The 110,258-nt window shown below is 43.3% G+C and carries 121 protein-coding genes and 17 pseudogenes; 110 read left to right on the forward strand and 28 right to left on the reverse strand.

Translation table 11 applies throughout. From position 1 onward, the window contains the following. Positions 1–269 precede the first annotated feature (269 nt). From MMY81_RS05035 to MMY81_RS05115, 17 genes and pseudogenes are all read left to right on the forward strand, one after another. Positions 270–3,106, forward strand: a pseudogene (locus MMY81_RS05035) (2-oxoglutarate dehydrogenase E1 component). Positions 3,107–3,122: 16 nt separating this feature from the next. Further along, positions 3,123–4,442: pseudogene (odhB, locus tag MMY81_RS05040) on the forward strand (2-oxoglutarate dehydrogenase complex dihydrolipoyllysine-residue succinyltransferase). A 168-nt stretch (positions 4,443–4,610) separates the two neighbouring features. Further along, a complete protein-coding gene (locus tag MMY81_RS05045) occupies positions 4,611–4,769 on the forward strand; it encodes a hypothetical protein (RefSeq protein ID WP_252311864.1) in 159 nt (52 codons plus the stop codon). Then, positions 4,696–5,432 (forward strand): annotated as a pseudogene (locus tag MMY81_RS05055) (PD-(D/E)XK nuclease family protein). The gene MMY81_RS05045 and the pseudogene MMY81_RS05055 overlap by 74 nt, the downstream one beginning before the upstream one ends. A 27-nt stretch (positions 5,433–5,459) precedes the next feature. Further along, positions 5,460–5,789 (forward strand): hypothetical protein, encoded by a 330-nt coding sequence (locus tag MMY81_RS05060; protein WP_252311867.1) that lies wholly within the window; start codon positions 5,460–5,462, stop codon positions 5,787–5,789. A 15-nt stretch (positions 5,790–5,804) separates the two neighbouring features. After that, complete coding sequence (locus tag MMY81_RS05065; protein ID WP_252311868.1) at positions 5,805–6,020, forward strand: hypothetical protein; 216 nt, start codon at positions 5,805–5,807, stop codon at positions 6,018–6,020. A gap of 219 nt (positions 6,021–6,239) precedes the next feature. Then, positions 6,240–6,782, forward strand: coding sequence for a hypothetical protein (locus MMY81_RS05070; RefSeq protein ID WP_252311869.1), 543 nt, complete (start codon positions 6,240–6,242; stop codon positions 6,780–6,782). Positions 6,783–7,014: 232 nt separating this feature from the next. Next, a pseudogene (locus tag MMY81_RS34980) lies at positions 7,015–7,197 on the forward strand (PD-(D/E)XK nuclease family protein); the annotation flags it as partial. Beyond that, a complete protein-coding gene (locus MMY81_RS05075; protein WP_252311996.1) occupies positions 7,155–7,925 on the forward strand; it encodes a PD-(D/E)XK nuclease family protein in 771 nt (256 codons plus the stop codon). The pseudogene MMY81_RS34980 and the gene MMY81_RS05075, both read left to right, overlap by 43 nt. Continuing rightward, positions 7,909–8,109 carry a hypothetical protein gene (locus MMY81_RS05080; protein ID WP_252311870.1) on the forward strand — a complete coding sequence of 67 codons (201 nt, stop codon included), beginning with the start codon at positions 7,909–7,911 and terminating at the stop codon, positions 8,107–8,109. Before MMY81_RS05075 ends, MMY81_RS05080 begins: the two co-directional genes overlap by 17 nt. Then, on the forward strand, positions 8,087–8,278 hold the full coding sequence (locus MMY81_RS05085) for a UvrD-helicase domain-containing protein (protein WP_252311871.1): 192 nt from the start codon (positions 8,087–8,089) through the stop codon (positions 8,276–8,278). The genes MMY81_RS05080 and MMY81_RS05085 overlap by 23 nt, the downstream gene beginning before the upstream one ends. Further along, on the forward strand, positions 8,278–9,654 hold the full coding sequence (locus MMY81_RS05090) for a UvrD-helicase domain-containing protein (RefSeq protein ID WP_252311997.1): 1,377 nt from the start codon (positions 8,278–8,280) through the stop codon (positions 9,652–9,654). The genes MMY81_RS05085 and MMY81_RS05090 overlap by 1 nt, the downstream gene beginning before the upstream one ends. A gap of 17 nt (positions 9,655–9,671) precedes the next feature. After that, positions 9,672–10,148, forward strand: a complete 477-nt coding sequence (locus MMY81_RS05095) for a 3'-5' exonuclease (protein ID WP_256497862.1) — start codon at positions 9,672–9,674, stop codon at positions 10,146–10,148. Then, on the forward strand, positions 10,133–10,813 hold the full coding sequence (locus MMY81_RS05100; protein ID WP_308215232.1) for a 3'-5' exonuclease: 681 nt from the start codon (positions 10,133–10,135) through the stop codon (positions 10,811–10,813). Before MMY81_RS05095 ends, MMY81_RS05100 begins: the two co-directional genes overlap by 16 nt. A 7-nt stretch (positions 10,814–10,820) precedes the next feature. Further along, a complete protein-coding gene (locus tag MMY81_RS05105) occupies positions 10,821–10,958 on the forward strand; it encodes a hypothetical protein (protein WP_252311873.1) in 138 nt (45 codons plus the stop codon). An 87-nt stretch (positions 10,959–11,045) separates the two neighbouring features. After that, positions 11,046–11,756 carry a PD-(D/E)XK nuclease family protein gene (locus MMY81_RS05110; protein ID WP_252311874.1) on the forward strand — a complete coding sequence of 237 codons (711 nt, stop codon included), beginning with the start codon at positions 11,046–11,048 and terminating at the stop codon, positions 11,754–11,756. A 198-nt stretch (positions 11,757–11,954) separates the two neighbouring features. Next, the gene (locus tag MMY81_RS05115; RefSeq protein ID WP_252311875.1) at positions 11,955–12,704 is read left to right on the forward strand and encodes an SDR family oxidoreductase; all 750 of its coding nucleotides are present in this window, start codon (positions 11,955–11,957) and stop codon (positions 12,702–12,704) included. Here MMY81_RS05115 and MMY81_RS05120 read toward each other — a convergent pair. From MMY81_RS05120 to MMY81_RS05150, 7 genes are all read right to left on the reverse strand, one after another. Beyond that, entirely contained in the window at positions 12,656–13,324 is a 669-nt protein-coding gene (locus MMY81_RS05120; protein WP_252311876.1) for a CapA family protein, read from the reverse strand. The two genes, MMY81_RS05115 and MMY81_RS05120, sit on opposite strands and share 49 nt — an antisense overlap. Further along, positions 13,263–13,922 carry a CapA family protein gene (locus MMY81_RS05125; RefSeq protein ID WP_252311877.1) on the reverse strand — a complete coding sequence of 220 codons (660 nt, stop codon included), beginning with the start codon at positions 13,920–13,922 and terminating at the stop codon, positions 13,263–13,265. The genes MMY81_RS05120 and MMY81_RS05125 overlap by 62 nt, the downstream gene beginning before the upstream one ends. Positions 13,923–13,933: 11 nt before the next feature. Then, positions 13,934–14,383 (reverse strand): poly-gamma-glutamate biosynthesis protein PgsC, encoded by a 450-nt coding sequence (pgsC, locus tag MMY81_RS05130; RefSeq protein WP_120194319.1) that lies wholly within the window; start codon positions 14,381–14,383, stop codon positions 13,934–13,936. Next, positions 14,384–15,583, reverse strand: coding sequence for a poly-gamma-glutamate synthase PgsB (gene pgsB / locus MMY81_RS05135; protein WP_252311879.1), 1,200 nt, complete (start codon positions 15,581–15,583; stop codon positions 14,384–14,386). A gap of 181 nt (positions 15,584–15,764) precedes the next feature. Continuing rightward, entirely contained in the window at positions 15,765–15,947 is a 183-nt protein-coding gene (locus MMY81_RS05140; protein WP_147419364.1) for a hypothetical protein, read from the reverse strand. Positions 15,948–15,967: 20 nt separating this feature from the next. Continuing rightward, positions 15,968–16,747, reverse strand: a complete 780-nt coding sequence (locus tag MMY81_RS05145; RefSeq protein ID WP_252311881.1) for a gamma-glutamyltransferase — start codon at positions 16,745–16,747, stop codon at positions 15,968–15,970. Then, positions 16,722–17,621: a gamma-glutamyltransferase gene (locus MMY81_RS05150; RefSeq protein ID WP_252311882.1), complete on the reverse strand. Its 900-nt coding sequence runs from the start codon at positions 17,619–17,621 to the stop codon at positions 16,722–16,724. Before MMY81_RS05150 ends, MMY81_RS05145 begins: the two co-directional genes overlap by 26 nt. 426 nt (positions 17,622–18,047) lie before the next feature. On the opposite strand from MMY81_RS05150, the gene MMY81_RS05155 reads away from it, so the two are divergent. Continuing rightward, a complete protein-coding gene (locus tag MMY81_RS05155; RefSeq protein ID WP_252311883.1) occupies positions 18,048–18,482 on the forward strand; it encodes a hypothetical protein in 435 nt (144 codons plus the stop codon). A gap of 53 nt (positions 18,483–18,535) precedes the next feature. On the opposite strand, the gene MMY81_RS05160 is transcribed toward MMY81_RS05155, so the two are convergent. Then, a complete protein-coding gene (locus MMY81_RS05160; protein WP_252311884.1) occupies positions 18,536–18,865 on the reverse strand; it encodes a hypothetical protein in 330 nt (109 codons plus the stop codon). 128 nt (positions 18,866–18,993) lie between these two features. Between MMY81_RS05160 and MMY81_RS05165 the strand changes: the two genes are divergently transcribed. From MMY81_RS05165 to MMY81_RS05195, 7 genes and pseudogenes are all read left to right on the forward strand, one after another. After that, on the forward strand, positions 18,994–20,619 hold the full coding sequence (locus MMY81_RS05165; RefSeq protein ID WP_252311999.1) for an ABC1 kinase family protein: 1,626 nt from the start codon (positions 18,994–18,996) through the stop codon (positions 20,617–20,619). A gap of 19 nt (positions 20,620–20,638) precedes the next feature. Next, entirely contained in the window at positions 20,639–20,941 is a 303-nt protein-coding gene (locus MMY81_RS05170; RefSeq protein WP_252311886.1) for a C45 family peptidase, read from the forward strand. Further along, the gene (locus MMY81_RS05175; RefSeq protein ID WP_252311887.1) at positions 20,941–21,687 is read left to right on the forward strand and encodes a C45 family autoproteolytic acyltransferase/hydrolase; all 747 of its coding nucleotides are present in this window, start codon (positions 20,941–20,943) and stop codon (positions 21,685–21,687) included. The genes MMY81_RS05170 and MMY81_RS05175 overlap by 1 nt, the downstream gene beginning before the upstream one ends. Positions 21,688–21,704: 17 nt before the next feature. Continuing rightward, on the forward strand, positions 21,705–22,157 hold the full coding sequence (locus tag MMY81_RS05180) for a hypothetical protein (protein WP_252311888.1): 453 nt from the start codon (positions 21,705–21,707) through the stop codon (positions 22,155–22,157). A gap of 81 nt (positions 22,158–22,238) precedes the next feature. After that, on the forward strand, positions 22,239–22,727 hold the full coding sequence (locus tag MMY81_RS05185; RefSeq protein WP_252311889.1) for a hypothetical protein: 489 nt from the start codon (positions 22,239–22,241) through the stop codon (positions 22,725–22,727). A gap of 237 nt (positions 22,728–22,964) precedes the next feature. Further along, positions 22,965–24,169 (forward strand): annotated as a pseudogene (locus MMY81_RS05190) (NupC/NupG family nucleoside CNT transporter). Between the two features lie 81 nt (positions 24,170–24,250). Then, on the forward strand, positions 24,251–24,460 hold the full coding sequence (locus MMY81_RS05195; protein WP_120194309.1) for a DUF6501 family protein: 210 nt from the start codon (positions 24,251–24,253) through the stop codon (positions 24,458–24,460). Between the two features lie 58 nt (positions 24,461–24,518). Here MMY81_RS05195 and MMY81_RS05200 read toward each other — a convergent pair whose 3' ends face one another. After that, positions 24,519–25,190, reverse strand: coding sequence for a haloacid dehalogenase type II (locus tag MMY81_RS05200; RefSeq protein ID WP_252311890.1), 672 nt, complete (start codon positions 25,188–25,190; stop codon positions 24,519–24,521). Between the two features lie 48 nt (positions 25,191–25,238). Continuing rightward, positions 25,239–26,015: an alpha/beta hydrolase gene (locus MMY81_RS05205; protein ID WP_252311891.1), complete on the reverse strand. Its 777-nt coding sequence runs from the start codon at positions 26,013–26,015 to the stop codon at positions 25,239–25,241. Between the two features lie 134 nt (positions 26,016–26,149). Between MMY81_RS05205 and MMY81_RS05210 the strand changes: the two genes are divergently transcribed. Further along, complete coding sequence (locus tag MMY81_RS05210) at positions 26,150–26,956, forward strand: S1C family serine protease (protein ID WP_252311892.1); 807 nt, start codon at positions 26,150–26,152, stop codon at positions 26,954–26,956. 68 nt (positions 26,957–27,024) lie between these two features. On the opposite strand, the gene MMY81_RS05215 is transcribed toward MMY81_RS05210, so the two are convergent. Beyond that, the gene (locus MMY81_RS05215) at positions 27,025–28,638 is read right to left on the reverse strand and encodes an ABC-F family ATP-binding cassette domain-containing protein (RefSeq protein ID WP_252311893.1); all 1,614 of its coding nucleotides are present in this window, start codon (positions 28,636–28,638) and stop codon (positions 27,025–27,027) included. A 269-nt stretch (positions 28,639–28,907) separates the two neighbouring features. Between MMY81_RS05215 and MMY81_RS05220 the strand changes: the two genes are divergently transcribed. Next, positions 28,908–29,723, forward strand: coding sequence for a uroporphyrinogen-III synthase (locus tag MMY81_RS05220; RefSeq protein ID WP_252311895.1), 816 nt, complete (start codon positions 28,908–28,910; stop codon positions 29,721–29,723). Here the strand turns inward: MMY81_RS05220 and MMY81_RS05225 are convergent. Continuing rightward, positions 29,716–30,423, reverse strand: coding sequence for a metallophosphoesterase family protein (locus MMY81_RS05225; RefSeq protein WP_252311896.1), 708 nt, complete (start codon positions 30,421–30,423; stop codon positions 29,716–29,718). The two genes, MMY81_RS05220 and MMY81_RS05225, sit on opposite strands and share 8 nt — an antisense overlap. 147 nt (positions 30,424–30,570) lie before the next feature. Between MMY81_RS05225 and MMY81_RS05230 the strand changes: the two genes are divergently transcribed. From MMY81_RS05230 to MMY81_RS05265, 8 genes are all read left to right on the forward strand, one after another. Continuing rightward, complete coding sequence (locus MMY81_RS05230; RefSeq protein WP_252311898.1) at positions 30,571–30,840, forward strand: hypothetical protein; 270 nt, start codon at positions 30,571–30,573, stop codon at positions 30,838–30,840. Positions 30,841–30,863: 23 nt separating this feature from the next. Beyond that, positions 30,864–31,529, forward strand: coding sequence for a CorA family divalent cation transporter (locus tag MMY81_RS05235; protein WP_252312000.1), 666 nt, complete (start codon positions 30,864–30,866; stop codon positions 31,527–31,529). Between the two features lie 61 nt (positions 31,530–31,590). Then, positions 31,591–32,379, forward strand: coding sequence for an acyltransferase family protein (locus MMY81_RS05240; protein ID WP_252311899.1), 789 nt, complete (start codon positions 31,591–31,593; stop codon positions 32,377–32,379). 251 nt (positions 32,380–32,630) lie between these two features. Beyond that, the gene (locus MMY81_RS05245) at positions 32,631–33,056 is read left to right on the forward strand and encodes a 5'-3' exonuclease (RefSeq protein ID WP_252312001.1); all 426 of its coding nucleotides are present in this window, start codon (positions 32,631–32,633) and stop codon (positions 33,054–33,056) included. Then, positions 33,014–33,472, forward strand: a complete 459-nt coding sequence (locus tag MMY81_RS05250; protein WP_252311900.1) for a 5'-3' exonuclease — start codon at positions 33,014–33,016, stop codon at positions 33,470–33,472. The genes MMY81_RS05245 and MMY81_RS05250 overlap by 43 nt, the downstream gene beginning before the upstream one ends. 1 nt (position 33,473) lies before the next feature. Beyond that, positions 33,474–34,349, forward strand: a complete 876-nt coding sequence (locus MMY81_RS05255) for a CvfB family protein (protein ID WP_120194299.1) — start codon at positions 33,474–33,476, stop codon at positions 34,347–34,349. A gap of 78 nt (positions 34,350–34,427) precedes the next feature. After that, positions 34,428–35,348 carry a cation diffusion facilitator family transporter gene (locus tag MMY81_RS05260; protein ID WP_252311902.1) on the forward strand — a complete coding sequence of 307 codons (921 nt, stop codon included), beginning with the start codon at positions 34,428–34,430 and terminating at the stop codon, positions 35,346–35,348. 14 nt (positions 35,349–35,362) lie between these two features. Further along, positions 35,363–35,671, forward strand: a complete 309-nt coding sequence (locus MMY81_RS05265; RefSeq protein WP_252311903.1) for an ArsR/SmtB family transcription factor — start codon at positions 35,363–35,365, stop codon at positions 35,669–35,671. Positions 35,672–35,799: 128 nt separating this feature from the next. Here MMY81_RS05265 and MMY81_RS05270 read toward each other — a convergent pair. Beyond that, positions 35,800–36,038: pseudogene (locus tag MMY81_RS05270) on the reverse strand (hypothetical protein). Positions 36,039–36,421: 383 nt separating this feature from the next. Here MMY81_RS05270 and MMY81_RS05275 point away from each other — a divergent pair. From MMY81_RS05275 to MMY81_RS05320, 12 genes and pseudogenes are all read left to right on the forward strand, one after another. Then, complete coding sequence (locus tag MMY81_RS05275; protein WP_252311905.1) at positions 36,422–37,915, forward strand: BCCT family transporter; 1,494 nt, start codon at positions 36,422–36,424, stop codon at positions 37,913–37,915. A 197-nt stretch (positions 37,916–38,112) separates the two neighbouring features. Then, a complete protein-coding gene (locus MMY81_RS05280; RefSeq protein WP_252311906.1) occupies positions 38,113–38,433 on the forward strand; it encodes a carbonic anhydrase family protein in 321 nt (106 codons plus the stop codon). Between the two features lie 13 nt (positions 38,434–38,446). Then, positions 38,447–38,899 carry a carbonic anhydrase family protein gene (locus tag MMY81_RS05285; protein WP_252311907.1) on the forward strand — a complete coding sequence of 151 codons (453 nt, stop codon included), beginning with the start codon at positions 38,447–38,449 and terminating at the stop codon, positions 38,897–38,899. 125 nt (positions 38,900–39,024) lie between these two features. Then, on the forward strand, positions 39,025–39,486 hold the full coding sequence (locus MMY81_RS05290) for a hypothetical protein (RefSeq protein WP_252311908.1): 462 nt from the start codon (positions 39,025–39,027) through the stop codon (positions 39,484–39,486). 28 nt (positions 39,487–39,514) lie between these two features. After that, entirely contained in the window at positions 39,515–39,685 is a 171-nt protein-coding gene (locus MMY81_RS05295; protein ID WP_252311909.1) for a hypothetical protein, read from the forward strand. Positions 39,686–40,052: 367 nt separating this feature from the next. Then, positions 40,053–41,618 carry a BCCT family transporter gene (locus tag MMY81_RS05300; protein WP_252311910.1) on the forward strand — a complete coding sequence of 522 codons (1,566 nt, stop codon included), beginning with the start codon at positions 40,053–40,055 and terminating at the stop codon, positions 41,616–41,618. Between the two features lie 227 nt (positions 41,619–41,845). Next, positions 41,846–43,105: pseudogene (locus MMY81_RS05305) on the forward strand (L-lactate MFS transporter). 169 nt (positions 43,106–43,274) lie between these two features. Continuing rightward, positions 43,275–43,688 (forward strand): isocitrate/isopropylmalate family dehydrogenase, encoded by a 414-nt coding sequence (locus MMY81_RS33820; RefSeq protein ID WP_308215223.1) that lies wholly within the window; start codon positions 43,275–43,277, stop codon positions 43,686–43,688. Next, positions 43,613–44,211, forward strand: a pseudogene (locus tag MMY81_RS33825) (isocitrate/isopropylmalate family dehydrogenase); the annotation flags it as partial. The gene MMY81_RS33820 and the pseudogene MMY81_RS33825, both read left to right, overlap by 76 nt. A 99-nt stretch (positions 44,212–44,310) precedes the next feature. Further along, positions 44,311–44,721 (forward strand): hypothetical protein, encoded by a 411-nt coding sequence (locus tag MMY81_RS33830; RefSeq protein WP_308215233.1) that lies wholly within the window; start codon positions 44,311–44,313, stop codon positions 44,719–44,721. Between the two features lie 131 nt (positions 44,722–44,852). Beyond that, a pseudogene (locus tag MMY81_RS05315) lies at positions 44,853–45,232 on the forward strand (VOC family protein). Positions 45,233–45,402: 170 nt separating this feature from the next. Next, positions 45,403–46,880, forward strand: a pseudogene (locus MMY81_RS05320) (protein adenylyltransferase SelO). A gap of 62 nt (positions 46,881–46,942) precedes the next feature. Here the strand turns inward: MMY81_RS05320 and MMY81_RS05325 are convergent. Next, a complete protein-coding gene (locus MMY81_RS05325) occupies positions 46,943–47,332 on the reverse strand; it encodes a hypothetical protein (protein ID WP_252311911.1) in 390 nt (129 codons plus the stop codon). 196 nt (positions 47,333–47,528) lie between these two features. Between MMY81_RS05325 and MMY81_RS05330 the strand changes: the two genes are divergently transcribed. From MMY81_RS05330 to MMY81_RS05345, 4 genes are all read left to right on the forward strand, one after another. Further along, the gene (locus MMY81_RS05330; RefSeq protein WP_252311912.1) at positions 47,529–48,011 is read left to right on the forward strand and encodes a small multi-drug export protein; all 483 of its coding nucleotides are present in this window, start codon (positions 47,529–47,531) and stop codon (positions 48,009–48,011) included. A 225-nt stretch (positions 48,012–48,236) separates the two neighbouring features. Then, positions 48,237–49,448: an NAD(P)/FAD-dependent oxidoreductase gene (locus MMY81_RS05335; protein WP_252311914.1), complete on the forward strand. Its 1,212-nt coding sequence runs from the start codon at positions 48,237–48,239 to the stop codon at positions 49,446–49,448. Between the two features lie 312 nt (positions 49,449–49,760). Then, positions 49,761–50,816, forward strand: a complete 1,056-nt coding sequence (locus MMY81_RS05340) for an EAL domain-containing protein (RefSeq protein WP_252311915.1) — start codon at positions 49,761–49,763, stop codon at positions 50,814–50,816. Beyond that, positions 50,803–51,819, forward strand: a complete 1,017-nt coding sequence (locus tag MMY81_RS05345) for a GGDEF domain-containing protein (RefSeq protein ID WP_252311917.1) — start codon at positions 50,803–50,805, stop codon at positions 51,817–51,819. Before MMY81_RS05340 ends, MMY81_RS05345 begins: the two co-directional genes overlap by 14 nt. An 81-nt stretch (positions 51,820–51,900) precedes the next feature. Here the strand turns inward: MMY81_RS05345 and MMY81_RS05350 are convergent, their stop codons facing one another. Beyond that, positions 51,901–52,575 carry a YitT family protein gene (locus tag MMY81_RS05350; protein WP_252311918.1) on the reverse strand — a complete coding sequence of 225 codons (675 nt, stop codon included), beginning with the start codon at positions 52,573–52,575 and terminating at the stop codon, positions 51,901–51,903. Positions 52,576–52,616: 41 nt separating this feature from the next. Then, positions 52,617–52,784 carry a YitT family protein gene (locus tag MMY81_RS33060; protein ID WP_252311919.1) on the reverse strand — a complete coding sequence of 56 codons (168 nt, stop codon included), beginning with the start codon at positions 52,782–52,784 and terminating at the stop codon, positions 52,617–52,619. A 193-nt stretch (positions 52,785–52,977) separates the two neighbouring features. On the opposite strand from MMY81_RS33060, the gene MMY81_RS05360 reads away from it, so the two are divergent. Together MMY81_RS05360 and MMY81_RS05365 are read left to right on the forward strand one after the other, a co-directional pair. After that, on the forward strand, positions 52,978–54,222 hold the full coding sequence (locus MMY81_RS05360; RefSeq protein WP_252311920.1) for a GGDEF domain-containing protein: 1,245 nt from the start codon (positions 52,978–52,980) through the stop codon (positions 54,220–54,222). Beyond that, the gene (locus tag MMY81_RS05365) at positions 54,171–55,199 is read left to right on the forward strand and encodes a putative bifunctional diguanylate cyclase/phosphodiesterase (protein WP_252311921.1); all 1,029 of its coding nucleotides are present in this window, start codon (positions 54,171–54,173) and stop codon (positions 55,197–55,199) included. The genes MMY81_RS05360 and MMY81_RS05365 overlap by 52 nt, the downstream gene beginning before the upstream one ends. A gap of 45 nt (positions 55,200–55,244) precedes the next feature. Here MMY81_RS05365 and MMY81_RS05370 read toward each other — a convergent pair whose 3' ends face one another. Then, the gene (locus MMY81_RS05370) at positions 55,245–56,723 is read right to left on the reverse strand and encodes a BCCT family transporter (RefSeq protein WP_252311922.1); all 1,479 of its coding nucleotides are present in this window, start codon (positions 56,721–56,723) and stop codon (positions 55,245–55,247) included. A gap of 283 nt (positions 56,724–57,006) precedes the next feature. Here MMY81_RS05370 and MMY81_RS05375 point away from each other — a divergent pair, with 283 nt between their 5' ends. The 4 genes from MMY81_RS05375 to MMY81_RS05390 are packed head-to-tail and all read left to right on the forward strand — an operon-like array spanning position 57,007 to position 59,908. Then, positions 57,007–57,585 (forward strand): GbsR/MarR family transcriptional regulator, encoded by a 579-nt coding sequence (locus tag MMY81_RS05375; protein WP_252311923.1) that lies wholly within the window; start codon positions 57,007–57,009, stop codon positions 57,583–57,585. Continuing rightward, a complete protein-coding gene (locus tag MMY81_RS05380) occupies positions 57,585–58,478 on the forward strand; it encodes a beta-keto acid cleavage family enzyme (RefSeq protein WP_120194280.1) in 894 nt (297 codons plus the stop codon). Before MMY81_RS05375 ends, MMY81_RS05380 begins: the two co-directional genes overlap by 1 nt. Positions 58,479–58,482: 4 nt before the next feature. Beyond that, positions 58,483–59,445 carry a 3-hydroxyacyl-CoA dehydrogenase NAD-binding domain-containing protein gene (locus MMY81_RS05385; RefSeq protein WP_252311925.1) on the forward strand — a complete coding sequence of 321 codons (963 nt, stop codon included), beginning with the start codon at positions 58,483–58,485 and terminating at the stop codon, positions 59,443–59,445. Beyond that, positions 59,438–59,908: a thioesterase family protein gene (locus MMY81_RS05390; RefSeq protein WP_252311926.1), complete on the forward strand. Its 471-nt coding sequence runs from the start codon at positions 59,438–59,440 to the stop codon at positions 59,906–59,908. The genes MMY81_RS05385 and MMY81_RS05390 overlap by 8 nt, the downstream gene beginning before the upstream one ends. Positions 59,909–60,035: 127 nt before the next feature. On the opposite strand, the pseudogene MMY81_RS05395 reads toward MMY81_RS05390, so the two are convergent. Next, a pseudogene (locus MMY81_RS05395) lies at positions 60,036–61,394 on the reverse strand (IS1182 family transposase). A gap of 206 nt (positions 61,395–61,600) precedes the next feature. Between MMY81_RS05395 and MMY81_RS05400 the strand changes: the two are divergent. From MMY81_RS05400 to MMY81_RS05450, 11 genes and pseudogenes are all read left to right on the forward strand, one after another. After that, positions 61,601–62,089, forward strand: coding sequence for a DUF4188 domain-containing protein (locus MMY81_RS05400; protein ID WP_252311927.1), 489 nt, complete (start codon positions 61,601–61,603; stop codon positions 62,087–62,089). Between the two features lie 246 nt (positions 62,090–62,335). Further along, the gene (locus MMY81_RS05405; protein ID WP_252311928.1) at positions 62,336–63,151 is read left to right on the forward strand and encodes a BglG family transcription antiterminator; all 816 of its coding nucleotides are present in this window, start codon (positions 62,336–62,338) and stop codon (positions 63,149–63,151) included. A 74-nt stretch (positions 63,152–63,225) separates the two neighbouring features. After that, positions 63,226–64,383 (forward strand): BglG family transcription antiterminator, encoded by a 1,158-nt coding sequence (locus tag MMY81_RS05410; protein ID WP_252312002.1) that lies wholly within the window; start codon positions 63,226–63,228, stop codon positions 64,381–64,383. Positions 64,384–64,425: 42 nt separating this feature from the next. Then, on the forward strand, positions 64,426–64,899 hold the full coding sequence (locus MMY81_RS05415; protein WP_252311929.1) for a PTS sugar transporter subunit IIA: 474 nt from the start codon (positions 64,426–64,428) through the stop codon (positions 64,897–64,899). A 13-nt stretch (positions 64,900–64,912) separates the two neighbouring features. After that, on the forward strand, positions 64,913–65,206 hold the full coding sequence (locus MMY81_RS05420; RefSeq protein ID WP_120194274.1) for a PTS sugar transporter subunit IIB: 294 nt from the start codon (positions 64,913–64,915) through the stop codon (positions 65,204–65,206). An 84-nt stretch (positions 65,207–65,290) separates the two neighbouring features. Then, a pseudogene (locus MMY81_RS05425) lies at positions 65,291–66,549 on the forward strand (galactitol-specific PTS transporter subunit IIC). 31 nt (positions 66,550–66,580) lie between these two features. Further along, positions 66,581–67,615 carry a zinc-binding dehydrogenase gene (locus MMY81_RS05430; RefSeq protein WP_120194272.1) on the forward strand — a complete coding sequence of 345 codons (1,035 nt, stop codon included), beginning with the start codon at positions 66,581–66,583 and terminating at the stop codon, positions 67,613–67,615. 26 nt (positions 67,616–67,641) lie between these two features. Further along, positions 67,642–67,794, forward strand: coding sequence for a hypothetical protein (locus tag MMY81_RS05435; RefSeq protein ID WP_170146966.1), 153 nt, complete (start codon positions 67,642–67,644; stop codon positions 67,792–67,794). Positions 67,795–67,812: 18 nt separating this feature from the next. Beyond that, positions 67,813–68,862 carry a galactitol-1-phosphate 5-dehydrogenase gene (locus MMY81_RS05440; protein WP_252311931.1) on the forward strand — a complete coding sequence of 350 codons (1,050 nt, stop codon included), beginning with the start codon at positions 67,813–67,815 and terminating at the stop codon, positions 68,860–68,862. A gap of 470 nt (positions 68,863–69,332) precedes the next feature. Continuing rightward, positions 69,333–69,857, forward strand: coding sequence for a GNAT family N-acetyltransferase (locus MMY81_RS05445; RefSeq protein WP_308215224.1), 525 nt, complete (start codon positions 69,333–69,335; stop codon positions 69,855–69,857). Between the two features lie 95 nt (positions 69,858–69,952). Continuing rightward, entirely contained in the window at positions 69,953–70,765 is an 813-nt protein-coding gene (locus MMY81_RS05450) for a SurA N-terminal domain-containing protein (protein WP_252311933.1), read from the forward strand. A gap of 55 nt (positions 70,766–70,820) precedes the next feature. On the opposite strand, the gene MMY81_RS05455 is transcribed toward MMY81_RS05450, so the two are convergent. After that, the gene (locus MMY81_RS05455; RefSeq protein WP_252311934.1) at positions 70,821–71,447 is read right to left on the reverse strand and encodes a CHRD domain-containing protein; all 627 of its coding nucleotides are present in this window, start codon (positions 71,445–71,447) and stop codon (positions 70,821–70,823) included. 324 nt (positions 71,448–71,771) lie between these two features. On the opposite strand from MMY81_RS05455, the gene MMY81_RS05460 reads away from it, so the two are divergent. The 17 genes and pseudogenes from MMY81_RS05460 to MMY81_RS34995 all read left to right on the forward strand — a co-directional run bounded on the left by MMY81_RS05460 (position 71,772) and on the right by MMY81_RS34995 (position 83,001). Next, positions 71,772–72,794, forward strand: coding sequence for a zinc-dependent alcohol dehydrogenase family protein (locus tag MMY81_RS05460; protein WP_252311935.1), 1,023 nt, complete (start codon positions 71,772–71,774; stop codon positions 72,792–72,794). 24 nt (positions 72,795–72,818) lie between these two features. Continuing rightward, positions 72,819–73,887 (forward strand): annotated as a pseudogene (locus MMY81_RS05465) (aldo/keto reductase). Positions 73,888–74,039: 152 nt separating this feature from the next. Then, positions 74,040–74,618, forward strand: coding sequence for a universal stress protein (locus tag MMY81_RS05470; RefSeq protein WP_252311936.1), 579 nt, complete (start codon positions 74,040–74,042; stop codon positions 74,616–74,618). 109 nt (positions 74,619–74,727) lie between these two features. Then, positions 74,728–74,868 (forward strand): universal stress protein, encoded by a 141-nt coding sequence (locus MMY81_RS05475; protein WP_252311937.1) that lies wholly within the window; start codon positions 74,728–74,730, stop codon positions 74,866–74,868. Between the two features lie 332 nt (positions 74,869–75,200). After that, on the forward strand, positions 75,201–76,511 hold the full coding sequence (locus MMY81_RS05480; RefSeq protein ID WP_252311938.1) for a hemolysin family protein: 1,311 nt from the start codon (positions 75,201–75,203) through the stop codon (positions 76,509–76,511). Between the two features lie 135 nt (positions 76,512–76,646). Next, positions 76,647–77,258 carry a CapA family protein gene (locus MMY81_RS05485; protein WP_252311940.1) on the forward strand — a complete coding sequence of 204 codons (612 nt, stop codon included), beginning with the start codon at positions 76,647–76,649 and terminating at the stop codon, positions 77,256–77,258. Positions 77,259–77,269: 11 nt separating this feature from the next. Beyond that, the gene (locus MMY81_RS05490) at positions 77,270–77,734 is read left to right on the forward strand and encodes a CapA family protein (protein ID WP_252311941.1); all 465 of its coding nucleotides are present in this window, start codon (positions 77,270–77,272) and stop codon (positions 77,732–77,734) included. A 94-nt stretch (positions 77,735–77,828) separates the two neighbouring features. Then, positions 77,829–78,092, forward strand: coding sequence for a hypothetical protein (locus MMY81_RS05495; RefSeq protein WP_252311942.1), 264 nt, complete (start codon positions 77,829–77,831; stop codon positions 78,090–78,092). Next, positions 78,077–78,403, forward strand: coding sequence for an outer membrane protein assembly factor BamB family protein (locus tag MMY81_RS05500; protein WP_252311943.1), 327 nt, complete (start codon positions 78,077–78,079; stop codon positions 78,401–78,403). Before MMY81_RS05495 ends, MMY81_RS05500 begins: the two co-directional genes overlap by 16 nt. 14 nt (positions 78,404–78,417) lie before the next feature. Continuing rightward, on the forward strand, positions 78,418–78,672 hold the full coding sequence (locus tag MMY81_RS05505; protein WP_252311944.1) for a hypothetical protein: 255 nt from the start codon (positions 78,418–78,420) through the stop codon (positions 78,670–78,672). A gap of 74 nt (positions 78,673–78,746) precedes the next feature. Further along, entirely contained in the window at positions 78,747–79,238 is a 492-nt protein-coding gene (locus MMY81_RS05510) for an outer membrane protein assembly factor BamB family protein (RefSeq protein ID WP_252311945.1), read from the forward strand. Between the two features lie 467 nt (positions 79,239–79,705). Continuing rightward, positions 79,706–80,446 (forward strand): AIM24 family protein, encoded by a 741-nt coding sequence (locus MMY81_RS05515; protein WP_252311946.1) that lies wholly within the window; start codon positions 79,706–79,708, stop codon positions 80,444–80,446. A gap of 179 nt (positions 80,447–80,625) precedes the next feature. Then, on the forward strand, positions 80,626–81,534 hold the full coding sequence (locus tag MMY81_RS34985) for a ZinT/AdcA family metal-binding protein (protein ID WP_374561410.1): 909 nt from the start codon (positions 80,626–80,628) through the stop codon (positions 81,532–81,534). Beyond that, entirely contained in the window at positions 81,498–81,674 is a 177-nt protein-coding gene (locus tag MMY81_RS34990) for a ZinT/AdcA family metal-binding protein (protein ID WP_374561412.1), read from the forward strand. The genes MMY81_RS34985 and MMY81_RS34990 overlap by 37 nt, the downstream gene beginning before the upstream one ends. A 101-nt stretch (positions 81,675–81,775) precedes the next feature. Further along, on the forward strand, positions 81,776–82,036 hold the full coding sequence (locus MMY81_RS05525) for a metal ABC transporter substrate-binding protein (protein WP_252311947.1): 261 nt from the start codon (positions 81,776–81,778) through the stop codon (positions 82,034–82,036). Beyond that, entirely contained in the window at positions 82,014–82,682 is a 669-nt protein-coding gene (locus MMY81_RS05530; RefSeq protein WP_252311948.1) for a metal ABC transporter solute-binding protein, Zn/Mn family, read from the forward strand. Before MMY81_RS05525 ends, MMY81_RS05530 begins: the two co-directional genes overlap by 23 nt. Positions 82,683–82,723: 41 nt before the next feature. After that, positions 82,724–83,001: pseudogene (locus MMY81_RS34995) on the forward strand (metal ABC transporter solute-binding protein, Zn/Mn family). 252 nt (positions 83,002–83,253) lie between these two features. On the opposite strand, the gene MMY81_RS05540 reads toward MMY81_RS34995, so the two are convergent. Next, positions 83,254–83,445: a hypothetical protein gene (locus MMY81_RS05540; RefSeq protein ID WP_252311949.1), complete on the reverse strand. Its 192-nt coding sequence runs from the start codon at positions 83,443–83,445 to the stop codon at positions 83,254–83,256. 348 nt (positions 83,446–83,793) lie between these two features. On the opposite strand from MMY81_RS05540, the gene MMY81_RS05545 reads away from it, so the two are divergent. After that, positions 83,794–83,970: a hypothetical protein gene (locus tag MMY81_RS05545; protein WP_252311950.1), complete on the forward strand. Its 177-nt coding sequence runs from the start codon at positions 83,794–83,796 to the stop codon at positions 83,968–83,970. Positions 83,971–84,442: 472 nt separating this feature from the next. On the opposite strand, the pseudogene MMY81_RS35000 reads toward MMY81_RS05545, so the two are convergent. Further along, positions 84,443–84,745, reverse strand: a pseudogene (locus MMY81_RS35000) (hypothetical protein); the annotation flags it as partial. Between the two features lie 370 nt (positions 84,746–85,115). Further along, on the reverse strand, positions 85,116–85,277 hold the full coding sequence (locus MMY81_RS05550) for a PadR family transcriptional regulator (protein WP_252311951.1): 162 nt from the start codon (positions 85,275–85,277) through the stop codon (positions 85,116–85,118). Positions 85,278–85,591: 314 nt separating this feature from the next. Between MMY81_RS05550 and MMY81_RS05555 the strand changes: the two genes are divergently transcribed. From MMY81_RS05555 to MMY81_RS05620, 14 genes and pseudogenes are all read left to right on the forward strand, one after another. Then, positions 85,592–85,792: a hypothetical protein gene (locus MMY81_RS05555; protein ID WP_252311952.1), complete on the forward strand. Its 201-nt coding sequence runs from the start codon at positions 85,592–85,594 to the stop codon at positions 85,790–85,792. Positions 85,793–86,087: 295 nt separating this feature from the next. Further along, positions 86,088–86,342: a hypothetical protein gene (locus MMY81_RS05560; protein ID WP_252311953.1), complete on the forward strand. Its 255-nt coding sequence runs from the start codon at positions 86,088–86,090 to the stop codon at positions 86,340–86,342. 434 nt (positions 86,343–86,776) lie between these two features. Further along, positions 86,777–86,953 (forward strand): hypothetical protein, encoded by a 177-nt coding sequence (locus tag MMY81_RS05565; protein WP_252311955.1) that lies wholly within the window; start codon positions 86,777–86,779, stop codon positions 86,951–86,953. Positions 86,954–87,001: 48 nt separating this feature from the next. Continuing rightward, positions 87,002–87,238, forward strand: a complete 237-nt coding sequence (locus tag MMY81_RS05570) for a hypothetical protein (protein ID WP_252311956.1) — start codon at positions 87,002–87,004, stop codon at positions 87,236–87,238. 98 nt (positions 87,239–87,336) lie between these two features. Further along, positions 87,337–87,648: a winged helix-turn-helix domain-containing protein gene (locus MMY81_RS05575; RefSeq protein ID WP_252311957.1), complete on the forward strand. Its 312-nt coding sequence runs from the start codon at positions 87,337–87,339 to the stop codon at positions 87,646–87,648. 26 nt (positions 87,649–87,674) lie between these two features. After that, on the forward strand, positions 87,675–87,929 hold the full coding sequence (locus tag MMY81_RS05580) for an ROK family protein (protein WP_252311958.1): 255 nt from the start codon (positions 87,675–87,677) through the stop codon (positions 87,927–87,929). A 4-nt stretch (positions 87,930–87,933) separates the two neighbouring features. Then, positions 87,934–88,503 (forward strand): ROK family protein, encoded by a 570-nt coding sequence (locus MMY81_RS05585; protein ID WP_252311959.1) that lies wholly within the window; start codon positions 87,934–87,936, stop codon positions 88,501–88,503. Between the two features lie 105 nt (positions 88,504–88,608). After that, complete coding sequence (locus MMY81_RS05590; protein ID WP_252311960.1) at positions 88,609–89,046, forward strand: type 2 periplasmic-binding domain-containing protein; 438 nt, start codon at positions 88,609–88,611, stop codon at positions 89,044–89,046. 61 nt (positions 89,047–89,107) lie between these two features. Further along, a pseudogene (locus tag MMY81_RS36225) lies at positions 89,108–89,464 on the forward strand (extracellular solute-binding protein); the annotation flags it as partial. Between the two features lie 9 nt (positions 89,465–89,473). After that, on the forward strand, positions 89,474–89,851 hold the full coding sequence (locus MMY81_RS36230; protein ID WP_252311961.1) for a type 2 periplasmic-binding domain-containing protein: 378 nt from the start codon (positions 89,474–89,476) through the stop codon (positions 89,849–89,851). Positions 89,852–90,233: 382 nt separating this feature from the next. After that, positions 90,234–90,833, forward strand: a complete 600-nt coding sequence (locus MMY81_RS05605; RefSeq protein ID WP_252311962.1) for a carbohydrate ABC transporter permease — start codon at positions 90,234–90,236, stop codon at positions 90,831–90,833. Then, entirely contained in the window at positions 90,830–91,672 is an 843-nt protein-coding gene (locus MMY81_RS05610) for a carbohydrate ABC transporter permease (RefSeq protein WP_252311963.1), read from the forward strand. The genes MMY81_RS05605 and MMY81_RS05610 overlap by 4 nt, the downstream gene beginning before the upstream one ends. Before the next feature lie 29 nt (positions 91,673–91,701). After that, a complete protein-coding gene (locus MMY81_RS05615) occupies positions 91,702–91,857 on the forward strand; it encodes a hypothetical protein (protein WP_252311964.1) in 156 nt (51 codons plus the stop codon). After that, positions 91,854–94,808, forward strand: a complete 2,955-nt coding sequence (locus MMY81_RS05620; RefSeq protein WP_252311965.1) for an alpha-mannosidase — start codon at positions 91,854–91,856, stop codon at positions 94,806–94,808. The genes MMY81_RS05615 and MMY81_RS05620 overlap by 4 nt, the downstream gene beginning before the upstream one ends. Positions 94,809–94,915: 107 nt before the next feature. Here the strand turns inward: MMY81_RS05620 and MMY81_RS05625 are convergent, their stop codons facing one another. The 3 genes from MMY81_RS05625 to MMY81_RS05635 all read right to left on the reverse strand — a co-directional run bounded on the left by MMY81_RS05625 (position 94,916) and on the right by MMY81_RS05635 (position 97,004). Beyond that, positions 94,916–95,872 (reverse strand): arsenic resistance protein, encoded by a 957-nt coding sequence (locus MMY81_RS05625; protein ID WP_252312005.1) that lies wholly within the window; start codon positions 95,870–95,872, stop codon positions 94,916–94,918. A gap of 32 nt (positions 95,873–95,904) precedes the next feature. Continuing rightward, a complete protein-coding gene (locus tag MMY81_RS05630) occupies positions 95,905–96,459 on the reverse strand; it encodes a putative glycolipid-binding domain-containing protein (protein ID WP_252311966.1) in 555 nt (184 codons plus the stop codon). A 137-nt stretch (positions 96,460–96,596) separates the two neighbouring features. After that, entirely contained in the window at positions 96,597–97,004 is a 408-nt protein-coding gene (locus MMY81_RS05635) for a hypothetical protein (protein ID WP_252311968.1), read from the reverse strand. A gap of 139 nt (positions 97,005–97,143) precedes the next feature. On the opposite strand from MMY81_RS05635, the gene MMY81_RS05640 reads away from it, so the two are divergent. The 4 genes from MMY81_RS05640 to MMY81_RS05655 all read left to right on the forward strand — a co-directional run bounded on the left by MMY81_RS05640 (position 97,144) and on the right by MMY81_RS05655 (position 100,779). After that, complete coding sequence (locus MMY81_RS05640; protein WP_252311969.1) at positions 97,144–97,671, forward strand: TetR/AcrR family transcriptional regulator; 528 nt, start codon at positions 97,144–97,146, stop codon at positions 97,669–97,671. A 60-nt stretch (positions 97,672–97,731) separates the two neighbouring features. Further along, complete coding sequence (locus tag MMY81_RS05645) at positions 97,732–98,886, forward strand: MFS transporter (protein ID WP_252311970.1); 1,155 nt, start codon at positions 97,732–97,734, stop codon at positions 98,884–98,886. An 80-nt stretch (positions 98,887–98,966) separates the two neighbouring features. Continuing rightward, the gene (locus MMY81_RS05650) at positions 98,967–99,983 is read left to right on the forward strand and encodes a sodium:calcium antiporter (protein WP_252311971.1); all 1,017 of its coding nucleotides are present in this window, start codon (positions 98,967–98,969) and stop codon (positions 99,981–99,983) included. A 334-nt stretch (positions 99,984–100,317) separates the two neighbouring features. Continuing rightward, positions 100,318–100,779, forward strand: a complete 462-nt coding sequence (locus MMY81_RS05655) for a universal stress protein (RefSeq protein ID WP_252311973.1) — start codon at positions 100,318–100,320, stop codon at positions 100,777–100,779. A gap of 205 nt (positions 100,780–100,984) precedes the next feature. Here MMY81_RS05655 and MMY81_RS05660 read toward each other — a convergent pair whose 3' ends face one another. After that, on the reverse strand, positions 100,985–101,440 hold the full coding sequence (locus MMY81_RS05660; RefSeq protein WP_252311974.1) for a hypothetical protein: 456 nt from the start codon (positions 101,438–101,440) through the stop codon (positions 100,985–100,987). A gap of 583 nt (positions 101,441–102,023) precedes the next feature. On the opposite strand from MMY81_RS05660, the gene MMY81_RS05665 reads away from it, so the two are divergent. The 4 genes from MMY81_RS05665 (at position 102,024) to MMY81_RS05680 (ending at position 104,696) form a co-directional block, all read left to right on the forward strand. Beyond that, complete coding sequence (locus MMY81_RS05665) at positions 102,024–102,203, forward strand: hypothetical protein (RefSeq protein ID WP_252311975.1); 180 nt, start codon at positions 102,024–102,026, stop codon at positions 102,201–102,203. 78 nt (positions 102,204–102,281) lie between these two features. Continuing rightward, positions 102,282–102,677 carry a hypothetical protein gene (locus MMY81_RS05670; protein ID WP_252311977.1) on the forward strand — a complete coding sequence of 132 codons (396 nt, stop codon included), beginning with the start codon at positions 102,282–102,284 and terminating at the stop codon, positions 102,675–102,677. 47 nt (positions 102,678–102,724) lie between these two features. Then, positions 102,725–103,423: a DUF429 domain-containing protein gene (locus MMY81_RS05675; protein WP_252311978.1), complete on the forward strand. Its 699-nt coding sequence runs from the start codon at positions 102,725–102,727 to the stop codon at positions 103,421–103,423. Between the two features lie 187 nt (positions 103,424–103,610). Next, positions 103,611–104,696: a CAP domain-containing protein gene (locus tag MMY81_RS05680; protein WP_252312006.1), complete on the forward strand. Its 1,086-nt coding sequence runs from the start codon at positions 103,611–103,613 to the stop codon at positions 104,694–104,696. 44 nt (positions 104,697–104,740) lie between these two features. On the opposite strand, the gene MMY81_RS05685 is transcribed toward MMY81_RS05680, so the two are convergent. Then, positions 104,741–105,184 carry a MarR family winged helix-turn-helix transcriptional regulator gene (locus tag MMY81_RS05685; RefSeq protein ID WP_252311979.1) on the reverse strand — a complete coding sequence of 148 codons (444 nt, stop codon included), beginning with the start codon at positions 105,182–105,184 and terminating at the stop codon, positions 104,741–104,743. A gap of 186 nt (positions 105,185–105,370) precedes the next feature. Between MMY81_RS05685 and MMY81_RS05690 the strand changes: the two genes are divergently transcribed. Next, a complete protein-coding gene (locus MMY81_RS05690) occupies positions 105,371–105,844 on the forward strand; it encodes a MarR family winged helix-turn-helix transcriptional regulator (protein WP_252311980.1) in 474 nt (157 codons plus the stop codon). After that, the gene (locus MMY81_RS05695; protein WP_252311981.1) at positions 105,841–109,194 is read left to right on the forward strand and encodes an efflux RND transporter permease subunit; all 3,354 of its coding nucleotides are present in this window, start codon (positions 105,841–105,843) and stop codon (positions 109,192–109,194) included. Before MMY81_RS05690 ends, MMY81_RS05695 begins: the two co-directional genes overlap by 4 nt. A 122-nt stretch (positions 109,195–109,316) precedes the next feature. Here MMY81_RS05695 and MMY81_RS05700 read toward each other — a convergent pair. Next, positions 109,317–110,258 (reverse strand): annotated as a pseudogene (locus MMY81_RS05700) (IS1182 family transposase); the annotation flags it as partial.

Below are 110,258 nucleotides of genomic sequence, written 5' to 3' on the forward strand. Positions count from 1 at the left end.
AAGAATAATGTTATGTAGACAGCTTACTTTCCCACTTTTTATATATAAGCTTTTGAGAACGCGCTTTCAACGTGTTAAAATGAAAGAGCAAAGCAGGCTTAACATTCTTTTAAAGTCCAACCATTGTTTTTTTCATCATTATTGCAAAGCACATCGCCAAAATGACGTGAAAAGATGTGATTTATGATTTAAGAAAAGTACGCCGTAAACCCATGAAAACTTATTTCGTCTTTGTATCATAATTACACAGCAGCGGAGGTATGGAACAGATGAGTAAAAATTCAGCCAAGCAAGAAGCATGGCAAGAATTTTATGGCCCCAACCTGGGGTATTTAATGGATCTTTACGACCAATTTACGGAAGATCCAGATTCTATTGATAGTGAAATGAGAGAATGGTTTGAACAATATGGGGCACCCGTTAACGGAACAGCTCCCTCTGCCGAACTAAGTGCAGAATCGAGTGCTACCGTAACGGATGTTTCTTCCATAGACGTAGACAAGATTGCCAATGCGGTAAAGCTTGCGGAAAATATCCGTATACACGGACACCTGTCAGCAGACATTAATCCTCTCGCCAAACCTGGTGAGGAAACGTCCTTTTTAAAAATTAATGAATACAATCTTTCGGAAGAAGACCTGCAGGCGCTTCCGGCTTATATTATCTGTGAAGACGCCCCGGAGAAAGTTACAAACGGCTATGAAGCCATTAATCATTTAAAAAGCATGTACACGCGCTCTATTGCTTTCGAATTCAACCACGTACATGACGTGGAGGAACATAGATGGCTGAATAAAAAAGTAGAATCCGGTGAAATATATAAAGGCCTTTCGGATGACAGACGAAGAACGCTCCTAAAGCAGCTGACGGATGTGGAGTCTTTCGAGCAGTTTCTTCACAAAACATTTGTCGGACAGAAGCGTTTCTCTATTGAAGGGGTCGACGCACTCGTACCGATGGTGGATGAATTTGTGCAGGATGCCATTCATGAAGGCGCGGAAAACGTCATGATCGGTATGTCCCACCGCGGACGCTTAAGTGTATTGTCTAATGTACTTGGCAAACCTTATGACTTAATTTTTTCCGAGTTTCAGCATTCACCAAACAAAGACCTGGTTCCTTCTGAAGGATCGATTGGTCTGAGCTATGGCTGGACCGGAGATGTAAAATATCACCTTGGGGCCAATAAAGAAATTCAAAAAGAAAGCGTGGACGCAACCATCACGCTTGCTAATAACCCAAGTCACCTTGAATTTGTTAACCCTGTGGTGGAAGGATATGCCAGAGCAGCTCAGGACAGCCGCAGCGAGCCCGGCTTCCCGCAGCAGGACACAAACAAAGCAATCGCAGTACTTATTCACGGCGACGCCGCCTTCCCTGGTGAAGGCGTAGTTACGGAAACCCTCAACATGAGCCGTCTGAAAGGTTATCAGACCGGCGGTACGCTTCACATTATTGCAAATAACCAGCTCGGTTTTACGACCGATACCCATGATTCCAGAAGTACTACGTATGCAAGTGACCCCGCTAAAGGTTATGAAATCCCAATCGTGCATGTGAATGCCGATGATGCAGATTCCTGTCTGGCAGCCATTCACTTAGCACATGAATACCGTAATAAATTCAATAAAGACTTTGTTATTGACCTGATCGGATACCGCCGTTTCGGACATAACGAAATGGATGAGCCGGCTGCAACCCAGCCGCATTTGTATGAGGTAATCAGAAGTCATCCTACAGCTCGTGAAGTTTACGCCGGCGAGCTTGTTAAAGATGAGCTGCTTTCCAAAGAGGAAGCGGAGAAATATAAAGAGGACAGCCTGCAGCATCTCCAGGAAAACTATGATCGTGTATCCGGTGATAAATCAGAGGATGCAGAAGATGTAAGTATACCTGAAGAAGTGGAAAAGCATCTGCCTCAAGTGAACACCTCGTATGATATTGACGATCTGCAGCAGCTGAACGAAGAATTGATCACGTGGCCGGAAGAGTTTAATGTCTTTCCAAAGCTGAAGAAAATTCTGGAAAGAAGAAAAGATGCACTTCAGGAAGGCGGAAAAGTAGACTGGTCCCATGCAGAAACACTTGCGTTTGCAAGCATTATCACTGATGGAACACCGGTGCGCCTTACAGGACAGGATTCCGAGCGCGGTACATTTGCGCAGCGGCATATTGTGCTGCATGACAGTGAAAATGGGGATATCTATTCGCCGCTTCACACGCTTTCTAAAGCAAAAGCTTCCTTTGCAGTTCATAACAGCCCGCTGTCCGAAGCGGCTATTGTAGGATTTGAATATGGGTATAACGTTCAGGCGCCTGAAACGCTCGTTTTATGGGAAGCGCAGTTTGGTGATTTCGCCAACGCCGCCCAGGTTATATTTGACCAGTTTTTTCAGCGGGACGCGCTAAATGGGGACAGAAGTCAGGAATGGTAATGCTGCTTCCGCACGGATATGAAGGACAGGGGCCGGAGCATTCCAGTGCAAGGCTGGAACGTTTCTTGACGCTTGCTGCCGAAAATAACTGGAACGTAGCTTACTTGTCGAGTTCAGCGCAGTATTTCCATCTCCTCCGCCGTCAGGCTTCTTTCCTGGGCAAAGAAGAGATGAGACCGCTTGTTCTGATGACCCCGAAAAGCCTGTTAAGAAACCAGAATGTAGCGTCCGGACCGGATGCATTCAGTAAAGGAATGTTCCAGTCCATCGTAGAGGATCCAAAAACAGGTAAAGAACCTAAAAAAGTAAAACGCATGCTGTTTGCTACAGGCAAAATGGCGATTGATCTTCATGAAGCTATCGAAGATGAAAAAGAAGTAACCGATACGCATATCGTTAGAATTGAAGAGCTGTATCCGTTCCCGGACGATAAGATATCAGAACTGCTTGAACAGTATCCTAATGTGAAAGAATTTAAATGGGTACAGGAAGAGCCGTCCAATATGGGGCCATGGAATTATGTGCAGCCGCTTCTCAGAAGCGTAGCTGGAAGCAAGATTACTACGGAATATATCGGACGCCGCAGGCGTTCAAGTCCGTCTGAGGGAGATCCTAAAGTCCACAAAAAAGAACAAAGCCGTATCATAAATGAAGCATTGAGAGGAAAATAACAAGGAGGATTTACTCATGGCGGAAATTAAAGTACCAGAACTTGCAGAATCAATTACAGAAGGAACGATTGCAGAGTGGCTGAAGTCACCCGGCGATTACGTGGAAAAAGGCGAAAATATCGCTGAACTTGAAACGGATAAAGTAAACGTGGAAATTCCAAGTGAAGAATCCGGTGTAATCAAAGAACTTCTTAAAGAGCCCGGCGACACAGTCGAAGTTGGAGATGTTATCGCTGTGATCGACCAGAATGGCGAAGCAGGCGGCAGTGAAGAATCGTCTGAAGAGTCTTCGTCGAAAGAAGACTCTTCAAAAGAAGAATCTGCCAAAGAAGAGCCGGAAAAAGAAGATACGAAAAAAGAAGAAGCACCGGCTGCTTCCAAAGAAGAGTCAAGTGAAGAAGAAAGCGACAGCGATTCTTCGCCTTCCGATTCTCCGGTTGCTTCCCCGTCGGCTAGAAAGCTCGCCCGCGAAAAAGGATTAAACCTTGATGATATTCCAACAAGAGATCCGCTCGGTCGTGTAAGAAAAGAAGATGTGGAGAACTACGAAAGTAATACAAAAGCTGCCGCAAAGTCGGAAGCTCCTGCTAAAGAAAGCAAACCTAAAGAAAAAGAAAGCAAAGATGAGTTTGCAGGTAAGCCGGTGGAACGTGAAAAGCTTTCCGCCGCCGCCAGACTATCGCAAACCGTCTGGTTGAAGTCCAGCAGACATCAGCCATGCTTACTACATTTAATGAAGTAGATATGACAGCTATTATGGATGTAAGAAGCAGAAGAAAGGACTCCTTCCAGGATTCCCACGATGTTCGTCTTGGCTTTATGTCATTCTTTACTAAAGCTGTTATTGCAGCCTTAAAACAATTTCCGCTTCTCAATGCTGAAATTCAGGGCAAAGAAGTAGTGAAAAAGAAATTTTATGATATCGGTATGGCCGTTTCCACAGATGATGGACTCGTCGTTCCAGTAGTGCGTAATGCAGACCGTCTTTCTTTCCCTGAAATTGAACAGGAAATTATCGGGCTGTCCAAAAAGCACGCGATAACAAGTTAACTCTGCCCGATCTACAGGGCGGCTCCTTTACTATTACAAACGGAGGAGTATTCGGTTCCCTCTTATCTACACCGATTTTAAATGGTCCGCAGGTAGGTATTCTTGGAATGCATACGATCCAGTGGAGACCAGTAGCCGTTGATAAGAGACAATGGAAAACCGTCCAATGATGTACCTTGCCCTTTCCTACGACCACCGTATTGTGGATGGAAAAGAAGCAGTCAGCTTCCTAGTAAAAGTTAAGCAGCTTCTGGAAGATCCAGAATCCCTTCTATTAGAAGGTTAATCATTCAGAAAGAGTCCTGTTTTTCAGGGCTCTTTTTTTATTATAAAAAGAGGCATAAACCATGTAATGCAAGGAATAATCCTTACCTTTTCCAATATTTTATATTAAAATAGTACATAGGCGAACATATGATTCTATCGAACGAAAGGTATTAGAAGGAGCAAGTATATGACAGTGCATTATTTTATTGGAAGAACCGGTACAGGAAAAACAGAGACGATGCATGATGACATTATCAGGCAGTCAAAGGAAGATCCGGCAGGACAGCCGATTATTTTTACTGGTGCCGGATCAAATGACGTTTATCTCGGAACAGAAGTTAATTAAAAAGCATACGGTCGGTCTGCAGAGGGCCCAGGTATACAGCTTCCCGAGACTGGCCCGGCGGATTCTGCAGGAACAGGGCGGCCTCACTCATACCTTTCTACAGAAGCAGGAATGCATGTACTGCTGCGAAAAGTAATGGAAGAACATAAAAGCGACTTTAAGCTTTTCACCAAATCATCTGATACGCCGGGATTTATTGAAAATATGGATACTATGCTTAAAGAATTCCAGCGCTATAATGTAGAACCCGGCCATATTAATGATATAAAAGAAAAAGCGGAACAAAAAACAGTTCAAACTGCAAACGACAAAATACTATCTGATAAGTTGTCGGATATACTGCTGCTGTGGGAAAAGATGGAAGCAGAAATGGAAGGACGCTTTATTGGACTCGAAGACTATCTTCCGATGCTCCGCGACAAGCTTCCTCATTCCAACATGCTTGAGGGCTGCCGGATTTATTTAGACGGATTTCATTCTTTTACTCCTCAGGAAATGGAAATTCTGTTAATGCTGGTAAACAAGGCAGAGCAGACAACGATAGCATTAACAATGGATAAAGCACATATTCAGCAGGATACGCATGCTCTGGATCTTTTTAAAGAACAGCGGATACGTTTCATCTGCTTCAGCAGATGTCAGCTGATAAAGAACAGCACGTAAGGCTATTTGAAGCAGAAGAAGATAAAGATGAGCGGCATGAAGATCTCAGACATCTGGAAGCAAACTTTGAAAAACGAACCGATTCATGTACGGAATCATTCCCCAAATGTGCAGATGTGGAGTCCGGCTAATAAACGGGTGGAGGTAGATCACACGGCTAGAACCATTCTGGAAAAAGTAAAAGAAGACGGCTACCGGTTTAAAGATATTGCGGTAATGGCACGCAGTATCGGTGATTATGATGATTTACTGCAGACATCTTTTCGGGACCACGGCATACCGCTTTCACGGACCAGACCAAAAAAATGGAGCATCATCCCGTACTGGAATTTTTGCGGTCGGTACTGGAATGGCTGACGGAAAGCTGGCGGTATGAAGCGGTATTCGGGCTGTGAAAACAGATATGCTGTTTCCGGCAGCAGAGATGACTGGGAAGCATGCAGAAAAAACATGGACCGGCTGGAAAACTATGTTCTCGCATATGGCATTAAAGAAAAACACTGGAAAAGCAAAGATAACTGTCCTTTACCCGGTTTCGGACGTCCGCCGGAGAAGATTATGAACGGTCCCGTGCAGAAGAACAAATAAACAGCTGATCAATGAACAAAAAGAGCTGTTAAAGACCGGATTCTTCCTTTGGAAAAGCAAAAAAAGGAACGACGGTAGAAGACTATACGGCTGCTTTGTATCGTTTTATGGAGGAACTCACATTCGGAAAAGCTGGAAAAACTAAGAGATATTGCGCTGGAGCATGGGGACCTTACAAAAGCAGGAGAACATGAGCAGGTCTGGAGTGAAACTGATTGAATGTTCGATCAGATCGTCGAAGTAGCGGGCGATGAAAAAATGAGCATGACCCGCTATCGTAAACTGCTTGAAGCCGGTCTGGAAAGCCTTTTGTTCCGGCTTGTTCCACCAGCTATAGATCAGGTAAGCGCCGCGGATATGGAGCGTTCTCGTCTGGAAGATGTTAAATTACTATTTGTGCTTGGCGTAAACGAAGGGGTCCTGCCATCGACAATGGACGAGGACGGCATTCTTGGAGATGAAGACCGCAGGTGGTTTGAGGAAAGCGGCGTGTCTCTTGCGCATACATCGAGCCAGAAGCTGTTAAATGAATCTTTTCTAGTGTATCGGGCTTTAAGTCTTCCCTCCAGAGAGCTGTATATTAGCTACCCGCTTGCCAATGAAAAGGGGGAAGCCCAGCAGCCGTCTATTTTAATCAGCCAGCTGAAAATATGCTGCCGGGGATCAAGGAAGAATTTATCTTTGCAGAGCCGCAGGAATTTCAATCAGAGGCGCAGGAAGCAGCATTTGTTCATTCCTCCAGGCGAACGCTGTCCCAGCTGATTTACCAGCTTCAGCGCTGGAAGTCGGGCGAACCCATATCAGATTTATGGTGGGGTGTATATAACTGGTACGTGCAGTCCCCGGAAGCGCACCCCGATTTTATCAAAGGCATGCAGAGTATTTTTTATAAAAATAAGGCGTATCCGCTGACCGAACAGATGAGTACCCAGCTATACGGGACCTCATTAAAGGCGAGCGTTTCCAGAGTAGAGCAGTTTGAAAATGTGAGTTTGCCCATTTTGCCTCTTACGGACTGAGACTAAAAGAACGGGATACGTATACGCTGGAAGCGCCTGATATCGGCCAGTTTTTTCATGCGGCTTTAAAAGATATAACAGAAGCCATTCAAAAGAAGGAAAGGAATGGAAGGATATATCAGAACAGGACTGCAGAGAAAAAGCAGCTTATGCCGTAGAACAGCTCGCGCCAAAAGTCCAGCGGGAGATTCTCTCAAGCAGTGCCAAGCATGCTTTTGTACAGAAAAAGCTGCAGGAGACGATTACGAGAGCTTCGCTTGTTATGCGCAGGCAGTCAATCCAGTCGGCATTTTCCCCGATTGCTTTAGAAGTAGCTTTCGGTGAACATCAGGATCTGCCGCCGATGACGTTCACACTGGAAAATGGCACAAAAATGGAGATTGCAGGCAGAATAGACCGCGTTGACAGGGCGGAAGGATCGGAAGGTGTGCTTCTCCGCGTAATTGACTACAAATCCAGCGTAAAGGACATCCGCCTGAGCGAAGTATATTTTGGACTGGCGCTGCAGATGCTCGTTTATCTGGATATTGTAATGACCTACGCAGAAGAATGGATCGGGGAAAAAGCAGATCCGGCCGGTATTCTCTATTTCCATATTCACGATCCGTTTGTCAGCGTAATGGATGAATCAGCAGAAGATATTGAAGAAAGATTATTTAAGGAATACAAGATGAAAGGGCTGATTGCGGATAACGAAGAATCGGTCCGCCTGATGGACACCGATCTGAAAGAAGGGCATTCTACGACTATTCCAGCCAGAATGAAAAAAACGGGGAACTTTCTAAAACCGGCTCAACGATCAGCCGGGAAAATTTCCAGGCGGTCCATCAGTTTATCCAGCAGAAGCTGCTCGATGCAGAGAGCGTATTATGCATGGCGCCGTTGAGATTAATCCATACAAAATTGGCAACGATACAGCCTGTACATTCTGCTCCTTCCGGGCTGTCTGTCAATTTGATCAGCAGTTTGAAGCCAATCATTTCAGAGTGCTGAAAGCGGATAATGAAACGATAAAAAAAGAGTTACTTGGAGAGGGGGAGCCGCCTGATGAAAAGAACAAGAAAGACTAAGCCGGAAAATGTCCGGTGGACTGACAGTCAGTGGGAAGCGATATCCGGAAGCGGAGCAGATACGCTTGTTGCTGCCGCTGCCGGAAGCGGAAAAACAGCCGTTCTGGTAGAACGTGTGATTCAAAAATTATTAACGAAGAAAACGGCATCGATATCGACCGCCTGCTGATTGTAACGTTTACCAATGCCGCTGCCGCTGAAATGAAAACAAGAATCGGGAAAGCACTGGAGCGGGAGATCCATGAAAAACCGGATCCTCCATTTGCGCAGGCAGCTTTCTTTTTAAATAAAGCCCAGATTTCCTCTCTGCATTCCTTTTGCATGAGCGTCATCCGCCGGCATTACTTTCAGGTTGAGCTGGATCCAAAGTTTCGGGTGCTGGATGAAACCGAAGGAGAATGGATTAAAGAAGAAATACTGGAGCAGATTCTGGAGGGAAAATACGAACAGCCGGAAAGCAGTTTTTTTATCCAGGCAGCTGATTCTTACAGCGGCAGTCGAAATGATGAAAGACTCCGTCAACTGATACGCAGGCTTTATGATTTTTCCCGGGCTCATCCGGACCCGTCCCGCTGGCTCGGGGAAATGAGTAGTCAATATGAAACGCTCACAGGCGATAATATAAATGAACACCCATGGTCCCGGGAGATTATCCAGGAAATTCATATTACGCTTGAAGGAGCCCTGCGTATGCTGTACCGGGCTGAAGAGCTGGCTCATGCACCGTCAGGGCCTTTACCCTATGCAGAAGCAATCCAGTCCGATATTGAACAGCTTTCCATCATTAAGGATTATACTACGCTGGAACAGCTCTATGCGGGCGTTCATGCGGTCTCATCCAAGGGACTTAAGCCCATTACAAAAAAACATGAGGTAGATGAATCTTTAAAGGTGGAAGCCAAGCAGCTGAGAGATAAATCAAAAGATATTTTAAAAAATATCAAAGAGCTGCTGTATCAATCCCCTGAAAAAATGCTCGAAGATATGCACTTTATGGTTCCAGCGGTAAAAGAGCTTACGACAGCGGCTAAAGAGCTGAACAGCCGTTTTACAGAAAGCAAGCGGGATAAGGGCGTGGCTGACTTCTCCGACCTGGAGCACTTAACCCTGCAGATTTTACGGGATCAATCGGGCAGTGTGCAGGCGTCTGCCTATTATCAGGAACACTTTCAGGAAGTACTCGTCGATGAGTATCAGGATACCAACTACGTGCAGGAGGCAATACTCCAGCTTGTAGCAGCTCCGGACCGCCTGTTTATGGTAGGGGACGTCAAGCAGAGCATTTATCGTTTCCGTCTGGCCGAGCCCGGCTTGTTTATTGATAAATATGAACGTTACACGACGGAGGACTCAGAAAACGGCTGGAAAATAAATCTTGATAAAAACTTCCGCAGCCGCAGAAACGTTATTGATGCTTCCAATTTTATTTTCAAACAGCTGATGGACAAAGACATCGGAGGGATTGCCTATGACCGCGAAGCTGCTCTCAAGCAGGGAAATGAAGGTTTTCAGTCAGAAAAAGACCCCTCTGCGATATTGCCGTAATTAACAGAGGCACCCCTCTGTCTGGAACGGAAGTTGACGAATCACAGGAGGACACAGAAAAAGCTGTTCTGGAAGCAAGGTATATCGCGGGGCGTATTCAACGAATGATGGACGAGGAAAAACAGGTTATAGACGGCCGAACGAGTGAACCGCGGCCGGTCCGCTACAGCGATTTTGTAATCCTGATGCGTTCAATGGCCTGGTCCACGGCAATGATGGAGGAATTCCGGGAACTGCAGATACCGGTATATGCAGAACTTCGTACAGGTTATTTTAAAGCGGTGGAAATTCATATTATTCTTTCGCTGCTGCACGTTATTGATAATCCGATTCAGGATATACCTCTGGCGAGCGTGCTTCGTTCCCCAATCGGTCAGTTTAGTGAAGAAGATATGGCTGAAATACGAATGGCTGACACAGGCGGCACCTATTATGATGCGCTTCTGGCAGCGTCAGAAACGGCGTCCTGCAGAGAAAAATCCACTCATTTTTAGTAACGCTTGAAGAGTGGCGGACCTATTCCCGACAAGAGTCGCTTCCTGAATTTATATGGCGCGTACTTCAGGAGAGTGGTTATTATGACTTTGCCGGAGGACTGCCGGGCGGCAAACAAAGGCAGGCAAACCTGCTTGCTCTCTATGATAGGGCACGTGCGTACGAGCAGACTTCTTTCCGCGGTTTGTTCCGCTTTCTTCGCTTTGTAGAAAGGCTTCAGGAAAAAGGGGACGATATGGGAACCGCCCGTACTCTTGGAGAAAAAGAAGAAGTGGTCAGGCTGATGACGATCCATAAAAGCAAGGGACTTGAATTCCCGGTTGTATTTCTTTCAGGATTAAGCAAAGATTTTAATATGCGTGATATGTACAGCGATATTCTGCTTCATCAAAACCTGGGAATCGGCACAAAATATATTAATCCTTCAAAACGAATAGTGAAAACCTCGCTTCCACAGGCTGCTATTAAAATACGGGAAAAAAAGGAACTGCTGGCAGAGGAAATGAGAGTGCTTTATGTAGGACTGACCCGGGCTAAAGAACAATTTATTCTAGTCGGCACCGTGAAAGACGCCGCTTCGGAGTTTTCTAAATGGGCGGTAACGGCAGCCCAGGCTGCGGATACGCTTTCGGCATTTGATAGACTTCAGGCCAAAACGTTTTGACTGGATTATGCCGGCTGTACTTCGTCATGCTGATCATGCAGAGTGGCAGGAATCGTCCCGGATGGATTTTCTTACTGATACATCGAGCTGGAATGTAGAAGTGGTCGAACAGCATACCCCTTACCGGGGAGAAAGAAGAACCTGAACAGGTAAACCGAAAAGAAAAAGAAGCACTCATTCATCTTGAGACGGTGCCGGGTATACACAGGAAAATGAAGAGGTGGGAGCAAGAATGAACTGGGAGTATCCTTATGCTCATACAGTAGTGCTTCGCTCCAAGCAGACGGTAAGTGAATGGAAGCAGGCAATATCTGATCCATACAGTGAACAGCCGGCTCTTCAGACCGGGTTTCGTTCAGCAGGCGCTGAGAGACCCCGATTTCTTCAGGAAAAAACGGTTACTCCCCAGGAAAGAGGAACCGCTTTTCATATAGTAATGGAACATGTATCTTTAGAAGGTCCTGTAACTACCGCAGATCTGACAGAGCTTAAAAAAACGGCTTGTGGGGGGAACTGGCTTACAGAAGAACAGGGGGAAGTGATTGATGAAAATAAAATACAGCCATTTTTCGAAAGCACACTTGGTAAGGAACTTATAGAATCAGCAGACGTCTGGCGTGAAGTAGCCTTTACCTACGGGCGGCCTGTACCTGAAGGAGACGGCGATATAACGGTCCTGCAGGGGATGGCTGACTGCGTGTTTCGAAACAGCGAAGGCAGTTTAGTGCTGATTGATTATAAGACAGACCGCCTTTCCAATGTAGAAAACAAAACACGGGAAGAACATATCGCCGGCATGAAGGAAAAATATCAGTTTCAGCTGGACGTATATAGAGAAGCTCTATCTGCCATTTGGGAAGAGCCTGTGCAGGAAGCCTATATTTATGCTTTTGATCAGGAGCTGGTCATTCCTATGAATAAAGAAGAAGCGCGCTACGAATAACCAATCTTTGAAAAAAACCGGATCGCTTAAGTATCTGTCCCTTCATAAAATAATTTATAAATAGGCAATGAAGCGGTTTTCTGGTGAAAAGAGGGCATGGTTTCTATAGAGTCTAAAAAAAAAGTGTCCAAAATAAGATTAACAGTAAAAAAAGTGGGAAAGAGAGGGAGGTAACCAAAAATAATGGAGTGATAAAAAATGAGTAACTGGAATGGTAAAACAATAATTATTACCGGTGCAAGCAGCGGTATTGGAGAAGCTACGGCAGAACGCTTCGTAAAAGAGGGAGCCAACGTAGTACTGGCTGCAAGACGAGAAGATAGATTAAAAGAACTGCAGGACAAGCTGAGCGGTGAAACCGGCAAAGCAGTATACAAAAAAACAGATGTTACTTCTGAAAAAGAAATGAAAGAGCTGGCAGAATTTGCAATTAACGAATTTGGCCAGATTGACGTATTATTCAATAACGCCGGTCTTATGCCGCTTTCATTCATGAAAAACACAAAAGTGGATGAGTGGGATAAAATGGTTGATGTAAATATTAAAGGTGTGCTTTACGGGGTAGCAGCAGTGCTTCCGCACATGATAGAGCGCAATGAAGGACACATCTTGACTACTTCTTCCGTAGCCGGACATGAAGTAATGCCAACAGGAGCCGTATACTGTGGTACTAAATTCGCAGCCCGTATAATTATGGAAGGCATGGGCAAGGAGCTTGCGGAAAGCAACATCCGCACCACTTCTATTTCTCCGGGTGTCGTTCAGACAGAACTTACCGATACCATCACAGATGAGGATGCTATGTCGTTCCTAAAAGACGGAGTCGGCCTTGGCTCTATGACTCCGCTTGCCAGTGAAGATATTGCAGAAGGCGTATTTTATGCAGTGAATCAGCCGTCTCACGTAGATGTAAATGAAATTATAATCCGCCCGACTAACCAAGGATAAAAAAAGCAGTTAAAAAACAGTAAAAAAAGAAGACGCCAGCTGGCGTCTTCTTTTTTACTGCTCTCTATCTTCCAACACATGAGAATGATCGACTTCAAATATAGGCGCTCATCGTTTTCCACGATGGCTTCTTCGTTTGTGGTGTCTTTCGTCAACTGGCGGAAAATACGGAAGCGGTGAACAAATTCGGTTAATCCTTCTACGGGACGAGGCTGCGCCTCAAAAATACGATAAGGTTTAAACTCAATGCGCGCTGTACCGTCTTCCATCAGCTCATACTCTGCGACCGCGCTGTCTCTTGTACGGGTCCAGCCCTGATCAAAAATAAAGTTACCCATAGAATACATAATTAACGTGTCATTATAAACATCAACCGATTGAAGAACGTGCGGATGATGTCCCACTATGATATCAGCGCCGGCATCAGAAATTGCTTTAGCCAGTTCCTGCTGACGGGTGGTAGGGGAACTGTCATACTCTTGTCCGGCGTGCAGATGAACGACGACGAGATCAGCATCTTCCTGAGCACTTTGTATAGCCGGGATAAACTCTTCCGGATCAGATGTCAGGACACCAGGAGAGGCAAGGCCGGGCTGCTCCATAGCGGTAGGTAATGTCATTAACGCCAAGCGTTGCCACGTCAAGGCCATTATATTCGTCCATAGAGTAAGTGGAAGTCTCCTCTGCATTTCTACCTGCGCCAACAGGTTTGATCGAAGAATTTTCAAAAGCGTCCAGCGTATTGGCAAGCCCTTCATGCCCGTAGTCAAGCATATGGTTGTTAGCAAGGGTTACGGTGGAGAAATTATATTCCTCAAGTGCCTGAATGGCCTCAGATTGAGCACTAAGGTGGATGATTTTATCCGCTTCCGGAACATCGTCCCCTTCGTCTACAATTGGGTTTTCAAAGTTGCCTGTCATGTAATCGACCTGCTTAAATAAATCACCAGTGTACTGGAACAATGACTCATAGCCGTTACGTGAAGCGACTTCCTCCACATGGCGGCCCATCATCATGTCTCCTACCATAGCAGCTGAGAATACCGATTCACTGGATACAGTGTCCGTGCTGCTTTCGGCCGGCGGTTCAGCAATTCGGATAACGGCAATCAGCACAATACACAGTATTACTGCGATAATGGCGTGCCGGAATCCTTTCTTTTTTTCTTGTTTTGTTAAAGCGAGTACGCGCTCTTTTAAACTCCATTTTTTTCTCATGTATATAACCCCTAAATCAGATAGTAGAGTGTAATAATGACAAATGTTGCCGCCGTTAATACAATCGTGCTTGCTACCGTAGGGATAACTCCCTGACGCTGCATAGCATTTGCAATGAGTCCGGGAACAATAACTCCAAGTCCTCTGAATTCATATATTTCAAAAGGCAGTATGGGGTAAAAGTAATCAAACAACAGCTTAAGTACGATTCCTGTACATAACATCGCAGCAAATTTTCTGCGTCCGTAAAGTACCATGAAGCGTGACAGTCCGTACGTTACAATCAAATACGTGAATAAGCTGACCAAAAAAATAACGAGCAGAAACACAGGCTGGTCGAATACAAGGGCTAAATAGCCCGGAACAATAAGGCCTGCCGGCATAATGCCGGTGCGCTCTGCATAAATAAGACTAAGTACGACTCCTACCACTAAGGCAATGTATAAATCTGTTCCAAACAATTAAATGGCCTCCTCGCCGACATTTCTCTCTATTACATCAGGAGATTTTCTTAATTCTTCCATGAATAGTTCGCCCATTCCATGAATGTTTCCGACTCCGTAAATAGTAGAGCCGTTGGCTTCTCTTTTTACTGTTTCTAAAATCATTTCGCGGTCTTCTGCTTCCAGGTTAATGACCCGGTTATACGGCAGAAGGCCTTTTTCCATTGCTTTTAAAGCAGGGTAGACGTTGCGTCCGATTAATACCAGCTTATTGGCCGGCAGGTAGGGAAGCACGTTTTCACAAAAATCTTTTGTACGGTCCACCCGGTCTTCCCGGCAGTTCATAATAATCATCGTATCGTCTTTCATAAATGCCGAATCTTTTAGACGATCCCAAATCGATAAAGTAGAATGGGCATCGTTGGCTGCGAATCCATTAATCATGAAAGAAGGTTCTTTTCCTGCCTGGGCAAGGGAAAGAATGCGGAGAGCCCCAGGATCCGGATTAGCGCGGAGCATGCCGCGTAGTGCCGTTTCCTTATCAATGCCTACCGCTTTAGCGACAGCCAGAGGAATAGTTATATTTTCCGGAAATACCATGTAGGAAAATCTTTGAAGAAATCCTTCTGGAATTTCATCTTCATCTGCTGTAAAAACTTCCGTATTCCGTTCTTTAGCTATTTTAGTGAAAAGATCATAGTAAGGTCCTTTTCCGACGATTAATTTTCCATTATATGGGATGGTAGAGGTGAAACCATCTGCAACATGATCAAGTGAAGGTCCCATAATATCCATATGATCCTCATACACGTTCAAAATAACACCGACATTGGCTTTCAGGAAATCCTGCTGAAGAATACGCTGATATTCCGGATTGATAGCCATACATTCCGATACAAAGGCTTCCGCTCCTTTAGAAGAAGCTTTTTGGAGCATGAATTTCTGTTCCTTAATATTTGCACCTTCGGGTTTGCGTACAATAGGTTTCTCCGACCGGTCCCAGTATATCATTCTGGCCTCGGTGCCCGTGGTTTTTCCAACGGTTTTATAATTCGCTTCCGTTAGAATACCGGTAATCAGGCGGGTTACGGTTGATTTGCCGCGTATGCCGTTTACGTTAATACGTAATGGAATTTTGTCTATTTCCTGATCGTGTTTTCGTTTTTCCAGCAGGCCTATTAATAAAAGTACCAAACAGGCCAAAATGATCAAAAGCATGTTTTTCTCCTCCTTATGATTTCAAGAAGAGCCTTATGAAAGCTTTTGCACATAAGGAAAGTGCCTCTACTATAGATTGTACAGAAGAGACACCTACGTTAGTGCAGCGAAACGATTTCAGGCTTTTACTTGTTCTTGCAGGTTTATCTTCTTACTTTAGACACGACCTCAAGCGGGAAAATTATTCCGTACCGCTGGATAAATCGCTCTCTTCTTGTTCTTCATAAAGCTCGGAGTTAATATGCTCTTGTTCCTGATTGGTTAAAACTTCATCGGATTTAAAAAAGTACATAAAGAATACCAGGGAAACTAGAAATACATAAGGAAATACTCGCATCATCAATTTTTTTGATTGTACCAACAATTTTGTGACCTTCTTTCTTTTTAATTAATATCGTATGATCCAGCGCGTCTAGCATCAGAAATGCCTTCCATTGTTTCTTCTTCGTTATTGCGGACAAGACCGGTAATATTGCCAAAGTACGTAGCAACCGTTTCTACTTCCGTCTGATAGCCGTAATTCTCGAGATCTTCAATCAGCTGGTCGTTTGCCATACGCTCTTCTATATGAATAGTGTCTATCTGCGGATGGAACCGGCCGTGATTCACTGAATCCTGAACACTCTCATCTGTATAAGCCTGTCTTAATAAAAATTCAACGATGGCACTTGGGATACGGTCGCCCCCGGGGGAACCGACACCCATCACAGAAGAGTTATTTTCACCCTGGATAATAGTAGGGGCCATAAAGCTTCGTGGGCGCTTGCCTTCTACAAGATAGTTGGGTGATTCAGGATCATCGCTGTAGTTGCCGAGCTGACTGTTCATCCAGGCTCCGTCTATATTGTTCCCGGATCCAAAGAAGTTACCGAGAGTGTTGGTGGCGGAGATTGTACGACCCTCATCATCCATGATAACAAAATGACTCGTACTTGTGTGCTCAACTCCATCATATTCGTTTAAAGCTGTGACATTGTCAAGTCTGCTTTCCTGCACAAAGTCAGCACGGTTCTCAATATAAGTGTCACCTGTGAGTAACTCTACGTCTACATCTTCAAATGCAGGGTCACCTAATCGGTTTAATCGGTTAAAATAAGCTTGTCTTGTAATTTCACTAATGAGCCTGACATATTCTGCCTCATCGCCCATAGTATCTTCCCGCATTCAAGTATTCTGCCATGCCGAGCATTTGAATAACAGTTATGCCGGAAAGAGGAGGGGCGGCTGAATAAACCGTGCTCCCTTCAAAGTCGCCGACGGCAGCTTCTGTTTCTGCGACCGTATAATTCTGCAGATCGGCAGGCTCAATGTGAGCTACGCTGTCACTGATTTGATTGGCAATTTCACCTTCATAAAAATCATCCAGGCCGTTTTCCTGAAGCGTACGGAGCGTCTGGGCAAGTTCAGGCTGTGTAAGTGTCTCACCCTCTTTAATGGATTCTCCATTGGGATAAAAACTTGGTGCAGCTGAAGTAGTGATTCTTGGTGTAGCATAGTAAAGCCTGTCTGCAAGCGTCTTATCGACTTCAAAGCCGTTTTCGGCATAATCGATTGCCGGCTGCAGTAGATCTTCCATCGGAAGTGATCCGTGCTGTTCATGAACAGTCTGCATTCCTTTTACAAATCCGGGAATGCCTATCTGGTCAGCTGGGTTAGTGCTTGAAGCCGTTTCACGGTAGTCATAGTATGTAGGAACATCTTCAGCTGAACCCATATACATCATACCGCCGCCTCCGCCGATACCGGAGCCGAAAGGTTCAGTTACCCCGAGCGTGAAGGATACTGCGACCGCTGCATCCACTGCGTTCCCGCCCTGGTCAAGTATTTCCATGCCGGTGTCAATGGCCTGCTGGTTGGAAGAACTTACGCCGTATCCCTCGTAATCTTCCAGCGAGTATTCCTGGGAGGGTTCAGATTCAGGGGTCGATTCATTATCAGCACTTTCATTTGAACTGTTAAAGCCGAAAAAGTATACAAGGATCCCAACTACAATGAGAGCTGCAAGTATATTTGTTATGTTTTTAGCATTCCACGTCATATACGTCTTCCCTTCAATAAATATTCACTATTTTATATACTAACAACTTTTCAGGCAAAATACTATTTTTTTTGATTAAACTTTATATCATTTAAAAAGGTTTTTGCATTATCAGCTGTTTTTTTGATTAATCTGAAACAATATAATGAAGAAAGGCATTCAATAAATAGAAATAATCGGATAGAATAAAGCATTAAATGTCCTTTTGTGTGTCGGTTTTGTTACGTTGTCCGAACGGTCGATTTTTCTTCATTAGAAAAAGGTAAACACCATTATGATTGAATACGCTTTCTTCGTGTTTTTGTAAAATTATCGACAATCACTTTGAGGTTGTGGTACATTAATGTAACAACATTATATTCTGAATTTTCTTTTCTAATGAAAATTCATAATGCGGTGTAGAGTAAGTTTGAAGGAGGGATTTACATGCCAGTTAAAGAAAATCAACATACGCTGGTGGTGGAAAAAGCTAAAGAGCTCTGCAGCGCCATGGAACTTAAAGGATGGGCAAGCACAAAATTTGTGTCAACGCCGCCTTACGGATTAACTCTTATAAGTACAACAGGCTGCAGAGCCTGGTTTGGTAAACGCTGGGGAATGATCTGTGATGATATGGACGATCACTTGAAAATTGTTCTTGATATCCCTAAAGGCCGAATTGATGCAGAAAAAGTAAGCAAGCGGCTCCAGCTGCCTGTAGTGAATGAAAAAGCAGAAAAAAGCAGTGTAGAAGTAATTGATAACCGTGACAGGCATACGATTATTATTTATTTATTCACCGAGGAATTAAAAGATACTGAATTCAAAAATAGTGAAGTCACGGAACTTATTAGTGATGTTCGACGCTGGTCCTGCCTGTAATAGCAGCAAATAGATAAAAGTATCAGTCCCCATCAGGGCTGATGCTTTTTTTGTTATGAAGAAGATGCGTTTCTTTCTGAATACATCCGTGCGGATACAGCAGCAATCGTCAAAGTACCTAAAATAACAGCCGGCCAGATAAACGCAGAGCCTTCAATGAAGGGAAGCAGAATAAAAGCAATAGTTAAAATGCCTGCCCCCGCAGCTGCAAAGGCTGTTGAAAGGAAGGTGTAGAAAAGCAGACCTCCGGCGGTGCTTACTGCAAAGAAAAGAAGCACAGAAGAAGCATATGGGTAAAGACGCATTTCTTCAATTGATATTACCAGTACAATCAAAGCTGCAGTAAATAGTAAAAGCATGATAAATCGGTCGCGTAAGGCCATGCAAAGACCCCCCATTCAAGACATTCATATTAGTAAGAAAATTGATGTTTCTATGATACCATAATATAACAGAAGCAGAAGCTCTAGTCGGTGAACGACCGGAAAATGAGGGGATTCGCGTGAAATTTATGTCCTGGTACCGTATCATTACCATATTAGCGATGAGCATATCCATGTTTTTAAAAGTAGTCTGGTTTAAAAAGCGTCATGCAAAAAAATGGAATGAAGCAGAATGGAGAGAACTGCTTCGCAGTCAGGCCGCTGTTTATCGAAAAAAAGCCCTTGAGCTGGAGGGATTATTAATTAAGCTTGGCCAATTTCTAAGCACACGGGCAGACATTCTTCCAAAAGAATTTATAGACGAGCTTTCCGATTTAATCGACCGTGTGCCGCCGGAAAAGTGGGAAGACTGTCTGGAAATAATTGAATCTGAATGGCAGGAAGATATGTATACCTATTTGGAGTCTATTGATACCGATCCGGTAGCAGCAGCGTCCATCGGTCAGGTATATAAAGCAGTTCTTATTGATGGCAGGCAGGCTGCAGTGAAAGTCCGGAGGCCGGGCATTGAAAAAATAATCAGGGCCGATTTTAAAGCGCTGCGCATGGTAATGGCTCTGGCTGACCGGTTTACAAAAATTGGGGATTCCACCGATATGAAACGCCTTTACAAAGAAATAGAGGATGTTATCGGAGATGAGCTGAATTTTTATAAGGAATATAAAAACGCAATGAGTTTTAGTGAACGTTATAAAGATTCCGAACAGTTTTTTATCCCTGCCTATGAAAAAGCTTTATGTACGGAAAAAGTGCTCGTTATGGAGTGGATAGACGGCGTTAAAGTGACTGATACAGCTTTTATCGAAGAACAGGGCCTTCCTAAAAATGAACTGGCTCTGCGTTTACTAACCGGATTTCTTGAACAGGCGCTTAAAGCAGGGAAGTTTCACGCCGATCCTCATCCAGGAAATATTTTTTTGAATAAAGATGGCACATTCTGGCTGATTGATTTTGGTATGGCCGGTACGATAACACCGGCTCAGGCAGGTTCCCTCCGAAAAATAGTAGCAGGTTTTGTGTTTGACCGCTATGAGGATTCCATTGATGCGATGGGGGAGCTGGGCTTTTTGCTTGAGCATGCAGATAAGGACAGATTGAAAGAGAAATTTGAAGAGCTGATGGTCCGCTATTTTCAGGAAGATATGTCCCAGTGGGATGAACGGAAAGTGGAAGCCTATCTGGAAGACATTCAGGATTTAATGGAAAAAGAACCGATTCAAATGCCAAGTGAATTTGCCTTTCTCGGCAGGGCAGTGTCCACCCTGATTGGCGTTCTTTACATTATTGACCCGGATCTTGATCTGATTGAAGCTTCAAAACCACCGGTGATGGACTGGATTATTGCCAACCAGGAAGAGACGGGCGGCGCCGGCTGGCAGAGCATCGCGAAAGATTACGCCCGTCCGCTGCTTTCCGTGCCGTCAGACGTTCAGGCCTATCTGCGAGCCCCGGACAAAAAACGCATCTCCGAGGAAAGGCAGAAGCAATTTACGTTTGAGTATTCTATGCACCTGCAGAATCGTCTGTTTCTTTTTATCAGTTTCTGGATTCTCGCAGCCGGGGGAGTTATATTGGCATCTCTCGCATTCTGGCTCCCTGCTGCTGCAGCATTTACAGCTTCCCTTTGCAGTTTAATCTGGATCTGGAGAGCAGGAACGGCCTTTCGATACCGCACCAGACAATGGAATAGATAAACGTATTAAGGAGTCTGCTATGAAAACAATAAATATGCCGCTGCGCGCCTATCGAGGGACCTACTATGACATAGGCCGGCAGCAGGGCAGAGAGTGGAAAGATACACTGATAGAAAAAGTACATTGGAAGCGCCGGGAAAAATCTACCAGACGTTACAGTATCGATTTTAATGATACAAAACAGCTTCTTAATCGATATTCCAGCGGCATCTGGGATGAGCTGGAAGGAATTTCCGAAGAGCTGAAGTGGCCATTGTATGACGTGGTCCATGAATACAGCGGCTACAGGGTGACCGGGTGCGCGCCGGCTGCAGCGCATTAATGGTGAATGGAATATATGCGAGAAATTATGATTACTTTCCTAAGACATACGAAGGACAGATGATGATGCATCAGCCGGAACATGGTTTTGCTACATTTGGCTTTTCCCAGCGCATGGTTGGCCGTACGGACGGAATGAATGAGCATGGCCTTTCCATCGGTTATCATTTCGTGCATCGTATTAAGCCGGAAGAGGGGTTTGTCTGCTCGAACATCTGCCGGATGGTGCTGGAAAACTGCCGGAATACAGACGAAGCCGTACAGTTTTTAAAGCAGGTGCCGCATCGTCATTCGTTTAACTATTCGATGTATGATGCCGGCGGCAGACGCGCAGTGGTGGAAGCTTCGCCCAGAAAGCTTGTCGTCAGGCAGGAAGATGATTTTTGGTGCACCAATCATTTTATTACGGAACAGCTTCAGGAAGAAAATCGTCATTTTTTAAAGGATTCCTACCGCCGGGAAGGGATTTTTAAATCGATGGACTTGTCCGATAAACAACAGCTCGATCTGTTTTATTTGTTTAATCATGATGGGCAGGGCATTTACACTAACGATTACCGGAACTGGTCCGGAACGATCCACACTGCAGTGTATGAACCAGCATCGCTGTCTATTTATGTAGGCATTGGAGGCAACAGGCCGCCCGTTAAAATCCCTTTCCGGGAGTTTTTAAACAGAGAGCGTATATACATTAAAACGATTAAAGGGAAAATGGATACCGATCTGGATTTCCCTTTTAACTGGTAAAGGAGAGCAGACGGAAAATGGATGAAAAACAGGCATATGAGGTGCTTCGCTCCGTATATACAAATGAATTAATGATGGAAGAAAAACGCAGGGTGCTGAAAATACTTTACCGGCACCTTGAAGAGCAGGCAGCAGAGCTGGCTGTTGCAGATGAACTTGCAGAAGGCGCGGGAAAGAGAGTAAAACGATATAAAGAATATGCGTATATGCCGGGAAATACCCTGCTGAAATCCGTCCAGTTTGTGTTTAACACGGCCAGAGGTGATCCTACTGCCGGAGAACCGGATGCCTCCATTCATGTGAAGCGCATATACAAAGCACTGTATCAGGCACCCGCAGCCAGGGCCCCGGTAATACCGGATTACTTCTGGAGAACGCCTTTGGGCGTAGCCTGTCTAACTGCAGAGCAGGGAATAGCAGCCGTGTATGACATCATAGAAGAACTCGAACAGATACACCGGACCGAATAAAAATAGTAGGAAACGCTTGTATTAAGTGTTACAATGGGGAAAATAAACTACATTGATTAATTTAGAAAGACGGGGTGTCATATGAAAGCTTATCGCCGCAAATTTTACTATGTAGGAACCAGCCAGACGACAATGGAGCCTATGAGCATGGATCGTATCAGGCAGGCTGGTTTTGATATAACCATTATAAAGGATGATCTCCCGTATTTGATAAGCTTCTGCCGGGAATGGCGTTCGCTGTTTGAAAAGAAAGCAAAATCAGTGGATCCGCTGTATCGTCCATATGTAGAAGAAGCAGCGGCTTTTTTCGATGACCAGGTAGAGCATATGACTTTATGCACAGCCTCCCACCACGACTCCAAAACGTATATTATGCCGATAACTGATCTGGTCGGAGCATTGATGCTTGCTTATGATGCATTTGACCGCGTTTTGGATGAATACAATAATATGCCTGCTCATTTTGAGACCGCCCTTAAATACTATCGTCAATTCTCCTCACGCTCGGATGCAGAGAAGTCTCAGTTTATACTTAATCATCTTCCTGATCTCCGCTTAAGCGTCGAGTAAAAAAAGCCGGACTCCTGTCATTATACTAATGGCAGGTTTTTTGTTTTTTACGATTTTCATAGTATATTTACGAATTTTTATGTGTTCCGTATACAATGTTAAGGAATATTACATAAAATTTGTACGATTCAGCAAACGACTGTTTACTTTTCGTCATTTATTTGATAAAGTATCCATGATCTTTCCTAATTTAAAGGGAAGGGAAGCGTTTTCAAAAAAAGGAGTGAGTGGCGGCCAATGAACTTTTTATGGGGTTTAATGGGTATTGTTTTATACTATTTTTAGCTTTTCTGCTTTCCACCGGAAAAAAATCAATAAAATTCCGGCCGATTTTAGGGGGACTTGCTTTTCAGGTGTTTTTTGCTTTTATCGTCCTGCAGTGGAATTTTGGACGGGCGGTCCTGGAGCAGTTTACGGTAGGGGTTCAGGAAGTTATTAACAGTGCTAACGCAGGTGTACAGTTTTTGTTTGGTGATTTTATTCTTGAAGAAGCGATTTTTGCTTTCACAGTACTGCCGGTTATCATTTTTTTCAGCTCTCTTATCGGTATTTTATATTACTTAGGTGTTATGCAGTTTGTCATCAAAATTATTGGCGGCCTTCTTTCAAAGATTCTTGGCACAAGTAAAGCTGAGTCCATGTCAGCCGCCGCAAACATATTTGTCGGACAGACAGAAGCCCCATTGGTTGTTAAGCCGTACCTTCCGAGCATGACGCGCTCCGAGCTGTTTACCGTCATGACCGGAGGACTTGCCAGTGTTGCAGGTTCTGTGCTTTTTGGATATGCAGGTCTTGGAATTCCTTTAAACTATCTGCTTGCTGCAAGCTTCATGGCAGCACCGGCGGGTTTAATTATGGCAAAAATGATGATGCCGGAAACGAATTCGGAAAACACAACAGACGATATCGTTATTGGGAAAGACACCGAGTCCCAGAACGTTATTGATGCAGCAGCCCGTGGCGCTTCTACAGGGATGACGCTTGCGCTGAACGTTGCCGCGATGCTGATTGCATTTGTTGCCCTTATTGCATTAATTAACCTGTTGCTTGGCACCGTCGGCGGATTTTTTGGAGCCGGTAACCTGACGCTTGAACTAATATTAGGTTATGTGTTTGCACCGGTTGCCTTTATGATTGGTGTTCCGTGGGAAGAAGCGATGCAGGCCGGAAGCTACATCGGTCAGAAACTGGCTATTAATGAATTTGTAGCCTATGCTTCTTTTGCACCGGAAATTGCCAACCTATCCGAGAAATCTGTCATTGTCATTACGTTCGCGCTGTGTGGATTTGCCAACTTATCTTCCATGGCTATTATTCTTGGCGGATTTGGTGCATTAGTACCGGAAAGACGCGGGGAAATTGCCCAGCTTGGTCTTCGTGCCGTAGCTGCAGGTGCACTGGCATCTCTTCTCAGTGCTTCGATTGCAGGTATGTTTGTCTAATAGAAACCGGCTTCCCTTTTAGGGGAGCTGGTTTTTTGTTATACTTTGATCAGTAAATAAGAGTGGAAAGAGGGACGTTATATGATACATAAAACGTGGGAGACCGCAGAAACAGGCAGAAAAATTAAATGCATTCACGCCAACGCTGCGAAATATAAGGTAGACAGTGTACTGACTCCAGGCAGCGTATACGAAGTGAAAAATGAAACAGAGGAATTTTACTTTATTATTGACGATAGTAAAAAAATTGCCGGATTTAAAAAAGATTATTTTGAACCGGTTTCCTCTTAAGTCATAGAAAAAGACGCGGATAGTATTTCCGCGTCTTTTTTCATATCTGCAGGATGTGTTATGCCCACTCTTTTAGGGGGTGGAGAGAATCATAAGTAACTTCCGGAGGTACATCAAGTTCTTCCTGCGGCTGACCGCTGCGGTTAATCCAGGCGGTATGAAAACCAAAAGCCTGTGCTCCGCTGATATCCCAGCCATTGCTGGATAAAAATGCAATTTCCTGTCTTTTACGTCCAGTATGATCTAGAATTAACGTATAAGAGGCCGGAGAGGGCTTGTACTGCATAACTTCATCCACCGTCAGCACTAAGTCCAGATACTGATCAATCTCTGCATAGCGCAGCAGCGGCAGCAGCATATCGTCGGATCCGTTACTAAATACAACGAGCTGTTTGCCTTCATTTTTTAAGTGCTCAAGAATTTCCCGGCTTTCCGGAAAGAGATCGAGCGTCTGATACGCCTGCATGAGCTGCTGTTCTTCAGGGGATGATAATTTTCTGCCGTGGGCTGCTGAAGCATAACGAAGAGCATCCATCGTTACTTTGGAAAAAGGTTCATAGCGTCCCATAATCTGGCGCAGAAACGTATATTGGATCTGTTTTTCCCTCCATAATCGGCTGACGCTTTCTCCTTCTCCGGGGAAAAATACCTCGCAGGAGGAAGAAATAGACTGTACGTCAAATAAAGTGCCGTACACATCAAAGGCAATTGTTTGTATAGGTGAATTCATTTGGATGAACCGCTCCTTTCTTTTCTCTGTTCCCGCTTTTGTATGCTTCTATTCATGGCCTTTTCCCAGTACCGGCTGGTCAAGGGCTGAAATGCGGTTCATAAATGAAGCGGTCTGGTCAATGATGATATGCTTATCATAATCCATCGTAGCTACGTGATAGGAATTGGGTAGGGTAATGCTGGTCTTATCCTCGGAACGGATGGATTGATAGATTTTAGTCGTATTTTCAGGAGGTACGACATGATCCACCGCTGATTTAAACAATAGGGCGGGAATGCTGATGGAGCTTAGAACCGGTTCTACCTCGCGGGTTAACCCGACCAGCTCCCTGATAGCATGTACGGGAAGATGAAGGTAGGCTATTTCCTGCTGTGAGGTATCGTGGATATCAGGCTCTCCTTCTGCAATAAAAGAAGAAGTGCTGGCTTCTGCCATTTCTGCAAGACAGGGCACCTCCATCGCAGCATTAATAAGAATCATGCCGGCTGCCTTCTCTGCAGAAGAGGCTAAGTAAGACGCAAGGGTGCCGCCCATCGACTGCCCCATAATAAATATACGCTCATGCCTGGAAGCAAGCCATTCGTAGGCTTTCTCTACATCCTGCTTCCAATCGGCTGCAGTAACATGTTCCAAATCTGTGAAATGCGTTCCGTGCCCGCTTAAAAGAGGCGCATATACAGAATAGCCATGCTCAAATAGTGCGGCAGCAACTTCCTGAACGCTCTGCGGAGTGCCGGAAAATCCGTGGCAGAGCAGAACGGCGCTGCTTCCGGCCTGATAATAAAAAGAGGCGGCGCCTGGAAGAACAGAATGCTGTTTCATGAGATAACGCCCTTTCTTAATTTGAGTATTCACATTAATTTACTAGGCTTTATTGTAGCCAGTTTTTCTCTGTTTGTCAATTGTCTGAAGAAGATGCTGGTGTTTAGACCCCAATACTTAGGAGAGAAGCGCTGATGACAAATAAGAAAAAAGACAGCATAGAAGAGCTCTACGATGAAAAATATGAGGAGCCGGAGCCTGAAGATTTTTTGGAAGAAGAAGCAGAGTCCCCTAAAAAAAGAAAAAAGAAAAAAGGAAAACGGGCAGGGGTTAGAATAGCTGCTATTGGTATTGCGATGCTGCTGGTGTTTCAATCAAGCTATCTCTTGTTTGATGGGTTTCGTCTTGATTCACTGCGGCTTCTGCAAGAATCAAATACTATTTTTCAAAATGAAGAAGTGGAGAGCTGGAAAGACTCGATTGTAACCGTGCAGGGCCAGGCGGACGGGCAGGAAAAAAGAGGAACCGGCTTTGCTCTACAAGAAGATGGTTATCTCTTAACCAACCAGCACGTAGTTGAAGGGGTAGATCAAATTGGCGTGTACAGTGAAGATGGAGAATGGCGGGAAGCTTCACTCATTGCAGCAGATCCAGAAAAAGATCTGGCACTTCTCCAAATAGAGGAAGGGTCGATTCCCGGGCTTTCTATAAAAGAATCAGCTGCCGGAGGGGGAGAGGAAATTTATGTTATTGGAAATCCGCTGCGGCTGACCTGGATTGCAAGCAGGGGAGAAATTATAACTCCCGGGAGCGGGCCGGAAGAGCGGATGATCATTTCTGCTTCTGTGTTCAACGGCAGCAGCGGAAGTCCTGTTCTTAATGAAACAGGAGATGTAGAAGGTATTGTGTTTGCGAGAGGCACAGAAGAATCCGGGGAAGCGGTTGGTATTGCCGTTGAAGCGGAAACAATTAATGAATTCCTGGAAGAAAACGGGCTGTGAATGTGCGTGTTTATTTTCTTTCATAAAAAAAGCGTTCCTTCACTAGTGAAGGGACGCTTTTTCATTTATTATTTGGAAGCTGTTTTTTTCTGGCTGTTCTGTTCTACGATGTATTCATCGTAACTCATTTCTTTATCGATAAAGCCGTTATCCGTAAATTCAATAATACGGTTGGCGATCGTCTGGATAAATTCATGGTCATGGGAAGTAAACAAAATAGAACCGTCAAAATCAATTAACGCGTTATTTAAAGAAGTGATGGACTCAAGGTCCAGGTGGTTGGTCGGCTCATCCATAATCAGCACGTTGGATTCCGCAAGCATCATCTTAGAGAGCATGCAGCGGACTTTTTCGCCACCGGAAAGAACATTTGCTGTTTTGAATACTTCTTCGCCGGAGAAAAGCATGCGGCCGAGAAAACCGCGGATAAAGGTTTCTGTCTGCTCGTTTGGTGAATACTGGCGCAGCCAGTCCACCAGGTTCAATTCTACGCCTTCGAAATAATCAGAGTTGTCGATAGGGAAATAAGAAGTAGAAGTAGTTAATCCCCACTTATACGTACCGCTGTCGGGCTCCATTTCACCTGCGAGAATTTTAAACAGGGTCGTCTTGCCAATTTCCTTGCTGCCAATAAAGGCTACCTTATCTTTACGGTTTAGACGGAAGCTTAAGTTGTCGATTACTTTTACGCCATCGATGGACTTTGTTAAATTTTCAACAACGAGCAGGTCATTTCCAAGCTCTCGCTCCGGCTTAAAGTTAACGTAAGGATAACGTCTGGAAGAAGGCTTAATATCTTCTATATTAATTTTCTCGAGCGTTTTCTTACGGGAAGTAGCCTGCTTGGATTTCGATGCGTTCGCACTGAAGCGGGCAATGAAATCTTTAAGTTCTTTCACCTGTTCTTCTTTTTTGCGGTTTGAGTCTTTGGCCATGCGCTGGGCAAGCTGACTGGATTCATACCAGAAATCGTAGTTACCAACGTAAAGCTCAATTTTTCCAAAATCCAGATCGGCAATGTGGGTACAAACCTTGTTCAGGAAGTGACGATCGTGGGAAACGACGAGTACCGTATTTTCGAACTGGATAAGAAATTCTTCCAGCCACTGTTTAGCATGAACATCGAGGTGGTTGGTCGGCTCATCCATAAGGATAACGTCCGGGGAACCAAACAATACCTGGGCAAGGAGAACTTTTACTTTCTCAGAACCTGTCAGCTCACTCATATTTTTAAAGTGAAACTCATCGGGAAGACCTAAGCCACGCAGAAGCTGGCTCGCTTCTGTTTCCGCTTCATAGCCGTTCATTTCTGCAAATTCGCCTTCGAGTTCAGCCGCTTTCATGCCGTCTTCATCAGAGAAGTCCGGTTTCATGTAGATTTCGTCTTTTTCCTTCATAACCGCATAAAGGCGTTCATGTCCCATTATAACGACGTCCATTACCTGATGGTCTTCATATGCGAAGTGATCCTGTTTCAATACGGCAAGGCGCTGGCCTTTTTCCATATGAACATGACCGGACTGGGATTCAATTTCTCCGGATAGGATTTTAAGGAACGTGGATTTTCCGGCGCCGTTTGCTCCAATTAAGCCGTAACAGTTGCCGGGAGTGAATTTAATGTTTACATCTTCAAAGAGTTTCTTGTCACCATAACGCAGGCCAATATTTTGGCAAGTAATCATTTACATACATCCTTACATTTAGTTTTTATCTTTACTATGATAACACTTATTTACGAAAACTTCGATGCCTTCACGTAAATAAGGAAAAGACGTCTTTAACTAACTCATTATAGGGGAAGGATGGGAAGAAAACAAGGAAACGAAAATAAAACGTTTATTATTATAATTTCACAAACCATAATAATAAAATATTGTTTGGCTGGTAAAATCGAAATCATGTACAATTTAGGAAAAAGAACCAGTTTAAATAGAAAAAAGGAGACTATTATATGGCAAAAGGCCTCGCAAACAAACATGTAGCTGTTGCGGCATCCAGAAAAACCGAAGAAATGATTGAAATTATCGAACGTCAGGGCGGCACAGCCGCAGTGAGATCGCTTCAGGGAACAGTGTTTCCCGCAGAAGATGCCTTAAAGCCTTCCATTGAAGAAATACTTTCTTCTAAACCCAATTGGTACATATTTACGACGGGCATCGGCGTCAAATCCCTGATGGGGGCAGCAGAGGAAATGGGACAAAAAGAAATGCTTACAAAGCATTTAAAGCAGGCAGATGTGGCGGTCAGAGGATACAAAACGTTTAATGCTATGAAAGAGCTGGGCGTTATCCCTGCCGTCCGTGATGATGATGGCACAACAAGGGGCCTGATGAGGGAGCTTTCCGGAGAGGATTTAGAGCAGAAAAATGTAATGGTGCAGCTGCATGGAGTACGTTCCCCTGTTCTTTATGATTTTTTAAAGCAAAAAGGAGCAGCACACGTTCAGGAGGTGCTCCCATACCAGCACGTAGAACCGGACAGTCAAACCGTTCAGCTTTTGTGTACAGAATTAAAAAATGGAACCTATCAGGCCGTCTGCTTTACGACGGCGATCCAGGTACATTCGCTGTTTCGTTTTGCAGAGAAACATCAATGGGCAGAGGATATCCGCGCTGTGTTTGCAGATCAGACAACCGCTGTATCTGTTGGCAAAGTTACCACAGAAGCTCTGCATGAAGAGGGTATTGATAACGTTGTAGCGCCCGAAAACGAACGAATGGGGGCTATGATTGTCGCTTTGTCCAAGTATATGGAAGAGACTACTTGATTTTTTCAAACATGGTTTGATAAGCACCATCTTCATAAATCAGGGCATTAAGCTGTTTTTTAAACCCGGCCCCTCCATCTATTCCTATTTTGTCGGATTGAAACCATATTCCGGCATCTTCATGAAAGCGCAGCGTAGGAGTATGGCCGAAAATTACTTTTTTTCCATTCGTATTGAGAATATCTGAGTAATGGAAAGCTTCTCTGATCCATAAATAATCATGAGTGGACGTATCTTTCCAATCATCTCGGCCCGGATCAATTCCGGCATGCACAGCGATATGGTCGTCGGTTTCATGATATATTGATAATTGCTGAATAAACTGATAGTGGCCGGGGTATTCATTTTTAAATAGAGAGGCCGCTTCCTCGTAAGGGAGGGAGTGGCCTTTCTGCATGTAGCTTAAAAGCGTCTCCCTGCCTCCGTTGTGCAGCCAAAGGCTTACGGCGTCCTCTGCCTCCGGATGCTGCAAAGCTTCTATCATCATGCTTTCATGGTTGCCCATTAAAAAATAAGTATGCATATCCGGATCGTTTTTCAGATCCAGCAGCAGGTCGATAACTTTTCTGGAATCAGGACCGCGATCCACGTAATCACCTACAAAAATGAGAATATCATCGGAGGTCGGCTCAAGTTTTTTTAATAAGGCGGCTAAAGCTGAATACTGACCGTGGATATCGGAAATAAATAGATATCTCATTGATAGCACTTCCTTTTTTATTTCATCTTTCCGTTCTCTGCGTATTTTAAACAATCAAGGATATAAAGGGGAGAAAGCGCTGTCTGCCTGTTATAATTATAGGAAGCAGAGTGATCCGGGACTATAGAAGGGGGAACGTGAAACTATATGGACAAAAGGCATACCGTTATACTTGAGAGCAGCCAGTGGTCTTGGATGGAAATAGACCCCGATGTACCCAATGTAAATGATACCGGAGAACTGTCCTCTTCTATTGAGAACTGGTGGAACCGGGCACAGCAGGTAGCAACAAATAACATAGAAATTATTTATAATCAGGAAATGAATGAGCCTGTTATAAATGGTATGCTTCATGACGTATCAGCCGCTGATGCAGATCAGCTGTTTTTTTCTCGGTTCGAAAAGAAGAGCTGGTAACAGCGGGGGCATGGAAAACGTTTCTGGATAATAAACAAAAAAACTCGTTAATGTCTTCGATGCCCGCGGCTTCCAATGGATTTGAAGCTTTTCTCTGTATTATTCAGGAAATGCTGGGGGATTTATTAAAAGGGATTGATGACTATGAGGAAAAGATCAGCCACTTGGAGGAGAAAGCCCACGCCGTTAATAGTAAAGCGATTCTGTCGGATATTTTTGAACGGCGTGAAGAGCTTTTGTTTTTAAAACTGGTAGCCATCCCCATCGAAGAAACTGTAGTGACCTTAAAGGAAGCTATGCTTGATGAACTGGTGAACACGACTATTTATAAACGGACAAACATACGGCTGGAGCGGGTAATGACTCTTCTTAATCATTATGATAATCAGATTGGCACGCTTCTTGATTTAAATATGAACTTATTTTCCTACCGTGCCAATGAAATTATTAATGCCCTGACCATTTTCACGGTGTTAACCACGCCTGTCGTGGTATTGGGAGCATTATGGGGAATGAATTTCGACTCGATGCCGGAATTGTCGATGCCATTTGGTTATGCTTTTGCCTGGCTAATTATTCTTTTTTTCACATTCTTTATTTATGTCTGGCTGCGCCGGAAAGGATGGCTTGGCAACAAAGCCAAACCATTAAAAACATTTAATAAAAGAAAAGGGCCGCCAGGGAAATAAAGAGTACTGACGTAATAGCAGCTTACCATCCGAAAGGTAAAATACTGTCGAGGTGATATAAGTGGCAGCACAAGAAGCTGGAGCCAGGGATTACTTTTTCGATAACGCTAAATTTCTTCTAATTGTGTTAGTTGTAATGGGTCATGCGATTGTTCCATATATAGGAGAGCACACGGGAGTCCGAACCCTCTATCTGATTATTTATTCTTTTCACATGCCGTTGTTTTTTTTGATTGCCGGATATTTTGCCAAAAAAGCAATTGACCGCAGGCAGTTTTTAAAGCCTGTGCAGACAATCCTTCTTCCTTATTTAATATTTCAGGGGATTTATGCTGTATACTACTATTTTATCGAAGACAGAGAGCTTGTTTATCCTCTGCTAGAACCATTGTGGAGCCTGTGGTTTCTGCTCAGTCTTTTTACTTTTTATGTGTTAATGATATTTTTTAAATACAGTATTTACCTGCTGATTCCAGCTGTGCTGATTAGTATGCTTGCCGGAGTGTGGGAAATAGCGCCTGTGCTGAGCATATCGAGAACACTTGTATTTTTCCCATTCTTCCTGCTCGGGTATTTTATGAAGAAAAGCTGGATGAACCAGGTGAGAACGATAATAAATCCAAAAATAAGCATCATTGTATTTGCAGGAGCCGCCGTTCTTCTTTATCCGTTCGCAGACAATATCATGTTCGAATGGTTTTATGGCAGTGAATCCTACGCTGCTCTTGGTATTGGGACAGTTGCAGGATGGCGGTCCGGCTGGATTATATATAGTTACCATTATAGTAAGCCTTTGTTTTCTCGCTCTCGTGCCGTCCCGGCCCACCGTGTTTTCTGCATTAGCGCTTAATACAATGTATGTGTATCTGCTGCACGGTTTCTGCTGCGCTATCTGCGGACAACAGATTTTTACACCGTTTTTAACGGAAACGTAGAAATAGTGCTCTACATTGCAGTGGCTGTAATTTATACGTTTGTTTTATCATCCAATACGGTAAAAAAGGTATTCTGGCCAGTTATCGAACCTAAACGTTTATGGTCATAATAGCTAAAGATAGGAGAATAATTAATGGAACAAAAAAAGTACTACTTGTAGACGGAATGGCTCTTCTTTTCAGAGGGTATTTTGCTACAGCAGTGCATGGTAATTATATGTACAATAAAGAAGGCATTCCAACCAATGGCGTTCATGGTTTTACCAAACATATGCTCAAAGCGGTAGAGTCATTTACTCCTACTCATGTGGTATGCTGCTGGGATCTGGGAAGCCGTACGTTCCGGACGGAGCTGTTTCCGGCGTATAAAGGAAACCGGTCTGCACCGGAAGAGCAGATGGTGCCGCAGTTTGCCATGGCGAGGGAAATAACAGATGGATTTGGCATTCCAAGTATCGATGCAGTAAACTATGAAGCGATGACGCCTGGGGACGCTTCCTGTGCTTACGCAGAAGAAGCAGAAGGTATATTCTTACCGGTGATCAGGACATGCTTCAGCTTGCCAACCAGAAAATTCAGATCGCCATTATGAAAAAAGGGCAGGGAAATTATCAAGTATATAATGAAGACACAGTAAAAGAATTAAAAGGCTGTCACCCGGACCAGCTGGTCGATATTAAAGCATTGATGGGCGATACAAGCGACAATTACCCGGGTGTTAAAGGAATTGGGGAAAAAACGGCGTTAAAACTGATTCAGGAATACCAGACAATTGAAGGGGTGCTTGACAATCTGGCACATCTGCCGGCAGGCCAGCGCAGAAAAATTGAAGCAGAGCTGGAGATGCTGCATTTATCAAGAACGCTGGCAGCGATCCGCTGTGATGCCCCGGTATCACTTCCGCTTGAACGAGCAGCCTGGCAGGCGGATGAGAAAACAGCCGGAGACACACTCACCCGGCTGGGGTTAAACATATCAATAGAACAACTAATGATGGGAAGTAGATAAAATGAGAGAATTAGGGTCTGTGCAGTTTTGTGATGTAATTGGAGAAGAAAACCAGGGATTTGTTCTGGAAAGAGGAAAAGATCAATTCTTTATGCCGTATGTAGATGCAGAGGAAGATACAGAAGTAGGGGAAGAAGCAGAAGTGTTTCTTTATCAAAACAAAGAAGGAAGTTATCTGGCGACGAGCTACCTGCCCCAGGTTACGGTGTCGTCCTATGGATGGAGTACCGTTGCGGACGTGATCCCGAAATTGGGCGTTTTCGTTCACATCGGTCTGAAGAAAGATATGCTCGTTTCAAAAGACAATCTTCCTGTTCTGCAGGAAGTGTGGCCAAAACGAGGAGATAAGCTGTTTGTGAAACTTCATCAGGATCCGAGAGGCCGCTTGTTTGCTGTCCCGGCGGATGAAGACATAATAATGGATTCTTCTGAAGAAGCGCCGGAAGATATTCAAAACCAATCAGTTAAAGGCCACGTGTACCGCGCTTCCAAGGTGGGATCGTTTTTATGGACCGAAGAGAGATATCGTGCTTTTCTTCATCACAGCGAAAGCGAGCGTGAGCTCCGGCTTGGTGAAAAAGCCGAATGCCGGGTGATCGGCCTGAAAGAGGATGGCACAATCAACGTCAGCCTCCGCCCTATGAAAGTAGAAGGGATGGACCGTGACGCAGAAGCGATTCTTATTTATTTAACCAGGAATGGCGGAGAAATGCCTTTTACTGATAAGAGCGGACCGGAAGACATTTATGATACATTTGGAATAAGCAAGGCGGCATTTAAAAGAGCGGTTGGCAGACTTTTAAAAAAGCAGCTGATCGTACAAACACCGGGTCAGTCCATCCGGTTTAATACAGAAAAAGAAAACTCTGCTGAATAAGCGGAGTTTTTTGTTTACATAGAAAAAAACGATGGTACAATATGAGTATATAAACATATAGGTAAGGTGGTTTTAATTATGGGGGCACATCATCATGGCCATTCCCACAGTCATTCTCATGGAACCAATGTAAACAAAAAAAGTCTTATTCTAGCCTTGATCGTGATAGGGGGCTGGATGGTCGTAGAACTAATAGGAGGATTATGGACAGGCAGTCTCGCTCTGCTCGCTGATGCGGGCCACATGTTCAGTGACTTTTTTAATTTATTTATCAGTCTCGCAGCTATGATCGCGGCTGGAAGAGCGGTATCTAAAAGAAAAACATTTGGAAATCACCGCTACGAAATATTGGCGGCCCTGTTTAATGGAGCGGCTCTGCTCGTTATTGCTGTGTTCATCGTTTCAGAGGCCGTGCAGCGGGCGGGAACAACGCAGGAGATTATGGGCGGACCGATGATTATCATTGCGGTGGTTGGTTTGATTGCCAATATTCTCTGTTTATATATATTATCCGGAGGGGAAATTAAAGAAAATTTGAATATGAAAGGTGCTTTCTTGCATGTTATAGGAGATACCCTTGGATCAGTTGGAGCTATTATTGCAGGACTGAGCATTTATTTTTTTAACTGGTATGCGATGGACCTGATTCTAAGTGCAGGCATCGCTGTATTGATCGGTATTGCCGGCTGGAATCTGTGTAAAGAAAGCATTCATATTCTGGTAGAAGGAGCTCCGGCCCACGTAGACTGCGATGAAGTAAAGGCAGAGCTTAAAAAAATTCCCGGAGTGCTCGCTGTCCATGACATGCACGTCTGGACTATCACATCCGGCCTGTACAGCTTTACCTGTCACCTCGTCGTGGAAGAACATTTTCGTTTAAAAGGCCAGGATGTGCTTGTTGAAGCAAACCGCTGGATTTATGATAACCTGGGTATTGAACACAGCACGATTCAGATTGAATATGAAGATCTCAGGCATCTGGAACATTCCACCGTATAGAAAGGAGCTTTTCAATGAAAAAAGATTCGCATCAGCTGCTTACAGAGCAGCATGCCCAGGATACGTATCATTTATTTAAAGCACTGGCTGATCCAACACGTATAAAAATTATGCATCTTCTTGCTGAAGAAGAATGCTCTGTTAATCATATTGCTGATATTCTGCAGATGAATCAGTCAGCGGTTTCCCATCAGCTCCGGACGCTTCGGCAGATGAAGCTTGTAAAATACAGGCGCAGCGGCAATTATCTGTACTACAGCTGCGATGACAGTCATGTTATTGAACTGCTGAATCAGGCACTCAGCCATAGTGAACATACGTAAACTGTCCTGCCGGTAAAATATAAACGTAAAAGCCCTGTATACCTTATTAAAAGGATACAGGGCTGTTTTTTTAATGTCCGCTTTTTTAACATGAATACTCTCCGTATAAAAACTCAAGCCTAAACAAATTATCTTCCTATATTCATATACTCGGATACAACGACAGATAAGTCTTCATTTCCAACAGGCTCAGAACGTTTAAAAGGGTGGAGTCAGCAATAGGTTCTGATTCTTCTTTAGGCACCGTTAAAGCGACCCCGTCCCGAAGAGCAGCATTTTCAGCCTGAAGGGGATATGCTTTTTTATAAAGGGCTGCAGGATCAAGCTCGTTGTTGATACACCATTGGGCAAATACAAGAATCATCATTCGTTCATCCTGCTGATATTGTTCAATAACCCGTTTTCTACTTCGTTATACTTTTTCTTCACTCATAAACAGGCACTCCTTTTTTAGTCCTATTCAGTATATCGTAAAAAAACCGCAGTTCAAATAAGAAAGCTGTAAAGTGGTAAAAAAAAGGCGGTAGACGCATGTTTCGTTCGATTTGTATTTATCTGCTGAAGGTAGAAAAGTATGTCATTCAGGAAGAAATTAAGGTAAGTGGCAATCTTTATTAATTCCTCTGCTAATGTATGGTAAAATAACTTACTGGAACAGCAGGACATGGCATTTTGTTTGAATCTAACAGGAAAGGGTATATGAAGCAGGCTGTACATAGCAAAAAAAAATCGAACATATGAGGTGAAGAAGTGAAGAATGCAACGTTAGTATTTTGGTTTGCGATCTCAATCTGCCTCATTATGGTAGTTTGGGGAAGTATTGCGCCGACACAGCTGGAGACTGTCACGACTACAATGACGACTACATTCTCTACGGCTTTCGGCTGGTATTATCTTATTATTGTCGTGTTAATGCTCGTATTTTGTGTGTATCTAATATTTTCCAGAATCGGACGTATCCGGTTAGGAAAGGATAATGAAAAACCGGAATTTGGTTTACTCAGCTGGTTTGCTATGCTGTTTTCCGCCGGTATGGGAATGGGGCTTGTATTCTGGACAACATCCGAGCCGATCTCCCACGCTTTCATTAATACACCGGGAGCTGAGCTTGGATCAAACCAGGCAATAGAAGAAGCGCTCCAGTATTCTTTTTTTCATTGGGGTATTCATGCCTGGGCGGTTTACGGCGTCGTGGCGTTAGTGCTTGCCTACTTTAAGTTTCACAAAGGATATCCAGGACTTGTGAGTGCTACGCTGGAGCCGCTGTTTGGCGAAAAGGCAATGCGCGGCCTGCCAGGAACGCTTATTGACACACTCGCTGTATTTGCAACGGTGGTAGGTGTCGCCTCCACGCTTGGATTCGGTTCTGCACAGATGAATGAAGGTATCTCCTTTTTGTTTGGAACGCCGAACACCTTTGCTACGCAGATGGTAATTCTAACGGTAGCAACAGCTTTATTTATTTTATCTGCCTGGACAGGCATCAGCAAAGGTATCAAGTATTTAAGTAATTTTAATATGATTTTAGCTTTTATACTCCTGCTGATGCTTCTTATTGTAGGACCGACTTTATACATTTTTAATATGTTTACGAATACGATGGGTGGATATATTTCCAACTTCTTTGATATGAGCTTTCATTTAGAGCCATTAAATGAAGATAACCGTTCGTGGATTAATGCCTGGACGATTTTCTACTGGGCATGGTGGATTTCCTGGTCGCCTTTTGTAGGCATCTTTATTGCTCGTATATCAAGAGGACGTACCATCAAAGAATTTATGCTCGGTGTCCTGTTTGTTCCAGCGATTGTCTGCTTTATTTTCTTCGCTGTTTTTGGAGTTTCAGCTATCAATATTGAACAGCTTGGAATAGCTACGATATCGGATTATTCGCTTGAAACGGCCACATTTGCCGTTTTACAGGAATACCCGCTCGGCTTTTTAATGTCGATAATTACTATTGTAGTTATTGCTGTTTTCTTTATCACCTCTGCGGACTCAGCTACCTTTGTACTGGGGATGCTGACGGTAGGAGGCTCTATTAATCCACCTAACGCGGTAAAAGTAATGTGGGGGCTTACTATGTCTGCAGTAGCAGCTGTAGTAGTTTACTTCGGAGGGACGCAGGGGCTGCAGAATATACTCATTATTGCTGCTCTGCCTTTCTCGGTTGTCATATTATTAATGGGGGTTTCTTTTTATAAAACGGTACGAAAAGATCCATCTCTTCCAAAAAGAAGATAATGAAGCAGTAAGATTAACCCGGTCCCTCCTATTATAATAGGAGGGGCTTTTTTTATGCATATTATTATATTTGGCATATTGTAACTACATTTACCACTATTTACAATAAATTAGGGTTGTTCTTCCTTTTTTATTATCCTTTAGCAGCAGATTGAAAACATCAGGAGTCTATATCACTATTAGAAAAGAGGAAAATAATGACCAAACAATTAACGCTTGCATTATTTCTTATCGGCGCAGGGCTGAGCGGATGCCAGGAACAAACATCAGAACAGGGCCAAAACGAACCGGAAGAACAGCAGGAACAGAGCGAAACGAAAGATGAAAACACACAGAAATGGACGTATGGAGAAGATGCCGGACCGGAAAATTGGGGAAGCCTGGATCCCGCTTTTCAAACATGTGCAGACGGTACGGAACAATCTCCGATTAACTTAGAGTTTTCCGAGGTCACTGAATCTTCCGCCCGGGAGAAGGTGGAACTGAACTATCAGGGGGAAATTCAGTCTTGCAAATGATGGCCATACTCTTATGGCGCATGCAGCAAAGCCTGATAACGTTTTATCTATAGAAGACAATAACTATAAGCTGGTACAGTTTCATTTTCATACTCCGAGCGAACATCAGTTTAACGGGGAACATTATGAGATGGAACTTCATCTTGTTCATCAAATAAGGAAGGGAGCTTGCTGTGGCCGCATAATGATAAAAGAAGGTGCCGAAAATGAAACGCTGATGCCGGTATGGAACAAGTTCCCTAAAGAAGAAACAGATAGTAATATACCTGTAGAGAATTTAATTAATGTCCAGGAGCTTCTGCCTGAAGATGCCGATTCATTTCATTACAATGGTTCTTTGACCACGCCGCCCTGCTCCGAGCAGGTAAAATGGATGATTTATGAAAAACCAATCTCCATGTCCTCCGAACAGATTAAACAATTTCAAAATATTTGGAGAAAATCACCGTCCGGTCCAGCCTCTTAATGATAGAGAAGTAGAACTCTCTTCAAGTAACGAATAAAGTATCGTATGATAGGGAGAAGGATGAAAAGCGACAGCGCTGGTTTCCATGTTGATGTATAGACTTTGAACATAAAGGAGGGATCTAAATGGCTGAATCAAACAAAACAGGGATCCAGCCTTTTCTGCGCAATGATCAGTATAATTTTCTAAAGCGCCAGGTAAAAATTATTGTGCAGGCACATGGAGCCACCCAGGACAAGGGAGTGCTGGACGCAACCCGGATAAATGCGGTTGAGAAAGTTCTAGAAATGCTTCCCCCACTGACGGATGAACAAAAGCAGTATATTTTAAAAGCAGCTTCTATGAGGGAATCCCTGCAGGCAGAGCTGTACCTTGCAAAAGGCAGAGACTTTGTTATTCCTTTTCCGGAAATAACAAACAGTGAAATCAGGACTCTTTTTCCTAAAGCAAAAAAAATAAAAATACCTGAGCTGGGAAGATCAGATGCAAAGCGAATGACCTATATGAGCTGGAATGATATCCGTTCAGAACGAAAATATTATATTTCCGCATCGGCGGGGGATGACCGGCTGGAGCGGTTCATTTAAACCGATGACACGTAAAGGAATTTGCGCAGTGTGTCATGGACACACAAATATCGGCCTGTTTATGGCAGTTGTCAAAAGCGGAAAGGAAACGTATACGAGCAGGGGGAATTATATCTGCCAATCCAGTGAAACGTGTAATGATACGATCAGCTCGCTGCAGCATATTAATGATTTTATAGAAACATTAAATAAATTTTAATACACTCAAAAAAATTCCTGGAATCAACTGCTTAAAAGCAAGTATATGTTAAAATAAACATGCTGTTGGTTATTATCGATGTATAATAAATGGTATGTGGCGCTGCCAGCATTTATTGTGGCCGTCACTGTATATCTCTCGGGCTTTTCCTTTTAACAGGCGGCAGCCCGCTGAGGAGAAGCAGGACAGCGGTCGTTTATTCTTTACGTACGCGGGATAACCTGATTTAATAACGTTTTAAAGCAGGGAAAAGAGGGGAAGGATTGATAATCAGCATTGTGGCTATAAATGGTACTTATCCCAATAGAATACTTTCCTTCGTTTATAGGCATTTTCTGGTTCTAACTATAGTAAAGGGGGAAAAGAAATGGATAAGAAAGAACAAAAGTGGCGCTTTAACAGTGTGTTTTGGATCTCATTTATTATTGTAGTGGCGTTTGCCATCTGGGGATTCCTGGCACCAGATCAGCTTGCATCACAGGCTACGGTTACATATAATTTCATTTCCAGCACGTTCGGATGGTTTTATCTTGTCTTTGTATTATTTTTGATTATATTTAATTTTTATTTAGCATTTAGTAAATACGGTAAGATTCGACTGGGCGGGGACGACGTCAGGCCCAAATATTCCTTGTTTACATGGATCGCCATGCTCTTCAGCTGTGGATTCGGTGTAAGTATTGTATTCTGGGGTGTAGCAGAGCCGATGACCCACTTCGGCACGGTTCCTCCCGGCACCGATGCAGAACCTCGTACGGCTGACGCAGCCAGAGAAGCTATGTGGAACACCTTTTTTAATAACGGTATTCACCAGTGGGCTGCCTTTACCTTTGTCGGTTTATCTATCTCCTATTTTCTTTACCGCCAAAAAGAAAGAAGTCTTATCAGCGACACGATGAACTCTGTTATTGGCGAAACCGGGAAAAAGCCGCTTCGTAATACGGTCGACATTATTGCTGTTATCGCAACGGTCCTCGGTGTGGCTACTACACTCGGCCTGAGCGTTCTTCAGATCAGCGGGGGACTTAACAACGTATTTGATATTCCAGCCGGAACGACGACACAGATATTAATCGTTGTAGCCATGTTTGTCTTTTTTATGGTATCAACGGTCTCCGGACTCGACCGGGGTATTAAATACCTGAGTAACGTCAACCTCGGTCTAGCTTTAATTTTAATGGTGTCGGTATTGTTAATTGGGCCGACCGGCTTCATATTAAATACCATTACTACAGGAGTCGGAGATTATATTCAGAATTTCTTCCAGGCGAGCCTTCGTCTTGATCATTACAATGAAGGAACCTGGGTACAGGAGTGGCCGGTTTACTACTGGGCCTGGGTAATTGCGTGGTCGCCATTTGTTGGTATGTTTGTCGCCCGTGTATCTAAAGGACGCACGGTACGCGAATTCGTATTTGGTGTAATGGTAGCACCGCCGGCAATTGGTATTCTCTGGATCGGAATTTTTGGCGGAACAGCCATAAATATGGATTTATTCCAGGGGACGGACATTACTACAGCGGTGGAAAATGACGTAACGAACGCATTATTCGCCATGCTGGAAAACCTGCCTCTCGGCACGGTTTTATCTGTTCTATCCATCGGTTTATTATTTACCTTCCTTGTAACATCTGCTGACTCAGCCACATTTGTTCTTGGAATGATGACATCTAAAGGAGACACCAACCCTTCTATCGTCTTAAAAGTAGTATGGGGTACGCTGATTGCCGCAGTGGCAACTATACTAATTATAAGTGCTGGTCTGGAAGGTCTGCAGACTGCCTCTCTTATTGGGGCACTGCCATTCTCGATTGTGCTTCTGGTCGCAAGTATAGCGCTCCTGAAGTCGATCAGGCTGGATTATAAAGAAACCAGGCTTCGGGAAGAAGAAGAAAAACAGGAAAAGCTCCGCCAGGAAATGAAAAACTGGTAGCTTTGAAATAGGAAACAGCAAAACATCCCTCCCGGCCGGGGGGATGTTTTTGTCTATTTAAAAGGTAGAAATAAAAGTTTGTTTTAGAACAGAGAAATGATAAATATATAGAATATTCAAAATTATTTTATTTTTCCTATTTGTTTGATTTATGTAAGCGGTTAATTGTACTATAAACATATGTTATTTTTTGCATCTATTATACAACACGAAGGGAAGTCAGAAGAATGCAGACTAATAAAAACAGATGGCTTATCGCTTTATCAGCAATTGCAATTCATCTTTCCATAGGCGCTGCCTACGCATACAGCGTTTATACGAACCCTATTAGAGATACGATGGGATGGTCGACAACTGAAATAACACTGGCTTTTACATTAATGATGGCACTAGCGGGTATTGCCGCAGCCTTTTTCGACCTTTTGTAGAAAAAAACGGCCCGAGAAGATCCGCAATACTCGCAGCTGTATTATTTGGAGCCGGCCAGGCGGGCGCCGGTCTTCTCCGTTGCTGTTGACCAGCCGGTTATGTTTATTCTCACATACGGCCTAATGAGCGGTCTGGGAATGGGCATAGGCTACATTGCTCCTGTATCTACTTTGATCAAATGGTTTCCCGACCGCAGAGGAATGGCTACCGGGATGGCTGTGATGGGATTTGTGCCGGTGCACTTATTACGGCCCAGTAGCAGCAAGCCTTATGAATTCGGTAGGCGTGCAGATGACATTTTATATTCTGGGCATCAGCTACTTTGTTCTAATGATGGCAGGCGCTTCCTATATTGCACCGCCGCCGAAGGACTGGATGCCTGCAAAAATGAAAAAAGATATTGCTACCGGTAAAAAGTAGTCAAGCGCGACCTGGAACAGCTTAGTGCCAGAGAAGCCGTTAGAACAAGACGCTTTTGGATGCTTTGGACTATGATGCTGATTAATACAACCGCGGGTATTATGATTATTTCCGTTGCTTCTCCAATGTCCCAGGAAGTGGTAGGGCTGTCTGCAGCAGCCGCCGCAACGATGGTCGGAATTATGGGCATATTTAACGGAGGAGGCAGGCTTGTATGGGCCGCTGCGTCTGATTATCTGGGAAGGCCGAACGTATTTTTGATTTTCTTTGTACTTCAGGTAACAGCGTTCATCTTGTTTCCAAACATAACAAACATTCTTTTGTTTCAGGCCTTCATTTTCTTAGTAGTCAGCTGTTATGGCGGAGGATTTTCCAATCTTCCTGCTTTTATCGGCGACTTATTTGGAACAAAACAACTTGGTCAGATTCACGGCTACCTTCTGACAACCTGGTCTATGGGAGGTATCCTCGGGCCGCAGATTGTCAATCAAATCAGAGAACAGTCCGGAAGCTATATTCCAGTATTTTATCTTTTTGCCGGGCTGATGGTTTTAGCTCTTGTAATGGCAGTTCTGATACAGCTGGATATTAAAAAAGTAGCCAGCCGTGCAAAAAAGCAGCAGGAGGAAATTGCATAGAAGCTTCAGCAAAAAGGATTCCCTGCATGTAAATGCCGGGAATTCTTTTTTAACGTTTTCTGCTTCGTTTAACATTAATAAACTTGTGTTTGGATTGCCCGTATGTAGTGAATAGGATGATAAGATAAATGTATAGAATAGTTAGAAAATTTGTACATGGGAGGCTTTTATGAAAAAAACACCAATTACTGTAGCCCGGGGTGATGGAATCGGTCCGGAGATCATGGATGCTGTGCTTCATATTCTTGAAAAGGCAGAAGCTGCTGTGGAACCGGAGTTTATTGAAATTGGAAAAGATGCCTATTTGGAAGGCTGGTCTACCGGAGTACCCGACAGCGCCTGGGAATCCCTGCTTCGCACGAAAGTATTTTTAAAAGCACCCATTACGACACCGCAGGGCGGAGGGTACAAAAGCTTGAACGTAACGATTCGTTCTTCATTAGGTTTATATGCCAACATCCGGCCGACCTTATCATATGCGCCGCACGTTAAAAAAATCATCCCGATATGGATCTGGTCATTATCCGGGAAAATGAAGAGGATTTATATACAGGCATTGAGTATCAGCAGACGCCGGAAGTAGTTCAAAGCTTGAAAATAATTACCCGGCCCGGATCCGAGAGGCTGATTCGTCATGCATTCGAGTATGCCAAAGAGCACAACCGAAGCAAAGTGACCTGTGTAACGAAAGATAATATAATGAAGCGGACCGATGGCTTATTTCATCAAGTATTTAATGAAATAGCCGAAGAATACAAAGATATGGAAACTGATCATTGGATTGTTGATATCGGGCTTGCGAAAATTGCCGATTCACCGGAGCAGTTTGATGTAGTGGTTATGCCTAATTTATATGGGGATATTGGTTCTGATATTGCCTCTCAGATTTCAGGAAGCGTTGGATTGGGAGGCTCTGCAAATATTGGCGATGAAAATGCTATGTTTGAAGCGATTCATGGCAGTGCCCCGATATTGCAGGACAGGGAATTGCAAACCCCTCAGGTCTTCTGCACGGCGCCATTCAAATGCTCGTGCATATTAATCAGCCGGAAACCGCTTCTCTTATCCATAACGCCTGGTTTAAGACGTTAGAAGACGGCGTTTATACCGGGGATATTGCAAAAGGCTCCGCTTCTGTAAGTACGAACGAATTCGCGGAAGCTGTGGTGGAGCGCCTGGGCCAAAAGCCGGCTACATTCGAACCAATGATTTACGAAACAGGCAGCCGCAAAAAAACAAACACGTCGACTGTTGCGTTAAATGCGGAAGAAAGAGCTTCTTCTGTAGAAAGGCGTCTGGAAGGAACAGATGTATTTTTGTTTGAAAACAGCCGCTCTGTAGATCAAATTGCGGAAATTCTGGAAAAGTTGGACGGTGAATTAAGGCTATCCGTTATTACAAACCGGGGAGCAAACGTTTATCCTAAAGGGGCAGCAGAAATATTTACTACAGATCACTGGAGATGCCGCTTTATGCCGGAAGCAGATCAGACAGTTTCACATGAAAGCATACAGGAGCTGTTGGGGAAAATTAAAGAAGCCGGCCTGGAATGGATCCAGGTAGAAAATTTATACAGTTTTGACGGGGAACCGGGTTACTCTGAAGCAAAAAAATAAAGGTATTCATGTAAAAAAGAAAGCCTGGCCTGGCTTTCTTTTTTTATACACGGGTACTTAAACAAAACTCAAGGCGGTAAAGCGTGCTATACTTATGATATACATAGTTAACATGTAAAAGGAGCGTGACCATGAAAATAGAACATGCAGCTGTATGGGTAAAAGATCTGGAAATAATGAGGGATTTCTATGAAACATACTTCGGAGGAGCGGCTAACGATAAGTATGAGAACCATGAAAAACAATTCGAATCCTATTTTTTGAAGTTTGATGAAGGAGCACGTCTGGAACTGATGAGAAAAACCGGTATCGGTGAACGTCCTAAAGAAAACAGCATTGGATGGGCTCATGTTGCCTTTCACTTGGCTCAAAACAAGCCGTTGACGCTGTTACCGCAAAACTCGGTAAAGACGGATATGCTGTCGTAAGCGGTCCGCGCACGACGGGGGACGGTTATTACGAAAGTGTCGTCGAAGATCCTGAAAAAAATCTTCTCGAACTCACGGAATAAAAAGCATTCAAAAAATATATACTAAACAGTCTGCAGGGGTTCCGCTGAAAAGCGGAACCCCTTTTTGTGCTATCCTTATGCACCATATTGATTTAAAGTGGAAAGGCAGAGGCGTATAATAGAAATAAATATAACTAATCCGCCCTCATGCAGTGATACAAAAAGAAAGGATGAATCCTATGCAGGAATATAAAAATAAAACAGGATGGAAGCTGGAACACAGTTATGCGGAGCTGCCGTCTTTATTTCATACTACTTTTAAAGTAAACGAAGTCCCTTCTCCGAGGCTGGTTATTTTAAATGAAAAGCTGGCTGTTTCACTCGGCCTGGATGTAAATGCTTTAAAGGAAGAAGAAGGAGTGGCTGTTCTGGCCGGAAACAAAGTGCCGGAAGGGGGATCTCCGCTGGCGCAGGCCTATGCCGGGCATCAGTTTGGAAACTTTACCATGCTTGGAGACGGGCGTGCCTTATTGTACGGCGAACAAATAACGCCGGATGGAAAAAGAGTGGACATTCAGCTGAAAGGCTCAGGAAAGACGAAATATTCAAGGGGAGGCGATGGACGAGCGGCACTTGGACCGATGCTTCGTGAATTTATTATCAGTGAAGCGATGCACGGGTTGGGAATCGAAACGACAAGAAGCCTCGCCGTTACTACGACAGGAGAAAGAGTTCTGCGTGAAGGAGTATTAACGGGTTCTGTGATGACCCGCACTGCTTCTAGTCATATCCGGGTCGGTACATTCGAGTATGCCGCACGCTGGGGAACAAAAGAAGACCTTCAGGCGCTGGCGGATTATACTATTGAGCGCCATTATCCGGAGTTGAACAACACCGGGATAAGTACCTCTCCTTTCTGCAGAAAGTTATCAAACGGCAGGCAGCATTAATTGCCAAGTGGCAGCTTGCAGGCTTTATTCACGGCGTCATGAACACGGATAACATGAGCATCAGCGGGGAAACAATCGATTACGGGCCCTGCGCATTTATGGATTCGTATGATCCGAAAACGGTATTCAGTTCTATTGATATGCAGGGGCGGTACAGTTACCAGAATCAGCCCGCGGCAGGGGGATGGAACCTGGCCCGTTTTGCAGAAGCGCTGCTTCCGCTGCTTGACGACGATCAAAAGAAAGCAGTTGAAACTGCACAGGAGGAAATTTCCCGCTATATTGCTTTATTCCAGCAGGAATGGATGAATGGCATGAGAGCAAAGCTGGGCTTAAGCAATGAAGAGGCAGAAGACGAGAAGCTTGCTCAGGACCTGCTGGAGCTTATGCAGGCTCATCATGCCGATTTTACAAATACGTTCCGTGCTCTTACGCTTGAGCATTTCGAAGGAATGGAATTATTTGCAGCTCCTGCTTTTAAAGAATGGCATCAGCGCTGGCAGGAAAGACTTGACCGCCAGGAAGACTCTAAAGAAAGTGTTCAACAGCGTATGATGAAAAATAATCCTGCTGTTATTCCCCGTAACCATAGAGTAGAAGAAGCATTAACGGCAGCTGAAAAACAAGGAGACTATTCAGTAATGGGAAGACTGCTGCATGTTCTTTCCAACCCATATGCATATTCCGAGGCACAGGAAGCATATAAAGAGCCGGGAAAAGCAGATTCACAGCCGTACCGCACGTACTGCGGGACATAACAAAGGAATGACCGCTATATATAACCTCGTATTCCTATAAAAAGGGATACGAGGTTATTTGTTTATTTCTTTATTCTTCTGGTAAAAGTGCGGATAGAAACGATATGTTTTTCGGGAGGTTCTTTGACTACATAATAAATAAAGCACTGATAAGAAAAATAAGTAAAATACCGATACCGCCGCCAGCAGCGATAAGCGATTTCTGTAAAGGTGTGTCGTTTTTTTTTCGTTTCAACCGTTGTTAAGGTGCCGGGAGCACGGGATCCAAAAAGACCCGGACGGGGAACCTGGTTTTTCATTAATGCTTTAATAATAAGCGGCAGACACAACAGAACGCTTAATGCGAGCAGAATCAGCAGTGCGGCTTCATTGGAAAAATAGGAAGCGGCGGAAAAGAAGACAATAAGCGAAAGACCGACGCCGCCGATGCTTCCGTACAACAAATATTTCATTAACATTCTCCTAACGTAATTGAAATCAACAACCTGTATAAAGGCGGGTGTAATCATAATATAACGTATGTGGTGGAGAAAAAGATACAAAATTTATAATTTCAATTACCATAATAATCACAAAAAAAATTAGTAGTAAAATCAATTTATCAAAAATGTTACCCTTATTATATTACGTAAAAAATTGGGGACTGTCATGGGTATTATTGAATTACTTGGTATGTATCTTCTTATCTTTATATTATCAGCCATCCCATTTTTCGAAGCATACGGGGTCATACCTATCGCTGTTATTGCGGGCATTCCTGCTGTACCTGCTTTTCTTATTGGATGGATTGGTAACGTTATAACTGTTCTGCTTCTGCTTATTTTTATCAAAAGGGTGCAGGAGTGGGTCGCAGCACGCAGAAAAAAGAAACACACAGATAAAGAAGTAGGGAAAAGATCCCAGCGCGCGCAGCGATTATGGGAAAAGTACGGCCTGCCTGGTTTATCGATAATCGGACCGCTGTTTGTCGGAAGCCATCTGACAGCATTTATGGGAATGTCGCTTGGAGGTTCAAAAAAGCAGACTTTTTACTGGGGTTTCCGCAAGTATCGCCCTTTGGAGTATTGTTTTTTCCATTTTAGCTTATGCAGGAATCGGCCTGCTTGGACAGGGGGAAGAAACGTATATTGAGCGCTTTTTTGAATAGCACATAGGGAAAAAGACCGGTACATCAATTGGTCTTTTTGCTTATTTTATGAAAAGCAGAGGAGGGCAGAAGAAAATATTGGAATAAAGAGTGCTTTTGATTCTTTTTCATGTTAATATTTTCACATAGCACGATGGTCTTTGTGTAGGAAGCATACAACAACGTTATATGCTTTTTTTATTGTAAAAAATGAAGGGTGGAATGGAATAATGAGCACCAAACCAAAAATAGTCGTTCTTGGAGCCGGCCACGCTGGACTTACGACTGCAAAAAAACTAATTCAGAAATTGTCTCCTGAACAGGCGGAAGTAGTCCTGGTCAATAAGCATAACTACCATTATGAAGCAACATGGCTTCACGAAGTGGCGGCAGGAACTATTTCCCCAAATGACGCCCGCGTTATGATAAGCGATGTTATCAGCCCGAATAAAGCCACGCTTGTGTATGATACCGTATTGGAAATCAAAAAAGACGAAAAACGCGTCGTTCTCGAAAATGGCGATATTACGTATGACTACCTAGTTGTAGCGCTTGGCTGGAAATCAAATGATTTCGGCATCAAGGGCATGGGTGAAAATGCATTTGCTATTGAAGACATTGATTCCAGCCGTCTGATCAGTGAGCATATTGAATACCAGTTTGCCAAGTTTAACAATGAAGAAAATGCAGACCCGGACAGCTTGAATATTCTCGTCGGCGGTGCAGGTTTCACAGGTATAGAATTTGTAGGAGAGCTTGCTGATAAAGTACCGCAGCTCTGCAGAAAATATGATATTGACCGCAGCAAGGTGAAAATCATCAATATTGAAGCAGCTCCTTCTATTCTTCCAATGTTTGAGCAGGATTTGTCCACTTATGCCAGAGAGGCGCTTGAAGAGCGCGGAGTTGAAATAAGAATGGCGGCACCGATTAAAGAATGTACTCCGGAAGGATTTATTATCGGAGAGGAAAAAGAACTGGTTAAAGCAGGTACTATCGTTTGGACAGGCGGCGTAAAAGGAAGTCCTATCCTTGAAAAATCAGGCTTTGACATGGTTAAAGGAAAAGTGAACGTAAATCCGGACCTTCGCATGCCGGATGAAGAAGATCTATTTGTTATCGGAGACTGTTCATGGGTATGGGACAACGAAGGCGACCGTCCATATGCTCCTACCGCACAGCTTGCTATGCAGGAAGCTGATTATGTAGCGGATAACATTATCGCTCTAATGAAAAAAGAACCTCTGAAAAACTTTGTTTTTGATAACAAAGGAACGGTTGCTTCCCTTGGCCATTCAGATGGAATCGGCAGCATTTTCTCCGGCTATAAACTAACCGGCAAGAAAGCAGCTGCGATGAAGAAAGTAATCGACAACCGCTCTCTTTATCTTGTCGGCGGAGCAAAACTCGTATTGAAAAAAGGAAAAGTACGCCCCTTTTAAATAAATGAATCGGATTTTAACTGTGAAGGAGGGACGCTTGTATGAAAAACTGCACAATAATTAGTATTCTTCTTGTTATAGCTTCTCTAGTAGGGTATAGGCTTATTAGTGAAAGCATCGACGATACAAAAGATTTCCGCTGATCAAAAAATACAAAGATACTCCCCTTCCGGCAGAGACGATACTCCTTTCTGCCGGAAGGGGAGTTTTTTTTATGTCATTAATAGATGGAACGTATACTTTTGATACAGACTATAAAATCAATGGGAATGTACCGATATAGACAGTGATACTATGCCAGGGGGGAAAGACATGACTAAATCATGCGATATCTGTGTTATAAAGCAAAAAGGTTATACAGCCATATTTGAAGAAGGACAAAATATAGAAGCTCTTTCATCTTATTTTCTGGACTACCCGGAAGAGGAATGGGCAATATTAAATAGAAGAGCTTTTTGGACCCGGGAGCATATTCTATTTGACTTACTTGATTATTTGGAAGCCCATTATCCAGCGGAGTCTGTCTATTTTGTACATAAAAACGAAGCAGAGCTGCCGGATGACCAGGAGCAAAAAATGAATATATCAGAACTTCGTTCCGAACAGCAGACCGCCTGGATCGATAAAGTGATTGAAAAAAAAGCGATCCGAACACATTTTCAGCCTATTGTAGAAATAAAAAATAAAAAAGCTTCTGTCATAGGGCATGAACTGCTGTCACGGGGAGTGAATACGCAAGGAGAAATTATTCCTCCATTTCAGCTGTTCGAAGCAGCGCGGTCCAGAAATCGTTTATTTGCATTAGACAGAGCCTGCCGGATGGAAGCTGTGAAAAATGCAGCTGCTGTAAAAATGAACCAGCTTATTTTTATTAATTTTATCCCAACGGCTATTTATGTGCCGGAACACTGTCTTGCCACAACCTTTGAACTGATTAAGCAGATTGGCGTCAGGCCGGAGCAGGTAGTATTTGAAGTAGTGGAAAGCGATGAAGTGAAGGATATTAATCATTTGAAAAATATATTGAATTTTTACCGGAAACACGGCTTCAAATATGCTCTGGATGATGTAGGCACCGGAGCAAACGACCTAAAAAAGCTCGCCAGTCTGGAACCCCATTTTGTTAAATTGGCCAGGGAATTTGCGGACGGTGTCAGCAGTGATCCTGCAAAACAAAATGTGGCGCTCTCCGTTATTCACATTGCACACCATCTAAAGGCAACACCGCTTGCTGAGGGAGTTGAGCGTATTGAAGATATTGAGTACCTTGCCAATATGGGATACGAGCTTTTTCAGGGATACTATTTTGCCAGGCCAAATGAAATTCCAGTAGTTCAACTGGATGGTGCCTACCATGTTGAAGCTTAACAGGCTGGCACCAGGGGCGCTGTACAGCATCAAGCTGTTTCAAAAAAAAGGATACATTAGATCGCTTTACGGTATGTATATGCTGTTTGCCCTGCTGCTTATTTGGGACAGCATTTATCTTATTGCTTTTCCACCGGCTGTTATGGCAGCCTGGACTATTTTTGTCTGTGCAGGCGTTTTTGTAATTAAGCATACAATTGATAATCATAGCACCGGAATGTTAAGCCTATATCTGATCCTCGCATTTATCTGGTGGAGCGCCACTATTTTTGGAACCGGCGGGTGGGAAAGTCCAATATTTTATTTTGCGGGTATTCCGCTGATTTTGTATGCCCTGTCCGGTTCGCTGCTATTAAATACAGCCGGGGCCCTGATTTATGGAAATACCGTGCTGTTCAGCGGGATTTTTATGTTTCCGGAATCCAGCGATTTTATTCTCCCGCTTAGTATTATTGGAGTCAACGTTTTAACAATTGCGGGAGGGTTTCTTATTTCCTATGCGCTTCATCATTATGAAAAAACATTCAGCAATCTGAAGGAGAAAGTTTACACGGATTATTTAACAGGCCTGTATAATCGCGAAGGATTTTTAAAGGCATGGGGCAACAGACGTCCGAAAAGAGGTATTTTTGCCGTAATGGATTTGAATCAATTTAAGCAGATAAATGACAACCTGGGGCATCATACGGGTGATAAAGTTCTGCAGCAGGTGGGAAGCGGATTAAAAAGAGAACTGCCGGATTCAGCGATTGTAGGACGGATCGGCGGGGATGAGTTTATTTTATATCTGCCCCATGCAGTAAATCTGGAAGCGGAACAGCAAAAGGTGGAAACGATTGTGGCGCAGGCAGGGGAAACGATAGGCATATCTTTAACTACGTCAGTAGGTATGCTTTTTGTATCTCCAAAAAGCGGCAGTTTTAGGGAGCTGTATAAAACTGCAGATGAAAATATGTATCATCATAAAAAAGCATCCCGGCCGGCTATAAAAGATATGGTATAAAAAAAGAGAGTGCCAAGGACCGGGCGCTCTCTTCTTTTTACAGAATGTTGGAGACCTTTTTATACCACATATCATTGCTCGTTATTCATTAGACACTGCGTTATGGGATTCATGCGGGATAGAGAAGGTGCCCCCGGAAACATCCTTTACGTTATGAACAACAATAAACGCATTAGGATCAATTTCTTTAATAGCTCGTTTGAAACGAAGCAGACGGTGCGTTGGTATGATCACATAAAGCGCTCTGCGCTGTTCTTTGGAATATTCACCGTAAGCATCAAAAACAGTGGCGCTTGCGGCAAGCTCTGTTGTAATACGTTGGGATATTTCTTCTGAATAGGGAGAAATGATATTAATAGCTTTTTTGGAATCAAAACCGCCGAGTACATAGTCGGTTACTACTTTTCCGATATAAAGTGTAATCAGCGTATACATAGTAAATACAGGGCCGATAATAAAAATGCCGATAATAACAACGGCGGCATCGAGTACCAATGTGGTACCTGTTAAATCCCAGCCGCGCTGGTGATGAAGAACCCGGGCGATAATAGAAGTTCCTCCTACCGAGCTTCCTGCCTGGAAAATGAAGCCGAAGCCAATTCCCGTAATAATTCCCGCAAAAATAGCAGCAAGAAGCGTGTCTTCCATCGGTACGGCATACACTCCTTCAAGCAGCCAAATGAAAAATGACAATAAAAACACATTAAAAATCGTTTTTATAGACCATGTGGCGGGGCAGGTACCTGAAGCTGACACCGAGAAGCAGAAGGAATATAACGGGGTCGAGATACTTGGCGTTAAGCCGGTAGCAAAAAAATTAATAATGCCGCCCCGATAATGCCGCCTTCTGCAATGGAGTTTGGCATAGCAAGCTGTGTGACCGAAACCGCAAACAGCAGCGTACCGATAATATAAACAATATATTTTTCATGAGCGGAGGCTCCTTTCTTGTCCCAATTTGACACAGAAGATTAGTATAACAAAAAATTCACACTGAAGGAAAAGAAGCCTGATATTTTTTCGATGTTTCATTAAAATAATTTATACGAAATGTGCGGATATATTGTATAGTAGAAATTATAAATAGTTCAATAGAACTACGTGACCGCCTGGAGGACGACTAATGAAAATAAATAAAAAAAGAATGCCTTATTCATCATGTTATGGGTCATTGGCTTAGCTCTGTGGGTACTCTTATATAAAGAATCCAACAATATAGAAGCGGTCGGTACCAGCCTTTTTGCTGTCGGAGGGGCTGTGTGGGCTTTTATTCAGATAAGCAGGACAATTAATAATTCCTCCGGCCACCGCCGTATGTTTTGGAAATGGTTAAACAGAGGAATAGCAGCTAATGGAGCAGCTAATAGTATCTGGCTGGCTGCTGCATTATTAGGAATATCTGCATTCCCTCCTTCGTTGTCAGATGTTTTGTGGCTTGTGTCTTACTTTTTATTTCTTTGCGCGCTTTTATATCAGCTTTTTATTGCAAGCCGGGAACCGGTAATATCTATTCATGTGTTTAACGTGAGCGTTTTTATGATTGTAACGACAGCGATAATAGGACATTTTTTTACAGCACTCGCTTTAGAGCTGTTCGATTATTCCATTGTAAACAGTGTAATGAATCTTTCTTTTTTATTAATTAATATTACTCTGCTGTTTGCTGCGGGCTATCTTGTTTATTTATTAAAAGCAACACGTGATATCGTGGTAGTATGTATACTCATTGCCGCGTTCGGTTTTCAAAGTATAGGTGATTTTCACGCTGCTTACCTTGAAATAGTGGGGGTAACAGTGAGTCCGGGCAATTTTAATGATGTATTTTGGCTGGCAGCTATTATTTTAATAGGCGTGGCAGCTGCATACGAGAAAATAGAAATTTGGGAAACCAACTGGATGATCCGGAAAGATTTAAAGCAGCCATTTATCTTTTTTCCAGCTGCAGGAAGTACTCTGTTAATTCTATTTACCATGAACAGCTATGACTGGCGTATAAATATACTCAGTGCATCTATCGGGATCATATTATTATTATTTGTCGGCAGAAATTATATTATGAACAAAAAGAATTCAAACCTTATACAAGAATACAGGCATCTGGCGTATTATGATTCTCTTACAGGGATTTATAACCGTACGAGTTTTAAAATAAATGTAGATAAGGCGGTTGCACTTGCCAGAAAAGAACAGACCGAGCTGTCACTGCTATTGTTTGATATTGATCGGTTTAAAGCAATTAATGATTCGCTCGGTCATCATGTAGGTGATGAGGTACTGATGGAAAGTGCTTACCGCCTGAAAAATGATCTACCCTATGATATTTATCGTTTAGGGGGGATGAGTTTGTCATCATGGTGGAAGATGCCCGTGAAAACAAAGCTCTGGAAGCTGCAGCCCTGGTAAAAAGAGCGTTCAGCAAACCGTATTTAATAGCAGGACAGCGAATATCGATCACACCAAGTATTGGTATCAGCTGCTATCCGTCTACGAGTAAGGACAGTGACTCCCTGTTAAAAAGTGCCGATGCCGCTATGTATGCGGCAAAAGAGAATGGAAGAAATGCTTTTGTATTTTATGATGAAAAACTTCACAAGAAGCTAAGCCGTAAAATGATCATTGAAAGCGAGCTGCGGCAGGGGTTGACAAGACACGAATTCACACTGCATTATCAACCTAAAATAAATGTCCAGACGCTGGAAGTCTGCGGGATGGAAGCATTACTGCGCTGGAATAATCGAAAACTGGGCAGCGTCTCCCCTTATGAATTTATTCCGATAGCAGAAGAATCAGGTTTTATTAAGTTATTAGGAAGCTGGGTAATGAATGAAGCCTGCCGTCAGGCGCAGACGTGGAAGCGCAATGGGATATTTCAAGGGACAATGGCTGTTAATGTTTCGGTTCATCAGATAAAATATGGGGATGTTTTGACGATGATAAGAGAAGCACTGGAAAAATCAAAACTGGCTCCCGAGCAGCTGGAAATTGAAATTACCGAATCGATCATGCAGGATGTGGACGCAACTTCTGTTATATTTGATGCTCTGCGTGCCTACGGTGTCCGGGTAGCGCTGGATGATTTTGGAACAGGTTATTCTTCGTTTCATGTATTGAAAACTCTTCCTATTGATACAATTAAAATCGATAAATCCTTTATTGATGATTTAAGCGGAGTAAAAGAACAATCCCTGGTTAAAGCAATTATAGATATTGGACGCCACCTTCAGCTCGAAGTCGTAGCAGAAGGGGTGGAAGAAGAAGTGCAGCTGGATGCTCTTGCGGCCTATGAATGCGATACCGCTCAGGGTTACTTATTTTCAAAGCCGTTAACTGTGCTGGAAATAGAGCAGTTTTTAAGCCAGCATGATAGTAAAGCTTTATAGAAGCAAAAAGCCCTTTTTTCCTGATATGGAAAAAAGGGCTTTTTTTTAGTTCTGTTTGTGTTCACTGATTAATGTTTTCATAATACCGATGCACATTAAAATAATAATGATCGAGAGGGGCAGAGCACTGACGACAATGGAAGTCTGAAATGCATTCAGCCCTCCTACAACCAATAGAACTGCTGTGACGGTCACAAAGAACACGCCCCACATAATTTTAATAGAGGTCGGCGGGTTCAGGCTGCCTCCTGTAGTCTGCATGCCTAGAACAAATGTAGCTGAATCGGCAGTAGTTACAAAAAAGATGGTAATAACGAATATCGCAAGCACGGAGATAAGTCCGCTCATGGGATATGCTTCAATAACATAAAACAACGCACCCTCCAGTGACTGCGAAGAAACATCGCGTCCGTCGTACAGTTCCATGAAAATAGCAGAACCACCCAGCGTACTGAACCAGAAAAACGATACGATGGAAGGCAGAAGAAGTACGCCTGCTATAAATTCACGGATGGTTCGCCCTCTGGAGATCCGGGCGACAAACATTCCGACAAATGGTGTCCAGGAAATCCACCATGCCCAGTAAAAGACGGTCCAGGCCTGCGTCCAGTCTGCTTCCTGTGCGTCAACCGGACTCATGCGCAGTCCCCAGCCAATAAAGTTCTGCATATAATCTGATAATCCGGAAGCGAACATATTCAAAAGAAACAAAGTCGGCCCGGCAATAAACATAAATAGAAGAAACAATCCGGTTATTGATAAGTTGATATTGCTTAAGTATTTAATACCGCGGTGAATACCGGTACTCGCTGATGTTACAAAAATGATAGTGATAATAGCCATAATAATAAACTGGACCCCAAGATTATACGGTACTCCGAATACAGCCTGCAGGCCGGAGTTAATCTGCTGGGAACCGAGGCCAAGAGAGGCTGCTACTCCAAACAGCGTAGCGAATACCGCAATGATATCTACAATCGTTGCTGCTGGTCCGTACGCATGTTTTCCGAGTACAGGGCGAAGCGTTGTGCTCATTAAGCCGGGCGCTTCGTAGCGGAACTGCTGCAGGGCAAGAGCTAGAGCTACCAGTGCATAGATAGCCCAGGCGTGAAGACCCCAGTGCAGCCATGTTGACGATACACCTGTTACTGCATCTGATGCTTCTCCTCCATCTCCGATAGGCGGGCTCGCGAAATGACTGATTGGTTCGCTGACCCCATAAAACAGCAGGCCGATGCCAATACCGGCGGAAAACAGCATCGTAAACCAGGTAAGCCTGCTGAATTCCGGTTTTTCATCCGGTTTCCCCAATCGTATTTTTCCATATTTACTAAAGCCCAGATAAACGGCAAAAATCAGCAGGCCCGTTACTAATATTTGAAAGTACCAGCCAAAGTGATTAAACAAAAAACTCTGAGTTACTGTAATGCCGGATTCGAGCTGTTCAGTGAAGAGGACCCCGAATAATAGAAAAGAAATAATAAGTACAATAGAAACTTTTAATACCGTCGTGAATCTTGACATATGCAAAATTCCTCCTTCATTAGACTTGCGCTGCTACTCTTTTAATAGCCTCGCTTAAGTATATGGAAGTAGGATGAAAAAAGAAAAACGCGTATAACAGCGTATACTCTATAAAATCTATGCAATTTTTATTGTACAAAGTTTACAGCGTTTTATCTTACCAATACTCGGTTTATCGCGTAGATAAGATAGGAGAGCCGCTTTTTACTTTTTTTAGAAAGATGATACAGTAACAACTATGAGCAGAAACTACTAGATAGGTAGATGAGGGAGAGTAAAGACTATGACTGTAGAAAAAGAAGCGGAACTGCTCTCACAGCTAAGCGAAACAGAGCGTCAGATCGGAGACAGAATTTCCGATAATATGAGTACATTCGGCGTATCTTCTACTATAGGAAGGCTTCTCGGTATCATTTATATGAACCGAGAACCGATGACACTTGATGATCTGGCAGAGGCAACGGGAATGAGCAAAACCAGGATGAGCCAGGTAATGCGTGAAATGATCGCCCTGAACATTGCAGAAAAAGAACATATTAAGGGAAGCAGAAAAGAGCATTATAATGTGGAAAATGATTATGTACAGACATTTATCTCCCTTTTTACGACAAACTGGCGGGAAGTAATCAGTAAAAACCGCATGTTCGCCAAAAAACTGCAGCAGGAAATAAATGAAATAGAAAAAGCGAATAGCGGTTCTTACGAAGTGAAAGCCAAGGTGGAAGAGCTACGCAAAGAATTAAGCAAATGGGTAGCCTATTACAATTGGATAAACAACCTGGTGGAATTCTTTGAAAGTGGAGCTATCTTTGAATCAGTTCCTGTAGAAACGCCATTAGAAAACGAAGGAGAAGATAAATAATGGGAAAAAAAACAATTATCTCATGTGCAGTAACCGGGGCAGGTAACACATTCCAGAAAAGCCCCCATGTACCAATTACGCCAAAGGAGATAGCAGAAGCTTCCATTGAAGCAGCAAAAGCCGGAGCGGCAGTTGCTCATATTCATGTAAGAGATCCTAAAACAGGGGAGTACAGCTTTGATCCTGCCCTTTTTCAGGAAGTGGTGGAACGGGTTCGTGAGAAAGAAACAGATGTGATTTTAAACATAACAGCCGGTGGCGGCGGAGATTTTGTTCCGGATCGTGCCAATCCTGAAACAGGAGGGGAAGGAACGTTTATTCAAACGCCGGAAGAGCGCCACCTGCCGGTCGGTAAACTGCTTCCGGAAATATGTACATTGGACTGCGGCAGCTTGAATTTTGGGGACCAGCTTTATATGGCACCTGTAGAATGGCTTCGTGAACAGGCGGCACTTATTAAAAACAGCGGCGTCAAAGCAGAAATGGAGTGCTTTGATACCGGCCATCTGCGATTTGCCAATCAGCTTGTTCAGGAAGGACTTATTGATGGAGATCCTTTGTATCAATTCTGCCTGGGTATTCCCTGGGGAGCGGAAGCAGATGCTGAAACGATGCTTCATATGATTCATCATCTTCCGGACCGTGCCAATTGGTCAGCGTTTGGCATTGGACGTCACCAAATTCCAACGGCAGTACAGGCGGCTTTATTAGGCGGGAATGTACGTGTCGGCCTGGAAGATAATTTGTATCTCGAAAAAGGAGTGCTCGCAACAAACGCCCAGCTTGTAGATAAAACGACAAATATTCTTCAAGCATTGGATATAGAGCCTATGACGCCGGAAGAAGCACGGAACAGCCTGGGATTAACAAAACAATTACCGCAGAGAGGATAAAATAATGACAAATCAAACGATTGCAGTTATTGGAACAGGCGTCATCGGAAATGGATGGATCGCCCGCTTTTTAGCAAAAGGATTCGACGTGATCGCCTGTGATCCGGCTCCCGAAGCCGAACAGAAAACACGAACGACAGTAGAAAAGCTTTGGCCTTCGCTGAAAGAGCATGGCATGCACGAAACGGCATCTTTAAACCGCCTCTCTTTTACAGATGATATAAAAACGGCTGTTTATGAAGCAGTGCTTATTCAGGAAAACGTTCCGGAGCGTGAGGATTTGAAAAAAAGCGTGCTGGCTCAAATAGATAAGCATGCACCAGCCGAAAGTATTATCGCTTCGAGTACTTCCGGCTATAAGCCGACTACGCTTCAGGAACAATGTGTTATTCATCCGGAGAGAGTGATGGTCGCACATCCTTTTAATCCAGTGTATCTTCTGCCGCTGGTGGAAATTTCAGGGGGAGCAGCTACGAGTCCGGAAGCATTGGAACGGGCACGGAATGTATATGAATCTGCAGGCATGAAGCCCTTAGTCATGAAGGGAGAAGTAGATGGACATATCGCAGACCGCCTGATGGAAGCGCTCTGGAGAGAAGCACTTCATATTGTAAATGACGGACATGCAACGACTGAAGAAGTAGATAAAGCAATTGTATACGGTGCAGGACTGCGCTGGGCATTAATGGGACCGTTTTTAACTTTCCATTTAGCCGGTGGAGAGAAAGGAATGGCTCATATGCTTGAACAATTCGGTCCTGCATTAAAAGCACCGTGGACTAAGCTGGAAGCACCGGAGCTGACCCCTGAACTGAGTGAAAAAGTGATAAACGGAACAAAAGAGCAGTCCGGAACACAAAGCGTAGCCGAACTAGAAGAAAGACGTGATCAGTTTCTTCTAAAATTGATGCGCCTGCTTCAGGAAGAAAACTACTGGCCGGCAGAGAAAGTGGAAAGCAATGTCTGATAGTCAGTTAATTTGGGAAGGGCGCGTAAAGGCAGAGTGGGTCGATTACAACAACCATATGAATGATGCGGCATATGCCATCGTTTTCAGTACGGCTCTTGATAGTATGCTGGATAAAATAGGGCTTGATGAAGCGTTCCGAGAAGAAAATCACTATACGGCTTATACGCTTGAAACCCACGTTCTATATAGGACAGAAGCAGTGCTGGATGAAAAATTGGATGTGTTTGTTCAAATATTGGATAAAGACGAAAAAAGACTTCATCTATGGATGGAAATGAAAAATGAAAGTAGTGAACTAGTAGCAGCAAGCGAGCAGATGATCATGGGAATGGATCAAGCAGCCGGGCGTCCGGCACCTTTTCCTCCCGCACTTGTAAAAGGAATAGAAGCGCTGCCTCATACAGAAGCTAAATTCCGTCCGTCTATGGCCGGACGCGCGATAGGCATCAAAAAGAAGTAAAGAAACAGCATTCTCAACTAAGAGAATGCTGTTTTCAGGTTGTTGAGAAATGAAAGAAACAAGGTTGTTTTTTCCCGTGGATCGTTCGATCCACGTTTTTTTCACTTCTTTCGCAAAAAATCGTCCTCTAAGCCGACCGTTTGGCGAGATAGAGGGCGATTTTTTTCATGTTTTGACAGGCAGCGGTGAGATGGGCCTGCGCTTGGACAGACGGGTGCCCGCGATACCGCGTGTACCGAAAACCGTGGAGCTCTTTGGCATCGCCAAAGCTCCGTTCGATGGTCTGGCTGCGTAAATGGTACAAGGCTTTTCCTGTCTTCGTTCGTTTTCTTGCTCGCGCCCGGTCTTTCCCATCCTCCCATATATGTCGGCTAATTAACCGGGAGGAAGCGGCAGGCGAAAAACAAGTCTCCCGCATCGGACAGCCCTGACAGTCCTGCGGGCGGGAACGATACTGACGATATCCTTCCCGATCGGTAAGGCGGTAGGTCAACATACAGCCCATCGGGCATACATAGGCTTTTTTGGACGCGATGTATCGAAACTTCCGTTTCGGCAGGTACCGGCGGCTTTTTCCGTAGCGACGGTATCCCATCACCGCATAAATTCCCTGCTCTTCGAGCTTTTTGCACAAATAGCCTGTAAAATAGCCGGCGTCGAGCGCCACCGCCTCTACCGGGAAATCAAACGTAGCCCGCTGCACCTCCAGTCGGTCCAGATACGGATCCGCATCGTGGACGTTACCGGGCGTGATATAGGTATCGGTAATGATATTATATTTGGCGTCCACCGTCCGGTGGTCGAGGTAGAAAAATCCCTGCGGTTTGCCATCTCGCATCATGAATCCACTATCCGGATCAGTCCGACTGATTCGGGTCATCGCTGGGTCGGCGGGCTTCCTCTCCTTCCGGGGTCCGAGCGCTTTTTTCCTTCTTTTTCCCGATCGGCTTGCACTTCGGCTTCCAGTTCTGCTAGATAGGCAGGAACTTTGGGGGATTTGGCTTTACGTAGAAATTTGTTTTTATTGGCATTCGCTTTGACATGGGTGGAGTCACTCACTAAAATCCGACCGTCCACCAATCCATGGCCCTCTGCTTGATGAACAATGGCATTAAAAATATCTTCAAATACGGTGGTATCCAGAAACCGGGTCTGACGGTTCCAGCTGATCGTGGAATGATCTGGAATGCGATCCGTCAGAGAAAGACCAAGAAACCAACGATAGGCGACGTTGGTCTGAAGCTCTTTTTCCAATTGCCGTTCCGAACGAATGCCATAAAAATAGCCGATAAACATCATTTTAAACAACGTGATCGGTGGAATGGAGGGCCGACCGATGGTCGGCGAATAATAGGCAGCCAGTTTTTTCAATAAACTGAAAATCAATCATCGTATCAATGGTGCGGAGAAAGTGATCAGCGGGCACCAGTTCTTCTACAGAAACAGTCACTTGATCGCGTCGATGGTTTTTGGCTTTGCCAAGCATCTTAGGATCGCCCCTTTTCTTTTCAGTATACGACCATTCCAGCTGCTTGCCCACAAAAAAACTGCCGAGAAAGAAAACTTTCTCGACAGCCTGGAAACAGCATTCTCAACTAAGAGAATGCTGTTTTATTTTCAATAAAGTACTATAATAAAGGAAAGAAAAGCGTATGTAAGGCATACTAAAAACAGTAAACGGGAGGAGTTAAAGTGGGAGCAGATCTGCAGGAGGGACGCTTTACAACAAAAAATGATGAAGAGATCGTCGTGTTTGTGATTGGGATGCGCATTAATCGTTTCCGTTCTATTCGTAAATGGCTGCCCGTTCTTCTTGCCATGCCCCCTATGATAAAAGAGCTGTCCATTCGTAAAGAGCTGGGCTGTTTACATTTACACAGCTACTTGCAGCTGCCTGCGACAATGATGATTCAATACTGGGAGTCTGAAGAAAAACTGCTTGCTTATGCGAAAGGGGAAAAGCATTCCAAAGCATGGAAAACGTTCAATAAAAGGGCGAAGGGAAATCACGCGGTAGGAATCTATCACGAAACGTATAAGGTTCCCAAAGAGTCCTACGAATCCATTTATGTGAACATGCCTGCCTTTGGTTTAGGTAAGGCTCTGGGTACAGAACCAGTAAGTGCGTCTACCAATACAGCTAAAGAAAGGCTGAGACGAACAAAAGAAGATAAGAATTAAATATATGAAGCGGCGTGCCTGAACCGGCACGTTATTTTTTATGAAAAAAATTTTTTTTTAAAATCTGCCGATGCATTAGATCGGAGAAATCCACCGTCATTCCGCACTATGACTATACAACAGAAAGTGTTTCATAATGTAAATCACAACGTTGTACATGAAATGTTCGTTCGTTTGGGATGAAAACGTATACATTTTCATAGGAACCGATGCTACACTTACTATTGAAAGGAGGAGCAGTTGTTCATGGATGACCGAAGCAAGCAGATTCTCGATGAGCTCATGCACAATCCAAATGTGGCAAGTGTTGTGTTGGAGAAAAAATATAACTTAACACGCCGGCAGTTTGGATACAGCATGAATAAGATCAACGAATGGCTGATGGCAAAACATCTACCTGTCATAGAACGTACCAGGCAGGGCCATTTTATTATTGATCAATCGGTATTTACTGACCTGACAAGCCAGGAAAATGACTTGGCAGCTGTCTCCATCCTCTCAGAAAAGCAGCGGACATATATGATCATGCTGATGCTTCTTGGAACGAAAGAGGAATTGTCCCTGTATCATTTTACCGCAGAGCTGGAAGTAAGCAAAAACACAGTGCTGCATGATTTAAAACAGGTGCAGGTATATTTGGAAAAATATGAACTGTCCATTCGTTACTCAAGAAAGTCAGGATATCTTCTGGAGGGGAAAGAATTTCAGGTCCGTAAATTACTCATTCATGTAACATACCGGATTTTTCAGATGGCAGACGGCGAACAGAAAATTAAAAAAGCCGCTCATGTAGATGAAAAAGAAATTGAAGAGTTCCGCTCCAGGATTGAAAAAGTAGAAAATAAGCTGCATTTAAAATTTACAGATGAGAAATTAGCAATGATGCCGTATATTCTGTTATTTATTTACGCAGAGTGCAGAAGGGCAGAAACATCAAAGAATCCTCCATTCCATACGAGGAGCTGTCGGATACAAAAGAATACCAGGCAACGGAAGAAATCTTCCGGGAGACCGAAGACATTCCAAGGGAAGAACGATTATTTATTACTCTTCATTTGCTGACAACAAACGTATACCGGTCAGATTTTACCATTGAAGAAGATGCGATTCCCGATCTTCTGCCGGAAGTAGACAACATGCTCCGGCTGTTTGAAAAAAGTGCCTGCATTTATCTGCAGGAACGGGATAAACTGCTCGAGCACCTGATTCAGCACATTAAGCCGGCCTACTATCGTATTAAATTTAATCTGACGGAGACGGTATTTCTGCAGCAGGATGTGAGTAAAGAATTTAAAGAAATCCATCATCTTGTTAAGCAGTCGATGGGTCCCCTTGAAGAATTGATCGGCCATCCTGTTCCTGATAATGAATCAACTTTCATCACAATGCTTGTCAGCGGCTGGATGGTAAAACAGGGAGAAAGCATCGACAAAAAGGTAAAAGCGATTGTTGTCTGTCCGCAGGGCGTCTCTATTTCCAGGTTGATGTTTCATGATTTAAAAGAACTTTTCCCGGAATTTGTATTTCTGGATTCCTTGTCGATCAGAGACTTTCTCCACTACAGCCTTGATTATGATGTGGTGTTCTCCACTTCATCCCTTGCCACCGACAAAAAACTTTTTTTATCGAAAGCATTCTTAAGTCAGGAAGAAAAGCAGCGGTTCCGTAAGCAGGTAATGATGGATATGCACGGATTTGTACCAAACGAAATTGACATAGACCATCTTATGGATATTATTAAAACCCATGTACCGCTGCCGGATGAGGAAGCACTTAAGAAAGATCTCAGCCGCTACATGTCAAAAGACAAAGACGAGGCCGTTAAAACATATGCGGCCAACAGAAATCTTCCTTTAAGCGAATTGATAGTACCTGAGCATATCACTTTGAAAAAATCGGTTGATTCCTGGGAAGATGCCGTTCGAATTGCAGCCGGGCCCTTAGTAAAAAGCGGGAAAATTGAACAGCGCTATATCGAGGCAATGGTTCAGCAGAGCGATAAAGATCCATATATTGTTATCGGTCCGAACATTGCTATCCCGCACGCCGCGCCGGAAGAAGGAGTAAATGAAGTAGGAATGAGCCTTCTGCGGATTGAAGATGGGGTGGAGTTTACTGAAGGATATCGAATTCATTTAATTGTAATAATCGCTGCAGTGGACAAAAAGAAGCATATCCATGCTTTGATGCAGCTGATGCGATTTGCACACGCGGAGACAGATCGAAACCAGACGATAGCTGCAAAAACAATTACCGATATCCGCCGGCTGATCGACTTATATTCACATGAGTAGAAACCATGCGTTCAAACCAACATAGTAATGGGGTAGGAAAAAGTGACAAAACTATTTTTTGACGAATCAGTCATCTTAATGGAAGTAAATGGAGAGACAAAAGAAGCTGTCCTTGAGGAAATGGGAAACAACCTGATCCAAAAAGGGCTGGTCAAGGACAGCTTTGTGGAGGCCGTGATTGCAAGAGAAAAAGAGTTCGCAACAGGTCTTCCGACAGCCGGTGTGGCAGTAGCTATACCGCATACCGATGTGGAACATGTTAATACAAAAACAATTAGTGTGGGTATCCTGAAAAAGCCAGTGGCTTTCGGCATTATGGGAGAAGAGGAAGAAACGGTGAATGTGGAACTTGTATTCATGCTTGCCATGAACGAGACTCATTCCCAGCTTGCTCTGCTGCAGAAGCTGATGGAAATTTTTCAGAATGAAGAGACGCTGAAGTATTTGATGAAAGAAACAGATGCAACTCGAATCAAAGAAACAATTGAACAGCAAATCGATTTTACTACATTATAAGGAGATGGAAAAGATGGAACAAACAAAAAAGAAGCAGGTATTAGTAGCATGTGGAGCAGGAGTAGCAACGTCAACGGTGGTTAATGGAGCAATTGAGGAAATGGCAAAAGAACATAAAATCAAGGTGGATCTGGTTCAGATTAAAATTTCAGAAGTCGGTTCATACGTAGATACGGCTGATCTATTGGTTACTACAGCAATGACAAAGAAAGAATATCCGTTTCCAGTTATCAATGCAAGAGCTTTTCTAACAGGAATCGGCAAAGAGGATACGAAGCAGCAGATTCTTGATGAATTGAAAAAATAAGTAAACAAAGAAGAGTGTACTGTCTCGATTTCGAAATAAAAGAAATCGGGAAGGCTCTTTTTCACACATAGAGGAGGAATCACGATGCAGGGGTTTGTGGATTTTGTACAGGGGTTTTTAGATTTAGGGGCTACCGTAATTTTACCAGTAGCTATATTTTTTCTAGGGTTGTTTTTGGACAAAAGATTGGAAAGGCATTTAGATCCGCTCTTACATTAGGGTAGCATTTGTTGGTATCTTTCTCGTCATTGATCTGCTCGTATTAAATTTAGGACCGGCTGCGCAGGGTATGGTGGAACGCCTGGGCGTTGAGCTTACCGTAATTGACGTCGGCTGGCCGGCATCATCTTCTATTGCATGGGCATCATCTATTGCCGCATTTATTATTCCGCTAGGCCTGTTAGTAAACGTATTAATGCTTGTAACAAAAACAACTAAAACAATGAACGTGGATATTTGGAATTTCTGGCATTATACATTTATGGCCGCAATGGTTTATGCTGTTTCCGGCAGCATTATCCAGAGTTTAATCGCAGCCGTAATATTCCAGATTGTCTGCTTAAAAGTAGCAGACTGGACAGCACCAATGGTTAATGATTTCTACGAAATGCCCGGCGTTTCCGTAGCGACTGGAAGTACCATTTCCTATGCACCTGGTATCTTCCTTGTAAAAGGACTGCAGAAAATCCCCGGTGTTAAAAACTTAAACGCAGATCCGGAGTCTATTCAAAACAGATTTGGAATTTTCGGTGAATCGATCTTTATCGGTCTGGCACTTTGGTTCCATTATTGGTATCCTCGCAGGATACGGCGTTGGGGACGTCATTGAAATTGGTATGGCGATGGCAGCAGTAATGGTATTAATGCCTAGAATGGTTAAGATTTTGATGGAAGGCCTTATGCCTGTATCAGAATCAGCGCGCGAATGGCTGAACAAGCGTTTCGGCGACAGAGATATTCTTATCGGACTGGATGCAGCCGTTCTTCTCGGTCACCCATCTGTTATTGCAACTGCATTAATATTGGTACCAGTAACTGTACTTCTAGCTGTCATTCTTCCTGGTAACGCACTGCTGCCATTCGGTGACTTGGCAACTATTCCTTTCATTGTAGCTTTCATTGTGGGAGCAGCTAAAGGAAATATTGTTCACTCGGTTATGGTAGGAAGCGTTATGATCGCCATTTCCTTGTATCTTGCGACAGATGTAGCTTCTACATTTACAATGATGGCAGAAAATGCTGATTTCAACATGCCTGAAGGCACAACACAGATTTCAAGTATTGACCAGGGCGGAAACGTTATTAACTGGATCATTTATCGTTTCTTCGGTCTATTTAACTAATTAAAAAAGATAGAAGGAGTGGAGAATAACTATGAAATCACTAGTGAAAACAGAGCTTGGCTTCGGCAACCTTGAGATTCAGGATAGAGAAGAACCTCAGGCCGGACCCGGCGAAGTAAAAATAAAAGTAAATTATGCGGGTGTCTGCGGTTCGGACATCCACACGTACGAAGGTCATTATAAAGTAGCTGTGCCCGTTACCCTCGGGCACGAATTTTCCGGCGAAGTCGTTGATGTTGGAGAAGGCGTTACGGAATTTTCAGCAGGCGACCGGGTTACGTCAGAAACAACTTTCTACATCTGCGGCGAGTGTGAGTACTGCCAGTCGGGTGATTATAATCTCTGCAATCACCGCAAAGGGCTAGGCACCCAGCAGGACGGCGGGTTTGCTAAATACCTGGTAGCTCGTAAAGACAGCGTCCATCACATTCCGGACGGAGTAGACGATAAATCAGCAGCCATGACAGAACCACTTGCCTGCACGCACCACGCCGTAGCGAAAACGGAGATTAATCAGGGAGATGTCGTCGTTGTTATCGGTCCGGGCCCAATTGGTCTTTTCACAGCCCAGGTGGCGAAAAGCCGCGGAGCTACCGTACTCATTACAGGACTTACTAATGATAAAGTACGTTTGGATAAAGCGGAAGAGCTCGGCATAGATTACGCTGTAGACACGCAGAAGCAGGATATTAAGAAGCTGGTTAATGATTTAACCAATGGTTACGGGGCACACGTAGTATTTGAATGTTCCGGTGCTGCACCGGCAGCCAAGCAGGGTCTTGATCTGCTCCGCAAAAAAGGCCAGTACGGCCAGGTAGGTATCTTCGCAAATTCTGAAGTATCCTTTGACCTGGAGAAAATTATCCAAAAAGAAATACGGGTAGTCGGCAGCAGAAGCCAAAAGCCGGAAGACTGGGAGCCGTCACTTGAATTAATGAACAACGGAAGCGTAGATGCCAAATCAATGGTTACGCATGAATATCCAATTACGCAGTGGAATGAAGCCTACGATGCAATAAAAAGCGGGGAAGCAATTAAAGTACTGCTTACTCCCATAAACGAGTAACACGAAAAAAGAAAGGAAGATAAAATATGGCCGATACATTTCTTGAATTTATGTTGGGATCCTTTAGAGGCATCAGCGAATTCTATTTTGAATACCAGATCATTTTTAATACTATCATCGTATTATTTGTCCTATATCAGCTTTTTTCCAATAAAAAACAGGATCAATCTACAAGCTGAAAAGGAGGAAAAAAAACAATGAAGGCGTTAAATCTGTATGGCATCCAGGATATTCGCTGTGAAGAAACCAGTGAGCCCGTCATTACGGCTCCGGATGATGTAATTATTAAAGTTAAGGCTGCCGGGATCTGCGGCTCTGATATCTCAAGATTCAATAAACTTGGGCCATATATAGAAGGTATGACGTTTGGGCATGAATTTGCAGGCGAGGTTGTAGAAGTCGGAGCCGATGTAAAGCGGGTAAGAAAAGGCGATAAAGTAGCCGGATGCCCTGCCTTCTACTGCGGCGTGTGCCTGAGCTGTCAAAAAGGCGAATTCTCCCAGTGTGAAAAGCTGACCGTTATAGGAGCCAGGCATCCTGGTTCCTACGCGGAAAAAGTAAAACTGCCGGAAGAAAATGTGATTGAACTTCCCGAAGGGGTGGATTTTGATACAGCAGCATTGTTGGAGCCGGCGGCTGTGGTCGCTCACGGATTTTATAAAACAAACGTGAAGCCGGGCGATACGGTAGCTGTCATGGGATGCGGAAGCATCGGCCTTCTGGCCGTACAGTGGGCCCGTATTTTTGGAGCAAAAACAATATTTGCCATCGATATTGATGAAGCAAAACTAGAAGCTGCAAAAGAGCTGGGCGCCGATGTACTTGTTAATTCGCTGGAAGGCCCTCCTCATGAAAAAATCCTGGAGCACACGAATGACGTGGGAGTCAACCTCGCTGTAGAGTCGGCAGGATCGCCAATTACATCAGCACAGATATTCGCTCTTCCTAAAAAAGGCGGCGAAGTTGTTTTTCTAGGCATACCTTACGCCGATATTACGATTGAACGTTTCTACTTCGAAAAAATCGTGCGAAACGAGCTGAGTGTTTTCGGTTCCTGGAATGGAGTATCCTCTCCTTTCCCAGGACGGGAGTGGGATGCGGCGATGTACTATATGGGGACCGGACAGATTCAAAGCGGCCCGATGATTCACCACCGCTATTCGCTGGACGAAGGACCGAAGGTTTTCGATGACCTGTTCCATCGCAGAGGCGGCCATATTAAAGTGTTATTCTATCCGGAAACATAAAAGTTAAGCACTTCTCTACATTGGAGAGGTGCTTTTATTATTTAAGAATAAGAACCAGTAGAAATTTTTTTGACAAAGGAAGTTTAATAACATAAAATAATAATAAATCGTAACTATTCTTAAAATATGCACTTTACATACTGATTTATGATCTAAAACGCGATAAAGGACGAAAAGAAAGGACTAGCAAATGGGAGACAATATAGTTAAACATTTCATGGTGAATGTACCGCGTCAGGACACAAAAGAGGGCAGGCTACCCGTACAGTCGAAATAGAACAGGAATGGCTTGATGTGATGCATGAACTGATCGAAGACGGCATGACAAAAGAGATGTTCCAGCGGTTTATTTCCGACTTTAAAAAAAAAAATAAGCACAACATCTCTCCTGTTTTATTCAGGAGAGATGTTTTAGGTTATTCTTGGATTTGACCGGATAACTATTATCTTAATTGAAAAGGAGACTGGCCGTGAGTATCAAATTAGTTCCGTTTCAACCAATGCATTTTCAGCAGCTGATGGAGGCCGTTACAAGTGCGGATTTTTTAATGCAGTGGGCGGGCCCTACATTTGATTATCCATTAACGTACGAGCAGCTTGAGAACTATAGAACGATGGCTGAAGAGCCGAATGCTTCAGCGCGGATATATACAGCTGTAGATATAAAAAGCGGCAGCCCTGCCGGCCATATTGCACTTGGACAAATAGATTTAAAAAATCGATCCGCGAGAATAGGTAAAGTGCTTATACATGAACATTGGAGAGGCAGAGGAGCAGCCGGAATCATGATAAACGAAATACTTGCCATAGCATTTCAGGAACTTCGCCTGCATCGGGTCAGCCTGGGAGTATTTGATTTTAACACCCCGGCAATTGCTGTGTATGAAAAAGCCGGTTTTCAAAAAGAAGGTCTGCTCAGGGATATAAGAAAAGCAGGGGAATCCTATTGGAGCCTGTGGGAAATGAGCATTTTGGAAGAAGAATGGATAAAATAGGAGAATCAATCCAAATAAATTCAATTTCTGACACAGTCTCAACATAAACAAATGTCACACTCCGTGGGAGACTGAATAGAAAAGGGGTTTTTCAAATGAGTAAAAAATGGATACTTACGGCATTTACAGCCGTTTCCTTATCGGTAATTACAGCCTGCGGCGGTGAATCGGAAGAAGAAGCAGGCAGCGCAGATGAAAGTGGTCAGGAAGCACAGCAGGAAGAACAGGCGTCCGAAGGCGAAGAGGCGGCTCAATCCGAGCAGGCAGAACAACCGGAGCAGCCTGAACCTAACCTGGACGATGTGCCGGACGTTGTGGCAGACGTAAATGGAGAAGAAGTTACAAAAGATGAATTTGAAGTAGCCTATACTTCAGCGCTTTCTATGTACTCCATGCAGGGCATGAATTTAGAAGAACAAGATGAGAATGGAGAAATGGAAGCCGAATTAAAACAGGCGGCCGCCGATCAGCTGGTAGGGCAGGAACTGCTCATCCAGGAAGCCGACGAGCGTGAATACAGCACAGATGAACAGGAAGTTGATGATTTAATTGCTGAGCAGAAAGAACAGTTTGAATCAGACGACCAGTACCAGCAGGCGCTGGAAGATCAAGGATACACGGAGGATGAATTCCGTGCAGAAGTGGAACAGTCCATTAAAGTAGAACAGTTAATTGAAGAAGAGTCCCAGGACCTCGAGGTATCGGAGGAAGAAATAGATGAAGCTGTTGCACAGACGGAAGAGCAGCAGGCAGCTATGGCAGAACAGTCCGGAGAAGAAGCTCCTGAAATGCCGGAACCAGATCGCGAACAGATCGAAGAGCAGTTAATTTCACAGAAACAGGCAGAAAGTGCCCAGGAACTAATTGACGAGCTGCGGGAAGATGGCGATGTAACGGTTCACATTTAATTCTCATTAAATCAAAAAAGGAAAAAGCAGATTGCTGCTTTTTCCTTTTTTGTGGTTATGCTTGATTTTTTCTTCGGATAAACAAAGCGGCTGTTCCTCCGGCAAGAGCTGTTATACTAGCCCAGAAAGCCGTCATCCAGCTGTCATTACCGGTTCCACCCATTCCTGTCTGGGGCATCTCCTCGGGCATCATGGCCGCATCCTGTGCATCCTCATCAAGCTGGCCGCGCAGTTCGCCGTCCGGATAGTCTTCGGTGTGTACATCTGTGTAAATTTCACCGGCGACCAGGCCCATTGATACTTCCTCCCACGTCATTTCTCCAATAAGGTCATCTTCAGTCAGCGTACCGGATGCTACGTCTCCGTCGTAATCCATCGGTTCATCATTTTCAAATAGGACCAGCTCCGCAGGCGGACCATCTTCTCCTTTAGCTCCGCTGTGAAGGTGTCCGGCTACAGCCCCATCGAGATTTTCTGCATGTAGAGAGTATTCAATTGAATCACCATCTTCACTGACTTCGAAGTGACCCTGTCCCATGGCGTCAGTTTCTACTTCGCTTGTTACTTCATCTGGAGTTAATTCAACTAAAAACTCACGGCCCTCATGATCAGCGGCGGCGGTTCCTGCAAAAGCGGTAAAGGCGAAGACGGACGTTAATGGCAGTACAACTCTTTTTTTCATTTGTACATTCCCCTTTCGAATTTGAAATAATAAACATGTTGATCCGAGCGGCGATCCTCCTTTATTGAATGCATGAATAAGGAAAAAAACATCCAATTATAGAGGGAACGAATAAATGAAGGTATCGGATCATAAATAAACAGAATTTTTAAAATTAATAAACAAAATGTAATGCCTCAGCCTTTTTTCGACCTTTATCGAAACAGTTGTTCTTCGTATTTCTATAGAAAACAGCCCTTCTTTAAAAGATATTAAAGAAGGGCTGTTTCAACTGCCTTTTAAGTTGGGAATATGAGGAAAGTAACTATGTAGAGGAGGCTGATTATGACAGATAATAAAAACCGCACCTTTCGGCTCGAACAGGCCGGGAGTATAGAGCATTTAAAAATGAACGAAGAAAGCATTCCCGAAATAGGACGTAATGAAGTATTGGTCCGGGTTAAAGCTACCTCATTAAACTACCGTGATCTTGCCCTGGCCGAAGGAAATTATCCTGGTAAATTAAACGAAAATACGGTTCAGCTGTCTGATGGAGCAGGGGAGATTGTGGAAGCAGGCTCCGATGTACGCCGTTTTCAAGTTGGTGACCGGGTAGCCGGCAATTTTACAAAAGAATGGTTCAGCGGCAGAAGAATGCCTGGTTACCTAGAGCCTTATGGTTCTCACAGCGATGGCTGGCTGATGGATTATAAAGCGATTCATCCGGAAGAACTTGTAAAGCTGCCTGATCATTTAACGTATGAGCAGGGAGCGGCGCTTCCATGTGCTGCAGTAACTGCCTGGAACGCCCTTCACGGTCCGTCTCCACTGGAAGCCGGTGATTCGGTATTAACGCTTGGCACCGGCGGTGTTTCTGTTTTTGCTGTGCAGTTTGCAAAGGCACTGGGACTGCATGTTATTTCCACTACATCGAGCGGCTGGAAAGCAGAAAAGCTTCAAGAGATGGGATCGGATCAGATTATTAACTATACCGATACGCCTGAATGGGGAAAAAAAGTAAAAGAACTTCTTCCCGGCGGAGTAAACCGTGTTGTCGAAGTAGTGGGACCTGCCAGCTTTCCACAGTCGATCCAGGCGGTGGCTCCAGGAGAAGAGCTGGCGCTGATAGGGGTTCTTACCAGAACAGGCGAAGCGATTAATTACTATGATTTATTCGGCAAAGCAAGCACAAGAACGATTATGGTAGGAAACCGCGATATGTTTGAAACCATGAATAAAGCGATAACCGCCCATAAATTGACTCCTATTGTAGATACAGTATATCCATTCGAAAAAGCAAGAGACGCGTATGAACATTTAAAAAGCCAGAATTTCTTTGGGAAAATTGTTATTTCCCACGAAAAATAAGAAACAAATCCAAGGAGAGATATGATGGAATATATTACATTAGGAAATTCAGGTCTGCGTATGGCGAAGTATATACTAGGGACCGTTCCTTTCAGCGGTACAAATGGTTTTGAAGCTACCGGAAATATTAAAGAAGAAGAAGCTAGACGAATGGTGGATATTGCTCTGGAAGCAGGGATCAATGCGTTCGATACTGCAAACCTTTATTCTCAAGGAGATGCGGAAAGAGTGCTCGGCGCTGCAATTAAAGGACGCCGGGAAAAAGTGCTACTCACTTCAAAAACGGGCTTTCCTTTTGAAGGCAACCCAAATGCCCGCGGTGCATCAAGAATAAATCTGGAAATGTCAATTGATCAATCACTGGAGCGGCTCGGCACGGATTATCTGGATCTTTATTTTGTCCATTCTCTGGGACGGTCAGACACCTGTTGAAGAGACGGTTCAGGCGATGACGGATCTGGTGAAGTCCGGAAAAATCAGATACTGGGGTGTATCCAATTACAGCGGCTGGGCTTTAGCCAAAACGGTAACTTATGCCGAACAGGCAGGATTGGTTCCGCCGATATGCCAGCAGATTTACTACAGCCCGGAAGCACGGGAAGCTGAGTATGAACTGCTTCCGGCCGGCAGTGAGCTGGGTGTGGGGTCGATGATCTGGAGTCCGCTGGGTGAAGGCCTTCTTAACGGAAAAATCAGCCGCCATAAGCAGGCTCCTAAAGACACAAGACAGGGTGAAGGCTGGCCGGAGCCATGGGTCATGGATAAAGAGCGGCTGTATGATGTGATTGATACCCTTCAGGAAGCAGCCGACAACCACGGCGTCAGCGTTCCTCAGGCTGCGCTTTCCTGGGTAAAGGATCGGCCGAATGTCGGCCCGGTGGTTATAGCTGCGCGAAATGAAAAACAGCTGCGTGAAAATATCGCTTCATTTGATATTGTTCTTACTAAAGAAGAAACAGAAAAAATAGAGGCAGCAGCCCGGCCGGCACCGATATATCCATTATGGCACCGCGCAATGAGTGGATTTGAGCAGGCGTCACCATCTGAAAAAACGTATCTGGAAGGATACAAAAAAACCCTGGGAATTGAATAAACGTATAACGAAAAGCCTTGAAGGGAAACTTCAAGGCTTTCTTTATGCTGAATGCTGAGAAAATGTGTGGGTACTGTGAGACATATCACATTGTGAAATCAGTATTCTTATTATAATAGATGGAACAAATACGACTAAAGCTGGTGTTATGGATGGAAAGATATAAACGTATTTTAGTCGCAACAGATGGTTCGGAGCATGCGGAGCTTGCATTAAAACGTGGAATTTATCTAGCCTTACAGCACAGCAGCCGTTTGTTCATTTGTCACGTAGTGGAAAGCAGAGAGTACAGCAGGGTGCCGGTATACCGTGATGAAATTAAACAGGCCGCTGTAGAAAACGGGCTGAATATTTTAAAAGAAAGTAAAAAGCAGGCAGAACAAGCGGGTCTTACCCATGTGGAAACAATTATAAAACGAGATCCTTTCCCCCAGAAGAAAATGGCGGAGGACGTTCTTCCACTCTACAGTATTGATTTAGTTATAACCGGCTCATCGGGACTTGGCCCGATAGAGCGGTACGTCCTAGGAAGCGTATCTTCCGGTATGGCACACCACGCAGAATGTGATGTGCTGGTAGTGCGGAACAGGAATCCTTTGGAGAACTATCAGCGGATTCTTATATGTATTGATGAATCATCTATGGCTGTGAATGCATTTACGGCCGTCTGGATCTGGCTGAATCACAAAAAGCCGATGTTACAGCTGTACACGTACTCCATACGCCATTAGTTCATTCTCTTGAACAGCTTCAAGAGGATATTCAGGATGTATATTTAAAAATGGAGAACTGCTGCTCGAGAAGTATAGAGAACTGGCTGCCGAAAAAGGAAACAGCGATATGACGATTACACTCGAATACGGCTCTCCCAAGCATACGATTCCAAAAGAAACAGCCGTGCGCTTTCAGTCGGATCTTATTATAGCAGGAGCTGTAGGAGCTGGTAGAGAAAAGGGACTGCGGCTGGGAAGTTGTCTCTGAAGGCATCGTACGCAGAGCCGATTGTGATGTTCTGGTGGCCCGGCCCAGGTTTTTAATGCCTATTGAGGATTAAATGAACGTGTGTCATGAAACATTTACAATCTTTTTCCTTTCTTTTTCATAAAGGTGTGGTATATTTAATCTACTTTATGAAAAGGCAGGGATTGGCTGACATGTAACATACCATCGAATAACACTGTGTTCGAAAAGTGTGTGTTTTCTCTTTTTCCATAAAAAGAGGCTGGCTCCTGCATCGGAGATAAACAGATTCATCACATCGGGACGGAACCGATGGAAAAAATACGGAGGTGAATCCCTTTTAAAGGGACTATTTGGATATTATATTGATTACGAATTTATTATTGGTTGTTGTATTGATAGGGTTAACTGCGTTTTTTGTAGGATCGGAATTCGCCGTTGTTAAAGTACGTATGTCACGTCTGGATCAGCTGATTGCTGAAGGGAATAAAAAAGCGGACAAGGCAAAGAAAGTGGCTGAAAAGCTGGACTATTATTTATCTGCCTGCCAGCTTGGCATTACCGTGACGGCACTCGGACTCGGGTGGCTTGGAAAGCCGACTGTAGAACGCCTGCTTTATCCTTTATTTGACAGCTTAGGAACGGCCCAGGCTCTTGCTACCATTATTTCCTTTGTTATCGCCTTTTCGGTCGTGACTTTTCTGCACGTGGTAATTGGTGAATTAGCGCCCAAAACTCTGGCTATTCAATATGCAGAGAAAATGACCCTGCTTCTTGCTCCGCCGCTGTACTGGTTCGGTAAACTGATGTTTCCATTTATCTGGACATTGAATGGATCAGCACGTCTGTTTCTGCGCATGTTTGGTGTAGAACCAGCCGGACACGAACAGGCACACTCGGAGGAAGAACTGAAGATTATTATGACCCAGAGCTTCCAGAGTGGTGAAATTAATAAAACGGAACTGCAGTATATGGAAAATATTTTTGCGTTTGATGAACGGGCCGCCCGGGATATCATGATTCCCCGAACAGATATGAATACACTTCGGGTTGATATGAATCAGGAAGAGATGCTGGAAGTTTTTCATGAACACGAGCATACTCGTTATCCGGTCACAGAAGACGGCGACAAAGATAACGTAATTGGTTTTGTAAACGTAAAGAAAATACTAATCGACTATGTGGCAGGCCGTCGTATTGTATTAAGAGACTACATGCAGAGCCTTCCAGTAATGCCGGAGCATGCCGCCATTCAGGATGTGCTTGTTCATATGAAAAAAGAAAGGGTGCACATGGCCCTGCTTCTTGATGAGTATGGAGGGACAGCCGGTCTGGTTACTATGGAAGATATATTGGAAGAAATTGTCGGCGAAATACGAGACGAATTTGATACGGAAGAAGTTTCTGATATTCAAAAAGTAGAAGAAGGTCTGTATCACATTAACGGCCGGACTCTGCTCGATGATATTGAGAAACAACTGAGTATTACCTTTTCAAATGAAGAGGAGATCGACACTATTGGAGGCTGGCTCCAAATGAAATGTACCGCTGGAGCCGATAAAGTGGTGGAACAAGATGGAAAACGGTGGGAAATACTGGACACGGATCACCATCAAATCAAGCAGGTCTCCCTTCAATTTATCAATACGCAGCAGATTATATAAAACAAAAAACCGCTATGCATGGGCATAGCGGGATTTTTTTGTTTTCAAATTAGTATATTTACCTATTTTATTTCAAATTATTAGAAATATTATGATATATTAATCATATAAATGATGGTTTTTAAGGAGGATGCAATGCGTGCCGTTACTATAGGGTATATGAGTATTGTTATTTTGCTTACAGGCTGTGTGACTGAAGAAGTACAAAACGAGCAGCAGACAGGAAATGATCAAGAAGAAAACGTACAGACAGAAACTGAAGACACGTCGATAACGATTGGAGCAGCAGGAGATGTTCTGCTTCATGGCAGGGTTTATAAAAGAATGGAAGAAAATGGCGAATATGATTTTGCACCAGCGCTAGAAAACGTAACTCCGCTGCTGGAGGAACCGGATTTTACCATAGTAAATCAGGAATCCATTCCTGGTGGAGAAGATCTTGGCTTATCGGCATATCCTTCCTTTAACAGTCCCTTTGCCATTGTTGATGCGCTGCAGGATGCCGGAGTAGATATGGTTTCTGGTGCCAACAATCATACGTTGGACCGGGGAATGGAAGCGATACATAACGCAGTCAGCTATTACGAAGAAATCGGAATGGACTATGTGGGTGTGTATAAAGACGAGGAAGACGCAGCGTCACCGAGAATTGTATCGATAGATGAAATTGACGTAGGCATGCTTTCTTATACTTATGGATTGAACGGTTATACCATACCGACGGCCATGAATATGCCGTACAGGTGATTGATCAGGAGGTGATACAAGAAGAGGTCAGGGATTTAAAAGACAAAGTGGATGTTCTGATGGTAAATATGCATTGGGGGACCGAATACGAAAGGCTGCCCAATGAGGAACAGAAGGAAATGGCTGCTTTTCTAGCCGATGAAGAGGTAGATGTAGTGATCGGTCATCATCCCCATGTGCTGCAGCCGATAGAATCGGTAAAAGGAAAAAAAGGAAATCAGACACTTGTTTATTATTCTCTCGGTAACTTTTATACAGGTCAGGATCAGAAATATACAGATACGGGAGGGGTGGCCACTTTCGAAGTAGAAAAAGCAGGAGATGAAATGATCATATCCGAGCCGAATATTGATTTCACGCAGGTAGTGCCTGGACCGGAAAACGAGTATATCGTCAAGCCTATGGCAGACGCAGAGCATCCCCCTAATGGAGGAGAAACCGAGCAGGAACTGAGGACCACATCTACCAGTGGATAGATAGATAAAGAATATTTCCTTATGTGATTGGCTGCATATTAAGAAAGGAGAACTGCTATACTTAAAGAAATATGTTTTTAAAGGTGATGAGAAGTTGTTAAAAATAGTAGTCACGTTTTTGATTTTTCTTTCGGTATCAACGCTTTGGGTTTCTTCTGCCTATGCGTTTGGTCCGGAAGAATGGACGCAGTACCGAATGAATGAAACGAACAATCCGTTTTTTAATGATGCCAATGGTGAGCCGCTGGATATGACTTCCTTCCTTACTGATAATGAAGTAAGAGCCACACCGGTCGTTGTCGGGAACGGTTATTTGTCGGAAATCATGAATCTGGCGAGCTGTTGGCCTTTGATATAACAAGCGGAGAGCGGATATGGGAAGCGCAGGCGCCTAATTGGGTTCATTCCGAAATGATTTTTCATGAAAACGTGCTGTATGTTGGTTTTGGTAATCGTTTTTTTCAGGAGCCGGAGCTTAGAGGCCGGGGTGATAATGGAGTGCTCGCTCTAAATGCAGACACAGGGGAGACTTTGTGGGAATATAAAACGCCGGGCCAGGTTATGCCAACTCCGGCTTACTTTAAAGGCCATGTATATGCAGCGACGGAGACCAGTATTTATATAAGCTTGATGCGGAGACCGGAAATGCCGTTCATCAGGAAAAGATAGGGCATATTGTAAGTATGTCCTCTCCTGTTATTTCAGGGGAGCAGCTTTTTGTTGGCGGCGGCGCTCCACAGCCTTATACTTTTACCGCATACGATCTGGCTGATGATTCAATATCCTGGCAGACAGAATTTGATACGGTTTATGCCGGATTGGATGATGCGCCTCCTGTTACAGCAGACGGCCTGGTAGTAACCAGTGCAGTCTCTAATTCGAGGGAAGTGCCATACTATGAAGTTTACGGGAACAAGGACTGTGGCAGGCGTATCTGAAGAAATTTCAGGCTGTCATTTCAGGGAATCTTTTTACTGTAAACGCAGGCGGACCTCACCATGTTCTTTACGCGATGGACACCGATACAGGAGACATAGTATGGGAAACGAGTATCGGCCCAGGAGATACGGTGAAAAATAATAAATCGGGGGCGCCCATGATTTATGAAGACCGTGTTTTCGTGGGAAGCCCTTTTACTGAAAGTTTTTATGCGTTTGATCTAAAGTCCGGAGAAAAAGAATGGGAGTTCAACAATGCTGCTATTAAAGCACCTCCTGTAGCTAAAGATGGGATCGTTTATTTTACAAATGCGGCTGGATTTGTGCATGCATTGGATACGGAAAACGGTACGGAACTGGCAGCAAAAGAACTTGGCGGCACGCTTGCACCTTCAGGTCCAGTTCTTATAAACGACACGCTGCTGACAGGGAGCCAGGACAACAACGTTTATGCGTTACCGACAGCAGATTTATTAGAATTGCCTCCTCTTCAAGAAGAGCCTGAAGAAGAACCAGCGCCTCATTTAGCAGCCGAGTTTTTTCTATTATATATCGTTCCATTTTAGCTTTGGTATCTCTTATTTTACTGGTATTACTGATAATTCAAAGAAAAAAAAGAAAATCTGTTTACAGCTGACATAAGAAACTGAATGGCCGGTAAACCATCCTCTTTAAAATAGAAGATGCTCAAGGAAACCCGGTAGTGAAGAAGAGAAATGTATCAGCACAATAACTATGTTTATCAGCTATACATATCTCCGATAAAAGATACGTATTAACCAGCCTGATTCTAAAGCACATATTTAGTGTTTTAGAATTTTTTTGGATTTATATTGTAAAATATGGTAATTTGTAAGAAGTGCAGAGAAGAAAGAATTTTCGATATTATAGGTATTGGATCCAGTGAAAAAGTACAATATGGAGGTGAAAGTGCAGCGGTAGACAGTCCAGACATCATAAATACATAAGCTTTAAAGCGCTCTTGAAGAAGCAGCGTGGATGAGCAATTTAAATTATTCAAAGGAGCAGGCATATGAACAGCTATTCGATAAATGAATTTATAAACAAAACAGGACCTAAAGCGAGGCCGCGGGAGGTTTTCGGACTGCAGTCGGAACGAATACTGGAGGTGGATCTGGCAGGTGAGGTCTGGGCTAAAATTGGAGCAATGGCCGGGTATACCGGAAATATAGCATTTGAGCGGGAACGGGCGCTGGAGCATGGGATGGAGCGGGCTTTCAAAAAGACATTTACGGCGGAAGGCCAGGATCTCATGAAGGCCTCCGGCCGGGGCCGCTTATTTTTAGCGGATCATGGAAAGCGTATTACCATTCTTGATTTAGACGGCCAGCGGCTGACCGTAAAAGGGGAAGACCTTCTCGCTTTTGAACCGTCTGTAGAATGGAATATTGAAATGATGAAAAAAGCAGCGGGCGTGATGTCTGGTGGACTGTTTAATATAACCCTTCACGGCCAGGGAAAAGTGGTAATTACTACATACTTCGAGCCGCTGACGCTGCCGGTTTATGCAGGTGAGCCGGTATTTACCGATCCCGCGGCTACGGTCGCCTGGTCCGGTGATGTGAAGCCTGAATTTCATACAGACATAAACTATCGTACCTTTCTTGGAAGAGGCAGCGGTGAATCCATTCAGATGAAATTTGAAGGAAGAGGATTTGTTATTATACAGCCGGGGGCAGTAAGTGATACGAAACATTTTAGTGTATCTACTTTTTTTACCATAGTATACGTTATAATCAGCCAATTTCTATAATAGAACGCCGGCCTTTAGAAGACTGATTCTAAAGGCTTTTTTCTATATTTTATGGCTTTGGAGATTTGAAAAAAAACCGACGTTTTTAACTTTTTCAAAAAGTAATTGTTTACATATCCAAATTCCTGGTATACACTTTGGAATGTAAATAAGAACAATTACGATTTGAGGAGGGCGTCATGAGAAAATCATTAGTTACATTAACAAGCATTGCTGCTGTCAGCGCTATGCTGGCTGCATGCGGATCAGAAGAATCCGGAGAAGTACAGAATCAGGGCTCCGGTGAGGAAGAGGCAGCAGAACAAGAGGAACAGAGCAGTGAAGAGGGAGAAGATCAAAACGAAGAAGAACATAATGGAGAAATTGATGCGCCGGAGGATGTAGCAGTCCAAGGTCTGGCAGATCATTATCATACAGGGGATGAAGTTACCTTAACGGCTGAACTGGAGGAGGATATCGATTCAGATCATTGGCACTGGTATGAAAAAGCTGCGGACAGCGAAGAGTGGGAGCCGATTGCCGGTCAGGAAAGTGCTGAATACACTGGGGAAGCAGAGAACAACGGCCAGGAAGTAAAAGCTGTTATTTATGATGAGGATCATGAACCGCATGCCCAATCAGCTCCTGTCGAAATTGTAATCGACGATCACGAAGGCGAAGAAGGCCATAATCATGATTTAAGTGAAGATGAACAAAGAATATACGATGGTTATTTTGAAGATGAAGAAGTAGAAGATCGTGAATTGACCGATTGGGAAGGAGACTGGCAGTCTGTATATCCTTATCTTCAGGATGGAGATCTGGACGAGGTGTTTGAACATAAAGCAGAAGAAGACGATGAAATGACTGCAGAAGAATATAAAGAGTATTATGAGGAAGGCTATGAAACCAATGTAGAACGTATTATCTTTGACGGCAGTCAGGCCACTTTTTTTGAAAATGGAGAAGAACATACGGGAACTTACGTATCCGACGGGTATGAAATTCTGGAATATGAAGCCGGTAATAGAGGTGTGCGCTACGTGTATAAATTAGATGGAGAAGCTGAGGGATGCCGCAGTATATCCAGTTCAGTGATCACGATGTGATTCCTACTGATGCTCATCATTTCCATCTCTACTGGGGAGATGACCGCGAGGCACTGCTGGATGAAGTAGAAAACTGGCCTACGTACTACCCTTCTAACATGAATGAAGACGAAATTGCTCATGAAATGACTGCCCACTAAAATGTACGTCGCACCATAAAGCGATACGATTCTGTATCGCTTTTTTTATCTGACTAATCACCGGATTATTATAAATGAACCAAACGAAAGGTGTTTATAACATGAGAAAAAAAATACTTTTTTCTACTGCGCTCTCTACATTGTTAATTGCGGGTGCCTGCGGAAATGAAACAGAAAATGAAGGGGCTTCTGATGAAGATCAGCCGCTGCAGGTATACACGACGTTGTTTGCCTGGGAGTCACTGGCATCTGAAATAGGGGGCGAATACGTAGAAGTGGAAAATATTGTTCCTCCGGGCTCTGATGCCCACAGCTATGAACCTACGCTACGCGCAGACAATGATCGATATCTCAGATTCTGATGCTTTTATTTATAACGGTGCAGGAATTGACGGATTTGCGGACTCGGTGGAAGAAACAGCCGACGGCGTGGAAATGATTGAAGTAAGTGAAGATATGACCATGCAGGGAGGGTCCCAAGCTTCCAGCTCCAATGCCGCAGAGGAGGGAGAAGCTGTAGACGCTTCTTACGATGTACCTGAAGAGGTGAACATGGAAGGCACCGCCGATCATTACCATACAGGTGACGACGTCATTTTAACCGCCGAATCGGAAGAAGAAGGTCATTGGCATTGGTATACAAGAAATTATGAAGATGATGAATGGCGTACTGTACCGGACAGTGAAGGGAATGATTACACTGGTGAAGCGGCCGTGAATGGTCAGCAGATAAAGGCCGTTCTATTTGATGATAACGAAGAGCCTTTGGTTCAATCAGCCTCTGTAGAGATTGTAATTGACGACCATGGGGACGTGGACCCGCATGTCTGGCTGGATCCGCTGCTTGCGCTGGAAGGGGCGGAGAAAATAACAGAAGAATTCTCCGCATTGATGCCGGAGCACGAAGAAGCGTTCGCGGCTAACCTGGAGGAGGTCACTAATAAATTGGAAGACCTGGATAAACAATTTACTACGTTGAGTGAAGAAGCGACAAGCGTCAATTTCTAGTATCCCACTCCGGCTATGGATACTGGAATCAACGGTATGGCATCGAGCAGATTGGGATTACGGGCATTTCTCCTAATCAAGAGCCGTCCAGCGTCAGCTGCAGTATATAATAAAACTCGCAGAAGACAACGACCTGAACCATGTGATGCTCGAGCAGAACATTTCCACGAAAGTGGCAGAAGTAGTACAGGATGAAACAAATGCTGAGGCTCTAACCATTCATAATATGGAATCAGTAATGGAAGACGAGCAGGATGAAGACTATTTCAGTATAATGCAGGAAAATATAACAAACTTAGAAACAGCATTAAATGAATAAACAACACAAGAGCCGTCACAATGACGGCTCCTTCTATTTACTTGAATATTAGTTTAAATTGGAAATAGTTTTTTGAATAAATTCTTATAAGGATTTATTGGTTTTCCCATTCGATTGGTGTTGATCTTATTTTTTCCTCATCAATTTTAATATCTTCCCCATGGTTTAACTGGATATTCCTGTGGGAGGTAAGAGCAGGTGGAAGATTATGGTGCTCTAAATAGACAGCCGGGTCAAATACCAGCTCAATACTCAGCGGCACATTGTGATCGTAAACGAATGTCCCTGCCTTTTCCGCTTCTTCTTTTTATCATCTGTATTCAGCTCTTCAATAATCTTTCCGGTTGTTCTGGCAGTTATGGCTGCAGTGATAAATACTGTCACTTCATTATCTTTTTCTTCAATGTTATTAATCGCAAACTGATCGGTCATTGTGTCATACATAAATGCATCAACGGTAGATTCTTTATGCGTATTAACGAGTACACTGTTTGTTCACTCTTCAGAGAGTCATCCGGAAAAAATTTCTTTTAAATACCTTTCCAGTAAATTAGCTGTTTTACTTCCCCTTCATAATTGCTGATGTATTTGGATAATGCCGTCTGGGACATAAAAAAACTCCTTTTTAGTTGATGAATGGTTTATTTTTAATACATGAACCCATGTAAAAATGAAAAACGTCATTTCACTGCTATAAGTACTATTGACCTTTTTCTACCCGCGTAAACATTATACCTGCCTGGTTAAGGAAATAGAGTACCTCATGCAGGACGAAAAAAAAGGAGAGATACCATGACAGAGTACTGGACATCGATTAAATCCTATATAAAATCTCCATATTTCACTCCTAAGATCGACCGCTATCTCGGTGCAGTTTCTGGTCTGGTAGGAGCTTTTGCCGGTGCTTTTATGTCTCATTTTATTTCTATTTGGGAGGAATTCTATATCTTGCTGCCATTTTTATCGTAGTGGACCCTGCTGTTAAATTTACGGGGAAAAAATGGAGAGAGAAAAAAGGACTTCATCAAAAAAGATCTTAAACCATCCATAAAAGCAGAGCGTATTGTATCTAATATAGCCATCGGCTTTTCCATTCTCTTTTTTACTATTTAACATAACAGCGATCGTGTTAGTGGATGCCCTGCCCTGGCCATTCATAGGAATTTCTATTTTTCTGATACTCTGGTGCTTTCTCTGGCGCTATATCAACATAAAACGCATCAAAAAAAAGCTTGGTTCTTCCCATAATTAACCCTTTATGTAACCACAAACATGCCTCATGAAATAAATGTAAATCATAAAGTACATAGGATGGGATATCACGTGCACAATAATGCATAGAAATAAACCCTTCAATCCAGAAATACCATTTGGGTTGAAGGGTTTATATTTTTAGTGATAAATAATTATTTATTAAGTCGATACACTTTATAGGTGTAACCTATATACGGAAATGTACTAAAACAGTTGGAAAAGTCCAAATAAGAAGAAGACATGTAGTTGATACGGTGAGAGTAGTTAAATCAGGATAGAGAGTATTCCACTGCCCAAAGGGATGCAGCCAGAACAGCAAAGATAATAAGGCAGAAAACCGAATAGGTTTTAAACTTTTTCTGCTCTTCTCTGTAAACGTCCTGTTTGTCCGCTTTCTACTGTAGATTTTTGCGGTGCCTTCCGGTGCTCTGAAAATATGCATGGCTCCGCCGGAACAGATATGTTTCCAGCCGGCGTCCTGGAAGAGTTGAAAGTAATCAGCATCCGGCTGTTAGTTATAGTCAAGCTCATACTCAACAGCCATAGGCTCATTGCGTTCCAAGGTGTAGCCTAGAAAGCCAATTTTTGAAGGTGCCAGCCTTTCGCTGATTTCTTTGCCAGTCTTTTCATGTCATAGCCTTCACTAAATGCTAAGCCGCTGCTTGTCATATACTTCGTTCTTTTCAAGAGAGTTCCTCTCCTTTCATGTGTAACGCGTTTTCTCCGTGTTCTACATCTTTTTTCTGCGTTTGAGTTCCTTTTGAAAAATATCTATGCCCTGATTAGTAATAACATAGCTTTTTCTTTGTTCCGCCGCTTGTTCACTTGGCTTAATATACCCGGCTTTTAATAATTTTGAATCATTGTGTAGACAGATCCAGGGCCATTACTACGTGTCCCTCTGTCAGATCTTCCACCTTCTGCATCACAGCGTAGCCGTGCATAGGTGTCATTAGTGACAGCAGAATATAATAATGCGTGTCCGTTAAATCACCGGAAGAAATGCTGTCTTTTCTACCCAAAAATACACCTCCTATATCATTAAATGATATGTTATTAAATATTATATCATTTAATGATATAAAAAACAACTATTATTTATAAATGAGAAAGATCGTATCAGCTCTATTATTAGGAGCAGCTCTGATACGAACCTGTTTGACTATATGGGCAGGATTTAACGATAGTGGAGAATATATTATCCCTGTCGCAATTGCGTTTACGTTTGCGGGCGTAATTTTATTACATTGGAACGCAGCAAATATTTCTCAGCGGTAATGTTATCCTTTCAAATATGATAAGTTAGCAGGGGAGAAAGAAATATAGGAGGAATACAATGACGATTATCAGCCATCCACTTCGTTTCGTTTATTTAAAAAGCTATAAAACCGGGGGAACTTCGACGGAAATTGCTTTAATAAAAAACGCGCACGAGCAGATGACAGCCTATGCAACAGCAAAAGATATCCGCAAGTATGGTTTTCAGAACGTAAAAAGGGTCATTTTTTTACAAAATGGGGGCGTCATATTGATATAGGAAGCACGCAGAAGCTTGTAGATACAGGAGCGAAAATGTTTCTTCGGAAAACTGGAAGCGGAGGCCTCTGCTGCAGCATCAGCCCGCCGGAGAAGTGAAGCAGCTGATTGGGGAAAAGCAATGGCAGGAATCCTATAAAGCAGTAAAACATACGGAACCCGTGGGATCTGGTAGCTTCTGACTACCGCTGGATCATGAGCGGCCGGGCCGGAAGGTCGGAAAAACGGGATATTCGTTTTCTTATTTTGTAAAGATGATTACCGAAGAAGATTCACTGCCGACCGGGTTTAAAAGAATGGAACATCTTCTACACCCATTTGTTTACATAAATCAGGAAAAGGCATGTGATTTTTATATACGATTCGAGCACATGGAAGAGGATCTTTCACATGCAGGTAGAAAGCTTGGTCTTTCTGCCATTGACCTGCCAAGGGAAAAAACATCCAACAGCCAAAAAGTGAATTACAGGGAGTACTACGACAAAAAAACCGAACAGATAGTGCAGGATCAATTTCAGGATATTATCCGTGATTTTGAATATTCTTTTTAAATAAAAAAAAGCAAAAGCCGGTTCCTCGAGCACACAGGAAGAACCGGCTTTATTTTTTGATAGGAGGTTAAGCACAACATAAAATAATTCTTTATCACAAGCTGCAGAAGCATTCAAAAAGCATCCAATCTTTTAAAAATGAAAGAAAGCTTTAATTGTTTTTCGGAGCAGTGCTATAACATGTAGAGTGATTTCAGCAATAGGCCAGGAAAAATCTACATCATCTTTTTTTGTTTTTTCATCTGCCTTCCTCACTTTACTCCCCCTGCCTTTATCGTTATACTAGCAAATAATACAATAAATTCCAAATTTGATAGAACAGCTTTTATAAAATAAAGGAGAATATTCCATGGAAAATTTTATTATGAGTGTTTATTTTTGTAGTAATGTACTTATTAACTCGTATAAATAGGTTAGAGAAGCGTATAAAGCAGATGCAGATTGTACTAGATAGAGGGGATGGAACGCCAGAGAATTCTGAAGCCCTAATTGAGAATGAACTGCGCAGTATGATTGATCAAGGGGAAGAGATTAAAGCGATCAAAATGGCTAGAGATAAATTAGGCTTGTCTTTATTAGAGGGGAAAAACTATATTGATAGATTAAAATAATTATGTCCGATTTTAAATAAGTATTTAAAAAGATAGGAGAGTTGATGTATGAAAGGGGCGTCTATTTTCTTTGAGGATAATGGTCATTCAGAGAAAGAAAACGCAAGAGGGAGAAAAGCGGTGGATATTGTCGTCTTGTATCTATTTGCTGCCTTGTTATTTGATGCTATATATAAAATAGTCACCACCGAAATAATATATTCTTCTTCGTTTCTCATTTTAGCGATAGGATATATTATTTACTTTTTCTCTCACTTTATCCTGAGGAAAGTGCATTCTAAATAATATATATAATAAAAATGTTAATAGCATGTTGACTTAACTAATTGTAAGCGCTATCATTAATGTACTTATTAAAACAATTTTAAGAATAGGTGGAAGCCGTGACGATAACTAACGCAAATATGATGAAAACAGCGAATCGAATTAGAATTTTTGAACTGCTGCATCAAAATGAAATGCCGATGACACAGCAGGAAATGGCAAAAGAAACAGGTCTGACGGTTGCTTCAATAGGAAATATTTTAATCGACCTTGAAAAAGCCCGGCTTTTGCAGGAGGCCGGGCAGGCCGTTTCCAATGGAGGGCGTAAGCCTACACTGTATACATTGGATGACGAATGGCATTATTTAGTTGGTGTAAGTATATCCGTTGAGGAAGTAATTTTCGTCATTACTACGTTAAAGGGGAGATAGTATACCAGGGAGAAAATACGTTTTCATTGTCTGAAGAAGCTGACACTGTTTTAGAAAGAGTCATTAAACAGATTAAAAAGGTGATTGAAGCTCCAGATTTTTCATTTTCTAATATGATTGGACTTGGAATAAGCTCACCGGGACCAATCAATGCAGAAGAAGGTATTATTCTTTCACCGCCGCACCTTCCCTTATGGACAAATGTAAATGTAGTATCTATTTTTGAGGAGCAATTTCAAACGACTGTAAGCTTGGAAAGGATGCAAACTGCATGCTTTTAGGGGAGTGGCATTATGGAAGAGCGAGAAAATCGACTATGTACTTTATTTCATGATTGATTTTGGAATTGGAAGCAGCTATATGATAAACGGTCGTCTTATTCGCGGTTCAACGCATTTAGCAGGAGAAGTAGGATTCAACGGTCAACGGTCATGGCAGAAAGATAATATATCAGGAAAGCCTTTATATTCTATACTGCCTATCATAGAAGAGACAAAAGCAAAAATACATCAAGGGTTGGAAACATCACTGCCCAAAGATATAGAAACGATCGAAGATCTCCTGCAGGAATATGGTAAAGGTGATGCATTAGCAGTACGAATTATAAATGAAAGCATTGAAGATGTCGGTCAGGCTGTTGCAGACAAAGTAAATTTCCTAAATCCAGAGCTTGTAGTAATTGGAGGGAGGTTAATTTCTGCATTACCGGACTTTTCCACGAAAGCACAGGAAGTAATTAAAGGTTGTATATATGCTGAAATGGCTGACGCTGTAACGTTCATTCCTTCTTCATTTGAACGGGAAGCAGAAGCAGTGGGAGCGTCTGCTTTAATGATAAAACGGGTTCTGCATTGAGTAAATAAGTGCAGACCTTCCTTTTTGGAAACATATTAAAATCATTTTAAAAAGTAAGGATGATGCAATATGTTAAGTGGGAGGCGGAACACATGAAAAAAAACAATGCCTTTAGGACTTTCTTTTTTTCTATTAGTAGGAGTAGCCGGCTGCAGCATTGGTAATTCTGATGCAGAAGAACAAAGTACATTGACCTGGTCTACAACGGCCGGTTATTCACCGGAAGCACCATCTGCAGCAACCGGAGAATATATTTCCGGTCAGATAGAAGAGTTTAATAATACGCATCCAGATATGGACATACAAATTAGTCTTCAATCAAGTAATACGGATGAAGCGATGGCCAGGCTCCTCGAACAGGCGAACACGGGACGGGCACCGCATATGGCCGCTATTGATGGTTATATGCTTGAGCGCTATATGGATTATCTTCAGCCGTTGGATGACATGATGGAGGAACGTGGGATAGATCCAGACGACTTCCTGCGTTTGCTGAGGAAGTTATTCGTGGTGACGACGGCAAGATTTATGGTTTATATATGAGCACAGATACAAGAATGCTTTATTATGATGCAGAAGTTATTGAGGAGCCCCTGCCACATGGGAGGAAGTAATCGAAGTATCTAATGATATTCAGACGCAGGGGTACCAGGGCCTTGTACTTCCGGTTGGTATTGGGGAAGGAACATCTGTTACTTCGTTATGGCCCATTTTTTGGGCCCAGGGTGGAGAGCTGGTGGATGATGACGGCAGACCTGTTTTTGGAGAAGGGAAAAACAGAGAAGCGATGATTCGTACATTCGAGACGCTTGATCAGGCGCAGAAAGAAGGTGCTGTAGCAAAACGTATGGCAAGCGCCGGTGTTGAAAATGATGCAAATGGAGAAGTGGCAGCCGGGAACACAGCAATGTTTTTGGGAGGCAGCTGGCAGGCCTACTATACAAGAAATTTTAGGAGATGATTTTGACAATTGGAAGTATCTTCCCTGCCTGTTTTAAATGAAGGAGATGATCCTGTATCAAGCGCAGGCGGATGGACCTGGGGAATATTTGCAGAGGACCCGGAAAAACAGGAAGCGGCTTTTGATTTTCTGGTGGATTCGTTCATCAGCGAAGAAGGCATGGGAGAATTCACGTCCATACAAGGTTCCCTGCCGGCAAGAGAATCTGTATATGATTCTGAATACTACGAGGCAGGTCCATTCAGCGATGAATTTTTAGCCTCATTGGAAACAGAAGCGGAAGTGCGTCCCGGAGCTGCGAGATACAATGAAATAATCCGTCCAGCTCCAAACTGCCATTTCCCAGGTGATTTCAGGAAGCAAAGAGCCGGATCAGGCGGTAGATGATGCATGGGAAATTGTAACGTTTGGAGAGGAGAGGACTGAAGAATGAGTGTGAACGAAGAAACGTTAAACCGTCAACAAACGAAAAAATGGTAACGCGTAAGCAAAAGTTTTTGATACTCCTTATCCATGGCTGATTCCTTTGTTAATTGTTCTGATTGCCGTCTTCGTATACCCAATTTTTCAAATTATTCATTTAAGTTTTACGAACACAAATATGATTCAGCTCGGATATAACTACACGTTAGAGTCTTACCTTCGCCTATTTACATTGCCTGGTTTTCTGCCGATGATTGGGACTACTGCTTTTTTTGTTTTCTTCAGTGTTACCTTTCAATTGGTGGCGGGGTTTTATTGTTGCGCTGCTGATTGTACAGGGAGAAAGATGAAAATAAGGGGCACTGTTATTGTCCGCACATCTGTACTGGTGGCATGGGCCATTCCCGGCGTTGTCATTGGAGTTATTTGGGGAATGCTTTATAACGAAACTGATGCCGGTATCATAAATTATGCTTTAAGCACTATAGGACTTGGTCCTATCTCCTTTTTATCCGATCCTACCATGGCTCTCTTATCTGTTACGCTTGCCAACATCTGGAGGGGAACGGCGTTCAGTATGATTTTAATGTATGCGGGATTGAAAACGGTTTCAAAAGATATACTGGAAGCAGCCATTATAGACGGGGCTAACGCCTGGCAGCGGATGAAGAGTGTTATTCTGCCGGCCATTGCTCCAATTATTCTGGTGAACCTCATTATTATATCAATTGATACATTTAATACGTTTGATATGGTAATGGCGTTAACCGGAGGAGGCCCCGGTAACAGCACGGAAGTTATTGCATTAAGTATTTACACCGCAATTTTTAGAGAGTTCAATTTAGGAGAAGGCGCAGCTACAGCTGTTGTACTTCTTGTCATCAATGTAGGAATGACCATGGTTTATTTAAAAGTACTCGGAAAAAGGGGTGCGGTGGAATCATGACAAACACACAAAAAACAAAATGGGCCAGAATCGGTTTGTATATAAGCTTTGTTTTAGTGGTACTGGGGTTTTTATTTCCACTGTTATGGGTGCTTTCGCTGTCGCTTCAGACAAGGTTTGAAGTGCTTCAAGTTCCGCCCAGCATTATACCGACGAGTTTCGCTTTCGAGAATTATGTAGAAGTGCTCGATACAGCGCCGGTGCTTCAATATTTATGGAATTCGTTTCGAATAGTCATTTCTACCGTTATACTGACCCTCATCATAGCGGTTCCTGCAGCTTTTGCTTTGTCGAGATATAAAATGAAATTAAAAAATCATTTTATGGTGGCTATTTTAATGACACAGATGGTATCAGCTGTCGTCATTACCATCCCTATATATAGATTGTTTGCCAGCTGGGTCTTAATCAATCAGCTATGGCTGGTCATCATCATTTATGTAGCGGTTGTACTGCCATTTACTACATGGTTTTTAAAAAATTATCTGGATACCATTCCTAAGGATATGGATGAAGCAGCTATTATAGATGGCTGCAGTAGATGGCAGATGCTGACGAAGGTGCTTTTTCCAGTATGTATGCCCGGTATTGTTTCTGTTGTAATTATTGTGGCCGTACAAAGCTGGTCCCAATTTGTTATTCCATTCATTCTTATAGACGACGCCTCTTTATACCCGGTATCTGTTGGTGTGGTTAACCTTCAGTCTACTCAGACTCAAATTACGACTCATTTATTAGCAGCCGGAAGTATTATGTCCATCGTGCCCGTCATTATTTTATTCGTACTGCTGCAGCGCTATATCGTAGGTGCTCTGACAAGCGGCGCTGTGAAAGGATAATAATTAGATAAATGGAGAGGATGAAATCAATGTTCTGGACAGAAGAAAAACTTGCGCAGAGAATCAATGAATTAAAAGATTACAGGTATAAAAATATACAAATGATAGAGAGTTTCGATACGGTGGAAGAGGAGGCGAATGAGGAGATAATTCAGTCCATGCCTGAACAAGAAACAAAGAAATGAAGCTGGGAGACCGTTGGGAAGGCCGTGACCGATATATATGGTTAAAAACGAATCTGACTATTCCGAGTGACTGGGAGCAGTATACGCCAGTCGGTGTATTTGATTTTGGAAAAACAGGCCACGGCCATAATTCTGGATTTGAATCTTTACTTTACATCAACGGAGAAGCTTTACAGGCTGTAGATGGAAATCACAAAGAGTTTTTCTTCCCAAAGCATTTAATTGGTATTCCTCTTGTATTGGAATTTCGTCTTTGGTCCGGGCTGGAAGGGCTTAAAGGAAATCAGGAAATACAAGAGCACAGGCTGCAGATGGCATTCACAGCCTGCCTGGATAAAGCAGCTGACGATCTGTTTTATACAGCAGAAGCGGCGCTGGAGACCATTAACGTATTAGATGAACGAAATATACAAAAGGAACGGCTGCTTCAAGCATTGGATCGTGCGTTTAGGCATTTGGACTGGAGAAATCCAGGGAGTGAAGACTTCTATACTTCCATTCAACGTGCAAATGACGAGCTGCAGCAGGATATTGACAACATGCAGGAAACCCATCCATTGACGGTTCAGGCTGTGGGACATACTCATATTGACGTTGCATGGCTCTGGCGGTTAAAGCATACGAGAGAAAAAGCCGGCCGGTCGTTTTCCACGGTGTTAAAGCTCATGGAGCAGTATCCGGAGTATGAATTTCTACAAACACAGCCTCAGCTGTATGAATATATAAAACAAGATTATCCTGAACTGTTCAAACAGATGCAGAAACGAATTGCCGAAGGCCGCTGGGAAGCGGGCGGTGCGATGTGGCTGGAAGCCGACTGCAATATTCCGTCCGGAGAATCCCTTACCCGGCAGTTATTGTACGGCCAGCGATTTCTGGAAAAAGAATTAGGAGTGGAGCGCTGTCGCTACTTATGGCTGCCGGATGTGTTTGGATATTCGTGGGCACTGCCGCAGATTTTAAAAAAATCAGGAATAGATACATTTATTACGACAAAGATCAGCTGGAATCAATATAATCGCATGCCGCACGACAGTTTCAAATGGAGAGGAATAGACGGTACGGAAATAACGGCCCACTTTATTACTACGCCGGATGGATCAAAAAAATACACCTACAACGGAGAAATCACAGCGACAAGTATTCAGGGGATTTGGGATCAATACCGGGACCGTTCATTTAATGATGAGTTACTGCTCGCCTATGGTTACGGCGACGGTGGAGGCGGGGTGAACCGTGATATGCTGGAAAGAATCCGGCGGTTCGATAAAATGCCCGGCCTGCCTAACGTCAAAACAAGCAGAGTGGATAAGTATCTAGACGGACTGCACGAACGGATGAATACAACGGAGCAATATATTCATACCTGGGACGGAGAGCTTTATCTGGAATATCATCGGGGGACGTATACGAGCCAGGCACATAATAAAAAAATGAATCGGCAGGCAGAGCTTCGATACCGTCAGGCTGAATGGCTGGATACGCTGGTTTATTTGAAGGATGGGAATTGGTCATCCGATCGCCAGAAGAACTTTCAACAGGGATGGAAGATCATTCTTCGTAATCAATTCCATGATATTATTCCTGGTTCCTCTATTAAAGAAGTATATGCAGACAGTGCTGCAGAATATCAAGAAGCATTTGCTTTAGTGAAAGAAAACGAGAAGCAGGCAGCAGAAGCACTAATGGATCAAAATAATCATACAGAAGGCTTTACTGTATTTAATTCCAGTTCTCATTCAAGAGATGTGCTTGCAGCATTGCCTGGTTCCGTAACGGGATGGCAGGATCAAACTGGACGGGAGCTGAAACTTCAAACGAGTCAAGATGAAACAGATATCGTGCATGTACCGGAAGTACCATCTCTTGGTTATAAAGTAATCTATCCATCCGGCCAATCTTCCAAGTCTGAAGAACCGTTAACTCATTTGGATGGAAGCACGTGGGAAACACTATTTTACCGAATTCAATTCAACGATTACGGTCAAATCCGCAGTATATTCGATAAAGACAACAAACGTGAAATCATTGCCGATAACGCAAATATTCTGGAAGTTTTTGAAGACAAACCGCTGCATTTCGATGCCTGGGATATTGATATTTTTTATAAAGAAAAACGATATATAGTAGATCAGCTGAATAAAATTGAGTTGGTGGAAAATGGTCCGTTACGCGCCGTTATTGCTCTGCAGTGGTCCTACCAATCTTCTACTATCCATCAGCAGATGGTTGTGTATCATCATTCCAGACGAATTGATTTTGAAACCGTTGTAGACTGGAACGAACATCAGCAGCTGCTGAAAGCTTCTTTTCCTGTAAAAGTGCGTTCTACAAAAGCCACATATGATATCCAATACGGTAATGTCACGCGTCCTACACATTGGAATACGAGCTGGGACATGGCAATGTTTGAAACAGTTGGACATCAATGGGCAGACCTTTCGGAAAGAGATTATGGGGTAAGTCTTCTGAATGACTGCAAGTACGGTTATGATATTAAAGATCATATTATGAAACTGACGCTGCTTAAGTCAGCTATAGAGCCTGATGCTACCCAGGATCAAGGAAAGCACACGTTCACCTACAGCTTATTTCCCCATAAAGGAGACTGGTATGAAGGAAAAACTGTTCAGGAAGCTATGGATTTAAATATACCAGCCCATGTTGTCCAAGGAACAGCAGGTTCCAGCGATTACAGCTTTCTGTCTACCGATGCCACTAACGTAACAATTGATGCGGTAAAGCAGGCAGAGGATGATTCGGGAATAATCGTAAGGATACATGAGCACGGGGGAGCGCGGGGAGACGTTACATTTACTAGTGATCAGCATTTTTCCACATGTATGGAGTGTAATCTTCTTGAAGAAACGGAGAAGGAATTAACAGCAGGCTCTAATCTTTCTCTGCATTTTGAGCCTTATGAGATAAAAACATTGAAATTAACAATTTAAGTGTTATAGTCCGAAAATAGGATGATTTACAGCAAGGATTCATTAAATGAGTCCTTGCTTTTTATGTCGTGTTTCTTAATGAATATCAAAATAAATACATATAAAGTCTAGTTTTCTTTCAATGGTGAAAGCCGACGAAGAACCTGCGAAACCACGGCCAGCACGGGTAGTTCGATCAGCGGGCCAATAACGAGGACAAGTGCGATTAAGGGCTGATCCGGAAAGGCCGTTACAGCTAAAGCCAGGGCTAACGGCGAATTTCGGGCCAATGTCGATAAATGCAGGCTGACGGTATCCTTGTATGAGAAGCGAAGCCATTTTCCCGCCAGCCGGGCTGTCAAAAAATTAATCACATAGAAAAGGAGAATCGGAATCAGCAGGAGATAGGTAATTTCCAGATTCTCTAACAACACCTTGCCCTGAGAGGCAAACATCGCCATAATTGCTAAAGCAAGAAAAAGTCCCTGCGCTTTAGAAAAAAATGGAACAAGCTGCTGTTCCAGAACAGCTTTTCTGCGTTTGAATATGTATCTCGTCAGCTGCGCCAGGGTGAATGGCAGAACCACTACGAGCAGAATGCTGCTTACAATCCCCGAAAGGTTAATGCCTTCTATAGTACCGGCGAATAAGAAGAGATAAACCGGCAGCAATAATAGCTGCAGCATCAGGTTCACCGGCAGAATAGAAGCAGCCAGCGGCACATTTCCTTTGGCAGTGGAGGTGAAGATTAAATACCAGTCGGTACAGGGTGTCACCATCAGGATAAGAAATCCAAGCCAAAGTGCCGGATGGTTTGATAGAAATACAGCTCCAAGTCCATAAGCTAGAACGGGAGTCCAGATAAAATTGATGCCGGCACTTGCGCTGAAAAATCGAATGTGGGTAAAGGCCTTTCCCAGATGTTGGAGGGGAACAGCTAAAAATAATCCGTACAGCATACAAAACAAAAATGGAAGAATAAACAGACTGGCCTGTGATGCGATAATCTGCCATTGTCCAATGACCAACCCCACGCCAATTGCGGATAAGAGGAAAATAGTATGCCATTTTTCGATGAGGTTCAGTTTGATTATCTCCTTTCTTATTCTGGATTCAGCTAATACCGTCTCGTGAATAATCCAGGGTATTCGATCACGTATCCGTTCTCGTCGACCGAGATAAAAGATGCAAATTCTTTATGTTGGAAATGAAATACTCTATCTTCATTTTCACGTTCAATATACGTGTAGGTTTGTTTTACTTTCTGGACGTCCAGGGATGGAATAGAAATATAGACCATCTCAATCTCTCGCTTTTGACCTGGATCCCACGTGTGTCGTTTGATAGGAAGCGAATTGGAAAAGGGAGTCGCAGATATATCAATATCGATGGCACCGTTCAAATAGTCCAGTTTTACCCCATGGTGGTCATACCATACTCCGGTTCCTGTAGATGTAAGCTGCAGGCTCGGGCCATTTTTATCTATAATCCGGACATTGGTAACTTTCCATGAATTGTTGAGGGTCATTTGATACCAGATTTGTACGGGAAAGCCGGTTTCTAGAGAAATGACTGTGCTTTCCACCTGAATCATGTGTTCTGTCCTGGAAATATACAAGTACTCGCAGCCGAATGTTTCGATATTTTCCCATACCATTTCATTCGGAAACATAACATGTCCTCCTTATTCACTTTTTGGGGCACGAAACACTGGGTTCATTTAGTTTACTACTAAAAGAAACAATAGAATATAATTATGTGTGAAAAACGGTCAGGCGTATTACGAAAGCGGATAGTAAAAGTAACGTTTTAATGAAAATAGGTAAGAAAACCAATAAATACTATTAAAGAATAGCCTCCCATACCAGAAGCGTTGTATAGTTCAAAACGATAATCATCCGGGTTGTTACTTTCTTTTTTCCATACATAAATATTGTATACAGTCCATATCAGAATCACTGCCAACAGACAGATAATTACTACAAATCCAGCAGAAGATGGAAGAAAGCCGGCAGCTGCGCTTAAAGGAAAGGTTAATACAGCAAACCAAAAGCTCACTCTCTGATGCCTGGCACTCGCATGTTTTTCGACTCGGAAGGATCCGTTTCGTTTTATGTACCATCGTTTTACCAGCCAGTGGATGCCGTATAGCCCACCAAGCCATATAGTTAAAATAAGAAAAAGCATTCCTATAAAGTAATTGATTTCTGCCTGCATGCAATCCCTCCTCTGAACAAGTATTTCCTAATTATGGATATATAAAACTTATCTTCCCAGGAGAAAAGACTTGCCTGCTGGTTGTTCATGTGGTAATTTAATAGAGTGATCGTTATATCTAATTTAAAAGGAGGCATCTATGAGCCGGAAAAGAGAGGATCTGCTTGTTCATGCTGAAAAATTATTTTATGAGCATGGATTTCACGCGATAGGGCTGAAAGCTATTGTCCAGGATGCAGGGGTTGCGCTGATGACGCTGTACAATCACTTTGATTCCAAAGAAGATCTTATTTTAGAAATATTAAACAGACGTGAAAAAATGTATTTTTCTATGCTGAAAGATACCGTTCGCAATGAAGAAGGATCCATCGAGCATAAGCTGGCTTCCGGCCATATACAGTGGTTGAAAACCAGTGCTTCGAATGGCTGCATGTTTCTGCGGGCAAAAGAAGAATTTTCCAGTACGCCTGATCATCCACTCGTGAAAAGCGTCTATATCCACAAAGAAAAAATGATTCAGTTTTTTGAATCGAATCATATGAGTAGATCTGCGGCTGTCCAATTGGCTTTATTATTAGAAGGCAGTACGTCATTAGCGGAAACGCTGAATGTACAAGAAATAGAAAAAACGCTTTATGCCATGGTTGAAAACATAAAAAACAGCTGAATGTCTGTTTTTTTAACCATTAGTATAATGATCGTTCTATCAAAAAAAAGGAGAATAAATATGTGGAAAATTATATTTCCCGGAATCGCCATGATAGGTATTGTATATGCTTTCGCCAGATTTAGTTTTGGTTTGTTTCTGCCTGATATTAGTGAGTCATTGGCCTTATCAGAAAGCCAGGCGGGAATAGTTGGATCCGCGGCTTATGCTGCCTACACGGCTGCCCTTTGTTCAGCTTATATATTTATTCATACATTTACCGCACGCCGAGTGGTATTACTCGCAGGTGCCACAGCACTTCTGGGAATGATAGGTATCGCTTTTTCTACGGGGTTCTACATCCTTATGATCAGCGTTTTTTCAGCCGGTCTCGGGAGCGGCTGGGCATCTCCTGCGTTCAGTCAGGTGATCAGCCAGTCTTTAACATCTTCCCAGCAGAATAAAGGAAATACGTGGATTAATACCGGCACCAGTTTTGGGTTAATGGTGACCGGTCCAATAGTTTTATTATTCACAGACCAGTGGCGTTGGAGCTATTTATTATTTGCATTCATTACAATGATAGTCTGGTGGTGGAATGCTGCCGTACTTGAAAAAGAAAAAAAGAAAATTAGTGCCGTGGATCAAAAAACAGCATGGCCTGAGATGCTAAAAAAAGGCCGTTTTCTAATAGCTGCTTCCCTCGGAGTAGGGTTTAGTTCCTCCATATACTGGACGTTTTCCAGAAGTTACGTTGCTGTCATCCATGAATTTACGATGAACCAAAGTATCATTTTTTGGATTGTGATGGGTGCTGCCGGTATTATTGGAGGCACGGCAGGCGGAATTATCCAAAAAACAGGCCTCTCTTTTGCGTATAGAGGCGGAGTGTTTGTCACAGCAGCATCTATTATTTGTCTGACTATACCTGTACAGCCTGCGGTTTACCTGTCTGCGGTGTTATTCGGAATATCCTATATTTTTATGACGGGGTTATTTATTGTATGGGCAACAAGTGTTTTTTCTGATTTTCCATCATTAGGAGTGAGTCTCTCCTTTTTGGCACTTGGGGTCGGACAGGCATTGGGATCAGGGGCTGGAGGGATAATTATTGAAAGAGCATCGTATCCGTTTGCGTTTATCACATTTTCTCTCCTGGGGATGTTTTTTATAGTATGCAGGGTAGAAGAACGAAAAACAGGTACTAAAGGGCTGAATGAAGGCCGTTTTGTTTGATCAATAACGGATTAGGGGATGAATAAAGATGTTCAATTGAACGTTTATTATCAAGAATGCACAGACAGGGGAGCGTAACTTTGAGCGCAACGTTAGCTATTTTCTTATTTATCACTGCGGCTGTTGTTTCAGCAGTATCTGCTGTTCGATTATCTACGCACGCGGATAGTATCAGCAGAAATACGAAGCTGAGCGGCTTTCTGGCCGGCACGCTTTTATTAGCCGTAGCAACTTCGCTGCCGGAGTTGACGGCTACTATTTCCGCAAGTGTAATAGGCAATGCAGATATTGCAGTAGGCAATGGATTGGGAAGCCTATTGTTTAATATTTTTGTATTATTTGCTTTAGACATTTATTTTCGAAAAAAACGGTTGTTCCTAACCGTCTCTCATGATCACACTTATACTGGTATTATTGCTTTATTGTTAAGTACAGTGGCAGCCGCTGGGTTATATCTGCAGTCCAACCTTACATTGGCAGGCATTAGTATGACGAGCCTGGCCATTGCTGTTATTTATATTCTGGGTATTTGGTTTGTTTCGAAAAAACAACCTCAAGCAGAGGAAGAATCTGGTCAAGCAGAAGAAAAAAACGATGCCGCTTCGTCAGCAAAAGATCAAAAGGAAAATACAGCGTCTTCGGTTAAAGGTTTTCTTCTTTTTGCTGTGATCATTTTTATTTCAGGAAGTGCCCTGTCTATTACAGGTGATATTATGGCAAATACGACCGGTATTAGTGCAACTGCCGTAGGAAGTATTCTGGTGGCACTGGCAACATCTATTCCCGATGCTGTTGGGGTATTTGTTGCATTAAGGCTGGCGAATGCGAACATGGCAATTGGGGCTATATTGGGGAGCAATATCTTTAATATAGCTGTTATAGTAATCGGCGACTTGTTCTACCAGACAAACAGTATATGGACGGACACAGAGGATCAAACCATTTTAGTTGCAGGAGCCGGCTTTTTCCTGACAGTGTTAGTGATGGTGATTATAAAGCGCGATCATACACGAAACAGCTTTACTTATATTCTGCCGTCTCTCATAGCAGTCACAGGATATATTGCTTTTCTCATTATTATTATTTCAGCAGGTTAAATTAGTGGGCAGACGATTTCAAAAATACTATAAATAATTTCCTGCAAATTCGTTGGTTAGAAAACGTTTTACTCTAATATGGTAAGGGTATGTTTGTAATATAAGATAATATAAAACAGTACTTTGGAACAACTATATATTAGGCGACAATGAATGGATATTAAGCCATCGCATAAGCCAGAAAAAGAATCTTTATTCTTTTTCTGGTTTTTTGTCATTTTATAGGGGATTTATTAAAAGCTGGCTGCAAAAAAAAGAGCAGGGTTCCAATTATCTTAGGGAAAGAAGAATTAATAACAGAAAAATTTATTATTATATGAAAGGAAGATGTGCTATGAAACAATATCAACGAATTCTGGTTGGGGTAGAGGCGCTTGAAGGAGTGACCCACAATGCTTTTGAAGAGGCATGCAGCATTGCAAAAGCAAATGAAGCAGCTCTTATTATTGCTTTTGTAATGGACAAAAATGGATACGCTATGCTGGAGAGAACAGACCCGCGCGGTTTTGAGCAGCTGAAAAGTGAAGCCGTCGCAAAGCTTAAGGAATATGAAGAGGAAGCTGTAAAGCAGGGTATTACTGATGTGCAGGCTGTGCTGGAGGTAGGTGCTCCTGCAAGAATGCTCGTACAGGACTTGTGCCAAAAGCATCAAACGGACCTGATTATCATAGGACAGACCGGCGGAACAAAAATAGACCAGCTGCTTCTCGGAAACAAATCAAAAAAGATCCAGAAGAAATCTTCCTGCGAAGTTAAAGTAGTTGCTGGAAATACCTCGTCAACCGTGCACGTATAAAATGAAATAACGGACGATGCCTCTCGTATATTATATACGGGGGGCATTATTACTGAATAACATTTTATTCGGGCGGATGGACAATCAATACATCACATGCGGGCGCCGAAAAAGCATTTTGTACTTTCTTGTTACGTTGATCCAATAACTCCTATCATGGCTCTTCGGTTGTCATGCAGATAGAAGCTGCGCTGTGAACGGTCTATTAGTTCGAATCTATCTGTTTCAGACGGTTTTTGTATTTACGCATGGAGAAGTGATCGTTCTGCTCCAAATGGGAGACTTTGTTCTGCAAATAGATAAACGTTTGGAATAGCATGGTTGTCTTAAAAGCTACGGATAAACTCTGTTCATTAACTTCACTGTTATGAGATGAGGCTGCAATGGAAAAATAAAGCAGCATTTTCGGATCCGCCTCGATTGTAGGGGCATCAAGCGCTATAAGCATTGCCAGGTTTAGTTCAGCAGCAAGAGGATCCTCCTTCTGCAGAGAATAATGGAGCCATTCATGCGGGTAAAGGTAAAATCCGTAAAAAGGGGCGATTCTGGCCACTTCTGCATGTTGGGATGCTTGAAACAGAAGATCTTCCATATCATTTGGTGGACGTTTCAATGCCGCAAGCATCTCTTCATAAACGGCGTAACGCATAGAGTATTTCATTATAAAAACCCTCTCTGAAAAAATTTGATGGACGTACAGTCTGTCAAAGTCTCAAAAAAAGATAAATTGGTGAAATGCTGATACCGTGCTGCGTCTATAGAGCGGCTTTTTGTGGAGGTAAGGGTAGTTGGCTGGAAGGATTATATAAGAATTAGATAGATGAATGACGAAGTAAAAAGAAGTTGGAAACAGGGAGAATTACTTAAAAGTCTGCAAGAACGTTTCTATATTCACTGCGATTTTTTAATGTATTTTACATACATATTTAATGATTATATAACGAATTATAGAATAATCCGGAAGTATGTCAACTGCATTTGTCAGATTCTCATGAACGTTCTCTTTTATATAGACAGAATGAAGGAAGGAAAAAGGGGAAGGAATACTATATAGTTAACTTCTCCATGTAGTGGGAAAATCCCTCTTGCAATTGGCTAATAATTGTTATTAGTTTGGAAAATGGAGTGCTGATTCTGCAGATGATTTAATTCCATAATAATGAATAGATAGCAAACAAATGGTAGAATTGTATTACAGATTAATAGGAAATATAATTATTTGTTTTAAAAGGAAATGATTGTTAATGAACAATATATGGTGGCGGACTCTTTTTGCAGTAGTTATATTTCCAGTAATGTTTACTGTTATATCTTTAATCATTGAAGGAACGGTGCCGGAATGGCCTGTTTTAGCCGGTTCAGCTATTGCAGGAGCAATCAGTGGTATTTTTATTATAAAACCTGATAATAAAGTTAAAAAATAATCACTGTACATATATGTTCCAGTTCAGGTTATCGTATTCGACTACAGGCGGAAGAAAGGATGTTGTAGTATCTTCCAATTGAAGAAAAAAGCGATCGGTCTATTTAAAGGAAAGAAAGGAAAAATAAAAAACATTATCCTGGAAAACTCAGGTCCTCTGCTTCTCATTGCTGGAGCATTATCAAATCCAGTTTTTGCATTTAATAATGAATTATGGGTGACGTATACGTTATATCTAGCTGCTATTTTCTTTATATTTCTGCCTGGGGTATTAAAATATAAAAAAGAGAAGCATTATCTTCGTATGAGTATTATGCTGTTAAGTATAGGATTATTAATGGCAGGTTTTATGATAAAAACGGCTCCTCTAAACTACACATTAGCCGGATCGGCGCTTGCGCCTCTGCTTTTTCTATACATTTTGGAAAAGAGAAGCAAACTAAAAGAAGAAAAAGCAAAGCAAATACCACAGTAATCCAAAGCCGTATGATCTTAATACTTATAATAGAAGGAGGAACCACCGTGAAAGCGATCGGACTGGATGGATGCAGGGGAGGCTGGCTCGCCGCTTTTGCCGAAAACGGCAGTGTGTATAACATAGAGATGCTAACCAGCCTGAGGCAGCTCCGGCCCGAATTGAATACATCGATATGGGTGGATATGCCGCTCGGCCTGCCTGCAGCCAGCGAGTATCCGCGGCAGGTGGAGGCACTGGCGCGGCAGAAACTGGGGAAACGGCGTTCCAGTGTTTTTCCGGTGCCGTGCATAGAAGTACTTGCCTGCCGCAGTTATCAGGAAGCGAATTTATTACATAAACAGTTAACCGGAGCAGGGCTGCAGAAGCAGTCCTGGTTTCTGTTTCCGAAGATAAAAGAAGTGGAGTCTTTTTCCATTGAATCATCAGTAAAAGAAGCACATCCGGAAGTGCTGTTTGCAGATGTGAATGGAGAGCCGCTGTCAGCATCCAAGAAAACAAACCAGGGCATTACGCAGCGTCTGGGTCTGCTCAAGCAGCTCGATCCCGACATTTACAGCCTGTTTACGAAAACAGTAAGTCTGTATCCACGAAAGATATGTGCACGTGATGATATTATCGATGCTTCCATTTTGGCCATAACCGCATGTCATCCTGAATGGAGAGCTGACGGAATCGATCAGCATCCGGATTATTCTGCTGAAGGACATGAAATGAATATGCGAACGGTTAAATACATACCGTAAACAACTTGCCGGCTAAGCGCACGGAAGTTGTTTTTTTATAATAGACACGGGCCGAAAGTTCAATCAATAGAATGGCACCACAGGAGAGTGGTACAATAATGGGCAAAGATAGGTAGTAAAGCAGTGACTTCCGCCGGAAGCGGACGGGAGTATTGAATAGATAAAGGTGGTTCATATTTTGAGAAGAATGATTTTATTGGTGTCCGCTGCACTGGTTGTTTTTTGGACGAAACCAACATGGGAAGAACCTGCTGGCAGCTTTATGCCTGAACCGTTAAACGATGTGATAAACAATGGCTTTGACTTTGAGAAGATGACAGAGGATGCGGTCGCCCTTTTAAATAATGTGACAGGTTCAGAACGAGAGCCGAAACAGGAAGCTGTAGAAGTAGAAGAACCTGAACTGACCACCCCTGAGGATCAATCCTTTTCTGTAGGTAATGTAGAACTCGGTGACACGAAGCAGGATGTAGAAGACATGTATGGGGAGTCTATGCGCGAAAGCGAAAATGAATACGGAATAAACTGGTTAACTTATCACGAAAACTATCAAAATTTTATGATGGTTTCGTATAATGAAGAAGGTGTTGTGCAGGGACTTTACACGAACCAGAATTTACTTTCCTCCCAGTACGGAATTACGTTGGGAGACTCAAAATCATACGTAAATGAAACCTTGGGAGAACCGGAGGAAATGATCCGCAATGGCAGATTTAACTATCAGATCAACAGTGAAGGAGAATACGACGTTCATCAGATGGATGGCAGCTATGTCACTGTATTTTATGATGTTCATGAAGAGGATGAAGTAACTGCTGTTCAGATTATTGACGAAAACCTGGAAGCAGCGAAAGGAAGTTTTTATGCAGACAACAGTGAATCCTTAAAAGAAGGGTTTGAATACCAGCTGTTCGACTTAACCAATGCTGCCCGTGTCCAGCATGATCTTCCCGTGCTGGAATGGAACGAAGAAGTAAGAGAGACGGCCCGTGCGCATAGTACCGACATGGCAGACAACCAATTTTTCAGCCATACGAACGAGCAGGGGCAGTCTCCTTTTGAGCGGATGGAAGAAGATGAAATTACCTTCACGCGTGCCGGAGAAAACCTGGCATATGGACAGTTCAGCAGCGTGTTCGCCCATCAGGGGCTGATGAATTCGATGGGACATCGGGAGAACATTCTGAATGAAAGCTTTACAGAGCTTGGCGTTGGCGTTGATTTTAATGAGGACAATCAGCCATTTTTCACAGAAAATTTTATAACGATATAATAAAAAACGCCTTTCGTCGAGAAAGGTGTTTTTTATGTAAAAGATTAATTTTTAGATTTTTCTTTTTCTACAATCGCCTGGATATTTTCCAGCGCTTCCTGCATTTTATCGACATCTTCCTGCGGAATTTTTGAGAAATACTTTTCATGCAGCTGCCGCTCTGCTTCTTTAAACTTTGTTTTCCAGTACTGGCCGCGTTCCAGCAGCTGTAAAATAACTTCCCGGCGGTTTACAGGATTGACGGTGCGCTCCAGAAACTGTTCCTTCTCCAGGTGGGAAACAGCCTGGCTGGCCGTGCTTTTTGAAATGTAGAAGTGGCGCGCTACATCATTGATGCTGCTCTCCTGATGATGAAACACAAACCAGAGGATGCTGACCTGCCGTTGATTCAAGGGAAGATCCGGCATAGGAAAATCACTGATGATGGTGTTATGGATACGTTCGGTTATTTCAATAACGCGGTATATGTCTGCAGGCTGTGAATTCAATAGATAATCTCCTTTAAATAGAAAATATAGATACATAAAGCCTATCATGAAAAGGCAGAACAGAGAACTGTATAAAATGGAAACGGTTAATTATTAAACAGTTAAAAAAATAAACTGTTTATCTATTTAATTATTAAGCAAATTACGTTAGAATGAAACCTGCATGAAAAAGAAAGGGGACCGCCTATGGAAGAACACGGAAAAGTATTTTCGGAAATGATGGAAAGCTACCGTAAAATACATCACTCCCTGCTGCAGCTTTTTCCGTTTCCGGATATAAGCTTAACCAAACGCCAGCAGGTGATGCTGCTATATATCCTCAAGCAGGAGAACGTTACAATGACCGGCTTGGCAGAGTACTGTGACATATCGAGAAGCGCGGTAAGTCAGACTATTACAAAACTGGAACAATTATCTATTATCAAGCGTGTCATTAATAAGGAAAACCGTAGAGAGGTCCACATCGAATTCGGCACAAAAGGGCTGGAGATGAAAGATCAGTTCGTTCAGATGGAACAGAATCTCATTGAACAGTACCTCGTTAAAATAGATATAAAAGATCTTAAAGTAGTCCAGAAAGTCATGCGTACTTTTGAAGAAGTTATTTCTGGAGAAGGCCATAAACCACTACAAGAATCAGAGGAGAGAAACAGTAAATGAAAATATGGGATCTTTCAATAAAACGTCCAAAGTTTACGATTGTGATTATGCTTGTGTTATTAATATTAGGTGCTGTGTCCCTGACGCGTCTGCCTATTCAGTTATTTCCGGACGTGGAAGCACCTGTAGCTGCAGTAAGCACAAGCTATCCAGGCGCCGGTCCGGAAGAAGTTTTAAATGATGTAACAGAAAACCTGGAAGAGGAACTTTCTAGTGTTTCCGGACTCGATCAGCTTACTTCCCAGTCACTGGAAGGCTCATCGATTGTCATAATGGAATTTACAGCGGATACAGATATTGAAGATGTAGAAACAGAAGTTGTTTCCACGATTACTCAGGCAGATCTGCCTGATGATGCTGGAACACCGGCTTTTCTTCAGTTTGATCCATCTATGTTCCCAAGCATCCAGCTGGCTGTTTCCGGAGGAGGAGACGAAGTACCGGCTTTTCAGGAAGAGACAGCCTCTCTTGAACGGGAACTTTCCCGGGTTGATGGAGTCGCAAGCATTTCTGAATCAGGCTCTTTAACGGAGCAGTACGAAGTCATACTGGACCAGGCCGAATTAGAAAATGCAGGCATTTCCCAGTCGGATGTCGTTCAGGTTATCCAGGGCCAGGAGGCCGCTGTGCCGGGCGGAGTTATCGTTGATGAAGAGCAGGGAGAAACCATTTCCACCCGTATTTTAAGCGAGCTTACCTCCCCTGAAGAAATTGAAGAGCTTACCGTTTCCCAGGATCCGGAATCCGGTGATGCGGTTCCTTTATCCGATGTAGCGGAAGTATCGCTGCAGACTGAAGAGGAAGATGTCATTACGAGGGTGAACCAGGAGAGTTCCATTCAATTGGACGTCATGCAGGAATCCGATGCAGACACCACCCAGGTATCGAGCGATTTTAATGAAGAACTCGACAGCCTGCTTGATGAAAGCGAATATTCTGATCTGGAAGCGGTAAGCCTGTATGATGAAGGCGAATACGTTCAAGACTCGATAAACAGTGTTATTACTGCTCTTGTCAGCGGTGGTATTTTGGCCATGGTCGTGCTGTTTGCGTTTCTTCGTAATTTAAAAACCCCGTTAATTATCGGGATTGCCATACCGTTTTCGATTATTACCACCTTTGCATTGTTTTTCTTTACGAACATCAGCTTGAACATGATGACGCTTGGAGGTCTGGCACTCGGTATCGGGATGCTCGTTGATAACTCCATCGTCGTTGTCGAAAATATTTACCGTCACTTATCTATGAAGAAAACGCCGAAGCAGGCAGCAGCCGATGGAACTCGTGAAGTAGCAGGAGCGATTACCGCTTCTACATTAACGACCGTTTCCATCTTCCTTCCCGTTGTCTTTATTACAGGACTTGTCGGAGACCTGTTTGCCCCATTATCGATCGCAGTGGCATTCAGCCTGATTGCTTCTTTGTTCGTAGCAGTGACCATCGTTCCGATGATCGCCAGCAGAATTTTAACAGCGCCGAAAGAAGAAGTGGAAAAAAAGCGCAAAAACTCGCCAATGATGAAAAGAGTCGAACGGGTTTCCCGATGGACTCTGCGCAGAAGAGCGGTCGTTATTGCAATAACGCTTGCTACTTTAATTATCGGAGCGCTCGGGCTGACAACAACCGGTGTTGAATTTCTGCCTGATTCCGATGAAGGTATTGCTCTTGTAGAAGTAGAGCACGAAGAGGGCACGACGCTCGGAAGAACTGAAGAAACCATTGCCCAGATAGAAGAAGAGCTGGATGACGATTCAGATATCGAAAGCTATTTAAGTACAATTGGGTCGACTTCCCAGCAGGGAGGCTTAAGTTCCGAAAGCCACACTGCTGAAATAATTGTTAATCTTGTAGACGCGGGAGATCGTGATACTACAACAGCAGAATTTACCGAATCACTTGCCGATGAGATTGAAGATATAGATGACGCCGCGGATATTGAAGTACAGGACTTTGCCCAGGCTGGACTTGGTGGGGAGCCGAACACATACTCATTCACTATTGAAGATCCGGACTCTGAGCGTCTTGCTACTAAGAGTGATGAAATTGTAGAAGCGCTCGAAGATGAAAGCATCATCCGCAGTGCAACAAGTACGGAAGAAGAAACAGCACCTGAACTGCAGGTATCTATTGACCGGGAAGCTGCAGAAGACGAAGGCCTTGCGCCGGCGCAGTTTGCAGAAGCTGTTAATACAGCTACCGGCGGGGAAGTTGCAGGCAGCATTACTACCGACAGCAACGATACGTATAACGTAAATGTACGATACGCAGATTCCGTGCTGGAAAGCGCCGGAAACTTTGAAGATATCTCTATTCCAAATCAAGAAGGAGATTATATTGCTCTATCTGATGTAGCAGAAATTGAGGAAGGTCAGACCCCGGCCGTCATTAACCGGGCTGATATGATTACAAGTGCAGATTTTGATGTACTATATCAGGCCTCAAGTGATTTAAGCGACGCATCAGAAGTGGTGGATGACGTTATTGACGATGTGGGACTAGCAGGCGACGCCGAGTTTGTAGTAGGCGGAGACCAGGCAATGATTGATGATTTAATAGGCGATGTCTCTCTGGCATTTGTACTTGGCTTAATTTTCATCTATCTTGTGATGGCAGCTCAGTTCGAATCATTTAAATATCCGTTCATCATTATGTTTACCGTACCGTTATTTGTAATAGGCGTTATGCTTGCGTTAACTATCACGCAGAATCCAATAAGCGCCATGGCGTTAATAGGGGTGATTGTCCTCGCCGGAATTGTCGTCAACAACGCGATCGTGCTGGTGGACTACATCAACCAGCAGAAGCAAAAAGGACTGCCGACGGTAGAGGCAATTGTATCCGGTGTACAAGACCGGACAAGACCGATTCTGATTACGGCTATTACTACCATTCTCGGTATCATCCCATTAGCACTTGGTATTGGAGAAGGCGCAGAGATCATTCAGCCGATGGGTATTGTTATTATTGGCGGTCTGATCAGCAGTACCTTCCTGACACTATTTGTTATTCCAGTTATTTACAGCTTATTTGATAAATCAACAAGAAACATGAATAAGAAGTTTATGACACCGGATGGACAGGTGGTTTACAAACGCGATCTCGATAAGGATACGACTTCAGTACAGCCGGTCGATAAGCGGGAGAAATATTTGGCTTCAGAACATGCGTCAACGCAGGAGACGATTGAAACAAAAGACACAGAAACAAACAATGAAGTAACAACAGAGACTAAAAACCAGAATACAAAAGACCAGTACTCAAAGGATGAAATTGTTGGAATCCTCGAAGAGCTCGTTAAAAAAACAAAATCCTCTTCTGATGATAAAAACAATAATAATACCCGCGAATAATAATCATGTAAAAAGGAGCTGTCCCAAGAGGGACAGCTCCTTTCAGGTTGTTGAGAAATGAAAGAAACAAGGTTGTTTTTTCCCGTGGATCGTTCGATCCACGTTTTTTTCACTTCTTTCGCAAAAAATCGTCCTCTAAGCCGACCGTTTGGCGAGATAGAGGGCGATTTTTTTCATGTTTTGACAGGCAGCGGTGAGATGGGCTTGCGCTTGGACAGACGGGTGCCCGCGATACCGCGTGTACCGAAAACCGTGGAGCTCTTTGGCATCGCCAAAGCTCCGTTCGATGGTCTGGCTGCGTAAATGGTACAAGGCTTTTCCTGTCTTCGTTCGTTTTCTTGCTCGCGCCCGGTCTTTCCCATCCTCCCATATATGTCGGCTAATTAACCGGGAGGAAGCGGCAGGCGAAAAACAAGTCTCCCGCATCGGACAGCCCTGACAGTCCTGCGGGCGGGAACGATACTGACGATATCCTTCCCGATCGTAAGGCGGTAGGTCAACATACAGCCCATCGGGCATACATAGGCTTTTTTGGACGCGATGTATCGAAACTTCCGTTTCGGCAGGTACCGGCGGCTTTTTCCGTAGCGACGGTATCCCATCACCGCATAAATTCCCTGCTCTTCGAGCTTTTTGCACAAATAGCCTGTAAAATAGCCGGCGTCGAGCGCCACCGCCTCTACCGGGAAATCAAACGTAGCCCGCTGCACCTCCAGTCGGTCCAGATACGGATCCGCATCGTGGACGTTACCGGGCGTGATATAGGTATCGGTAATGATATTATATTTGGCGTCCACCGTCCGGTGGTCGAGGTAGAAAAATCCCTGCGGTTTGCCATCTCGCATCATGAATCCACTATCCGGATCAGTCCGACTGATTCGGGTCATCGCTGGGTCGGCGGGCTTCCTCTCCTTCCGGGGTCCGAGCGCTTTTTTCCTTCTTTTTCCCGATCGGCTTGCACTTCGGCTTCCAGTTCTGCTAGATAGGCAGGAACTTTGGGGGATTTGGCTTTACGTAGAAATTTGTTTTTATTGGCATTCGCTTTGACATGGGTGGAGTCACTC

Source organism: Sinobaca sp. H24, assembly GCF_023845525.1.

Coding starts and splice junctions, on each gene's coding strand:
- MMY81_RS05045 (WP_252311864.1), top strand. CDS start 4,611: ATGACAGTGCATTATTTTATTGGAAGAACCGGTACAGGAAAAACAGAG.
- MMY81_RS05060 (WP_252311867.1), top strand. CDS start 5,460: ATGAGCGGCATGAAGATCTCAGACATCTGGAAGCAAACTTTGAAAAAC.
- MMY81_RS05065 (WP_252311868.1), top strand. CDS start 5,805: ATGAAGCGGTATTCGGGCTGTGAAAACAGATATGCTGTTTCCGGCAGC.
- MMY81_RS05070 (WP_252311869.1), top strand. CDS start 6,240: ATGTTCGATCAGATCGTCGAAGTAGCGGGCGATGAAAAAATGAGCATG.
- MMY81_RS05080 (WP_252311870.1), top strand. CDS start 7,909: ATGCATGGCGCCGTTGAGATTAATCCATACAAAATTGGCAACGATACA.
- MMY81_RS05085 (WP_252311871.1), top strand. CDS start 8,087: ATGAAAAGAACAAGAAAGACTAAGCCGGAAAATGTCCGGTGGACTGAC.
- MMY81_RS05105 (WP_252311873.1), top strand. CDS start 10,821: ATGCCGGCTGTACTTCGTCATGCTGATCATGCAGAGTGGCAGGAATCG.
- MMY81_RS05110 (WP_252311874.1), top strand. CDS start 11,046: ATGAACTGGGAGTATCCTTATGCTCATACAGTAGTGCTTCGCTCCAAG.
- MMY81_RS05115 (WP_252311875.1), top strand. CDS start 11,955: ATGAGTAACTGGAATGGTAAAACAATAATTATTACCGGTGCAAGCAGC.
- MMY81_RS05120 (WP_252311876.1), bottom strand. CDS start 13,324: ATGACATTACCTACCGCTATGGAGCAGCCCGGCCTTGCCTCTCCTGGT.
- MMY81_RS05125 (WP_252311877.1), bottom strand. CDS start 13,922: ATGAGAAAAAAATGGAGTTTAAAAGAGCGCGTACTCGCTTTAACAAAA.
- pgsB (WP_252311879.1), bottom strand. CDS start 15,583: ATGCTTTTGATCATTTTGGCCTGTTTGGTACTTTTATTAATAGGCCTG.
- MMY81_RS05145 (WP_252311881.1), bottom strand. CDS start 16,747: ATGCGGGAAGATACTATGGGCGATGAGGCAGAATATGTCAGGCTCATT.
- MMY81_RS05150 (WP_252311882.1), bottom strand. CDS start 17,621: ATGACGTGGAATGCTAAAAACATAACAAATATACTTGCAGCTCTCATT.
- MMY81_RS05155 (WP_252311883.1), top strand. CDS start 18,048: ATGCCAGTTAAAGAAAATCAACATACGCTGGTGGTGGAAAAAGCTAAA.
- MMY81_RS05160 (WP_252311884.1), bottom strand. CDS start 18,865: ATGGCCTTACGCGACCGATTTATCATGCTTTTACTATTTACTGCAGCT.
- MMY81_RS05165 (WP_252311999.1), top strand. CDS start 18,994: ATGTCCTGGTACCGTATCATTACCATATTAGCGATGAGCATATCCATG.
- MMY81_RS05170 (WP_252311886.1), top strand. CDS start 20,639: ATGAAAACAATAAATATGCCGCTGCGCGCCTATCGAGGGACCTACTAT.
- MMY81_RS05175 (WP_252311887.1), top strand. CDS start 20,941: ATGGTGAATGGAATATATGCGAGAAATTATGATTACTTTCCTAAGACA.
- MMY81_RS05180 (WP_252311888.1), top strand. CDS start 21,705: ATGGATGAAAAACAGGCATATGAGGTGCTTCGCTCCGTATATACAAAT.
- MMY81_RS05185 (WP_252311889.1), top strand. CDS start 22,239: ATGAAAGCTTATCGCCGCAAATTTTACTATGTAGGAACCAGCCAGACG.
- MMY81_RS05195 (WP_120194309.1), top strand. CDS start 24,251: ATGATACATAAAACGTGGGAGACCGCAGAAACAGGCAGAAAAATTAAA.
- MMY81_RS05200 (WP_252311890.1), bottom strand. CDS start 25,190: ATGAATTCACCTATACAAACAATTGCCTTTGATGTGTACGGCACTTTA.
- MMY81_RS05205 (WP_252311891.1), bottom strand. CDS start 26,015: ATGAAACAGCATTCTGTTCTTCCAGGCGCCGCCTCTTTTTATTATCAG.
- MMY81_RS05210 (WP_252311892.1), top strand. CDS start 26,150: ATGACAAATAAGAAAAAAGACAGCATAGAAGAGCTCTACGATGAAAAA.
- MMY81_RS05215 (WP_252311893.1), bottom strand. CDS start 28,638: ATGATTACTTGCCAAAATATTGGCCTGCGTTATGGTGACAAGAAACTC.
- MMY81_RS05220 (WP_252311895.1), top strand. CDS start 28,908: ATGGCAAAAGGCCTCGCAAACAAACATGTAGCTGTTGCGGCATCCAGA.
- MMY81_RS05225 (WP_252311896.1), bottom strand. CDS start 30,423: ATGAGATATCTATTTATTTCCGATATCCACGGTCAGTATTCAGCTTTA.
- MMY81_RS05230 (WP_252311898.1), top strand. CDS start 30,571: ATGGACAAAAGGCATACCGTTATACTTGAGAGCAGCCAGTGGTCTTGG.
- MMY81_RS05245 (WP_252312001.1), top strand. CDS start 32,631: ATGGCTCTTCTTTTCAGAGGGTATTTTGCTACAGCAGTGCATGGTAAT.
- MMY81_RS05250 (WP_252311900.1), top strand. CDS start 33,014: ATGCTTCAGCTTGCCAACCAGAAAATTCAGATCGCCATTATGAAAAAA.
- MMY81_RS05255 (WP_120194299.1), top strand. CDS start 33,474: ATGAGAGAATTAGGGTCTGTGCAGTTTTGTGATGTAATTGGAGAAGAA.
- MMY81_RS05260 (WP_252311902.1), top strand. CDS start 34,428: ATGGGGGCACATCATCATGGCCATTCCCACAGTCATTCTCATGGAACC.
- MMY81_RS05265 (WP_252311903.1), top strand. CDS start 35,363: ATGAAAAAAGATTCGCATCAGCTGCTTACAGAGCAGCATGCCCAGGAT.
- MMY81_RS05280 (WP_252311906.1), top strand. CDS start 38,113: ATGACCAAACAATTAACGCTTGCATTATTTCTTATCGGCGCAGGGCTG.
- MMY81_RS05285 (WP_252311907.1), top strand. CDS start 38,447: ATGGCGCATGCAGCAAAGCCTGATAACGTTTTATCTATAGAAGACAAT.
- MMY81_RS05290 (WP_252311908.1), top strand. CDS start 39,025: ATGGCTGAATCAAACAAAACAGGGATCCAGCCTTTTCTGCGCAATGAT.
- MMY81_RS05300 (WP_252311910.1), top strand. CDS start 40,053: ATGGATAAGAAAGAACAAAAGTGGCGCTTTAACAGTGTGTTTTGGATC.
- MMY81_RS33820 (WP_308215223.1), top strand. CDS start 43,275: ATGAAAAAAACACCAATTACTGTAGCCCGGGGTGATGGAATCGGTCCG.
- MMY81_RS33830 (WP_308215233.1), top strand. CDS start 44,311: ATGATTTACGAAACAGGCAGCCGCAAAAAAACAAACACGTCGACTGTT.
- MMY81_RS05325 (WP_252311911.1), bottom strand. CDS start 47,332: ATGAAATATTTGTTGTACGGAAGCATCGGCGGCGTCGGTCTTTCGCTT.
- MMY81_RS05330 (WP_252311912.1), top strand. CDS start 47,529: ATGGGTATTATTGAATTACTTGGTATGTATCTTCTTATCTTTATATTA.
- MMY81_RS05335 (WP_252311914.1), top strand. CDS start 48,237: ATGAGCACCAAACCAAAAATAGTCGTTCTTGGAGCCGGCCACGCTGGA.
- MMY81_RS05340 (WP_252311915.1), top strand. CDS start 49,761: ATGACTAAATCATGCGATATCTGTGTTATAAAGCAAAAAGGTTATACA.
- MMY81_RS05345 (WP_252311917.1), top strand. CDS start 50,803: ATGTTGAAGCTTAACAGGCTGGCACCAGGGGCGCTGTACAGCATCAAG.
- MMY81_RS05360 (WP_252311920.1), top strand. CDS start 52,978: ATGTTATGGGTCATTGGCTTAGCTCTGTGGGTACTCTTATATAAAGAA.
- MMY81_RS05365 (WP_252311921.1), top strand. CDS start 54,171: ATGGTGGAAGATGCCCGTGAAAACAAAGCTCTGGAAGCTGCAGCCCTG.
- MMY81_RS05370 (WP_252311922.1), bottom strand. CDS start 56,723: ATGTCAAGATTCACGACGGTATTAAAAGTTTCTATTGTACTTATTATT.
- MMY81_RS05375 (WP_252311923.1), top strand. CDS start 57,007: ATGACTGTAGAAAAAGAAGCGGAACTGCTCTCACAGCTAAGCGAAACA.
- MMY81_RS05380 (WP_120194280.1), top strand. CDS start 57,585: ATGGGAAAAAAAACAATTATCTCATGTGCAGTAACCGGGGCAGGTAAC.
- MMY81_RS05385 (WP_252311925.1), top strand. CDS start 58,483: ATGACAAATCAAACGATTGCAGTTATTGGAACAGGCGTCATCGGAAAT.
- MMY81_RS05390 (WP_252311926.1), top strand. CDS start 59,438: ATGTCTGATAGTCAGTTAATTTGGGAAGGGCGCGTAAAGGCAGAGTGG.
- MMY81_RS05405 (WP_252311928.1), top strand. CDS start 62,336: ATGGATGACCGAAGCAAGCAGATTCTCGATGAGCTCATGCACAATCCA.
- MMY81_RS05410 (WP_252312002.1), top strand. CDS start 63,226: ATGCTCCGGCTGTTTGAAAAAAGTGCCTGCATTTATCTGCAGGAACGG.
- MMY81_RS05420 (WP_120194274.1), top strand. CDS start 64,913: ATGGAACAAACAAAAAAGAAGCAGGTATTAGTAGCATGTGGAGCAGGA.
- MMY81_RS05430 (WP_120194272.1), top strand. CDS start 66,581: ATGAAATCACTAGTGAAAACAGAGCTTGGCTTCGGCAACCTTGAGATT.
- MMY81_RS05435 (WP_170146966.1), top strand. CDS start 67,642: ATGGCCGATACATTTCTTGAATTTATGTTGGGATCCTTTAGAGGCATC.
- MMY81_RS05440 (WP_252311931.1), top strand. CDS start 67,813: ATGAAGGCGTTAAATCTGTATGGCATCCAGGATATTCGCTGTGAAGAA.
- MMY81_RS05450 (WP_252311933.1), top strand. CDS start 69,953: ATGAGTAAAAAATGGATACTTACGGCATTTACAGCCGTTTCCTTATCG.
- MMY81_RS05455 (WP_252311934.1), bottom strand. CDS start 71,447: ATGAAAAAAAGAGTTGTACTGCCATTAACGTCCGTCTTCGCCTTTACC.
- MMY81_RS05460 (WP_252311935.1), top strand. CDS start 71,772: ATGACAGATAATAAAAACCGCACCTTTCGGCTCGAACAGGCCGGGAGT.
- MMY81_RS05470 (WP_252311936.1), top strand. CDS start 74,040: ATGGAAAGATATAAACGTATTTTAGTCGCAACAGATGGTTCGGAGCAT.
- MMY81_RS05475 (WP_252311937.1), top strand. CDS start 74,728: ATGACGATTACACTCGAATACGGCTCTCCCAAGCATACGATTCCAAAA.
- MMY81_RS05485 (WP_252311940.1), top strand. CDS start 76,647: ATGCGTGCCGTTACTATAGGGTATATGAGTATTGTTATTTTGCTTACA.
- MMY81_RS05505 (WP_252311944.1), top strand. CDS start 78,418: ATGTCCTCTCCTGTTATTTCAGGGGAGCAGCTTTTTGTTGGCGGCGGC.
- MMY81_RS05510 (WP_252311945.1), top strand. CDS start 78,747: ATGGACACCGATACAGGAGACATAGTATGGGAAACGAGTATCGGCCCA.
- MMY81_RS05515 (WP_252311946.1), top strand. CDS start 79,706: ATGAACAGCTATTCGATAAATGAATTTATAAACAAAACAGGACCTAAA.
- MMY81_RS34985 (WP_374561410.1), top strand. CDS start 80,626: ATGAGAAAATCATTAGTTACATTAACAAGCATTGCTGCTGTCAGCGCT.
- MMY81_RS34990 (WP_374561412.1), top strand. CDS start 81,498: ATGCCGCAGTATATCCAGTTCAGTGATCACGATGTGATTCCTACTGAT.
- MMY81_RS05525 (WP_252311947.1), top strand. CDS start 81,776: ATGAGAAAAAAAATACTTTTTTCTACTGCGCTCTCTACATTGTTAATT.
- MMY81_RS05530 (WP_252311948.1), top strand. CDS start 82,014: ATGATCGATATCTCAGATTCTGATGCTTTTATTTATAACGGTGCAGGA.
- MMY81_RS05540 (WP_252311949.1), bottom strand. CDS start 83,445: ATGTATGACACAATGACCGATCAGTTTGCGATTAATAACATTGAAGAA.
- MMY81_RS05545 (WP_252311950.1), top strand. CDS start 83,794: ATGACAGAGTACTGGACATCGATTAAATCCTATATAAAATCTCCATAT.
- MMY81_RS05555 (WP_252311952.1), top strand. CDS start 85,592: ATGACGATTATCAGCCATCCACTTCGTTTCGTTTATTTAAAAAGCTAT.
- MMY81_RS05560 (WP_252311953.1), top strand. CDS start 86,088: ATGGAACATCTTCTACACCCATTTGTTTACATAAATCAGGAAAAGGCA.
- MMY81_RS05565 (WP_252311955.1), top strand. CDS start 86,777: ATGCAGATTGTACTAGATAGAGGGGATGGAACGCCAGAGAATTCTGAA.
- MMY81_RS05570 (WP_252311956.1), top strand. CDS start 87,002: ATGAAAGGGGCGTCTATTTTCTTTGAGGATAATGGTCATTCAGAGAAA.
- MMY81_RS05590 (WP_252311960.1), top strand. CDS start 88,609: ATGCCTTTAGGACTTTCTTTTTTTCTATTAGTAGGAGTAGCCGGCTGC.
- MMY81_RS05605 (WP_252311962.1), top strand. CDS start 90,234: ATGAAAATAAGGGGCACTGTTATTGTCCGCACATCTGTACTGGTGGCA.
- MMY81_RS05610 (WP_252311963.1), top strand. CDS start 90,830: ATGACAAACACACAAAAAACAAAATGGGCCAGAATCGGTTTGTATATA.
- MMY81_RS05615 (WP_252311964.1), top strand. CDS start 91,702: ATGTTCTGGACAGAAGAAAAACTTGCGCAGAGAATCAATGAATTAAAA.
- MMY81_RS05620 (WP_252311965.1), top strand. CDS start 91,854: ATGAAGCTGGGAGACCGTTGGGAAGGCCGTGACCGATATATATGGTTA.
- MMY81_RS05630 (WP_252311966.1), bottom strand. CDS start 96,459: ATGTTTCCGAATGAAATGGTATGGGAAAATATCGAAACATTCGGCTGC.
- MMY81_RS05635 (WP_252311968.1), bottom strand. CDS start 97,004: ATGCAGGCAGAAATCAATTACTTTATAGGAATGCTTTTTCTTATTTTA.
- MMY81_RS05640 (WP_252311969.1), top strand. CDS start 97,144: ATGAGCCGGAAAAGAGAGGATCTGCTTGTTCATGCTGAAAAATTATTT.
- MMY81_RS05645 (WP_252311970.1), top strand. CDS start 97,732: ATGTGGAAAATTATATTTCCCGGAATCGCCATGATAGGTATTGTATAT.
- MMY81_RS05655 (WP_252311973.1), top strand. CDS start 100,318: ATGAAACAATATCAACGAATTCTGGTTGGGGTAGAGGCGCTTGAAGGA.
- MMY81_RS05660 (WP_252311974.1), bottom strand. CDS start 101,440: ATGAAATACTCTATGCGTTACGCCGTTTATGAAGAGATGCTTGCGGCA.
- MMY81_RS05665 (WP_252311975.1), top strand. CDS start 102,024: ATGAACAATATATGGTGGCGGACTCTTTTTGCAGTAGTTATATTTCCA.
- MMY81_RS05680 (WP_252312006.1), top strand. CDS start 103,611: ATGATTTTATTGGTGTCCGCTGCACTGGTTGTTTTTTGGACGAAACCA.
- MMY81_RS05690 (WP_252311980.1), top strand. CDS start 105,371: ATGGAAGAACACGGAAAAGTATTTTCGGAAATGATGGAAAGCTACCGT.
- MMY81_RS05695 (WP_252311981.1), top strand. CDS start 105,841: ATGAAAATATGGGATCTTTCAATAAAACGTCCAAAGTTTACGATTGTG.